At 71.8% G+C, this 108418-nt stretch carries 125 protein-coding genes, 1 tRNA gene and 1 pseudogene (1 of these 127 cut by a window edge); 76 read left to right on the top strand and 51 right to left on the bottom strand.

From position 1 onward, the window contains the following. The 7 genes from ADK65_RS16530 to ADK65_RS16500 form a co-directional block, all read right to left on the bottom strand. Positions 1-601, bottom strand: the 5' portion of a protein-coding gene (locus tag ADK65_RS16530) for a hypothetical protein (protein WP_053670907.1). 248 nt of this gene lie to the left of the window's left edge; only the first 601 of its 849 coding nucleotides appear in the window; the start codon lies at positions 599-601; its stop codon lies off the left edge, out of view. Between the two features lie 237 nt (positions 602-838). Beyond that, entirely contained in the window at positions 839-2314 is a 1476-nt protein-coding gene (locus ADK65_RS16525) for a sensor histidine kinase (protein ID WP_199825648.1), read from the bottom strand. Next, complete coding sequence (locus ADK65_RS16520) at positions 2311-3048, bottom strand: response regulator transcription factor (RefSeq protein WP_053670906.1); 738 nt, start codon at positions 3046-3048, stop codon at positions 2311-2313. Before ADK65_RS16520 ends, ADK65_RS16525 begins: the two co-directional genes overlap by 4 nt. Positions 3049-3140: 92 nt before the next feature. Next, on the bottom strand, positions 3141-3323 hold the full coding sequence (locus ADK65_RS16515; protein ID WP_053670905.1) for a hypothetical protein: 183 nt from the start codon (positions 3321-3323) through the stop codon (positions 3141-3143). A gap of 47 nt (positions 3324-3370) precedes the next feature. Continuing rightward, complete coding sequence (locus ADK65_RS16510; protein WP_053670904.1) at positions 3371-4387, bottom strand: S1C family serine protease; 1017 nt, start codon at positions 4385-4387, stop codon at positions 3371-3373. 132 nt (positions 4388-4519) lie between these two features. After that, complete coding sequence (locus ADK65_RS16505) at positions 4520-5542, bottom strand: LacI family DNA-binding transcriptional regulator (RefSeq protein ID WP_078956006.1); 1023 nt, start codon at positions 5540-5542, stop codon at positions 4520-4522. 128 nt (positions 5543-5670) lie between these two features. Further along, the gene (locus ADK65_RS16500; RefSeq protein WP_053670902.1) at positions 5671-6459 is read right to left on the bottom strand and encodes a winged helix-turn-helix transcriptional regulator; all 789 of its coding nucleotides are present in this window, start codon (positions 6457-6459) and stop codon (positions 5671-5673) included. Between the two features lie 172 nt (positions 6460-6631). On the opposite strand from ADK65_RS16500, the gene ADK65_RS16495 reads away from it, so the two are divergent. The 9 genes from ADK65_RS16495 to ADK65_RS16460 all read left to right on the top strand — a co-directional run bounded on the left by ADK65_RS16495 (position 6632) and on the right by ADK65_RS16460 (position 12083). Then, positions 6632-7483: an alpha/beta hydrolase gene (locus tag ADK65_RS16495; protein ID WP_199825647.1), complete on the top strand. Its 852-nt coding sequence runs from the start codon at positions 6632-6634 to the stop codon at positions 7481-7483. A 39-nt stretch (positions 7484-7522) separates the two neighbouring features. Then, positions 7523-7777 (top strand): MoaD/ThiS family protein, encoded by a 255-nt coding sequence (locus tag ADK65_RS16490; protein ID WP_010036212.1) that lies wholly within the window; start codon positions 7523-7525, stop codon positions 7775-7777. A 2-nt stretch (positions 7778-7779) separates the two neighbouring features. Further along, on the top strand, positions 7780-8862 hold the full coding sequence (locus tag ADK65_RS16485) for a hypothetical protein (protein ID WP_053670900.1): 1083 nt from the start codon (positions 7780-7782) through the stop codon (positions 8860-8862). Positions 8863-9001: 139 nt separating this feature from the next. Further along, complete coding sequence (locus tag ADK65_RS16480) at positions 9002-9739, top strand: DUF2993 domain-containing protein (protein ID WP_053670899.1); 738 nt, start codon at positions 9002-9004, stop codon at positions 9737-9739. A 203-nt stretch (positions 9740-9942) separates the two neighbouring features. Beyond that, the gene (locus ADK65_RS39935) at positions 9943-10023 is read left to right on the top strand and encodes a putative leader peptide (RefSeq protein WP_350310325.1); all 81 of its coding nucleotides are present in this window, start codon (positions 9943-9945) and stop codon (positions 10021-10023) included. A gap of 137 nt (positions 10024-10160) precedes the next feature. Continuing rightward, positions 10161-11006, top strand: coding sequence for a sulfurtransferase (locus ADK65_RS16475; protein WP_053670898.1), 846 nt, complete (start codon positions 10161-10163; stop codon positions 11004-11006). 39 nt (positions 11007-11045) lie between these two features. Next, entirely contained in the window at positions 11046-11333 is a 288-nt protein-coding gene (locus ADK65_RS16470) for a DUF1416 domain-containing protein (RefSeq protein ID WP_003991226.1), read from the top strand. Positions 11334-11419: 86 nt separating this feature from the next. Beyond that, a complete protein-coding gene (locus tag ADK65_RS16465; RefSeq protein WP_053670897.1) occupies positions 11420-11680 on the top strand; it encodes a DUF3099 domain-containing protein in 261 nt (86 codons plus the stop codon). A 19-nt stretch (positions 11681-11699) separates the two neighbouring features. Beyond that, a complete protein-coding gene (locus ADK65_RS16460) occupies positions 11700-12083 on the top strand; it encodes a VOC family protein (protein ID WP_053670896.1) in 384 nt (127 codons plus the stop codon). Here the strand turns inward: ADK65_RS16460 and ADK65_RS16455 are convergent. After that, a complete protein-coding gene (locus tag ADK65_RS16455; protein ID WP_053670895.1) occupies positions 12077-12439 on the bottom strand; it encodes a DsrE family protein in 363 nt (120 codons plus the stop codon). The genes ADK65_RS16460 and ADK65_RS16455 overlap by 7 nt on opposite strands. Positions 12440-12545: 106 nt before the next feature. Here ADK65_RS16455 and ADK65_RS16450 point away from each other — a divergent pair, with 106 nt between their 5' ends. From ADK65_RS16450 to ADK65_RS16410, 9 genes are all read left to right on the top strand, one after another. Continuing rightward, the gene (locus ADK65_RS16450; protein WP_234352892.1) at positions 12546-13295 is read left to right on the top strand and encodes a hypothetical protein; all 750 of its coding nucleotides are present in this window, start codon (positions 12546-12548) and stop codon (positions 13293-13295) included. Beyond that, entirely contained in the window at positions 13292-14134 is an 843-nt protein-coding gene (locus ADK65_RS16445) for a hypothetical protein (RefSeq protein WP_234352891.1), read from the top strand. The genes ADK65_RS16450 and ADK65_RS16445 overlap by 4 nt, the downstream gene beginning before the upstream one ends. Then, positions 14131-14988, top strand: a complete 858-nt coding sequence (locus ADK65_RS16440) for a hypothetical protein (protein ID WP_053670893.1) — start codon at positions 14131-14133, stop codon at positions 14986-14988. Before ADK65_RS16445 ends, ADK65_RS16440 begins: the two co-directional genes overlap by 4 nt. Before the next feature lie 218 nt (positions 14989-15206). Then, the gene (locus ADK65_RS16435) at positions 15207-15782 is read left to right on the top strand and encodes an FABP family protein (protein WP_053670892.1); all 576 of its coding nucleotides are present in this window, start codon (positions 15207-15209) and stop codon (positions 15780-15782) included. A gap of 307 nt (positions 15783-16089) precedes the next feature. Continuing rightward, a complete protein-coding gene (locus ADK65_RS16430; RefSeq protein WP_053670891.1) occupies positions 16090-16758 on the top strand; it encodes a hypothetical protein in 669 nt (222 codons plus the stop codon). A gap of 13 nt (positions 16759-16771) precedes the next feature. Then, positions 16772-18382, top strand: a complete 1611-nt coding sequence (locus ADK65_RS16425) for an N-6 DNA methylase (protein WP_053670890.1) — start codon at positions 16772-16774, stop codon at positions 18380-18382. Further along, positions 18379-19029: a restriction endonuclease subunit S gene (locus tag ADK65_RS16420; RefSeq protein ID WP_053670889.1), complete on the top strand. Its 651-nt coding sequence runs from the start codon at positions 18379-18381 to the stop codon at positions 19027-19029. The genes ADK65_RS16425 and ADK65_RS16420 overlap by 4 nt, the downstream gene beginning before the upstream one ends. Positions 19030-19064: 35 nt before the next feature. Continuing rightward, positions 19065-19502: a Fur family transcriptional regulator gene (locus tag ADK65_RS16415; RefSeq protein ID WP_053670888.1), complete on the top strand. Its 438-nt coding sequence runs from the start codon at positions 19065-19067 to the stop codon at positions 19500-19502. Positions 19503-19512: 10 nt separating this feature from the next. Beyond that, positions 19513-20478, top strand: coding sequence for a YgfZ/GcvT domain-containing protein (locus tag ADK65_RS16410; protein WP_053670887.1), 966 nt, complete (start codon positions 19513-19515; stop codon positions 20476-20478). 19 nt (positions 20479-20497) lie between these two features. Here ADK65_RS16410 and dtd read toward each other — a convergent pair whose 3' ends face one another. Beyond that, the gene (gene dtd / locus ADK65_RS16405; RefSeq protein ID WP_003991219.1) at positions 20498-20923 is read right to left on the bottom strand and encodes a D-aminoacyl-tRNA deacylase; all 426 of its coding nucleotides are present in this window, start codon (positions 20921-20923) and stop codon (positions 20498-20500) included. Positions 20924-21134: 211 nt separating this feature from the next. On the opposite strand from dtd, the gene ADK65_RS16400 reads away from it, so the two are divergent. The 3 genes from ADK65_RS16400 (at position 21135) to ADK65_RS16390 (ending at position 24369) form a co-directional block, all read left to right on the top strand. Next, complete coding sequence (locus tag ADK65_RS16400) at positions 21135-21764, top strand: hypothetical protein (RefSeq protein ID WP_053670886.1); 630 nt, start codon at positions 21135-21137, stop codon at positions 21762-21764. A gap of 175 nt (positions 21765-21939) precedes the next feature. Then, a complete protein-coding gene (locus ADK65_RS16395; protein WP_420709041.1) occupies positions 21940-23202 on the top strand; it encodes a GNAT family N-acetyltransferase in 1263 nt (420 codons plus the stop codon). A 264-nt stretch (positions 23203-23466) separates the two neighbouring features. Beyond that, positions 23467-24369, top strand: a complete 903-nt coding sequence (locus ADK65_RS16390) for a winged helix-turn-helix domain-containing protein (protein WP_199825646.1) — start codon at positions 23467-23469, stop codon at positions 24367-24369. Between the two features lie 36 nt (positions 24370-24405). Here ADK65_RS16390 and ADK65_RS16385 read toward each other — a convergent pair whose 3' ends face one another. Next, positions 24406-24594, bottom strand: a complete 189-nt coding sequence (locus ADK65_RS16385; protein ID WP_031143363.1) for a hypothetical protein — start codon at positions 24592-24594, stop codon at positions 24406-24408. A gap of 147 nt (positions 24595-24741) precedes the next feature. Here ADK65_RS16385 and ADK65_RS16380 point away from each other — a divergent pair, with 147 nt between their 5' ends. Together ADK65_RS16380 and ADK65_RS16375 are read left to right on the top strand one after the other, a co-directional pair. Further along, a complete protein-coding gene (locus ADK65_RS16380) occupies positions 24742-25632 on the top strand; it encodes a FadR/GntR family transcriptional regulator (protein WP_053670884.1) in 891 nt (296 codons plus the stop codon). Between the two features lie 29 nt (positions 25633-25661). Then, positions 25662-26387 carry an HAD family hydrolase gene (locus ADK65_RS16375; protein WP_234352890.1) on the top strand — a complete coding sequence of 242 codons (726 nt, stop codon included), beginning with the start codon at positions 25662-25664 and terminating at the stop codon, positions 26385-26387. On the opposite strand, the gene ADK65_RS16370 is transcribed toward ADK65_RS16375, so the two are convergent. The 4 genes from ADK65_RS16370 to ADK65_RS16355 form a co-directional block, all read right to left on the bottom strand. Continuing rightward, the gene (locus ADK65_RS16370) at positions 26384-27115 is read right to left on the bottom strand and encodes a siderophore-interacting protein (protein ID WP_053670883.1); all 732 of its coding nucleotides are present in this window, start codon (positions 27113-27115) and stop codon (positions 26384-26386) included. The genes ADK65_RS16375 and ADK65_RS16370 overlap by 4 nt on opposite strands. 12 nt (positions 27116-27127) lie before the next feature. After that, complete coding sequence (locus ADK65_RS16365; protein WP_159038792.1) at positions 27128-27889, bottom strand: TetR/AcrR family transcriptional regulator; 762 nt, start codon at positions 27887-27889, stop codon at positions 27128-27130. Between the two features lie 161 nt (positions 27890-28050). Further along, on the bottom strand, positions 28051-28530 hold the full coding sequence (locus ADK65_RS16360; RefSeq protein ID WP_053670882.1) for a MaoC family dehydratase: 480 nt from the start codon (positions 28528-28530) through the stop codon (positions 28051-28053). 84 nt (positions 28531-28614) lie between these two features. Continuing rightward, positions 28615-30045, bottom strand: coding sequence for a class II 3-deoxy-7-phosphoheptulonate synthase (locus ADK65_RS16355; RefSeq protein WP_078956002.1), 1431 nt, complete (start codon positions 30043-30045; stop codon positions 28615-28617). A gap of 304 nt (positions 30046-30349) precedes the next feature. Here ADK65_RS16355 and ADK65_RS16350 point away from each other — a divergent pair, with 304 nt between their 5' ends. The 4 genes from ADK65_RS16350 to ADK65_RS16335 are packed head-to-tail and all read left to right on the top strand — an operon-like array spanning position 30350 to position 34419. After that, positions 30350-31942, top strand: a complete 1593-nt coding sequence (locus ADK65_RS16350) for a 4-hydroxyphenylacetate 3-hydroxylase family protein (protein WP_053670881.1) — start codon at positions 30350-30352, stop codon at positions 31940-31942. Continuing rightward, positions 31939-32496, top strand: a complete 558-nt coding sequence (locus ADK65_RS16345) for a flavin reductase family protein (protein WP_053670880.1) — start codon at positions 31939-31941, stop codon at positions 32494-32496. Before ADK65_RS16350 ends, ADK65_RS16345 begins: the two co-directional genes overlap by 4 nt. 44 nt (positions 32497-32540) lie before the next feature. Then, positions 32541-33770 (top strand): FAD-dependent monooxygenase, encoded by a 1230-nt coding sequence (locus ADK65_RS16340; RefSeq protein ID WP_053670879.1) that lies wholly within the window; start codon positions 32541-32543, stop codon positions 33768-33770. Between the two features lie 37 nt (positions 33771-33807). Next, the gene (locus ADK65_RS16335; RefSeq protein ID WP_053670878.1) at positions 33808-34419 is read left to right on the top strand and encodes a transferase hexapeptide repeat family protein; all 612 of its coding nucleotides are present in this window, start codon (positions 33808-33810) and stop codon (positions 34417-34419) included. An 86-nt stretch (positions 34420-34505) separates the two neighbouring features. Here the strand turns inward: ADK65_RS16335 and ADK65_RS16330 are convergent, their stop codons facing one another. Continuing rightward, positions 34506-34988 carry an E3 binding domain-containing protein gene (locus tag ADK65_RS16330; RefSeq protein WP_420709040.1) on the bottom strand — a complete coding sequence of 161 codons (483 nt, stop codon included), beginning with the start codon at positions 34986-34988 and terminating at the stop codon, positions 34506-34508. Beyond that, on the bottom strand, positions 34985-35194 hold the full coding sequence (locus ADK65_RS39930; RefSeq protein ID WP_053670876.1) for a hypothetical protein: 210 nt from the start codon (positions 35192-35194) through the stop codon (positions 34985-34987). Before ADK65_RS39930 ends, ADK65_RS16330 begins: the two co-directional genes overlap by 4 nt. Before the next feature lie 376 nt (positions 35195-35570). Between ADK65_RS39930 and ADK65_RS16320 the strand changes: the two genes are divergently transcribed. The 3 genes from ADK65_RS16320 to ADK65_RS16310 are packed head-to-tail and all read left to right on the top strand — an operon-like array spanning position 35571 to position 38165. Further along, positions 35571-36332, top strand: coding sequence for an AfsA-related hotdog domain-containing protein (locus ADK65_RS16320; protein ID WP_159038791.1), 762 nt, complete (start codon positions 35571-35573; stop codon positions 36330-36332). A 1-nt stretch (position 36333) separates the two neighbouring features. After that, positions 36334-37545: a chorismate mutase gene (locus ADK65_RS16315; protein ID WP_053670874.1), complete on the top strand. Its 1212-nt coding sequence runs from the start codon at positions 36334-36336 to the stop codon at positions 37543-37545. Continuing rightward, positions 37542-38165 (top strand): TetR/AcrR family transcriptional regulator, encoded by a 624-nt coding sequence (locus ADK65_RS16310; RefSeq protein ID WP_159038790.1) that lies wholly within the window; start codon positions 37542-37544, stop codon positions 38163-38165. The genes ADK65_RS16315 and ADK65_RS16310 overlap by 4 nt, the downstream gene beginning before the upstream one ends. Here ADK65_RS16310 and ADK65_RS16305 read toward each other — a convergent pair. Then, positions 38100-39158: a LysR family transcriptional regulator gene (locus tag ADK65_RS16305; RefSeq protein ID WP_053670872.1), complete on the bottom strand. Its 1059-nt coding sequence runs from the start codon at positions 39156-39158 to the stop codon at positions 38100-38102. The two genes, ADK65_RS16310 and ADK65_RS16305, sit on opposite strands and share 66 nt — an antisense overlap. Positions 39159-40082: 924 nt before the next feature. On the opposite strand from ADK65_RS16305, the gene ADK65_RS16300 reads away from it, so the two are divergent. Continuing rightward, entirely contained in the window at positions 40083-40340 is a 258-nt protein-coding gene (locus ADK65_RS16300; RefSeq protein WP_159038789.1) for a response regulator transcription factor, read from the top strand. A 70-nt stretch (positions 40341-40410) separates the two neighbouring features. Here the strand turns inward: ADK65_RS16300 and ADK65_RS16295 are convergent, their stop codons facing one another. Further along, entirely contained in the window at positions 40411-41082 is a 672-nt protein-coding gene (locus ADK65_RS16295; protein ID WP_078955999.1) for a TetR/AcrR family transcriptional regulator, read from the bottom strand. Positions 41083-41145: 63 nt separating this feature from the next. Continuing rightward, positions 41146-42372 carry an MFS transporter gene (locus tag ADK65_RS16290; RefSeq protein ID WP_063788021.1) on the bottom strand — a complete coding sequence of 409 codons (1227 nt, stop codon included), beginning with the start codon at positions 42370-42372 and terminating at the stop codon, positions 41146-41148. 376 nt (positions 42373-42748) lie between these two features. On the opposite strand from ADK65_RS16290, the gene ADK65_RS16285 reads away from it, so the two are divergent. Genes ADK65_RS16285 through ADK65_RS16270 form a run of 4 tightly spaced genes read left to right on the top strand, consistent with a single transcriptional unit; the run spans position 42749 to position 48301 of the window. Beyond that, positions 42749-44938 carry an aminoglycoside phosphotransferase family protein gene (locus ADK65_RS16285; RefSeq protein WP_107092305.1) on the top strand — a complete coding sequence of 730 codons (2190 nt, stop codon included), beginning with the start codon at positions 42749-42751 and terminating at the stop codon, positions 44936-44938. 26 nt (positions 44939-44964) lie between these two features. Continuing rightward, complete coding sequence (locus ADK65_RS16280; RefSeq protein ID WP_053670869.1) at positions 44965-45588, top strand: TetR family transcriptional regulator; 624 nt, start codon at positions 44965-44967, stop codon at positions 45586-45588. 40 nt (positions 45589-45628) lie between these two features. Then, positions 45629-47647 (top strand): HelD family protein, encoded by a 2019-nt coding sequence (locus ADK65_RS16275; protein WP_053670868.1) that lies wholly within the window; start codon positions 45629-45631, stop codon positions 47645-47647. Between the two features lie 30 nt (positions 47648-47677). After that, positions 47678-48301, top strand: a complete 624-nt coding sequence (locus ADK65_RS16270) for an RraA family protein (RefSeq protein ID WP_053670867.1) — start codon at positions 47678-47680, stop codon at positions 48299-48301. Between the two features lie 39 nt (positions 48302-48340). Here ADK65_RS16270 and ADK65_RS16265 read toward each other — a convergent pair whose 3' ends face one another. Both ADK65_RS16265 and ADK65_RS16260 read right to left on the bottom strand, forming a co-directional pair. Continuing rightward, the gene (locus ADK65_RS16265; protein ID WP_053670866.1) at positions 48341-49519 is read right to left on the bottom strand and encodes a GDSL-type esterase/lipase family protein; all 1179 of its coding nucleotides are present in this window, start codon (positions 49517-49519) and stop codon (positions 48341-48343) included. A 5-nt stretch (positions 49520-49524) separates the two neighbouring features. Beyond that, on the bottom strand, positions 49525-50112 hold the full coding sequence (locus ADK65_RS16260; protein ID WP_053670865.1) for a TetR/AcrR family transcriptional regulator: 588 nt from the start codon (positions 50110-50112) through the stop codon (positions 49525-49527). A gap of 110 nt (positions 50113-50222) precedes the next feature. On the opposite strand from ADK65_RS16260, the pseudogene ADK65_RS37170 reads away from it, so the two are divergent. The 4 genes and pseudogenes from ADK65_RS37170 to ADK65_RS39285 form a co-directional block, all read left to right on the top strand. Further along, a pseudogene (locus tag ADK65_RS37170) lies at positions 50223-50675 on the top strand (class I SAM-dependent methyltransferase); the annotation flags it as partial. Positions 50676-50940: 265 nt separating this feature from the next. Continuing rightward, complete coding sequence (locus ADK65_RS16250) at positions 50941-51288, top strand: hypothetical protein (RefSeq protein ID WP_053670863.1); 348 nt, start codon at positions 50941-50943, stop codon at positions 51286-51288. Then, complete coding sequence (locus ADK65_RS39290; protein ID WP_234352896.1) at positions 51285-51449, top strand: hypothetical protein; 165 nt, start codon at positions 51285-51287, stop codon at positions 51447-51449. Before ADK65_RS16250 ends, ADK65_RS39290 begins: the two co-directional genes overlap by 4 nt. A 19-nt stretch (positions 51450-51468) precedes the next feature. Next, complete coding sequence (locus ADK65_RS39285) at positions 51469-51615, top strand: hypothetical protein (RefSeq protein WP_234352889.1); 147 nt, start codon at positions 51469-51471, stop codon at positions 51613-51615. Positions 51616-51622: 7 nt separating this feature from the next. Here the strand turns inward: ADK65_RS39285 and ADK65_RS16240 are convergent, their stop codons facing one another. Continuing rightward, positions 51623-52363 carry a hypothetical protein gene (locus tag ADK65_RS16240; protein ID WP_053670946.1) on the bottom strand — a complete coding sequence of 247 codons (741 nt, stop codon included), beginning with the start codon at positions 52361-52363 and terminating at the stop codon, positions 51623-51625. An 85-nt stretch (positions 52364-52448) separates the two neighbouring features. Here ADK65_RS16240 and ADK65_RS16235 point away from each other — a divergent pair, with 85 nt between their 5' ends. From ADK65_RS16235 to ADK65_RS16220, 4 genes are all read left to right on the top strand, one after another. Next, the gene (locus ADK65_RS16235) at positions 52449-52997 is read left to right on the top strand and encodes a DUF6817 domain-containing protein (RefSeq protein ID WP_053670862.1); all 549 of its coding nucleotides are present in this window, start codon (positions 52449-52451) and stop codon (positions 52995-52997) included. Further along, a complete protein-coding gene (locus ADK65_RS16230) occupies positions 52994-53365 on the top strand; it encodes a VOC family protein (protein WP_053670861.1) in 372 nt (123 codons plus the stop codon). Before ADK65_RS16235 ends, ADK65_RS16230 begins: the two co-directional genes overlap by 4 nt. Positions 53366-53393: 28 nt before the next feature. Beyond that, on the top strand, positions 53394-54008 hold the full coding sequence (locus ADK65_RS16225) for a GNAT family N-acetyltransferase (RefSeq protein ID WP_078955998.1): 615 nt from the start codon (positions 53394-53396) through the stop codon (positions 54006-54008). 119 nt (positions 54009-54127) lie between these two features. Next, positions 54128-54961, top strand: a complete 834-nt coding sequence (locus ADK65_RS16220; RefSeq protein ID WP_053670944.1) for an NAD(P)H-binding protein — start codon at positions 54128-54130, stop codon at positions 54959-54961. 69 nt (positions 54962-55030) lie between these two features. Here the strand turns inward: ADK65_RS16220 and ADK65_RS16215 are convergent, their stop codons facing one another. Beyond that, a complete protein-coding gene (locus ADK65_RS16215; protein ID WP_053670860.1) occupies positions 55031-55399 on the bottom strand; it encodes a winged helix-turn-helix transcriptional regulator in 369 nt (122 codons plus the stop codon). 178 nt (positions 55400-55577) lie between these two features. Between ADK65_RS16215 and ADK65_RS16210 the strand changes: the two genes are divergently transcribed. From ADK65_RS16210 to ADK65_RS16190, 5 genes are all read left to right on the top strand, one after another. Beyond that, positions 55578-56435: a PhzF family phenazine biosynthesis protein gene (locus tag ADK65_RS16210; RefSeq protein WP_053670859.1), complete on the top strand. Its 858-nt coding sequence runs from the start codon at positions 55578-55580 to the stop codon at positions 56433-56435. Between the two features lie 40 nt (positions 56436-56475). After that, positions 56476-56772, top strand: coding sequence for a DUF1330 domain-containing protein (locus ADK65_RS16205; RefSeq protein ID WP_053670858.1), 297 nt, complete (start codon positions 56476-56478; stop codon positions 56770-56772). A gap of 144 nt (positions 56773-56916) precedes the next feature. Then, the gene (locus ADK65_RS16200) at positions 56917-57522 is read left to right on the top strand and encodes a helix-turn-helix domain-containing protein (RefSeq protein WP_053670857.1); all 606 of its coding nucleotides are present in this window, start codon (positions 56917-56919) and stop codon (positions 57520-57522) included. Positions 57523-57610: 88 nt separating this feature from the next. Continuing rightward, entirely contained in the window at positions 57611-58279 is a 669-nt protein-coding gene (locus ADK65_RS16195) for a hypothetical protein (protein WP_053670856.1), read from the top strand. A 107-nt stretch (positions 58280-58386) separates the two neighbouring features. Beyond that, positions 58387-58719, top strand: coding sequence for a DUF2516 family protein (locus ADK65_RS16190; RefSeq protein WP_078956009.1), 333 nt, complete (start codon positions 58387-58389; stop codon positions 58717-58719). 27 nt (positions 58720-58746) lie between these two features. On the opposite strand, the gene ADK65_RS16185 is transcribed toward ADK65_RS16190, so the two are convergent. The 4 genes from ADK65_RS16185 to ADK65_RS16170 all read right to left on the bottom strand — a co-directional run bounded on the left by ADK65_RS16185 (position 58747) and on the right by ADK65_RS16170 (position 63056). Further along, positions 58747-60093: a PP2C family protein-serine/threonine phosphatase gene (locus ADK65_RS16185; RefSeq protein ID WP_053670855.1), complete on the bottom strand. Its 1347-nt coding sequence runs from the start codon at positions 60091-60093 to the stop codon at positions 58747-58749. Between the two features lie 413 nt (positions 60094-60506). Then, positions 60507-61595 (bottom strand): C40 family peptidase, encoded by a 1089-nt coding sequence (locus ADK65_RS16180; protein WP_053670854.1) that lies wholly within the window; start codon positions 61593-61595, stop codon positions 60507-60509. Between the two features lie 195 nt (positions 61596-61790). After that, a complete protein-coding gene (locus tag ADK65_RS16175) occupies positions 61791-62609 on the bottom strand; it encodes a hypothetical protein (protein ID WP_053670853.1) in 819 nt (272 codons plus the stop codon). A gap of 30 nt (positions 62610-62639) precedes the next feature. Then, positions 62640-63056, bottom strand: a complete 417-nt coding sequence (locus ADK65_RS16170; protein ID WP_053670852.1) for a CPCC family cysteine-rich protein — start codon at positions 63054-63056, stop codon at positions 62640-62642. Between the two features lie 243 nt (positions 63057-63299). Here ADK65_RS16170 and mshA point away from each other — a divergent pair, with 243 nt between their 5' ends. Both mshA and ADK65_RS16160 read left to right on the top strand, forming a co-directional pair. After that, entirely contained in the window at positions 63300-64637 is a 1338-nt protein-coding gene (gene mshA, locus ADK65_RS16165; RefSeq protein WP_053670851.1) for a D-inositol-3-phosphate glycosyltransferase, read from the top strand. Then, the gene (locus tag ADK65_RS16160; RefSeq protein WP_053670850.1) at positions 64630-65139 is read left to right on the top strand and encodes a YbjN domain-containing protein; all 510 of its coding nucleotides are present in this window, start codon (positions 64630-64632) and stop codon (positions 65137-65139) included. Before mshA ends, ADK65_RS16160 begins: the two co-directional genes overlap by 8 nt. On the opposite strand, the gene ADK65_RS16155 is transcribed toward ADK65_RS16160, so the two are convergent. After that, complete coding sequence (locus ADK65_RS16155; RefSeq protein ID WP_078955995.1) at positions 65136-66014, bottom strand: helix-turn-helix domain-containing protein; 879 nt, start codon at positions 66012-66014, stop codon at positions 65136-65138. The two genes, ADK65_RS16160 and ADK65_RS16155, sit on opposite strands and share 4 nt — an antisense overlap. Before the next feature lie 49 nt (positions 66015-66063). Here ADK65_RS16155 and ADK65_RS16150 point away from each other — a divergent pair, with 49 nt between their 5' ends. Next, on the top strand, positions 66064-66501 hold the full coding sequence (locus ADK65_RS16150; RefSeq protein ID WP_053670849.1) for a DUF2000 domain-containing protein: 438 nt from the start codon (positions 66064-66066) through the stop codon (positions 66499-66501). A gap of 116 nt (positions 66502-66617) precedes the next feature. Then, positions 66618-67325, top strand: coding sequence for a hypothetical protein (locus ADK65_RS16145; protein WP_234352888.1), 708 nt, complete (start codon positions 66618-66620; stop codon positions 67323-67325). A gap of 41 nt (positions 67326-67366) precedes the next feature. Here the strand turns inward: ADK65_RS16145 and ADK65_RS16140 are convergent, their stop codons facing one another. After that, complete coding sequence (locus ADK65_RS16140) at positions 67367-67786, bottom strand: nuclear transport factor 2 family protein (protein WP_053670847.1); 420 nt, start codon at positions 67784-67786, stop codon at positions 67367-67369. Between the two features lie 149 nt (positions 67787-67935). Between ADK65_RS16140 and ADK65_RS16135 the strand changes: the two genes are divergently transcribed. Next, on the top strand, positions 67936-68271 hold the full coding sequence (locus tag ADK65_RS16135) for a DUF6233 domain-containing protein (RefSeq protein WP_053670846.1): 336 nt from the start codon (positions 67936-67938) through the stop codon (positions 68269-68271). A 277-nt stretch (positions 68272-68548) separates the two neighbouring features. After that, the gene (locus ADK65_RS16130; RefSeq protein WP_053670845.1) at positions 68549-69109 is read left to right on the top strand and encodes a GNAT family N-acetyltransferase; all 561 of its coding nucleotides are present in this window, start codon (positions 68549-68551) and stop codon (positions 69107-69109) included. A gap of 100 nt (positions 69110-69209) precedes the next feature. On the opposite strand, the gene ADK65_RS16125 is transcribed toward ADK65_RS16130, so the two are convergent. Then, positions 69210-70478 (bottom strand): MDR family MFS transporter, encoded by a 1269-nt coding sequence (locus tag ADK65_RS16125; RefSeq protein WP_053670844.1) that lies wholly within the window; start codon positions 70476-70478, stop codon positions 69210-69212. Between the two features lie 181 nt (positions 70479-70659). On the opposite strand from ADK65_RS16125, the gene ADK65_RS16120 reads away from it, so the two are divergent. Further along, positions 70660-71421, top strand: a complete 762-nt coding sequence (locus ADK65_RS16120) for a phosphoglyceromutase (protein ID WP_053670843.1) — start codon at positions 70660-70662, stop codon at positions 71419-71421. 152 nt (positions 71422-71573) lie between these two features. On the opposite strand, the gene ADK65_RS16115 is transcribed toward ADK65_RS16120, so the two are convergent. Next, positions 71574-71819 carry a hypothetical protein gene (locus tag ADK65_RS16115; protein ID WP_053670842.1) on the bottom strand — a complete coding sequence of 82 codons (246 nt, stop codon included), beginning with the start codon at positions 71817-71819 and terminating at the stop codon, positions 71574-71576. 159 nt (positions 71820-71978) lie between these two features. Here ADK65_RS16115 and ADK65_RS16110 point away from each other — a divergent pair, with 159 nt between their 5' ends. The 3 genes from ADK65_RS16110 (at position 71979) to ADK65_RS16100 (ending at position 74293) form a co-directional block, all read left to right on the top strand. Then, positions 71979-72602, top strand: coding sequence for a DinB family protein (locus tag ADK65_RS16110; protein ID WP_053670841.1), 624 nt, complete (start codon positions 71979-71981; stop codon positions 72600-72602). A gap of 130 nt (positions 72603-72732) precedes the next feature. Then, the gene (locus tag ADK65_RS16105; protein ID WP_053670840.1) at positions 72733-73155 is read left to right on the top strand and encodes a YciI family protein; all 423 of its coding nucleotides are present in this window, start codon (positions 72733-72735) and stop codon (positions 73153-73155) included. Further along, complete coding sequence (locus tag ADK65_RS16100) at positions 73148-74293, top strand: RNA polymerase sigma factor (protein ID WP_053670839.1); 1146 nt, start codon at positions 73148-73150, stop codon at positions 74291-74293. The genes ADK65_RS16105 and ADK65_RS16100 overlap by 8 nt, the downstream gene beginning before the upstream one ends. 64 nt (positions 74294-74357) lie before the next feature. Here the strand turns inward: ADK65_RS16100 and ADK65_RS16095 are convergent, their stop codons facing one another. The 3 genes from ADK65_RS16095 to phoU form a co-directional block, all read right to left on the bottom strand. Beyond that, positions 74358-74609, bottom strand: coding sequence for an SCO4226 family nickel-binding protein (locus ADK65_RS16095; RefSeq protein WP_053670838.1), 252 nt, complete (start codon positions 74607-74609; stop codon positions 74358-74360). 128 nt (positions 74610-74737) lie between these two features. After that, positions 74738-74893 carry a hypothetical protein gene (locus tag ADK65_RS38845; protein ID WP_199825645.1) on the bottom strand — a complete coding sequence of 52 codons (156 nt, stop codon included), beginning with the start codon at positions 74891-74893 and terminating at the stop codon, positions 74738-74740. Between the two features lie 167 nt (positions 74894-75060). After that, positions 75061-75762 carry a phosphate signaling complex protein PhoU gene (gene phoU / locus ADK65_RS16090; protein WP_053670837.1) on the bottom strand — a complete coding sequence of 234 codons (702 nt, stop codon included), beginning with the start codon at positions 75760-75762 and terminating at the stop codon, positions 75061-75063. Positions 75763-76008: 246 nt separating this feature from the next. Between phoU and ADK65_RS16085 the strand changes: the two genes are divergently transcribed. Both ADK65_RS16085 and ADK65_RS16080 read left to right on the top strand, forming a co-directional pair. Then, positions 76009-77298 carry a sensor histidine kinase gene (locus ADK65_RS16085; protein WP_053670836.1) on the top strand — a complete coding sequence of 430 codons (1290 nt, stop codon included), beginning with the start codon at positions 76009-76011 and terminating at the stop codon, positions 77296-77298. Next, complete coding sequence (locus tag ADK65_RS16080) at positions 77295-77975, top strand: response regulator transcription factor (protein WP_030243122.1); 681 nt, start codon at positions 77295-77297, stop codon at positions 77973-77975. Before ADK65_RS16085 ends, ADK65_RS16080 begins: the two co-directional genes overlap by 4 nt. Before the next feature lie 84 nt (positions 77976-78059). On the opposite strand, the gene ADK65_RS16075 is transcribed toward ADK65_RS16080, so the two are convergent. After that, positions 78060-78746: a hypothetical protein gene (locus tag ADK65_RS16075; RefSeq protein WP_053670835.1), complete on the bottom strand. Its 687-nt coding sequence runs from the start codon at positions 78744-78746 to the stop codon at positions 78060-78062. A 612-nt stretch (positions 78747-79358) separates the two neighbouring features. On the opposite strand from ADK65_RS16075, the gene ADK65_RS16070 reads away from it, so the two are divergent. From ADK65_RS16070 to ADK65_RS16045, 6 genes are all read left to right on the top strand, one after another. Then, the gene (locus tag ADK65_RS16070) at positions 79359-79841 is read left to right on the top strand and encodes a CarD family transcriptional regulator (RefSeq protein ID WP_003953493.1); all 483 of its coding nucleotides are present in this window, start codon (positions 79359-79361) and stop codon (positions 79839-79841) included. A gap of 329 nt (positions 79842-80170) precedes the next feature. Further along, a complete protein-coding gene (ispD, locus tag ADK65_RS16065) occupies positions 80171-80935 on the top strand; it encodes a 2-C-methyl-D-erythritol 4-phosphate cytidylyltransferase (protein WP_053670834.1) in 765 nt (254 codons plus the stop codon). After that, a complete protein-coding gene (gene ispF, locus ADK65_RS16060) occupies positions 80925-81419 on the top strand; it encodes a 2-C-methyl-D-erythritol 2,4-cyclodiphosphate synthase (RefSeq protein ID WP_053670833.1) in 495 nt (164 codons plus the stop codon). Before ispD ends, ispF begins: the two co-directional genes overlap by 11 nt. A gap of 99 nt (positions 81420-81518) precedes the next feature. After that, the gene (cysS, locus tag ADK65_RS16055) at positions 81519-82916 is read left to right on the top strand and encodes a cysteine--tRNA ligase (RefSeq protein WP_053670832.1); all 1398 of its coding nucleotides are present in this window, start codon (positions 81519-81521) and stop codon (positions 82914-82916) included. Positions 82917-83026: 110 nt separating this feature from the next. Beyond that, positions 83027-83968 carry a 23S rRNA (guanosine(2251)-2'-O)-methyltransferase RlmB gene (gene rlmB / locus ADK65_RS16050; protein ID WP_053670831.1) on the top strand — a complete coding sequence of 314 codons (942 nt, stop codon included), beginning with the start codon at positions 83027-83029 and terminating at the stop codon, positions 83966-83968. Between the two features lie 128 nt (positions 83969-84096). Continuing rightward, the gene (locus ADK65_RS16045) at positions 84097-85773 is read left to right on the top strand and encodes a DoxX family protein (protein WP_053670830.1); all 1677 of its coding nucleotides are present in this window, start codon (positions 84097-84099) and stop codon (positions 85771-85773) included. Between the two features lie 80 nt (positions 85774-85853). Here the strand turns inward: ADK65_RS16045 and ADK65_RS16040 are convergent, their stop codons facing one another. Next, positions 85854-86237, bottom strand: coding sequence for a MerR family transcriptional regulator (locus ADK65_RS16040; RefSeq protein WP_053670829.1), 384 nt, complete (start codon positions 86235-86237; stop codon positions 85854-85856). Positions 86238-86317: 80 nt separating this feature from the next. Here ADK65_RS16040 and ADK65_RS16035 point away from each other — a divergent pair, with 80 nt between their 5' ends. Continuing rightward, positions 86318-87127, top strand: coding sequence for an alpha/beta fold hydrolase (locus ADK65_RS16035; RefSeq protein ID WP_053670828.1), 810 nt, complete (start codon positions 86318-86320; stop codon positions 87125-87127). Next, on the top strand, positions 87124-88329 hold the full coding sequence (locus ADK65_RS16030) for an MFS transporter (RefSeq protein ID WP_053670827.1): 1206 nt from the start codon (positions 87124-87126) through the stop codon (positions 88327-88329). The genes ADK65_RS16035 and ADK65_RS16030 overlap by 4 nt, the downstream gene beginning before the upstream one ends. 92 nt (positions 88330-88421) lie before the next feature. Here ADK65_RS16030 and ADK65_RS16025 read toward each other — a convergent pair whose 3' ends face one another. From ADK65_RS16025 to ADK65_RS16010, 4 genes are all read right to left on the bottom strand, one after another. After that, positions 88422-89153: a nucleotidyltransferase family protein gene (locus tag ADK65_RS16025; RefSeq protein WP_053670826.1), complete on the bottom strand. Its 732-nt coding sequence runs from the start codon at positions 89151-89153 to the stop codon at positions 88422-88424. Between the two features lie 98 nt (positions 89154-89251). Beyond that, positions 89252-89701, bottom strand: coding sequence for a hypothetical protein (locus ADK65_RS16020; protein ID WP_053670825.1), 450 nt, complete (start codon positions 89699-89701; stop codon positions 89252-89254). Positions 89702-89919: 218 nt separating this feature from the next. Beyond that, entirely contained in the window at positions 89920-91008 is a 1089-nt protein-coding gene (locus tag ADK65_RS16015) for an ABC transporter ATP-binding protein (protein ID WP_053670824.1), read from the bottom strand. A 187-nt stretch (positions 91009-91195) separates the two neighbouring features. Then, positions 91196-92188, bottom strand: coding sequence for a helix-turn-helix transcriptional regulator (locus ADK65_RS16010; protein ID WP_199825644.1), 993 nt, complete (start codon positions 92186-92188; stop codon positions 91196-91198). A 101-nt stretch (positions 92189-92289) separates the two neighbouring features. Between ADK65_RS16010 and ADK65_RS16005 the strand changes: the two genes are divergently transcribed. Together ADK65_RS16005 and ADK65_RS16000 are read left to right on the top strand one after the other, a co-directional pair. Continuing rightward, on the top strand, positions 92290-92742 hold the full coding sequence (locus ADK65_RS16005; protein WP_053670822.1) for a DUF3224 domain-containing protein: 453 nt from the start codon (positions 92290-92292) through the stop codon (positions 92740-92742). 57 nt (positions 92743-92799) lie between these two features. Beyond that, positions 92800-92873: transfer RNA gene (locus tag ADK65_RS16000), tRNA-Thr, on the top strand. A 76-nt stretch (positions 92874-92949) separates the two neighbouring features. Here ADK65_RS16000 and ADK65_RS15995 read toward each other — a convergent pair. Continuing rightward, positions 92950-93603: a L,D-transpeptidase gene (locus tag ADK65_RS15995; RefSeq protein ID WP_053670821.1), complete on the bottom strand. Its 654-nt coding sequence runs from the start codon at positions 93601-93603 to the stop codon at positions 92950-92952. Continuing rightward, complete coding sequence (locus ADK65_RS15990) at positions 93593-94105, bottom strand: SigE family RNA polymerase sigma factor (RefSeq protein ID WP_053670820.1); 513 nt, start codon at positions 94103-94105, stop codon at positions 93593-93595. Before ADK65_RS15990 ends, ADK65_RS15995 begins: the two co-directional genes overlap by 11 nt. Before the next feature lie 212 nt (positions 94106-94317). On the opposite strand from ADK65_RS15990, the gene ADK65_RS15985 reads away from it, so the two are divergent. After that, positions 94318-94665, top strand: a complete 348-nt coding sequence (locus ADK65_RS15985) for a hypothetical protein (RefSeq protein ID WP_053670819.1) — start codon at positions 94318-94320, stop codon at positions 94663-94665. A gap of 66 nt (positions 94666-94731) precedes the next feature. Here the strand turns inward: ADK65_RS15985 and ADK65_RS15980 are convergent, their stop codons facing one another. The 4 genes from ADK65_RS15980 to ADK65_RS15965 form a co-directional block, all read right to left on the bottom strand. Further along, a complete protein-coding gene (locus ADK65_RS15980) occupies positions 94732-95631 on the bottom strand; it encodes an aminoglycoside phosphotransferase family protein (protein ID WP_063788020.1) in 900 nt (299 codons plus the stop codon). An 82-nt stretch (positions 95632-95713) separates the two neighbouring features. Next, positions 95714-97216 carry an MFS transporter gene (locus tag ADK65_RS15975; RefSeq protein ID WP_053670817.1) on the bottom strand — a complete coding sequence of 501 codons (1503 nt, stop codon included), beginning with the start codon at positions 97214-97216 and terminating at the stop codon, positions 95714-95716. Between the two features lie 67 nt (positions 97217-97283). Further along, complete coding sequence (locus ADK65_RS15970; protein WP_053670816.1) at positions 97284-98267, bottom strand: zinc-binding dehydrogenase; 984 nt, start codon at positions 98265-98267, stop codon at positions 97284-97286. 62 nt (positions 98268-98329) lie between these two features. Further along, complete coding sequence (locus tag ADK65_RS15965; RefSeq protein WP_053670815.1) at positions 98330-99490, bottom strand: FAD-dependent oxidoreductase; 1161 nt, start codon at positions 99488-99490, stop codon at positions 98330-98332. 129 nt (positions 99491-99619) lie between these two features. On the opposite strand from ADK65_RS15965, the gene ADK65_RS15960 reads away from it, so the two are divergent. Then, a complete protein-coding gene (locus ADK65_RS15960; RefSeq protein ID WP_078955992.1) occupies positions 99620-100297 on the top strand; it encodes a pentapeptide repeat-containing protein in 678 nt (225 codons plus the stop codon). 25 nt (positions 100298-100322) lie between these two features. Here the strand turns inward: ADK65_RS15960 and ADK65_RS15955 are convergent, their stop codons facing one another. Further along, a complete protein-coding gene (locus ADK65_RS15955) occupies positions 100323-100823 on the bottom strand; it encodes a hypothetical protein (protein WP_053670813.1) in 501 nt (166 codons plus the stop codon). A 37-nt stretch (positions 100824-100860) separates the two neighbouring features. On the opposite strand from ADK65_RS15955, the gene ADK65_RS15950 reads away from it, so the two are divergent. Then, the gene (locus ADK65_RS15950; protein ID WP_053670812.1) at positions 100861-102276 is read left to right on the top strand and encodes a M1 family metallopeptidase; all 1416 of its coding nucleotides are present in this window, start codon (positions 100861-100863) and stop codon (positions 102274-102276) included. Between the two features lie 15 nt (positions 102277-102291). Here the strand turns inward: ADK65_RS15950 and ADK65_RS15945 are convergent, their stop codons facing one another. Next, the gene (locus tag ADK65_RS15945; RefSeq protein WP_053670811.1) at positions 102292-102795 is read right to left on the bottom strand and encodes a GNAT family N-acetyltransferase; all 504 of its coding nucleotides are present in this window, start codon (positions 102793-102795) and stop codon (positions 102292-102294) included. A 166-nt stretch (positions 102796-102961) separates the two neighbouring features. Next, positions 102962-103537 carry a TerD family protein gene (locus ADK65_RS15940; RefSeq protein WP_010035999.1) on the bottom strand — a complete coding sequence of 192 codons (576 nt, stop codon included), beginning with the start codon at positions 103535-103537 and terminating at the stop codon, positions 102962-102964. A 160-nt stretch (positions 103538-103697) separates the two neighbouring features. Here ADK65_RS15940 and arfB point away from each other — a divergent pair, with 160 nt between their 5' ends. Beyond that, positions 103698-104135, top strand: coding sequence for an alternative ribosome rescue aminoacyl-tRNA hydrolase ArfB (gene arfB, locus ADK65_RS15935; RefSeq protein WP_053670810.1), 438 nt, complete (start codon positions 103698-103700; stop codon positions 104133-104135). Here the strand turns inward: arfB and ADK65_RS15930 are convergent. Together ADK65_RS15930 and ADK65_RS15925 are read right to left on the bottom strand one after the other, a co-directional pair. Then, the gene (locus ADK65_RS15930) at positions 104132-104587 is read right to left on the bottom strand and encodes a GNAT family N-acetyltransferase (protein ID WP_053670809.1); all 456 of its coding nucleotides are present in this window, start codon (positions 104585-104587) and stop codon (positions 104132-104134) included. The genes arfB and ADK65_RS15930 overlap by 4 nt on opposite strands. 71 nt (positions 104588-104658) lie before the next feature. Next, a complete protein-coding gene (locus ADK65_RS15925) occupies positions 104659-105243 on the bottom strand; it encodes a flavin reductase family protein (RefSeq protein WP_078955990.1) in 585 nt (194 codons plus the stop codon). Between the two features lie 335 nt (positions 105244-105578). On the opposite strand from ADK65_RS15925, the gene cdgB reads away from it, so the two are divergent. Next, positions 105579-107237 carry a diguanylate cyclase CdgB gene (gene cdgB, locus ADK65_RS15920; protein ID WP_053670807.1) on the top strand — a complete coding sequence of 553 codons (1659 nt, stop codon included), beginning with the start codon at positions 105579-105581 and terminating at the stop codon, positions 107235-107237. Between the two features lie 117 nt (positions 107238-107354). Next, the gene (locus ADK65_RS15915) at positions 107355-108314 is read left to right on the top strand and encodes a carbohydrate-binding protein (protein ID WP_053670806.1); all 960 of its coding nucleotides are present in this window, start codon (positions 107355-107357) and stop codon (positions 108312-108314) included. Positions 108315-108418: the final 104 nt, after the last annotated feature.

The raw sequence follows: 108418 nt of genomic DNA, 5'->3' as shown, positions 1-108418 counted from the left end.
CGACCTGCCGGCACGGCGGGATGGTCTTCTCGCTGCGGGTCTCGAACTTGGACTCCTTCTCCCAGCCCCACTCGTAGCCGGCGCTGCCGCCCACGGTCCCGCTGAAGATGCTCTTGGCGAGGGAGAGGCTGATGGAGCCGCCCACGCTCTTCTTCGCGAAGGTCTTGGTGCTGTAGCTGCTGACGAAGGTCTCCTTGTCGTCGGCGGAGCCCTGGTTGCCGATCCACCGGGACGTGCGGACGGTGTCGCCCTTGATGGACCAGGTCGAGGCCTCGGCGTACCCGCACCAGCCGCGGAACAGCTCCCACGGCCCCGCGGGCGCCCACAGCCCGATGACGTCCCGCAGGTACTCGTCCCGGGTCTTGAACTCGCCGGTGTCGACGTTGAGGGCGCCGTACACGCCCGTCAGACTCGTCTCCTGGCCGCAGAGCCGCTCGATCATCAGGTCGGTGTCCCCGGGGTCCACACCCCGGATGTCGGTCGCCCCGGCGGGCCCGGCGGCGGCGGTGCCCGCACCGGTGAGCAGTCCGGTGACGGCGAAGGCGGTGGAGGCGGCAACTATGCCGCATTTCCTGAGAGTTGACGTGCGGATGAGGCGCATGTGGGGGGCTCACTCCTGCTTGTCGTTCTGTGACGGCGATGAAGATGTCAGAACAGCGGCAGGAGTGTGCGCTACTGATGGGTATGACAGGACATCGACAGCTGGGTGGGTGAGATGTCCTCGTTTGTCGGGCGCTGCGGCTCAGACCGGAGGGGAAGCGGAGCGCATCGGCCACGAGGAGGGCACGAGGGTCTGGCAGGCAGAGGCAACGGTGGCCCAGACGCTCCCTGGTCGGGATCAGGCCGAGGCAGGAGGGTCCTCCGGCGGCGGCACCGACGCCCCCGGCAGTCGTACCGTCACCGTCGTGCCGCCGCCCTCCGCCGGGGTGAGGGTCACCTCGCCGCCCGCCTGCTGCACCGTGCGGGCCACGATCGACAGGCCCAGTCCCGAGCCCGGGAGGGCCCGTGCGCTCGGGGAGCGCCAGAAGCGGTCGAAGACGTGGGGGAGTTCGTCGGCGGGGATGCCCGGGCCGTGGTCGCGGACCGTGAGGGTGCCCGAGGCGAGGCGTACGTCGATCGTGCCTCCCCCCGGGCTGAACTTCACGGCGTTGTCCAGGATGTTGACCATCGCCCGTTCCAGAGCGGAGGGTTCCGCGCGGACGAACCAGGGCTCGATCTCCGCCGTGATCGTCAGTTCCGGGCCCCGCAGCCGGGCCCGCCGCAGTGCCGACTCGACCGTGTCCTGCCAGGCGACGATCTGGGTCCGGCTCCCGTGCTGGCCCGTGTCGGGGCGGGACAGTTCCTGGAGGTCGCCGATGAGCGCGGCCAGCTCCGTCATCTGCGCCTTCACCGACGCGAGCAGCGCCCTGCGGTCCGCCTCGGGGATGGGGCGGCCCGTCTCCTCGCTGCGGGTGAGGAGTTCGATGTTGGTACGGAGGGACGTGAGGGGGGTGCGGAGTTCGTGGCCCGCGTCCGCGATCAGCTGCTGCTGGAGCTCCTGGGAGCTGGCCAGCGCCGACGTCATCGAGTTGAAGGACCGGGACAGGCGGGCGATCTCGTCCTCGCTGTCGTCCTCCACGGGGATGCGGATGTGCAGGTCCTCCGTACGGGCCACGTGCTCGACCGCCTCGGTCAGCTTGTCGACGGGGCGCAGACCGGCCCGGGCGACGGCCAGACCGGCGGCTCCGGCGCCGAGGACCCCCACGCCGGAGACCAGGAGGAGGATCAGGGCCAGCTCGTTGAGCGTGGACTGGGTGCCCTTGAGCGGCAGCGCGATGACGAGGGAGTAGTCGGCGGCGACGCCCGGGGGCAGGTCGTCGTCCTTGATGACGACCGCAGTCGTCAGGACACGCAGCTTGTTGCCGTCCTCGTCGGTGCCGTCGCGGATGCGGCCCTGGTTCGGGTCGGGGTTCGCGGCCACGGCTTTGTCGTCGCCGGTGACGCGCACCTGGGTCGTGGAGGTCGGGAAGAGACACAGCTTGCCGTCGACGCGGACCAGCTGCCCGTAGGTCTTGGGCCGTGACCCCATGCCCAGCGAGTCGGAAGGCGTCTGACGGCACGTGTGGGTGAGCGCCTGGACCTCGCCCGGACGCAGCGGCGCGACCGACGACTTCAGGTCGTTGTCGATCTCGTCGTACAGCTTCCCCTGCACGATGAACCAGCAGGTCACCGACACCGCCGCCACCGCGAACGCCACCGCCGCCGCCACCAGCAGGGCCAGCCGGGAGCGGATCGGCAGGGAGCGGAACCGCCGCAGGACCGTCCGGGAACTCACTCGGCGCCGCCCTGCCGCAGCACGTAGCCGACCCCCCGCACCGTGTGGACGAGGCGCGGCTCCCCGCCCGCCTCGGTCTTGCGGCGCAGGTACATCACGTACACGTCGAGGGAGTTCGACGACGGCTCGAAGTCGAAGCCCCAGACGGCCTTGAGGATCTGCTCCCGGGTGAGGACCTGGCGCGGGTGCGCCATGAACATCTCCAGGAGCGTGAACTCGGTGCGGGTCAGCTCCACCTGGCGCTCGCCCCGGGTGACCTCCCGTGTCGAGAGGTCCATGCGCAGGTCGGCGAAGGTGAGCGCGTCCTCGTCGGCCGGGCCGGCCGCACCCACGGCCGCCGCGTAGGAGCTGCGGCGCAGGAGGGCGCGGATCCGGGCGAAGAGTTCGTCCAGTTCGAAGGGCTTGACCAGGTAGTCGTCGGCGCCCGCGTCGAGGCCGGTGACCCGGTCGCCGACCGTGTCGCGGGCCGTGAGCATGAGGATCGGCGTGGTGTCGCCGGTGGCGCGGATGCGGCGTGCCGCCGTCAGGCCGTCCATGCGTGGCATCTGGATGTCGAGGACCACCAGGTCGGGCCGGTAGGCCGCCGCCTTGTCCAGGGCGTCCGCGCCGTCGACGGCGACCTCGGTCCCGTACCCCTCGAACGCGAGGCTGCGCTGGAGTGCTTCGCGTACGGCCGGCTCGTCGTCGACGATCAGGATGCGCTGCGGGTCACGGTCGCCGTCTGCGGGGCTCATGGCTCGGGGTCCTCGGGGGTGAAGGGGGACGGGGGTGCTGCTCCTCTGACGCCCTCAGCGTCGCACGCCTGCGGGCTGCGGCGGGACGTGCCTCAGCCTCGTCCCGCCCGGCGTCGCGCCCTCGCGGAGCGGCCCGTCCGGCGCGGCGTCGTGGCCGCCGGCGCCACCTCGGCCGCCCGGGCCGTCGCCGGGTGCAGGGCGTACGCCACCGCCAACGCCAACCCCACCGCCGCCGGGTCCCCGCCCGGCTCCGTGTGCACCACCTGCTGGATCATCGCCGTACTCCTCGCTGTCGAGCTGTCGAGCTGTCGATGGCCGGGACTCAGTCGGTCGAACCCGCCCGCAGCTTCGCGAGGTCGGCCTTGACGGTGTTGATCGGGATGGCGAAGCCGAGGCCGACGCTGCCCGCGTCGGAGGACGAGGAGGCCTGGCCGGCCGGCGAGTACATCGCGGAGTTGATCCCGATGATGTTGCCGTTCATGTCGATCAGCGCGCCGCCGGAGTTGCCCGGGTTGAGGGAGGCGTCGGTCTGGAGGGCCTTGTACGTCGTGGTGTCGTCGCCGGTGTCGCCGTTGAACTGGCGTCCGCCGAACTCGAACGGCCACTGGTCGCCCTGCCCCTGGCCCTGCCCCCACTGCTGGCCCTGGTCCTGGCCCTCCTCGGTCGGGACGGTGACGTCACGGTCGAGGGCCGAGATGATGCCGCTGGTGACAGTGCCGGACAGCCCCTCGGGGGAGCCGATCGCCACGACCTGGTCGCCGACCTGAATGCCGGCCGAGTCGCCGAGCGTGGCCGCCTTCAGGCCGGAGGCGTTCTCCAGCTTGATCAGCGCCAGGTCCTTCTTGCTGTCGGTGCCGACGACCTTCGCGGTGTACGACTTGCCGTCGCTGGTCGTCGCCTTGATCCTGGAGGCCCCGGCGACGACGTGGTTGTTGGTGACGATCTCGCCGCCGCTGGTGATGATCACGCCGGAGCCGGTGGAGGACCCCGCGTTGGACTCGGCGCTGATCTCGACGATGCTCGGGCTGACCGCCTTCGCGACCCCGGCGACCGTGCCCTTCTGGCTGGAGGGGACCACGTTGGTGCTGGTGGAGCTGGAGGCGACGGTGTCGTTGCCGGTCAGTTCCTGGATGCCGTAGGCGGTGCCGCCGCCTATCGCCGCCGCGACGATCGCCACGGCGGCGATCAGGGCCAGGGGGCCGCGGTTGCGCTTCTTCGGATGCGGAGCGTGTGCCGGGGCGTACGCCGGCGGGGGCGGCCACTCGGGGTTCACCGGGGCCTGCTGCTGACCCTCGTAAGGGTTCTCGTATTCGCCACTGCGGTGGAAGCTCTCGGTCATGGAACAGAGCTTGTCGCCCGACCATGAGAGCTTCCTGAGTGCTCCCTGAGAAGCCCGACAGAACCTCGTATGCCCGATATAAAGGCAGCCGCCGCCCCGGAATGCGGAGGCCTGCCGCTCCGGAGCGGGGAGCTACGGGCAGCCGCAGGACTGCCGGGTGACCAGCCGCGAGGGGAACACCTTCAGCCGTTCCCGCCGGCTCCCCGCGACCCGCAGCCCGTCGTCGAGGACGAGGTCCACCGCCGCCCGGGCCATCGCCGGGCGGTCGGACGCGACCGTGGTCAGGGGCGGGTCCGCGAGGGCCGCCTCCTTGATGTCGTCGAAGCCGGCCACCGCCAGCTCGCCGGGGACGTCGATGCGCAGCTCGCGCGCGGCGCGCAGCAGGCCGAGCGCCTGGTCGTCGGTGGAGCAGAAGATCGCAGGCGGGCGCTCGGGGCCGGAGAGGATCTTCAGGGCGGCCTGGTAGGCGTCGTAGCGGTTGTAGAGGGCCTCGAAGAGGCGGCCCTCCGTGGAGAGCCCGGCGTCCTCCATCGCGCGGCGCCAGCCCTCGACGTGGTCGGAGACGGGGTCGCCGACCGCGGGGGTCTCGGCTATGCCGCCCATACAGGCCACGTACTCGTAGCCGTGCTCCAGCAGGTGCCGGACGGCGAGTTCGGCGCCGCCCAGGTCGTCCGTGGTGACGGCGACGTCGTCGATGGCCTCGGGCCGCTCGTGCAGCAGCACGACACGGGCGTCCCAGGCCTCGATCTCGGCGGCGGCCAGGTCGTTGAGCGCGTGGCTGACGAGGATCAGGCCGGAGACCCGCATCCCGAGGAAGGCGCGCAGGTAGTGGACCTCACGCTCGGCCACGTAGTCGGTGTTGCCGACCAGGACCATCTTCCCGCGCTCGGAGGCGGCCTGCTCGACCGCGTGCGCCATCTCCCCGAAGAAGGGCTGACGGGCGTCCGGGATGATCAGGCCTATGAGGTCCGTGCGCCGCGAGGCCATCGCCTGGGCGACCCGGTCGGGCCGGTACCCCAGCTCCTTGATCGCGGCGAGGACACGCTCGCGCGTGGCCGGGGCGACCGGCCGGGGTCCGTTGTTGATGACGTAGCTGACGACGGCAGTGGAAGTCCCTGCCAGCCGCGCCACATCATCCCGAGTCACCTTGGCCACGCGCGGAGTCTACGCGGATATACCGGCTCCGGGCAGGGCGTAAAGGAGGTTCCGTACGATATCCCGACCGGTGTCCGGGGCGCCCCGTGCGGGGAGCGATGCCCAGGTCGGCGCCGCATGACGCCTCTTTACGCCTTGGCGCGGGCGTCGGCGGCTTCCGAGGTGGTCGACTTGTCGTCGATGTCCGGCTTTGCCGTGACCGCCTTGGCCTTCGCCTCCTCGGCGGCGCGCTCCATCTTCTCCGGCTTCTCCGGCGTAACGAATCGATAACCGACGTTCCTCACGGTGCCGATCAGCGACTCGTGCTCGGGGCCGAGCTTGGCGCGCAGCCGCCGTACGTGCACGTCGACCGTGCGCGTACCGCCGAAGTAGTCGTAGCCCCAGACCTCCTGGAGCAGCTGGGCGCGGGTGAAGACCCGGCCGGGGTGCTGCGCGAGGTACTTCAGGAGCTCGAACTCCTTGAAGGTCAGGTCGAGGACGCGGCCCTTGAGCTTGGCCGAGTACGTCGCCTCGTCGACCGACAGGTCGCCGTTGCGGATCTCCATCGGGGAGTCGTCGCTGACGATCTGCTGCCGGCCCATGGCCAGCCGCAGCCGCGCCTCGACCTCGGCCGGGCCGGCGGTGTCGAGCAGGACGTCGTCGATGCCCCAGTCCGCGGTGACGGCGGCGAGGCCGCCCTCGGTGACGACCAGGACGAGCGGACAGCCCGGTCCGGTGGAGCGCAGCAGCTGGCACAGGCTGCGGACCTGCGGCAGGTCACGGCGGCCGTCGACGAGGATGACGTCGGCGCCGGGGGTGTCGACGAGGGCGGGGCCCTCCGCGGGCGCCACACGCACGTTGTGCAGGAGCAGGCCGAGGGCGGGGAGCACCTCCGTCGACGGCTGGAGGGCATTGGTCAGGAGCAGCAGAGAACTCATACGTCTGGTTCCTCCTCGGTCCCTGCGAGGACGTTTGTTGGCACAGCACCGCTCTGCGATCCCGAAGGCCCCGTACACCTGCGGTTTCCCGCTTCGTATACAACGCTTCCGAAAGCACAAAAGGACCCGGGGGCTACGGTGCCCGAGTCCTCTGCCCAGCAGAATAGCCCACATGAGCTCTGGTCCGGCAGGTCATGTGGCGCGTTCCACCGATCGTCCGCATCCCGAGACGAACGGGGGAAAGCCTGTGCGGACGTCGGCGCGGGTGTTTCTGCGGACGTCCGACGGTGTGGCGATCGAGGCGGTGTACGAGCCGGGAGCGGCGGTGCACGACACCTCCCGGACTCCTTCCGATCGCCCGGTGTTCGTCGTCGCCCACGGGTTCACCGGCGCGGTGGACCGCCCGCACGTGCGGCGGATCGCGCGGGCGTTCGCCCGGCACGGGGGCGTGGTCACCTTCTCCTTCCGGGGGCACGGGATGTCCGGCGGGCACTCCACGGTCGGCGACCGGGAGGTGCTGGACCTGGCGGCGGCGGTGGACTGGGCCCGCGAGCGCGGGCACGCGCGGGTGGTGACGGTGGGCTTCTCCATGGGCGGTTCGGTGGTGCTCCGGCACGCGGCGCTGCACCCCCGGCAGACCGACGCGGTGGTGTCGGTCAGCTCGCCGGCCCGCTGGTACTACCGGGGCACCGCGCCCATGCGGCGGCTGCACTGGCTGGTGACCCGGCCCGAGGGACGCGTCGTGGGCCGGTACGGGTTGCGGACCCGCATCCACCACCGGGACTGGAACCCGGTGCCCCTCTCCCCGGTGGAGGCGGTGCCGAGGATCGCCCCGACCCCGCTGCTGATCGTGCACGGCGACGCCGACGGCTACTTCCCCGTCGACCATCCGCGGATGCTCGCCGCGGCCGCCGGTGACCAGGGCGAACTGTGGCTGGAGCCGGGTATGGGACACGCCGAGCACGCGGCGGGCGACGAGTTGCTGGCCCGGATCGCGCGGTGGGGCGTCGCCCGGGCGGGCTAGCCTGACGGGGTTCACCGTCGAAATTCATTGAGGAAGCAGATGCCAAAGGTCACGGTGCGCTACTGGGCCGCCGCCAAGGCCGCGGCCGGGGTGGCCGAGGAGCCGTACGAGGCGGCCACGCTCGCCGAGGCGCTCGACGGGGTGCGCGAGCGGCACCCCGGCGAACTCGAGCGCGTCCTGCGCCGTTGCTCGTTCCTCGTGGACGGTGACCCCGTGGGCACCCGCGGCCATGAGACGGTACGGCTGGCCGACGGCGGCACGGTCGAGGTGCTCCCGCCGTTCGCAGGAGGATGACGATGACCGACCAGCCGAACCAGCCCCACCAGCCGTACGACGGCTACGACCCCTACGGGCGGCAGCAGCCGCCGCAGGCGTGGCCCGGACAGGGCTACCAGGGGTACGAGGACCCGCACGCCGCTCAGCAGTACACACAGCAGTGGCAGGGGCAGACCTGGGAGACGCAGAACCACCAGGCGGTGTCCGCGCAGGCGCCGGACCCGGAGACGGCGATCCTGACGCCCCAGTCGCCCCCGCCGCGCCGGAACCCCCGGCCCCAGGGACCGGCGGACCCGGCCGGGGCCGCCGACGGCTCCGGCTACGGCCCCGCCACCGTCGGCGGGAACACGCGCGTCACGGACGCCCAGCGGGCCCGGGCGGAAGGGCGCTCCCCGATCATCGAGCCCGGGATGCAGCCGGCCGCGCTGACGGCGCTGCTCGGGCTGCTGCTGGCCGGTGCCGCGGCGCTCGGGACGTACGCGCTGCTCGTGCCGCTGATCGTCCTCCAGGCGGTCACGGCGGCGGGCTGGTTCCGGCTGAACGGGATGTGGCCCGCCCGGCAGGGCATCGCCCTGGGCTTCGCGGGCGCGCTGGCCGCCGACGCCGCCCTGCTGGTCTCGGACGGCTCCCCGGCGGCGATCCTCGGCACGCTCGGGGTGTGGGTGCTGCTGGCGCTGGTCCTGCAGCTGCGCTCGCACGCCGACCCGGACGAGCGGATGTACGGCCTGATGGCGACGGTCGCGGCCTCGGCGCTGGCGATCGTGGCCGGCGGGTATCTCGCGGCCGCCGCCGACGCGGTGACCGTGGGCGCGGTGGCCGTGGCGGTGGCCGTCGCGGCCCGTGCCCTGCCGCTGCCGACCCCGGTTTCGGTGGTGGTGTCCCTGCTCGCCGCGGCGGGCGCGGGCATCGCGGCCGGGTCGGTCACGGGCGTCGGCACCTCCGGTGCCCTGCTCGGCGCGGGTGCCGCGGTCTGCGCCCTGATCGGGCACCGGGTCGCGAGCTACGACTACCCGTCCCGGTTCGTCCACTTCACGGCGGGCGTGGCCCTGCCCCTGGCGGCGGCGGCCCCGGCCGTCTACCTCCTGGGCCGGGCGCTGGCGTAGCGCGGAGGCCCGGACGCCGGGCCTCCGGTCTGTCACAGATGATCAACAATTCTCCGATTCCCCTTCCGCTCGGCGTTACCCTCGCGCAAGGGACGGCCACCGGGTCGTCGAAACACCGGACCGGTGGGGGACACCACGCATGCGCGCACTGCGAATACTGCTGATCTTCGTCGTGATCCTGGGCGGTCTCTTCGTGATCGCCGACCGCGTCGCGGTCAACTTCGCCGAGGACGAGGCCGCCGACCGGCTGAAGACCTCGGAGAACCTGTCGGCGACCCCGGACGTGTCGATCAAGGGCTTCCCGTTCCTCACCCAGGTCGCCGGCGGCTCCCTGGACGACGTCGAGGTCGGCATCAAGGACTACGAGGCCGCCACGGGCAACGAGGGCCGGAAGATCCGTATCGACGACCTGCAGGCCGACATGAAGGGCGTCGAGTTCTCCGGCGACTACAGCTCCGCCACCGCCACCAGCGCCACCGGCACCGCGACCATCGCCTACGACGAATTGCTGAAGACGGCGAAGTCCGAGCCCACGCAGGTCGCCCCGGGTGTCACCGCCTCCGTCATCGGTCTCTCCGACGGCGGCAACGGCAAGATCAAGGTCACCGTCGAGGCCACGGTGCTGGGCACCAAGCTCCCGAAGCCGGTCTCCGTGCTCAGCTCGGTGAAGGTGGAGGACGGCACCGTCCGCGTGCACGCCGACGGCCTGCCCAGCTTCGGCGGTGTCGACCTCGCCGAGAACCGGGTGCGGGCCATCACCGACTTCCAGCAGAAGATCGACGGCCTGCCCGGCGGCATCAAGGTGGACACCGTCCAGGCCGCCCCGGACGGCGTCGAGATCACGGTGAAGGGTTCCGGCGTCCGGCTGGCCGGGTAAGGACAGGCGCAGGGCGGCCTGCCAGGGGTGTCCGGTGGGCGAGACGGCGGCGTCCGCAGCTCAGCGGTGACGGCCGGTACATCGGGGCACCGCGCCTCCCCCGAGGCCCCGCACCCCTCTCGGATCCCACATCGCGGACCATCTCATCTCAGCATGCGACACACCGGTGACACGCCCGCCCGACCGTCCCTACGATCGACGGTATGAAGCGACAGGCGGACCTCACGAAGCGGCGGGCAGTAGACCTGTGCCGCGTCGCCGCCATGCTCTGTCGCACCTTCTGAGCGATCGCGTCGGCAGTCGCGCCGGCGCGCGCATCCCCGCAGCCCCGCATCACGGGCACCCGTGCGCCGCCCTGTCTCAAGGGCGCGCCCTGCAGACCTCGCACGCCCCGCCGTAACTGCCCCGGAGGAGAAGAAGCATGAGCCGCAACGACGTCCTGGTTGACGCCGACTGGCTCCAGGAGCACCTGGACGACCCGACCATCGCCATCGTCGAGGTGGACGAGGACACGTCCGCCTACGAGAAGAACCACATCCGCAACGCCATCCGGATCGACTGGACGCAGGACCTGCAGGACCCGGTCCGCCGCGACTTCGTCGACCAGGAGGGCTTCGAGAAGCTCCTGTCCGACAAGGGCATCGGCAACGACCACACCGTGGTCCTCTACGGCGGCAACAACAACTGGTTCGCCTCCTACGCCTACTGGTACTTCAAGCTGTACGGCCACGACAGCGTCAAGCTCCTCGACGGCGGCCGCAAGAAGTGGGAGCTCGACGCCCGCGAGCTCGTCGCCGGCGACGAGGTGCCGGAGCGTCCGAAGACGGACTACAAGGCCAAGGCCCAGGACACCTCCATCCGTGCCTTCCGCGACGACGTCGTGGCCGCCATCGGTTCGCAGAACCTCGTCGACGTGCGTTCGCCCGACGAGTTCTCCGGCAAGCTGCTCGCCCCGGCCCACCTGCCGCAGGAGCAGTCGCAGCGCCCCGGCCACGTGCCGAGCGCCCGCAACATCCCGTGGTCCAAGAACGCCAACGACGACGGCACCTTCAAGTCGGACGAGGAGCTCAAGGAGCTCTACGCCGAGGAGCAGGTCGACCTGGCCAAGGACACCATCGCCTACTGCCGCATCGGTGAGCGCTCCGCGCTGACCTGGTTCGTGCTGCACGAGCTCCTCGGTGTGGAGAACGTCAAGAACTACGACGGCTCCTGGACCGAGTACGGCTCCCTCGTGGGCGTGCCGATCGAGCTCGGCGCCAACAAGTAACCAACCCCCACCGACCTTTCCAGACTTCAGGAGTACGACATGTGCGGTGCGAAGGCCGGCGGCCCCGACGCCTCGACGATCAAGCCCGGTGAGACCACCATCCAGGGTCAGGTGACCAAGGACGGCGAGCCCGTGGTGGGCTACGTCCGTCTGCTGGACTCGACCGGCGAGTTCACGGCCGAGGTGCCGACCTCGGCGACCGGACAGTTCCGCTTCTACGCGGCCGAGGGCACCTGGACCGTCCGTGCCCTCGTGCCCGGCGCCACCGCCGACCGCACGGTCGTCGCCCAGCAGGGCGGCCTGGCGGAGGTCGCGATCGCCGTCTGACGGCGAGAGTGCCAGGAGGGGCCGCACCCCCCGGGTTGGACGCCTGGGGTGCGGCCCTTCGGCGTGCCCCGGCCTACGCTGGAGACATGTACGCACGCCGGCGTCACACGTACTTCGCGATGATGGGCCTGTGCATCGGCCTCTTCGTGCTGGCCTGGGGTGTCGTGCGGCTGTGGTCCGTCCCCGTCGCCGTCGGGATGTGCGTGGTCGCCATGGTCATCCCGCCCGTGGCGGCCATGGTCGCGAACCGGCGGGGTCCGGAGGACCGGTGGTGGGACGACCCCTCCGGGGATCCCCAGTCCGACGAGTGGTGGGACGAGCTGGACGGCAAGAAGCGCCGGTCCTGAACCGGCCGGGGGGAGGGCCATGCGCTTGGCGGCGGCGACTCTGGACGCACCGGACGCCCGCGAACTGGCGGACTTCTATCTGCGGCTGCTGCCCGGCTGGGCCGTACGGCCGGGCGAGGACGGCCCGGACTGGGTGCACATCCGGCCGCCCGACGGTGGCACGGGACTGTCCTTCCAGACCGAACCCGCGTACGCCCCGCCCGTCTGGCCGAGCGGCCCCGGCCGGCAGCAGATGATGATCCACCTCGACCTCGAGGTCGACGACCTGGAGGGGGAGACCGCGCGGGCCGTCGCCGCCGGGGCCCGGCTCGCCGCGTTCCAGCCGCAGGACGACGTCCGGGTGCTGCTGGACCCGGCCGGGCATCCGTTCTGCCTGTACACGGACGCCAAGCAGTCTCAGTAGACGAGCGCCTGGGTCCCGTCCGCCAGGGCCTCCTGGACGAAGACCTGCGCGCCCGCGATCCGCACGCCCTTGATGACGTCCTGCTCGGAGATGTCGCGGCGGGCCGCGCACTGCGTGCACAGGGTGACGCGGCCGCCCGCGAGGAGGGAGTCCAGCAGGTCCGGCAGGGGAGCCGCGTGCGGCAGCTCGAACTCGGCGGCCCGGCCGGGCAGGGCGAACCAGGCGGACTCGCCGGTCAGCCACAGGGAGACGTCGACGCCGCTGGCGACGGCCACCGCCGCCACCGTGAACGCCTGAGAGCACCGCTCGGGTGCGTCGGCCCCGGCCGTCACCTTGATCACCAGCTTCTTCGCCATGGCCGAATCGTAATCAACTCCCGTGCAACCGTGGCCATCGACCGAGGGTCTCCTGTGCGCGCGCATACGGAATGCGCGACTTGCGTTCTGTGTGTGGGGGGACGTCTTGGAAGCAGAGGAAGCAGAGGCCGCCGCGCCCCGGCCCGGGCCGCGTCGGCGGCGGCGTACGGCCGTGCTGATCGGTGGCGCCGCCGTACTGGGGCTGATCGCCGGCGGTTGCGCCGGCTACCTCGTACAGGTGCACCGCGCGCCCACGAAGCTGCCCTCTCTCGCGCAGCCGGTGGTCGCGCAGGCGAAGGGAGAGGGGCCCGAGCCGCTGTCGGCCGCGCGGGACCGGCGGGTGAAGACCGACGGCGACCTGCGCAAGCTGTTGCTGGAGAAGCCGCGCGGGGCGCGGGACGCCACCCGCCTGATGGGTCGGGACGGTTGGCTGGACCTGGCGGCCTACACGTCCTTCTACGAAAAGCCGGGCGAGATGTTCGGCGAGATCGTCGGCGACGAGTTCCGGCGCGCGGCCGTCACCGGCTGGCTGGTCGGCCGCACCCACGAGGTGGAGATCCGCCTGGTGCAGTTCCGGCAGGAGGAGACGCTCGCCGCCGCCGAGAACGTGGAGAACACCCAGTACTGGGTCGAGGACGAGGGAGGCACCGACAGCTGGGCGATCCCCGGTTCCGGAAACGGGCGTGTCTACGTCCATACGCGACCCGAGACCAAGCCCGGTTACCTGCCCGTGTACACCGCCGAGGCACACGCCTGGCGCGGCGACATCGGCCTGGAGATGTGGATCACGGACACCAAGCCGATCTCCAAGGCGAAGATCATGGACCTGGCCGAGCGGCAGATGGAGCGGCTGTGAGTGACAACCACGTGGAGCCGGTCGAGCCGGTCGAGCCGGTGGAGGCGGGGACCGTGTCCCAGCCCGTCCCCCGGGTCCCCGAGAAGCCCGCGCGCCGTGCCCGGGCCGCCGCTGCCGCCGCCTCCGCGCTGCTGGCGGTCGCGGTCGTCGGTGGCGTGGGGTACACCGTCGTGGCCGTGAACGGCGCCGACCGGGACGCGGGCGCACCGGTCTGGGCCTCCCCCGAGGCCAGGAGCGAGCCGGAGACGGAGAAGAAGGCCGCCCCCTCGGGGCTCGCCGGCATGCTCGTGCCGTACGGGACCGACGGCTGGGGGCCGGGCCCCGATCTCGGCGCGTACGGTCCGGACACCGCGCTGAGCGGGCAGGAGGCCACGGCCTTGCGCAAGGAGGCGCTGAGCGGCCTGCCGCGCACTCAGCGCAAGCGACTGGAGAAGGCCGTCGACCGGCAGCGCATCACCGGCGTCGCCATGCGCAGCTACCTCAGTACGACCCAGCTCTCCGACGGCTTCACCGACGGGGCCGTCGCCGTGCGCGTCCAGCTCTCCGGGATGGAGAACCGGGACGCCGTCCGGGAGGCCTCGCGGATGGGCAGCGCGTTCCTCGACTCGTTGGACGTCTACCGTCCGGGCCCGAAGATCAAGGGCCACAAGGACGCCTCCTGCTTCCTGCCGCCGAAGGACGACGACGAGGAGCTGGAGACGATGCTCTGCTTCGCGCACGTCGGGAACGTCCTGGTCACCACCGTCGCGGACGGTGCGAAGCCACTCGACACCAAGGGGGCCGCGGCGCTGTTCCGCGAGCAGCTCGACCGCATCACCGAGCCGGGGAAGGCGATATGACCGAGGAGCAGCAGACCGCCGTACGGCCCGCGGAGCAGGTGATGCCGGAGGCACCCCCGGCGCCCGTGGCCCGGGACCGCGGGGACCACAAGGGCCGAGGAGCCCTGCGGGCCGCCCTGCGCTGGACGACCGCCGTGGCCGTCTTCGCGGCGGTCGGCGCGGCCACGGCGTACGGGATCACGAGACTGGAGCGGACCGACGTACCCGGGCTCTCGACAGAGTCGGACGGGCGCTGGGAGTACCCGGCGCTCACCCGGCCGCCGCTGCCCTCCGGCAGCCCGGGCCCCTTCGCCGAGGCCAACAGGGCCGGCACGCACCACGCCGACCTGCGGGCCCTGCTTCTGCCCGCTCCCGCCGGTGCCCGGGACGACAGGACACTGCGGGGCACGGACGGCTGGCTGGCGCGCAAGGACTTCCTGGCGGAATACGCCGCGAAGGACGACCGCGCGGAACTCGGACGGCACCTCACCGATCACGGGCTGCGGCACATCGCCGCTCGCGGCTGGAGCATGCCGGACGGTACGCGTACGCGGATCTATCTGCTGCAGTTCGACACCGCGGCGGTCGTGGACGCGCTGCTGGGGCCCTATCTCGCCCCCTTCAGCGCGCCGAAGTTCCCGCTGCGCGGCGCCACGACCTCGGCCAACGACGGGACGTTCCCCCAGGAGGCCCTGGTGGAGGACGTGCAGCGCGTGGTCTACGACGAGGCCAGGCCGCACGGCGGCGAGCAGGTCCGCCACGCCTACCTCGCCGCTGGCGACACCCTCGCGCTGGTCGTGCAGTCCCGGCAGGGCGGCGCGCGGGCGGTGCCCTTCCAGCAGACGGTGACGCTGCAGAGCCGGCTGCTCGGCTGACGTCGCACGGTCGTACCTCGCCAAGAGGCCCGGATCCCGGCCGCGTAAGCTGGGCTCGGCCCTGTGCAACCGTTCGCACCCCCGCTCAAGGAGCACCCCGTGGAGATCTTCTTCGAAATCCTGTTGGTCCTGGTCGCCGTCGGCGTCCTCGCCTTCGCCGGACTGACCGTGAAGAAGCTGTACCAGGGCCAGCGCTGACCCACGTCTAGGAAGTTCCCATGATCGAGATCCCGTCCGACCTCCACAAGGACCTCGTCCCGCTCGCCTTCCTGCTCGGCAACTGGGCGGGCGCCGGCGTGCACGACTTCCCCGGCTCCGAGAAGTGCAACTTCGGGCAGGAGGTCACCTTCACCCACGACGGCCGGGACTTCCTGGAGTACCAGTCCCACAGCTGGGTGCTGGACAAGGACGGCAACAAGGTCCGTCCCCTGGAGTCCGAGCACGGCTACTGGCGGATCGACTCCGGCCGCAAGGTCGAGGTGACGATGACCCGCGACGACGGCGTCATCGAGATCTGGTACGGCGAGCTGGCCGACAAGAAGCCGCAGATCGACCTCGTGACGGACGCGGTGGCCCGCACGGCCGCCTCCCAGCCCTACACCGGCGGCAAGCGCCTGTACGGCTACGTCAAGAGCGACCTGATGTGGGTCGGCGAGAAGCAGACCCCCGAGGTCGAGCTGCGTCCCTACATGTCCGCCCACCTGAAGAAGGTCGTCACGCCGGAGGAGGTCGAGCGCTGGGCCAAGGCCCTGCCCGACGACATGCCGGACGACGGCATCGCGTTCTTCAAGTAGTCTCCGCCCACGCTCTGCAGGGCCCCGCCGATTCGGCGGGGCCCTGTTTGCGTTTCACACTCAGGGGTTAACAGATGCGTGTGCATAGCAATGCGCTTGCGATGCCCGTCTGTCAGTGGCTAGGCTGCGGATGCCTTCGGGGGGAGCTGTGGACACAGGAAACCCCGGCCGCATCATGCCTGCGGCCGGGGTTTCCGAAGCCGTGTCCCGAGCGGCATGCAGAGCAGAGGCGGACCCAGGACGTACGTCAGGCAGATTACCACGCACGCAACCCTTGATGCGTGTTGTCATCGAGTGAGGGGGAACGGTGGACGACCGCCTACCGGAGTGGCTGTTGAAGGCCTTTTCGAAGCCACGTATGGCGTCGTACCTGACGGCGGCGGACGGTGACACAGCTGTGGCGATGCGCCTGTACTGGTGGAACGTCGCGGCCTCGGCCGCGCTGTACGGCCCGCTGCACTGTCTCGAAGTCACGATCCGTAACGCACTGCACGACGAACTCACGCGGTTTCACCGACGGCCGGACTGGTGGTCGTGCGCGCCTCTGAGCCGCAACGGTCTCCGGCTCGTCGACGAGGCGCGGGAGAAGTGTGAGCGCAACGCGGTCGCTCAGGCGTCGGTGGACGGCATCGTCGCCGAACTCTCCTTCGGCTTCTGGATCTCTCTCGTCAGCGGCGCGCGGGGTTACGACAGAGGTTTCTGGGTGCCCGCCACGCACAAGGCTTTCCCCCACTACAGGGGACGGCGAGCCGATCTGCATGACGCCTTGATCTCGCTGGTCCGGTTCCGCAACCGGATCATGCATCACGAGCCGATTTTCCACCGGCACCTCGCCGCCGACCATGCAAAGATCTACCGCGTGCTCGGCTACCTCAGCCCCGAGCTGGCCACGGAGGCACAGGTCATGGACCGGTTCCCGGCGGTGCTCGCCGGCCGGGCAGAGGTCCTGCGCGGTTCCAGACTGCCGCGGTTCTGAGGAGGCAGACGCTGTGAGCGATTCCGAGTTCGCCGGTGTGCTCGTCTCCCGGCCGGACATCGCGCGCCTCGCGCAGGTGAAGCGGCCCGCCGTCACCAACTGGGAGCGGCGGCACGCGGACTTCCCGTCACCCGTGGACTCCGGCGTCGACATCGAGCGGTTTCGCGCGGACGAGGTGCTTGCCTGGTTGTCCGGGCGGCGTGTCTCCGCGAACGCCCTGCTTCCGGGCGAACCGCCCGGGACGACCTACGGTGACCGTTTCCGTGCGGGGCTGACCGGAGAAAAGGCCGGTGGCCTGCTCCAAACGGTCGAGCGGCTCGCCGGACCGGAGGCCGACCGGCTGCGCGGGCCCATGCCGCTGGACCGGTATCTCGAGTGGCTGCTGCACTTCGTCGTGATCCAGATCGTGGAACCGGACTCGATGACCAGTGCCGTGGACAGCTGGGGCGTGATGGTCCGCGACCATGACCCACCCGAGACCACCTTTCCGCGCCGCCTGCTGACCGAACTCGCCGACAGGCTCGGCGGCACCACCGGCTCCGCTCAAGAGGGACGAGCGGCTTTCGACCACGTCCTGGTGCGCTGGCGCGCCGCTCACGCCCGCGAAGGCGGCGCGTTCTTCACCCCTTCCTCCGTGAGCCGGGTCATGGCCGGGGCGCTGGCCGCCGTGCGGCCCGGGGCGGCGCGCGTCCACGATCCGTACGGCCGTGCCGGAGAACTGCTCGTGGCCTACCTGGACGCGCTCACCGCACACGGTGGCGGCGTGCCGCCCCAGGTCGGCGGCCGGGTGGCCGGGAACCGGGAACGGCAGGTGGCGCAGTGGAACCTGCGAGTGCATCACGGGCTTACGGTGCGGTTCGGCGAAGGTCCGGTCACCCCAGCGCTCGCCCCCTTCGCCGATCCCTCCGGCGCCTTCGACGTGGTCCTGACCAACCCGCCCTTCGGCCGGCTCCTGGAAGAAGTGGAACCACCCCCGTACTGGAGCTACGGCACTGCACGCAGGACCGAGTTCGACTGGCTGCAGTACGCCGTCTCGTTGATCGCCCCCGAGGGCCGTGCCGCCGTGCTGATGCCGGCAGGGGCGGCCTTCAACGGCGGTGCCGCCGAGAGGGCGCGGGCGGGGCTGGTCGAAGCCGGGGCCGTGGAGTGCGTGATCGCTCTCCCTGCCGGGCTCTTCACGCTCACCGCTGTCAAGACTCAGATCTGGCTCCTGCGGGCTCCCGGCTCCGAGAGTGCCGCGGACCCTGAGGTGCTCTTCGTGGCCGGCGAGCACATGGGACGCCAGGTCACCCGGACGCAGTGGGCCCTGACCGACGACGAGATCGCCAGGCTGGTCGGGGAGTACGTGTCGTGGCACGTGGCACGGGTGGCGGGGCGCTCCTTCGCGGGTGATCCGGGACTGAGCCGGGTCGTGAAGGTGTCCGGCATCGCGGCGCACGGCCACAGTCTGGACCCCTCGCTGTATGTCCGGACCACAGGCCCGGCCTCGGGCGCCCGCGCGACCGACCCTGCCGAGACCCGAGACCGGCTGACGAGGCTGACCGAAGAGATCACCACCCTCCACGGTCGGGCGGAAGCGGCCGACGCCGAAGTGGCACGGTGGCTCCGGAGGTATGGCCTGTGACCACGCTCGACGAACTCACTCCCGGCTGGTCGCGTCGCCCCTTGCGGGAGCTGTGCGCGTCCATCCAGGCAGGGCCGGGCCAACGCGCCGAGGACAAGAAGGGCCGTACGCAGGCGGACGAGGGCAGCCCTGTCGTACTGCCCCGCGACCTGCGCGGTCGACGAATCGTCATCGAGAAGGCCGCGGCCGTACCCACGATCCCCTGGGAGCGGGCGCGGACGCTGGTCAAGTATCAGGTGGCCGAAGGAGACATCCTCCTCACCCGCACCGGCACGGTGGGCCGCTGCGCGCTCGTCACCCAAGAGCACGCGGGCTGGCTGTTCCACCCCAACCTGGTACGGCTCAGGCCGACCGAGGCGGGGCCGGTCACGGCCGCGTATCTCGTCGCCTACCTCAGCGCGACGGCCGCGCAGGACTGGATCAGGACGCGGGTGGCCGGCTCGGTCATCCCGTCGCTGAGCATCCGTACCCTGGGCGAACTGCCCGTCATCCTGCCACCGGACGATGAGCAGGCGGCCATCGGTGCCACGCTCGCCGCTCTCGACGACAAGATCCAGGCACATATCGAAATCGCCCGCGTGACCCGCGAATACCGCAGTGAACTCGCCGACGCCTTGATGAACGGCATCCTGTCGCCCGAGCCGTGACCCGGCCCGTGCCGCCCCGGCCTAGACTTGGGCGCGTGGTGAGCACCGACTGGAAGAGTGATCTGCGGCAGCGCGGCTACCGGCTGACCCCGCAGCGGCAACTCGTGCTCGAAGCCGTGGACACCCTTGAGCACGCGACCCCCGACGACATCCTCGTGGAAGTGAGGAAGACGGCGTCGGGGGTCAACATTTCGACGGTGTACCGGACGCTGGAGCTCCTGGAGGAGCTCGGTCTGGTCAGCCACGCGCATCTGGGGCACGGGGCACCGACGTACCACCTCGCGGACCGGCACCACCACATCCACCTGGTCTGCCGGGACTGCCAGAACGTGATCGAGGCGGACGTCTCGGTGGCCGCCGAGTTCACCGACAAGCTGCGCCGGACGTTCGGCTTCGACACCGACATGAAGCACTTCGCGATCTTCGGCCGGTGCGAGGACTGCACGCTCAAGGCTTCAACTACCGAGTCGTAGGCTTACGGATATGAAAAGCCCTCTGCTGATCCTGCCCGGCGCCGTCCCCGCCGAGGGCGCGGACGAAGGCGTCGCCGCCCACTACGGCGACCTGTTCCGTGAGCAGCGCGCCCTCGCCGACGGCACCGGATTCGTGGACCTCTCGCACCGGGGGGTCGTCACCGTCACCGGCGAGGACCGGCTCGCCTGGCTGCACCTGCTGCTCACCCAGCACGTCAGCGACCTGCCGGTGGGCCGGGCGACCGAGGCGCTGATCCTCTCCGCGAACGGCCACATCGAACACGCGCTGTACCTCGTCGACGACGGCGCCACCGTCTGGGCCCATGTGGAGCCGGACACCCAGGAGGCGCTGATCGCGTACCTGGAGTCGATGAAGTTCTTCTACCGGGTCGAGGTCGCCGACCGCACGGACGAGATCGCCGTGGTGCACCTCCCGGCCGGTTCCATCGCCGAGGTGCCGGACGGCGTCGTCGTACGGGAGACGCCGCACGGCCGGGACCTGTTCCTGCCGCGCGCCGATCTGGAGGCGTTCGCCGGGCAGGCCGGGCCGCCCGCCGGGATCCTCGCCTACGAGGCGCTGCGCGTGGAGCAGCACCGGCCCCGGCTCGGCTTCGAGACCGACCACCGCACCATCCCGCACGAGCTGGGCTGGATCGGCTCGGCCGTGCACCTGCAGAAGGGCTGCTACCGGGGCCAGGAGACGGTCGCCCGGGTGCAGAACCTGGGCAAGCCGCCGCGCCGCCTGGTCTTCCTGCACCTCGACGGCAGCGAGGTCCACCTGCCCGCGGCCGGGACGGAGCTGCGGCTCGCGGACGAGGGCCCCGACGGCCGCAGGATCGGCTTCATCACGACGTCCGCCCGCCACCACGAGCTCGGCCCGGTCGCCCTCGCCCTGGTGAAGCGGAACGTCGCGCCGGACGCCCCGCTGATGGCCGGGGACACCGCCGCGGCGCAGGAAGTCGTCGTCGAGCCGTAGGACTTGTAGATCTTTCGGGTCAGATTTCGATCTGCACGGTGAACGGGCCGTCGTTCGTCAGTGATACACGCATCGCCGCTCCGAAACGGCCCGTGGCCACCGTCGCGCCCAGGGAGCGCAGCTGGGCGACCACCTCGTCGACCAGCGGTTCGGCCACGTCGCCGGGTGCGGCGGCGTTCCAGGTGGGGCGGCGGCCCTTGCGGGCGTCGCCGTAGAGGGTGAACTGGCTGATCACCAGGAGCGGTGCGTCGACGTCGCTGCAGGACTTCTCGTCGTGCAGCATGCGGATCGACCAGAGCTTGCGGGCCAGCTGGGCCGCCTTCTCCTTGGTGTCCTCGTGCGTGACGCCGACGAGGACGCACAGCCCCTCGCCCTCGATCGCCCCCACCGTCTCGCCGTCCACGACGACGCTCGCGCCGTCCACCCTCTGCACCACTGCTCGCATACGTCCATCATGCAGGGCGGTGACATTCGCGCCGCGTCCGGTCGGCGCATGGCCCGAAAGGGTGGTTTGCGCGGGCGCCAACAGCCCCTGCACGGACGTATTTTGCTGCTATACCGCCCATCTGGGGTCTATCGGGGGCACTCGTTCCCATAGCGGCCACTTGGGGTGGCACGATGCTTGAACACACCGGTCGAGGGGACGGTTGAGGCACATGAGCACATCAATCACCGGACAGCAGCAGGCGGCTTTCCGGTCGTACACGGGGATCGGCGCGTCGGAGTACCACCGGCCGCCCACACAGCGCACGGACAGCCCGCGGCTGCCCTCGGACACCCCCGGGCCGGAGCTGCCCGCGCTGAGCCTGCCCGAGCTGCGCACGCTGCGCCGCGAGGCCCAGCGGGACGAGGCCGACCTCAGCTATCTGCGGCGGCTGCTCCAGGGACGCATCGACATCCTGCGCGCCGAGGTGGCCCGGCGTGCCCCGGCGGGCGCCGCCTCCGTCGCCGAGTCCGAGGAGGCCTCGGTGGTGGAGCGGCTGGCGGAGATCCTGCGGGACGCCCCGGCCCGGCACCGCTCCTCGGCCCGTCACGTCACCCTGGGCACACCGCAGGGCGAGGAGTACCGGCGGCTGGCCGCGGAGATGCTCGCCGAGGTCGAGCTGTCCGACCTGGACGCGCGCACGGACCTGGAGCTCGACACGGCGATGGGCCGGCTCGAGCGGCACGAGCAGCAGGTCTCCCGGCGCCGCCGGCGGCTCCAGCGCACGGCCGACGAGTGCGGCGCGGAGATCGCGCGCCGCTACCGCGAGGGGGAGGCGCAGGTCGACGACCTGCTGGTCTGAGGCGCTCCGGGCCGGGCGCCGAAGGACCGCGGCGCTCGCGGGACGCGCCGCGCGGAGCGGCCCGTCGGCCCCAGCCGCGTGGCCCGCTCGGCAGACTCCCGGAGCTCCGGGGCGGGGTGAAGGGCCGGTCGGATATTCACGCGACACCGACCGGCCCCGTGCCTAGCGTGAGGTCATGACCCCCATGCCCCGTGCCGACGACATCGACATACGCCCGATCACCGATGGCGAGTTCGCCGACTGGCTGCGTGCCGTGAACACCGGCTTCCTGCGGGCGGCCGCGCTCTCCGGGGAGGAGGTCGAGGGCCGGCGCGGGCGGTTCGTCGAGGGCCGTTACCTCGGGGCCTTCGACCAGGGCAGATGCGTGGCGACCTTCCGCTCGTTCGGCCAGGAGCTCACGGCCGTCGGCGGGGCCCTGCTCCCGGCCGACGCGATCTCGGGGGTCACGGTCACCGCCACCCACCGCCGCCGCGGACTGCTCAGCCGGATGATGGCGAAGGACCTGGCGGCCGCGAGGGACCGCGGGGACGTCGTGGCGACGCTGATCGCCGCCGAGTACCCGATCTACGGCCGCTACGGCTTCGGGCCGGCGACCTGGATGGCGGAGTGGACGGTCGACGTGCCGCGCGCCGGCCTCGACGCCCGCTGGGCGGGCCCGGCGGACGGCGGGCGGATCGATCTTGTGGAGGGCGAGGACGTCCGCAAGCTCGGCCCCGAGCTGCACGAGCGACTGCGCCGGGGCCTGCCCGGGGCCATCGACCGCGACGAGACGTGGTGGAAGGTGAACACCGGCGTGCTGCGCTGGGACCCGTCGTGGAAGCAGCCCTTCTACGCCGTGTACCGCTCGGCGTCCGGCGAGGTCGAGGGCATGGCCGCCTACGAGGTGGACGACAACTGGGGCGACGCCAAGCAGCCGTTGAACACGGCGACCGTGCGGTGGCTGATCGGCACGACACCGGCCGCGGAGCGCGCCCTGTGGGAGTACGTCTGCTCCGTCGACTGGGTCGTGACAGTGAAGAGCGGCCGGCGGGCGCCCGACGACCTGCTCCCGCACTTCCTGCCCGATCCGAGGGCGGCCCGCATCACCTCGCTGGCGGACTGGCTGTGGGTGCGGATCCTGGACGTCCAGCGGGCGCTCGAGGCGCGGACGTACGAGGGTCAGGGGGATCTGGTGCTGGAGGTCGCCGGTGTGGACGGGCTGACCGGCGGGCGCTACCGGCTTCAGGCCTCGCCCGAGGGGGCGTCCTGCACGCCGACCACCGAGAGCGCGGAACTCGAGCTGGGGCTGGGGGAGTTGTCGGCGCTGTGGCTCGGGGACGAGTCGGCGGTGCGGCTGGCGGCGCTGGGGCGGGTGCACGAAGGACGAGTGGGCGCCGCCCGGAAGGCCGACGCCCTGCTGCGTACGTCCAGGCGGCCTTGGTGCCCGGACATGTTCTGAGGCGCTCCCTTCCTGCCGGTGTGCTGGGGGCCCGCATCCGTAGCGAGCTGTTCGGTTGTGGTTGTCGTGCGGCCGTGCCGGCCGGGCGGGACTCCCGGCTCCCCTCCGGAAGGGAGTCCCCTGCGGGTGGCCAACCTCCCTGAGGTGTGACCATGTTCCCCAAGTTGGCTACCAACTTCTCTGTACTTATCTCCGCCGGGAAGCGGCTCATAACCACCTTTCCCTGAACTGCCGGAAGATGGCGGGAAGTTGTACTGTTCGGTTGTGGACCCGGAACATGACTCCGTCAATGGACGGAAGAGGTCAGGACGGCCACAGAGGACACATCACCAGGTGGCCGACGAGCTGCGCGCCCGGATCAGGTCGGGAGCGCTGCGCCCGGGTGAGCGCATGCCCACCCAGGCGCAGCTGGCACGGGAGTTCGAGGTCGAGCGCGGTGCCGTGCGGCAGGCGCTGCGGATCCTGCAGTCCGAGCGGTTGCTCACCAACGTGTCCAAGGGCAGCCCGGCGACCGTCGCGTCCGACCCCGTCGGCGTGCTGACCGGCCCGCAAGCGCCGCCGCGGCCCACGACGGTGGCTCTCGCGCCCCGGATCGCGGAGGCCTTCGCGGCGGAGCACGTCGAGATCGACGCCGTGTGCCTGACGTCCGTCTCCCTCACGCTGGCCATCGGTGAACCGCTGCGGCAGATCCACGCCGGACGGCGGAAACCGGCCAAGGTCGACGTCCGGGTGCTGCTGCCGAGCCGGGACATCGACCTGGCCTTCCCGGTGCCGGTCGAGGGGCGCGGCGACGACTGGGTGCACGAGCGGTGGCTGTCGATGCGCAACGCCCAGGGGCAGGTCCTCGAGCACAACCTGCTGGCCCTGCGTGCCACCCACGGCATCGACGTGCGCGTCACGTTCCGGGCGCTGCCGTTCACCCCGCCGGTGAAGCTGTACCTGCTCAACGGCACGGAGGCGTTGTTCGCGTACTACACGCTGACGCGCCGGGAGGCCGAGACCGACCGCGAGCAGCCTGCGCTGTACGACGCCCAGGGCACCCGGTCCATGCTGTTCGCCTTCCGGCAGGGCGCCGGGCTGCGCGACACGACGTTCGTGGAGCAGTCGCACCTTTGGTTCAACGCACTGTGGGAGACGATCAGTTCGGAGCTGGTGCTCACGGACTGACGTCTCCCACGGGTCGTTCCGGGGTGGTGCGGTGACTCATCGGGCGGGCCCCGTCATCAGCAGCGCGAGCACGACGGCTCCCGCGGAACTGACGGCCGGGCTCTTGGCCTTGACGCCGACGGTGAGAAGGATCAGGCCCACGATGCCGGCCGGACCGTACTTCCACTGGACGAGCTGTTCGAAGGCGACGACGAAGGCGGCGGAGAGGAGAGCGAGGGCGGGCATCGGTGTTCCCCCTTCGGAAGTCCGGAAGCAAAACTTCCGCCAACTCCGAGAAGTTGGCAACCAACTCTGATTAAGTTGTCCCCACTTGGTCCCTAGTTATAAACAACTTTCAAGCAACTCCCGCCAGATGGATCAAAGTTGTAGCGTTTGGTCGTGACCCAGGAGAGCGTGACGGAGAACGTGGCAGTCGACGACAGCAGAAGGTCATCGCCCCAGGAGATCGCCGACAGCCTGCGGGAACGCATCCGGGCCGGTGAGCTCAAGCCGGGGGACCGCCTGCCCACCCAGACCCGGCTCGCCGAGGAGTTCGGCGTGGAGCGGGGCGCGGTCCGCCAGGCCCTGCGGGCCCTCCAGGACGACGGTCTCCTCGCCGATGTCAGCAAGGGCAGTCCGCCACGGGTCGCCGTCCCGGCCCCCGCCCGCGGGGAACCCCAGCCCACCATGGTGGGCCTGGCCCCGCGCCTGACCGAGGCGTTCTCGGCCCGTCGCGTGCGCGTCGACGTGGTCTGCCACACGGCGGAGACGCTGATGGTCGCCATCGGCGAGCCGCTGCGCCTGATCCACGAGGGCCGCATCCGCCCCGAGTCGATCGACGTCCGCATCCTGGTCCCGTCCCGGGACATCGAGCTGGCGTTCCCCGTACCGGTCGAGGCCCACGGCGACGACAACCCGGTGCACCAGCGCTGGCTGGCGATGCGCAACGCCCAGGGGCAGGTGCTTCAGCACAACCTGCGGACGCTGCGCTCGACGCACGGCATCGACGTGCACGTCACGTTCCGGGCGCTGCCCTTCACCCCGCCGGTGAAGCTGTATCTCCTCAACGAGGAGGAGGCCCTGATGGGCTACTACATGCTGACCAGGCGCGAGGAGGAGTGGGGCAGCCAGACGCTGGACATGTACGACGTCCTCGGCTCCCAGTCCCTGCTCTTCTCCTTCGTGGAGCGGACGGGCCGGCGGGACGCGGCATTCGTGAAGGAATCCCAGAAGTGGTTCAACGCCCTCTGGGAAACCATCACGACGGACCTGACACTCTCCTAGTGACTTCTGATGCGACGCAGACTGGTGCGGTGTCTTTCGGGACCGAGAACGATCCGAACCGACTCCGCCATCTGATCGAACCTGCCCGTGTCGTGCTGTGGGACTTCGACGGGCCCGTCTGCCGTCTGTTCGCCCGGCACTCGGCGGAGCGGGTGTCGAGCGACCTGGTCTCCTGGCTGGAGAGCCGGGGACTGCACGGCCTGCTCACCGAGACCGAGCGGGAGTCCCTGGACCCGCACGTGGTGCTGCGCGCCGTGGACCGCCGCCACCCCGGCAGCGACCTCGTCGCCGAGCTGGAGGAACGTCTCACGCAGGAGGAGCTGCGGGCCGCGTCCTCGGCCTTGCCGACCGCCTACGCCGACCCGTTGATCCGCACCTGGACCGCCGTGGGCTCGCGCCTGGCCGTCACCACGAACAACTCGCCCCGGGTGGTCCGCACGTACCTCGCGGGGCGCGGCCTCACCGACTGCTTCGCCCCGCACATCTACGGCCGGACCCGGGAACTGCACCATCTGAAGCCGCATCCGCACTGTCTGAACCGGGCGCTGAACGCGATGGGGGTGGCCCCGGGCGATGCTCTGATGATCGGCGACACACCGTCCGACCGCGAGGCGGCCGAGGGGGCCGGGGTGCCCTTCCTGGGATACGCCCGCAACGAAAGGAAGGCCAAGCTCCTGAAGGCGGCCGGGGCCGACGTGGTCCTGGACTCCCTGGAACCACTGCTGCGGCTGCTGCGCCTGAGGCGACCCGGCTAGTCCGAGGCCAGGGGGTCGCGGTGGTCCGCCTCGTCCCGTTTCCAGTAGCCCTTCGCGTAGGCGCGCCGGCGGTCCAGACCGAGGGCTTGCGTGAAGTGGCGGCGGATGTCCCTGACGGCGCCGGACTCCCCCGCGGCCCACGCGGCGACGCGCTCGGGCGGCACGGCGGCCTTGAGGACGGCGTCGCGCAGCGCCTCGCCCTTGGCCCGGCCGGCGTCCCGGTGGACCCACACGAGGTCCAGGCCGGCTGGAAGGCTCACCGGGATCTCCGCCTCGGGGCCCTCCACCTCCAGGTAGACGGCGCCCCGCATGCCGGGCGGCAGGCTCTCGGCGATGGTGAGGGCCGCGGGCTGGGCGCTCTCGTCGCCCGCCAGGAGGTAGAAGTCGGTGTCGGGAGCGGGCCGGAAGGACCCCTTGGGACCGCCGAAGGAGACCTCCTCGCCCGGGCGGGCGCTCTCGGCCCAGCGCGCGGCCGGACCGTTGCCGTGCAGCACCACGTCGATGTCGATGCGGGGTCCGGCGGGAGACTGGCGGCGCACGGTGTAGGCACGGCCGGCCGGCCGGCCGTCGAGGGGATCGGTCACGAACAGCTTCACCCACTGCGTCGGTTCGTCGCAGTGGAAGGCGGACATGCCGGGCCCTCCCAGGGTGATGCGGGCCATGCGCGGGGCGATCAGGGAGACCGCCTCCACCGTGGCGGTGTAGCGGGTGCGACGGTTGCGGAACATGGGAACAGCCCTTCAGAGGGAGGGGGCGGTCGACGGAACCTCACGTCGGCGGGTCAGCACGGTTGCGGTCAGGCGCTCGACGAACCGCGGGTCCAGCGGCTGTCCCGTCGTGAAGGCCCGGTGGAAGGCGGGACCGACGAGCAGGTCGAGAAGCCGGTCCGCCTCTGTCCGGCTCACCGTGGCGCGGGGGAGGGAGGCCAGGGCCCGCCGGACGTGTGCGCGGTCGTACTGCCGCTGCCGGTCCAGCACCTGGTCGCGCAGGACCGCGGCGGTCGTCGGGTCGTGCAGGGCGTGGCCGATGAGCACGAACAGGACGTGACCGGTGGGGGACTGGGTGAAGACCCGGCTCAGGTGTGTCACATGCTGCTCCAGAGCGGCCTGTGCGGAGTCCGGGAGCTCCGGCCAGGACGCCTTGTCGTGCAGGTCCTCCTCCAGGACGTCGAGGAGGATCGCCACCTTCGACGGCCACCACCGGTAGATGGTCTGCTTGGCCACTCCCGCTCGTTCGGCGATGGCGCTCACCGTCATCGCGTGGAAGCCGACGTCCATCAGCAGGTCGTCGGCGGCCCGCAGGACCGCGACCCGGGCGGCCTCGCTGCGCCGCGGGCCGCTCCTGGTGCGCGCCGCGGGAGCGTCGGCCGGCTGCCGGGTGTCGTGTGGGGCGTTGATGGCGTGCCCTCCTCGTCGCGTCGCGGCGCCTGCCCCGGGACGGTCGCGAGGACCGGCCGGGAAGATCGACGCATCGAGACTAGACGCAACGGTGCGTATGGTCAAAGTCCGGGAATCCGCCAGGTGCGGTGGGGGCTGGGTTCCGTGAGGGTGGTGGCTTGATCCCGTTTCCCCCCGGATCGGGGGGAGGTCCGAAGGGAAACGGGAGTCGTGGGGCGGGGAGGAAGCCGTCGGCGCTCTGCGCCCGGCGATCTGTGCGCTGTGCGTCAGCGGCGTGTGACCGCGTCCTCGTGCCGGGTGCCGCTGGTCTCCGCGCGGCCGAACAGCAGCCGCGTCCGCATCCGGTACACCGGTTCCCCCTCCTGGTTGTCCGCCTCGACGACGAAACGGACCGTCCCCGTGTCCGGGCGCCGGGGATGCGGCGCGGCCTCCTCCACCGTGGCCCGTCCGTGCAGCTCGTCGCCGGGGCGCACCGGGCGCAGGAACCGGACCTCGTCCATGCCGTAGGAACCCTGGCAGGCGGAGTCCGCGAGCAGCGCTCGGACGAACTGCCCCATGACCACGGCACCGGTGTGCCAGCCGCTGGCCACGAGGCCGCCGAAGGGGGAGCGGGCCGCCGCCTCGGGATCCAGGTGGAAGGGCATCGGGTCCCACACACGCGCGTAGCCCATGATGTCCTCGCTGGTGAGCCGCGTGGCCCCCAGCTCGTAGGTGCCGCCGACGCGGAAGTGCTCGAAGTGCCGCACGGTGAGTGCTCCTTCGTCTCGGATGTCTCGGATGCTTCGGAGGGGCGGGCGCCTCGGGGGTCCGGCAGCGGCCGGGACCGGGAGTCAGCGGAGGGACGCCGCGTACACCGGCACGCTCGCGGGACGGACGGAGGCGGGCTCGGGGCGGGGGCGGCCGAGGCGGCGTTTCTCGGCGCTGAACCACTCGGCGACCCGGAACGCCAGGTCCATCGACTGCCCCCGGTTGAGGCGGGGGTCGCACGCGGTCTCGTACCGCAGGTGCAGATCCTCGGAGAGGACCTCGTTGCTCCCTCCCACGCACTCGGTGACGTCCTCGCCGGTGAGCTCCACGTGCACCCCGCCGGGATGCGTGCCCAGCGCCCGGTGCACCTCGAAGAAGCCCGTGATCTCGTCCAGGACGTCCTCGAAACGCCGGCTCTTGTGGCCGCTCGTCGCGGTGAAGGTGTTGCCGTGCATCGGGTCGCACACCCACACCACCCGGGCGCCCTCCGCACGCACCGCCTCCACCAGGGCGGCCAGCCGGTCGCGCACCCGGCCCCGCCCCATCCGCGCGATGAACGTCAGCCGGCCCGGGGTGCGGTGCGGGTCCAGCCGGTCCACCAGGGTCAGCACGTCGTCGACTGCGGCTCCGGGCCCCAGCTTGACGCCGAGGGGGTTGCTGACGCCGGCGGCGAACGCGACGTGCGCGCCGTCGAGTTGGCGGGTGCGCTCGCCGATCCACAGCAGGTGCCCGGACAGCGCGTACCGCCGCCCCGTGTCGGGGTCCGTGCGCACCAGGGCCGACTCGTAGTCGAGGAGCAGCGCCTCGTGACTGGCGAACACTTCCGTGGTGCGCAGGGTCGAGGTGCTCATGCCGCAGGCCCGGATGAACGCGAGCGCCGCGTCGATCTCGTCCGCCAGCCGCGCGTAGCGGCGTTCCGCTGCGGACAGGGCGACGAAGTCACGGTTCCACTCGTGCACCCGGTGCAGGTCCGCGTGCCCGCCGGCGGTGAAGGCGCGCAGCAGGTTGAGCGTCGCGGCGGACGCGTGGTAGACGCGCTCCAGCCGGGCCGGGTCGGGGGTGCGGGCCTCGGCGGTGAACTCCAGCCCGTTGACGGCGTCGCCCCGGTACGAGGGCAGCGTCACCCCGCCGCGGGTCTCGGTGGGCTGCGAACGGGGCTTGGCGTACTGGCCGGCGATCCGGCCGACCTTGACCACCGGGACACCGGCCGCGTACGTCAGCACGGCGGCCATCTGGAGAAGGACCTCCAGCTTGGTGCGGACCGACTCCGCGCTCACCGAGTCCAGGGTCTCCGCGCAGTCGCCGCCCTGGAGCAGGAAGGCCTGGCCGAGGGCCACCTCTCCGAGACGGTCGAGCAGGGTGTCGCACTCCCTGCCGAACACCAGGGGAGGCGCGGTGGACAGGGCCGACAGGGTGGTCCGCAGCGCCACGGGATCGGGCCAGTCGGGCTGCTGCGCCGCGGGCAGCGCCCGCCACGCTTCGGCAGCGGGCTCGGACAGTGAGTTCTCGTCCATCTCCAGGGATTTCACGCTGAAACCTCAACGCCTTCTGTTCCGAGGGCACGGCACGGGTTGTTCCGAGGGCACGGCACGGGTTTGCGGTGGGCGCAGCCTGTCACGCGGCCGCCGGGCCCCGGCAGTGGGTCGTTGTGGCTAGAAGGGCGGATCTACTACCCGCGTACTAGCCCCAGCGGCCGACTGTCGGGGCCGGTCGCACTCCTGGAGCATTTCGGCAGGCGCACACCGTCGTCGGCACTCGGCGGCGGGCGCGGTCCGGCGCCGCATTCCTCCACGCCACCGGCTCGAAAGGTGATTCCGCATGAGCAGCACCGCCAGCCCGTCCGGGTCCGTGTCCCGTCCGCAGACCGGGGACGAGTACCTCGAGAGCCTCCGGGACGGCCGGGACGTGAGGATCTACGGCGAGAAGGTGCGGGACGTCACGAGCCACGCGGCCTTCCGCAACAACTCACGCATGGTCGCCCGGCTCTTCGACGCGCTCCACGACCCTGCGCGCAACAGCAAACTGGTCGTCCCCACCGACACCGGCAACGGCGGTTTCACGCACCCCTACTTCAAGGCCCCGTACACCTCCGGCGACCTGCGCGCCTCCGCCCGGGCCATGGAGGAGTGGGCGCGCATGACGTACGGCTGGCTGGGCCGCACGCCGGACTTCAAGGCCGCGTTCCTGTCCACCCTGGGGTCGAACAAGGAGCACTACGCGCCGTTCGAGGACAACGCGTCCGCGTGGTACCGCAAGGCGCAGGAGAACGTGCTGTTCATCGGCCACGGCATCGTCAACCCGCCGATCGACCGCAACCGGGGGCTGACCGAACTCAAGGACGTGATGCTGACGGTGGACCGGGAGACCGACGCCGGCCTCGTGGTGTCCGGTGCCAAGGTGGTCGGCACCGGCGCGGCGCTCACGCAGCACATCTTCATCGGCAGCTACGGGGTCATCCCCAAGGGCGCCAAGGAGTTCTCCGCGTACTTCATCGTGCCGACCGCCAGCCCCGGCCTGAAGATCATCTCCCGGCCGTCGTACGAGTTCGCCTCGGCCACCGTCAGCAGCCCCTTCGACCAGCCGCTCAGCAGCCGCCTGGACGAGAACGACGGCATCCTCGTCTTCGACGAGGTGCTGATCCCCTGGGAGAACGTCTTCTGCTACGACGTGGACAAGGCGAACAACTTCTTCTACGGGTCCGGTTTCTTCTACCGCGCCATGTTCCACGCCTGTGTCCGCTTCGCCGTGAAGATGGACTTCCTGACCGGTCTGCTCGCCAAGTGCCTGGAGACCACGGGCACCTCGGAGTTCCGCGGCGTGCAGAGCCGGCTCGGTGAGGTGCTCGCCTATCGCAACATGTTCTGGGCCCTGGTCGACTCCATGGCCGAGAACCCCACCAAGTGGCCCGACGGCACCGTCACCCCCAACGGCGAGACCGCGCTGGCCTTCCGCGTCCTGTCCTCGTCGATCTTCCCGAAGGTGCGCGAGATCTTCCTGCGGGACCTCGGCAGCGCGCTGATCTACAACAACTCCCACGCCGTCGACTGGTCGAACCCCGAGGTCCGGCCCTATCTGGACAGGTACGTCCGGGGCCTGGGCGTGGAAGCGATCGACCGGGTGAAGCTGATGAAGCTGGCGTGGGACGCGGTCGGCACCGAGTTCGGGGCCCGCTGGGAGCTGTACGAGATGAACTACGCCGGCAACCACGAGCAGATCCGCTTCGAGGCCCTCCACGCCCAGCAGGCCTCCGGGAAGTTCGACGACTACAAGCAGCTCGTCGACCAGTGCCTGTCGGAGTACGACGAGAACGGCTGGAAGGTGCCGGACCTCGTCAACGTCAAGGACACCACCGTCATCGGCACCGGCACCCCCAACACCGGGACGGCCGCCCCCGTCGAGGCCGCGCGGTGAGCAGCCGTACCCCCGCTCCGGGCGGCCCCGCCGCACCGCCCGGAGTCTCCGTCCTGCCGGACACGGCCCATCTCAGGCACGTCCTCGGACAGTTCGTGACCGGTGTGTGCGCGGTGTCCACCCGCTTCGAGACCCGGTCCGGAGTACGCCACGACGCCATCGCGGTGAACTCGTTCACCTCGGTCTCCCTCGACCCGCCGCTCGTGTCGATGTACCTGCGCGACGACTCGACCTTCCTGCGGCGTGTGCGGACGTCCGGCCAGTGGGCCGTGTCGTTCCTCGGCCACCGGGCGCGTTCCCTGGTCGGCGTCCTCACCACACCCGCGGCGCAGCGCCCGCCGGTGGAGCAGGCCGCCGACTGGGCCGTCGGACCGCACACCGGCTGCCTGGTCCTGCCGGACGGGCCCGGAACGCTCGAATGCGCCCTGCACCTCACCCAGACGCTCGGCGACCACGTCCTCGTCGTCGGACGGGTCCTGGGCGCCGTCGGCCGCGACCACGAGCCCCTGGTCTTCCACCGCGGCACCTTCACCGAGGTCGCACCGGCGAGGTGAGCCCACACCGGAGACCCCCAGCAACGAACGGGAGAGGAGACGCCATGGCCGGGAAACGCCCGTATGTGGCGGTGGTGGGCGGCGGCATCGGCGGTCTGGCCGTCGCGCTCGGACTGCGGCGGCAGGGCGTCGAGGTGGTCGTCCACGAACAGGCGCGGAAGCTGACCCACCTGGGAGCGGGGATCGCGATCGGCGCGAACGGACACCGGGCCCTGCGGGAACTGGGCGTCGCCGAGCGGCTGACCGCGGCGGCCGCCCAGCCCGTACGGGCCGACTTCCGGCACTGGCGCACCGGCCGGTCGATGGTGTCGCACCGCCTCACCGGCATGTACGAGGAACGTTTCGGCGCCCCCTTCTGGACCGTGGAACGGGCGGCCGTCCAGCAGGCCCTGCTCGCCGAACTGGGCACGGAGCACGTCCGCCTCGGCGCGCGCTGCACCCATGTGGAGGAGACGGCCGGCGGCGCGGTGATCCGCTTCGAGGACGGCAGCGAGGCGGAGGCCGACGCGGTCGTCGGGGCGGACGGCATCCACTCCGCGGTCCGCCACAGCCTCTTCGGTCCCGACGAGGCCGTGTTCTCGGGGACCAGCGGATACCGCGCCCTGGTCCCCATGGACCGGCTGCGGCACCTTCCCGAACTCGCCGAGCCGGTCCTGTGGCTGTGGCTCGGACCGGGCCGGCACTTCATCGCCTACCCGGTGGCGGACGGCAGCGCGCTGAACTTCCTGGCCGTCGTGCCCGACCGCACGTGGACCGTCGAGTCCTGGTCCACGGAGGGCGACGCCGCGGAACTGCTGGCCGCCTTCGACGGCTGGCACCCGTTCGTCACCGGGATCCTCCAAGCCTGCGAACGCCCGGGCCGCTGGGCGCTGTACGACCGGGAACCGCAGCGTGCCTGGAGCTCCGGCCCCGTGACCCTGCTGGGCGACGCCGCGCACGCGATGCTGCCGCACCACGGTCAGGGAGCCAACCAGGCCCTGGAGGACGCGGTGGTCCTCGCCCACCTCCTGGCGGGCACGGACGCCGGCGGTGTGCCCTCGGCCCTGCGCGCCTACGAGCGCCTGCGCCGACCGCGCACCCGGCTCCTGCAGGCGGGCTCCCGCAAGAACGCAGGCTGCTTCCAGCTGCCCGACGGACCCGAGGCCGAGGCCCGCAACGTCCGCCTGGCCGGCCTGCCCGACGACCTCGCCTGGATCCACGGGCACGACCCCCTCGGCTCCCTGCGCCCTGACACGGCACCGGCCGGAACCCCGGCCGCGCCCGCGACGACCTGACCGGCCCGACCCCCCATCGACGAACGGTGAGCGACACATGGCAAGGATCTACTCCTTCGAAGGGCACGTCCCCGTCGTGCATCCCACGGCGTTCGTGCACCCCGACGCCGTACTGATCGGGTCGGTCGACATCGGACCCGGGTGCTATGTCGGCCCCCTCGCCAGCCTGCGGGGCGACTTCGGGCACATCGCACTCCGGGCGGGCTCCAACGTCCAGGACGGCTGTGTCCTGCACTGCTTCCCCGGCGCTGAGACGGTCGTGGAGGAGGACGGGCACGTCGGCCACGGGAGTGTGCTGCACGGCTGCCGGGTGGGCCGGGACAGCCTCATCGGCATGAAGTCCGTCCTGATGGACGGCGTCGTCGTGGGAGAGCAGGCCTTCGTCGGGGCCGGCAGCTTCGTCAAGTCCCGCTTCCGGGTGCCGGAGCGGCACCTGGTGGCGGGCAGCCCGGCCAAGGTGGTGCGCGAGCTCACGGCCGACGAGATCGCCTGGAAGGGCAACGGCACGGCCCAGTACCAGAAGCTGGCCCAGCGCTGTCTCACCGGGCTGCGTCCGGCGGAGGCCGCCACCGAACGCGCCGCCGCCCCGGCCCCCGCCCGGCCCGGCGAGCCCGAGCACGTCACCCTGCACGCGTACCGGTCCCGCTGACGGAGCGCCGTTGAGCAGGTTGCGCCCGCTCCCCCCTCACAGCAACCGGAGGAGTCCCGCGGGCTGTTCGACCAGATCGGCGGGAGTCAGTGTCCCCTCCCGGGCGCGGGCGGTGAGGCGGACGATCTCCTGGCGGTCGGCGTCCACGGTGGCGTTGAGCTCCGGGTACCGGGCGAGGCCGCGACGCAGACCCGCGCCAGGAGGGCGAGGAGGGAGATCCGCTCCTCGTCGGGTGCCGCGAGGTGCCGCTTGACGTCCAGCAGCCGAGTGGCGTCCACGTCCACCCAGGTGGTGGCGTCGGGGATCTCGCGGCGGCTGCGCGCCAGCTTGTCCGCGATCGTGCGGCGCGCACCCCGCAAGGGGACGCGCACGGCTTCCGGTACGCGGTGTTCCTGAGGCGACGACGGCGACGCGGGCACGTCCTCGGCCCGGCCGGTGTGCACCGGGGACGGATCCCGGGGCGCCTCGACGTCCCGGCGCAGGACGAGTCCGCCCGGTCCGCTGCCCCGGACCGTACGCAGGTCCAGGCCGCGCTCCCTGGCCGGCCTGCGCACCAGCGGGGAGATCACCGGCACCGGTCCCGCCCCGGTCCCGTGCGGCCGGGCCGGAGTGTCGACGGTGCCGGCGGCGCGCCGATCGACAGGAGCGGCCGCCCCAGTCGGGGCTCTCGCCCTCCGTCGCCCTCGGCGCCGAGCCACCGTACGATCTCCGCCTCCGTGAGGCCCTCGCCCAGGTCGGGCAGGGTGAACTCCCGGGTGCCCGTTGTCGTGGCCATGCGTCCTCCTGTGAACGCCGTCCTGCCATTGGAGTCGTGCGGCGGCAGGACGGCCGAAGGGGCGTCACCCTTGGACCAGCATGGCCGTCACGTCGTCCTCGGCGACGCCCGGCGGATCAAGAACTGACATGGGGATGAGGCTCCTTCGGCCGCGGGGACAGGGGGCCGTGGCTCCCGTGCGCACACCGGCGGCCGGGAGCCTGTGACCCCGCACCAGCATTCGCGCCGCGCCGTGGCGACGGCAGTCGGCCGATACGGCTAGTACCTCGTACCTACTCCCAACAGGCGACTGGCGGGCCCCTTTCGGGGACTTCACGCTGAATGCACTTCCGCGGCTCCGCATGACCGCGGCCTTCCCCCGCCAGGAGGCATGTTCATGAGCAGCTCAGCCACCTCCCGACTCGTCGTCGGCGACCGGTTCCGCGACTTCGCCGAGGCCGTCGGCGCCGAGACGTTCTCGCGCCTGGCCCGTTCGCTCGACGCGGGCGACCTGGACACCGTCGAGGGGCCGGTGCGCGTGGTCGCCGGCCAGGGCATCGGGGAGTTCGAGATCTCCTACCTCCAGGACGCCGTCACCCGGCGGCAGCTGGACGACCGGATCGTGCTGGTGCACTCCGCCGGGCAGCCCGCCCGGCGCCAGGACCTGCACAAGGCGCGCGAGGACAACGTGCTGGTCGCCGGACTCACCCAGGCCGACGACACCACCTACGAGGCCGCTCTCCGCCTCCACGACCACAACGAACTGCTCGTGGACGTCCAGGACCGCGTGCACGTCCAGGGCATGGTGGCCGTGGAGGCGGCCCGCCAGATGCTCGTCGCGGTGGTGGAGCACTACTTCACGGCCCGCTGGCCGCAGCAGCGCTACTACATCGTCCTCAACTCCATGAACACCACCTTCTCCAACTTCCTCTTCCCCGTCGGCGCCACCCTGCGGCTGACGGTGGACGAGTCCGAGGTGTCCGAACCCAGCCGGCTCACCTTCCGCACGACGGTGGAGGTGGAGCAGGCCGGACGGGTCGCGGCCACCGTCACCATCGACGCGGCCGCGTTCGCCCCGGGGCTGCTGGAGGACAAGGAACTGCGGCGGGCCAAGAGCGCGGTGGCGAGCACCATGGACGCCGCTCTGGCCAGCGCGTGACATGAGGACGCCGGCACCGGACCACCGGGCGCGGCCCGCGCCGGGTCGACTCCCGTACCCGGGGCGGCGGTTCGCCTATCTGGGCCCGGAGGGCACCTTCACCGAGCTGGCCCTGCGCTCGCTCCCGGAGGCCGCGGGCTCCCCGCTGGCACCGGCCGCCACCGCCGCGGACGCCCTGGCCCTGGTGCGCCGGGGCGCCGTGGACGCGGCGATGCTGCCCGTGCACAACACGGTGGCCGGCGTCGTCGCGGACACGGTGCGCGCGCTCGCGGAGTCACCCGCGCTGACCGTGCTCAGAGAGGTCGTGCTCCCCGTCGCATTCGCCCTGCTGGTCCGCCCCGGCACCCCCCTCGCGCGGGTGGGCACGGTGAGCGGTCATCCGCACGCCGGGACGCAGGTCGCGGGATGGCTCGACAGGCGCCTGCCGCGGGCGCGGTGGATCCCGGCGCCGTCGAACGCCGAGGCCGCGCGCCGGGTCAGGGACGGGGAGTGCGACGCCGCCGTGGCCGGTGACTTCACCGCCGCCCACTACGGTCTCCAGGTCCTGTTCACCGGGATACAGGACACCGCCGGCGCGGCCACCCGGTTCCTGCTGTGCGCGCGCCCCGGCGGACCGGGCGCCCGGCACCCGGCCCGTCACGGTCGCACCTCGCTCGTCGGGCGTCTCCCGGGCCCGCCGGAGGACGTCGACGGGCTGGTGGACGGCCTGCGGCGCCACCCCTTCCTGCGGGCCGTGTCCCTGCGGACCGTGTCCGACGGGCGCGGCGGATCGGTCCTGTTCGCCGACTGCCCGGGCGGCACCGACCGGCCCGCGACCGCACGCGCCGTCGGCCTGCTGCGGCTGCGCGTGCCCGGGCTGAGGTCCCTCGGGTCGTACCCCACGGCGGCCCATGTCCCGTCGTACGAACGGAGCGAGACGATGCACACCGAGATCACCTCCGAGGCAGGCGGCTCGACGGAGCCCGCGTCCGGGGACATCGCCCGGCTGCGCGAACAGATCGACGCCCTGGACCGCTTCCTCATCGGCACCCTCAAGCAGCGGCTGGAGACCTCCCGGGAGATCCAGCGGATCCGTACCGGGAGCGGCGGCTCCCACGTCGACTCCGGGCGCGAGGTCTCCATCCGGGGCCGGTACGCCGAGGAGCTGGGAGAGGGCGGAGCGGGCGTCGCCGAGGCGCTGCTGGAGATGTGCCGGGGGCGGTCACCGCGGTGAACCCGCCACCGGCCGGGGCGGCGACACCGCCGCCCCGACTCCGTCGCGGCCGTGAGGACGTCCTCACGGCCGCGACGGCCTTGTTCCACGAGCGGGGCTACGACGCGACGAGCATGAGCGACATCGCCGCCCGTCTCGGCTTCACCAAGGCGGCGCTGTACCGCCATGTGACGGGCAAGGCCGAGCTGCTGCGAGCGATCACCGGGCCGGTCCGCGCGGACGTGCGGGCCCTGCTGGCCGCGAGCGCGGCCGGGACGGGCCGGCCCGTCGACGAACTCACCGGGCTGTTGCGCGGGCTGGCCGGTGCGGCGGCGGCCGGCCCGGGCCGGTACGCCCTGTTCTGGGGACCGGACGGTGAGCCCCCGCCGGCCCCCGACGCCGTGTGCCGTGAGGAGGTGGTCCGGCGGCTGGCCGATCTGTACGAGCGGGCCGTGGCGCAGGGCGACGTGCGCGGCGACATCGCTCCCCGGCTCGCCGCCCGGCTCCTGGTGGGCGCGGTCGTCGGCGCCGCCGTGGAGCGGGGCGGTCCCGGCGACGGGGCGGGGCCGCGGCCGTCACCGTCGGCCGTCGACGTCCTGCTCGACGGCCCGGTCCGCTTCCTGACCGGCGGGCGGGCCTGAGCACCGTCCGCCGGGCCGGGCCGGGGGCGCCGACCGGGTGAGCGCGGCGCGGACGGCGTGCCGCAGCCACACGTGCACGGGCTCGGTCTCGTGGCGGGGGTGCCAGGCCAGGCAGATGCTGATGGGGTCGGTCACCACCGGAAGGTCGAACAGCTCGATGCCCACGGACTGCCGTGCGCTGGCGGCGAGGGAGTGGGGCATCGCGGTCACCAGGTCGCTCGACGCGATCATCAGCAGCGCCTCACCGTAGTTCGGCACGGAGGCGATGACGTCCCGTCGCAGACCGCGCGCGTGCAGCGCACCGTCGATCGGGCCCGTCATACGGCCCTTGCGGGAGACGCTGACGTGCCGGACCGAGGCGAACGCCTGCGCGCTCACCGCCGCGCCCAGCAGAGGATGTCCGGATCGCGCCACTCCGACGAACCGGTCCTCGAAGAGCGGTTCGACGCGCAGTTCCGGGCTGCACTCGTCGATGATCCCCACCTCGATGTCCACGGCGCCCTCCCGCAGCGGCGCGCTGCCGTGGCTGCTCTCCACCGTGAACGTGAACCGGGCGAGCGGCACCTCGGCGCTCGCCCGGTTCAGCAGCGCCGGGGCCAGCACCGCGGCGTAGGCCTCGTCCGCGACGATGGTCAGGGTCCTGCTGACCTGCGAGAGGTCCTCCTGCCGGCTCGGGGCGAGGAGGGCTTCGGCCTCCCGCATCAGGGCCCGCACCCTGGGCTGGAGTTCCAGCGCCCTCGGCGTGGGGACCAGACCGCGCCCGGCCCGCACCAGCACGGGGTCGCCGAGCGCGCGCCGGATCTTGGACAGCGCACGGCTCATGGCGGGCGGGGACAGCGCCAGCCGCTCGGCCGCCCCGGTGACGCTCCCCTCCTGCAACAGGGCGTCCAGGGCGGGCAGCAGCCGCAGGTCCACATGAGACGCCAGGGCACCGGGCAGCGTGCCCGCCCAGTCGCCGTCCTGGCCGGGATCGTCGACACCGGTTGTGCTCAAGGCTTCTCCTGGGACGTGGTCGGCTCTCCGGCGTGGGGACGCAGCCACGCTATGACCGGGAGCGCCGCCGGCAGCAACAAGGGACCGATCAACCGCAACGACTCGGCCATTCCCGTGGGGAAAGCCTCCCGCATCTGTGCCGCGGTCCGCGCAGGGCTGTGCCCAGGCCCGCCAGGACGGACCGAGGGTCCCGGCGCGCATTCCGGAGTGGCGGAATGCCGGGGAGTCGGAAACGGCTTTCCTCGCGGTCCGTACCGGCGAAAAAGCGCGAGAAACAGCGCCCTCGCGGCAAAATTCAGCAGCACGGCGGGGGGCGATGTCTATAAGGTGTTGACGGCGTTCGACTGAAGCTCCGAGATCGAACTCCGTCTCCGTCGCCGACGGGCGGGGGCTGGAACTGTCCACCGTCACCGGGCGCAGCCGGGGCTTTCACGGTGTACGGATTTCCCGAACCGCCGATTCCTGATGTTCTCGAAAAGCTTCGGCTGTTCGACGGCGTCCACTCGCTGCTGGTCGGCTGCGATCGTGTCGAGCACTGCTCGAAGCGGCACCGCGCAGCGACCAGGCAGACCACGGCTCACCTCCCCGCAGGAAAACGAATGATGAGGTGCATTTTATTGATCGTTCGACACTTTATCCAGTGCGATGTATGCAACACGCATTTTCTTTGGGGGGAATCATTGCTTCCGACCGCCCGCGCGGTTCGGTTTGAGGGAAGTTTAGAATGCAACCTTTGCGTGTGAAGTAACCCACGTTTAATCCACGGTTTTCGGTGACGCCCATATACTGTTTTCGCGACGAGTAATCGTTGAAGATGCGGCTGCGTGGGCAATGGTGCTCGCGTGCGTGTCTTGATGGGTGATGACCATGCATGGCAGGGGGAAGTACATGTCTCGCGCATCCCGTCAGACGTCCGAGGGATTAGTGTCCACTCTGGAGCCCGAGCAGGTGGCGTCAGATCGCGTGGCGGCCAGAACGGTATCGACACTCACGCCGCGGGAACGTCAGGTCCTGAACGGGATCAAGGAGGGGAACTCCAACAGGATGGTCGCCCGGTTGCTCGGGATTTCCGAGCGCACCGTCAAGGTCCATCTGCACTCGATTTTCATCAAGCTGGGCGCGGCATCACGAACCGAAGCGGTTATCGAGGGGATCAGGAGCGGCTGCATCAGCCTGCACTGATCGTCGCGTGCCGGTGGCCCCCGACGACCACGCCGGGGGCCACTCGCACGGGTCGGTCCGGGGTCCGAGGTCAGGGGTTCCGGGTCGACGGCTCGCGGGCGAGCGCGAGGACGAGACGGGACGTCGTCTCCACCAGATCCTTGTCGATGGGGGAACCCGAGACCAGCACCCGGTAGTACAGCGGACCGAGCAGCAGATCCACGAGGTGGTCGAGGGTGCGGTCGTCGAAGGCCAGGTCCTGGTCGCGGGCGAGGAGATCGCGCAGGCCGGCCATGTCGCGCTCCCGCTGCTCCTTCAGGAACCCGGCCCGCAGCGACGCGGCCGTCTCGCTGTCCAACTGGGCGTGGCCCAGGAGGGCCAGCAGCACCTGGCCGGCGGGCTCCTCGAAGAAGTCGGCCACCCGCTGCAGATGGGAGGTCAGGGTCTCCTCGACGCCGCGACCTTCGTCCGCGCGCCACTCCAGGGCCTCGCGGGCGTCGTCGGTGAGGGTGTCGAGGAGGATGTCGACCTTCGACTTCCACCAGCGGTAGATCGTCTGCTTGGCCACCCCCGCGCGCTGGGCGATGCCCTCGATGGTCAGGGCGGCGAAGCCCCTCTCGACCAGGAGGTCGTCCGCGGCGTGCAGCACCGCGAGCCGGACGCTCTCGCTGCGGCGTGGGCCGGTTCGGCTGACGACCGTGGTCTTCTCGCAGGCCGGTGGTGGTTTCCGCGTGGCGCTGATGGTTCCGTCAACCCTTCGCATCGTGTCCGTCGTTGTGATTCTGGCACAGCGGGTCCGCCGTGCAACGGTTCACGGCAGGCCCGCTCAGGCCGCCTTCCGGCCGGTCCGCACCAGGCTGAGCAGGACGCCGAGGGAGAGCGCGGCGACCACCGCGCTGAACGTCTCGCCGGCCGGGCGCAGGCTGGTCTCGCGGATCAGGACGCCCACGCCGATCGCGGGCACCGCCAGCATCGAGTAGAGGATGGCGAAGAAGGTGGAGACCGAGGCGCCCCGGTGCTGGGGGGCGCTGCGCGTGGTGATGCCGCCGATGCCGTGACCGACGGCGATACCCGTCGCCAGTCCGTTGACCGCGGCACCGACCAGCAGAGGAGCCAGGGTGCTGGTGGCCATCGCGGCGGCGATCAGGCCGGCCGCGACGATCAGGCCCAGGCACGAGGCGGGCAGGGCGGTGGCGGGCTTGAGGGTGCGGACGAGGAGCTGGCCGAGGGCGGTACAGGCGAAGGCGATGAAGACCACGAGTCCGGTGAGGGCGTGGCTGGACTCGTGCAGCACCGTCCCCAGGAACAGGCCCGTCACGGCGGTCAGGACGCCGAGCACGGCGAAGCCGGCGCCCGCCGCCATCGCGGAGCGCAGGAAGTCCGAGCGGATCTCGGCGGGGACGTGCAGCGGCTGGACCTGCAGCGAGAAACCGGAACGGTGGGCGGAGCTCTCCTGGTTCACGAGGACACCGAGCATGCCGATGGCGGCGAGGGCGAGCATGACGACCCAGGGGGTGCGCAGCGGGGAGGGCGCGAGGTCCGCCAGGATCCCCGCGATCAGCGTGCCGCAGGCGAGGCCGCCCATGTTCGCGAACAACGCGAGGGTGGCGGGCTTGATGCGGCTGTGCTGCCCGAGCCGCTCGGCGAGGGAGGCGGTGGCGGCGCCGGTCACCAGGGCCGCGGAGAAGCCGGACACGACCCGGGCGACGAGCATCGCGGCGACGCTGTGGGCCAGCAGGAATACCACCGCGGCGACCACGGACAGCAGGGTGGCCGCGACCAGGACGGGGCGGCGTCCCACCTGGTCCGAGAGCCGGCCGAAGACCAGCAGCCCGAGGACGACGCCGAGGGCGTAGACGGCGAAGACGACGGTCACGGTGAACGGTGTGAAGCCGAACTCCTCGCCGTACAGCGGGTAGAGCGGGGTGGGCGCTGTGGTGCCCGCCATGGTGATCCAGAAGGCGAAAGCCACGCTGAACACGGCGAGGCCGCCGCCGCGTGCCCTTACTTCAGCGCCGGTCCGGTCGACGGCGCGGACGGTCGAGTTCCCCACTGAAGTGGCCTCTCGTGAGCGATGGAGTGCGGAAAGGCGCGGCACATGCCGAGACTTACCGTTGCGTCTAACCTGGAGACTAGACGAGTCGTCGCGTCTATTCAATGGGTGGTGACCCGCCACGAAAGGCGCTCCGGAGACCGAAGGGGGGAGGGGCCGCTGGGTGTAGCATTCGCGCACCGTGCGGCGATTGAGTCAAACGCTCGTCCTCGTTCGTATGGGAAAGGGCCGACCGGCCGCCATCGAACAAGCTCGCGCACGCTCATCCGGATGAGTGGCAAACAACCCGTGATGGCGCACTCCGCCGCGCGCGGTACCGACCGCGAACCTACCGTTTGCCTTACCGTCCCCCCTTCTCGTACTTCCGGAGCGGCCCGTGGGCGCACCCTCACCTTCCCGCCTTCTTCTCGGGGAGCGCGCCTCGCACGACGCCACCTGCCGGACCTTCGTGCAACAGGCCGCCGAGCTGGGTGTGGCGACCAGCGGCCACCACAACCGGAACTACGTCCTTCCGCTCACGGAGGGCATGGCCCGCCTGGTCGGTCGTGAGGCGGGGACGTCGGTGACGGTCCGGATCCGGCGTCCCGACGCGCTGCCCGTCGTCATCCGGACGTGGCAGGACGAGGCGGAGATCCTCGGCGCCGTCCGGGGGGTCCTGCCGCACGCTCCGGAATGCCTGGTCAAGGGCGAGGGGTTCGCCGTCCACAGCTTCGTGGAGGGCGTTCCGCTCTCCAGCGTCTGCGCCGACGGCAAGCCCGTCGACACCCTGCTGGTGCGGGCCCTGGCCGGTCTGCTCGCCCGGTTGGCACACGTACGGCGGGGCGCGCTGCCCGCCCTGCCGTCCGTCTGGCCCCGCAACGACACGGACAGCCGGGGCTTCCTCCGGACACTGGCCCATCTGGCCGACCGGCAGATCAGACGGCCCAACGCGGCCGCGTTCGGTGGACTGTTCGCGGCGCTCGGCGTCCCCGAGGACGCGCTCACCGGCCTGGCCGAGCGGGTGCCCGCGATGTCCCGTCGGCCGTACAGCCTGCTCCACGCCGACCTGCACCGCGACAACGTGATCGTGTCGTACGCGAGCGACCCGCCCCTGATCTGCGTCGACTGGGAGCTCGCCACCTACGGTGACCCGCTGCACGACCTCGCGACGCACCTGGTCCGGATGCGCTACCCGGCGCACCAGTGGGCCGAAGTGGTCGACGCCTGGGGTGAGGCCATGCAGCAGGTCCGCCCGGCCGCGGTCAGCGGCCTGGCGCGGGATCTGCGGCACTATCTGGCGTTCGAGCGGGCGCAGTCCGTCTTCCCGGACGTGATGAGGGCCGCCCGCTCGCTGGAGGAATCGTTCACCCAGGCGAGCCTGGACGAGGCGACGGCCGAGGTGCGCCGGGCCCTGGAAGCGGCGGCGGAACCGCTGCGGCTCGTCGGTGTGCCGCGAGAGGGCGAGATCCGGCAGGCCCTGTTCCGGTGGCTGGTGTCGCGGATGAACGGGGACATCGGCGGCCGGGCGTGGATCGCGGAGGCGTTCGAGTGGCGCCCCGACCGGCGAGTGCCCGAGCGCCCCGACTTCCCGTCGGCGGCGGTCCGGGAGGCTCTGCTGGCGGAGGGGGCCGCGCCCGCGGGCCGGGTGTTCAAGGGCACCGCGCACCTGAACACCGTGGTGGCGGTGCCGGGCTTCGACTCGCCGGTGGTCGTACGGCGGAAGCTGCCCGACGTGTGCCGCCGGGAGCGCGGTTTCCTCAGCGAGCACGCCGTGCTGCGCGCGATCGAGGAGTCGTCGGTGGGGGTGGCGGCGCCGCGGATGCTCGCCCTGGGCGAGACCTGCCAGAGCGACACCATCGCCCTGCACACCTACGTGGGGTCGCGGGACGTCGACCGGCCCCCCAGCCACCCCGTGCACGGCCTGCTGCCGCACGAGGCGGACGGTCTGGTGGACCAGCTGTGCGCGCTGACGCGGGTCAGGTACGAGCAGGTCGACCCGACCGCCGGCGAGGGCGCGTTCCACCGCTGGCTGCGGGACCAGCTGATCTCCCTGGTGCGGGACCTGCCGAAGGCCTCGCAGCAGCTGGCGCGGCACCTCGGGCTGCCCGACCCGGACCGGCTGCAGCTGATGCTCTCCCGGCACGAGGTGAGCGACCGCAAGCCCGCGCTCCTGCACGGCGACCTGAACCCCTGGAACCTCGTACGCCGCGACGACCGGCTGGCGCTGACCATCATCGACTGGGAGATGGCCGTCGTCGGCGACCCCCTCTACGACCTGGTGCGGCACATGCACCTCACGCCCACCCGGCCGGAGATCAGGGACCGCATGTTCCGGCGCTGGGAACGCCTGCTGCCCGCCGAGTACACCCGCGACTGGCGCAAGGACTGGCGGGTGTACCGCCGCCTGGAGATCGTGCGCTCCGCGTACGTCGACCTGGACCGCATCGTGACGGGTGCCGGCCTGGACGCCCCGAACGTCCGGCGGGCGGTGGCCTCCTACGCGGTGACGCTGGCCGTCGCCACGGGCTCGCTCGGCCTCCCGGTGCGCTCCACGGCGAACCCGTACCTCGCCCGCGCCCTTGCCTGAGCCTGCCTCTGCGTAGGCTCCCGGGCATGAGCACTCCCGGCCTGCGTGAGCGCAAGAAGCAGCGGATGTACGAGACCGTGTCGGACATCGCCGTGCGGCTCTTCCTGGAGAAGGGGTTCGACGCGGTGTCCGTCGCGGAGGTGGCGGCGGCGGCCGAGATCTCCAAGCCGACGCTGTTCCGGTACTTCCCGGCCAAGGAGGATCTGGTGCTGTACCGGATCGCCGATCACGAGGGGGAGGCCGCCCGGGTGGTGGCGGAGGCCGGGACCGCGCCCGTCGAGGCGTTGCGGCGGCACTTCGTGGCCGGGCTGGAGCGGGGGGATCCGGTGACCGGGCTCAACGACCATCCCGAGGTGCTCGCCTTCCACGCCCTGCTGTACGGGACGCCCTCCCTGGTCGCCCGGGCGTACGCGCACCAGGAGCGGTCGGAGGCCGCGCTCGCCGAGGTGCTCGGGGGTGATCTGGACGCGCGGCTGGCGGCCGGGCAGATCATGGCCGTGCTGCGGGTGCTCGCACTGGAGAACTGGCGGCGGATCGCGGCGGGGGAGCGGGTGGCGGACGTGCGGCCGGACGCGGTGGCGGACGCGGAGCGGGCGTTCGGACGGCTCGCGGCCGGGCTGCCGCCGCACCTCCGTAGTGAGATTCGGTAACTTATTTAACTCAGTCACATTTTCGCGTACGCTCGGTGGAATGACCTCGACCGAGCCCGCCCTCCAGCACGCCCTCGCCACCGAACGCGCCCACCACGAGCGCTGCCGGACCGCCCTCGCCGCGATGGTCGAGGGCGCCGGTGAACAGGTCGTCATCGGCGAGGACGTGTCCGCGTCCGGGGCCGATGCCGAAGTCCTCGGGTACCGGCTGCGCAGCCGGGCGAAGGCGCTGCGGGAACTGCCCGAGGGGCCGTTGTTCTTCGGGGCTCTGGAGAGCGGGGACGGGCCGTTGCACATCGGCCGGCTGCGGATCTCCGAGCACCCGGCCGAACCGCCCCTCGTCGTCGACTGGCGTGCGCCCGTCTCGCGCGCCTTCTACCAGGCCTCGGCGCGCGACCCGCAGGGCGTCGCCGTGCGGCGGCGGTTCGGCTGGGCGCCCGGCAGCCGGGGCGACTCCGCGGACCTGACCGGCCTGGAGGACGAGCACCTGGAGCGGGGGGAGACACGCGACAGCGAGATCGTCGCCCGGGAGATCGAACGGCCCCGGGTCGGCCCCATGCGGGACATCGCCGCGACGATCCAGCCCGAGCAGGACGACCTCGTGCGGGCCGACCTGGCGGTGTCGGTGTGCGTGCAGGGCGCGCCGGGCACCGGCAAGACCGCTGTCGGGCTGCACCGGGCCGCGTACCTGCTCTACACGCACCCGCAGCGCATCCGGCGAGGCGGCCTGCTGATCCTCGGACCCAACCGCACCTTCCTCTCGTACATCGCCGAGGTGCTGCCGGCGCTCGGGGAGACCGGGGTGCGGCAGTCGACCCTGGGGGAGGAGATCGCCCGGTGCCCGGTCCGTGGCGTGGACGAGGAGCCGGCCGCGGTCGTGAAGCACGACGCCCGGATGGCCGAGGTGCTGCGCCGGGCGCTGTACGCGCGGGTGCGCCCCGACGGGGGCGGGGCGTCGCTGGCCGTGCCGGACGGGTCGTACCGGTGGCGGGTCCCGGCGGGGGTGCTCGCGGAGATCGTGGACCGGGTGCGGCAGGAGGAACCGCCGTACGAGGTCGGGCGGGAGCGGGTGCGGGCGCGGATCGTGCGGTGTCTGCGCGAGCAGGCCGAGCGGCGGGCCGGGCCGCCCACCGCCGCCTGGGTGCGGCGGATCGAGCGGGCGCGGCCGGTGTCGGCGTACCTCGATGCCGTGTGGCCGCGGGTGCGGCCCGAGGAGGTCGTGGCGGAACTGCTCGGCGACGAGGGCGTGCTGGCGGCGGCCGCGGAGGGGATTCTCGACCCCGGTGAGCAGCGGGCGCTGCTGTGGCAGCGTCCGCCCCGGTCCTGGAAGTCGGCGCGCTTCTCGGCCGCCGATCTGGTGCTGCTCGACGAGGTCGCCGGGCTGATCGCGCATCCCGAGGGGTACGGGCACGTCGTCGTCGACGAGGCGCAGGACCTGTCCCCGATGGAGTGCCGGGCCGTGGCACGCCGGGCCCGCTTCGGTTCGCTGACCGTGCTCGGCGATCTGGCGCAGGGGACGACACCGTGGGCGGCGCGGTCGTGGCGTACGGTCCTCGCGCACCTGGGGAAACCGGACGCGGACGTGATCGCCCTGACCACCGGGTTCCGGGTGCCGCGTGCGGTCGTGGGGCTGGCCAACCGGCTGCTGGAGCGGCTGGAGGTGGACGTGCCGGCCGCCCGTTCGCTGCGCGGGGACGGGGAGTTGCGGATGCGGGAGACGACCGTGGACGGCGTGCCCGGGGCGGTCGTGGCGGCCGTACGGGAGGCGCTGGGGCGGGAGGGCTCGGTCGGGGTCGTCGCGGCGGACGCGGACGTTCCCCGGGTGCGGGCGGCTCTGGACGCGGCCGGTGTCGAGACGGCGGGCCCGGACGAACTGGGCGCGCGGGTCGCACTGGTGCCGGCGAGCGTGGTCAAGGGCCTGGAGTACGACCAGGTCGTGGCCGTCGAGCCCGCGGCGATCGCCGAGGCGGAGGAACGGGGGCTGCACCGGCTGTACGTGGTGCTGACCCGGGCGGTGTCACGGCTGGAGGTGGTGCGGGGAAGGCCACTGCCGTTCTAGGGGAGTGCCCGACCGCTAGGGTCCCCTGTCATGACCGACGTCGACGCGTTCACGGAGATACCCACGACCACGCTGGCCGATCTGCTGGGCCGCGGGCAGGTCATGGACATCGGGATCCGGCCGCTGTGGGGGCCGGTGCCGCGGGTGGCCGGACCGGCCTTCACCGTACGGTGCCCTCCCGGCGACAACCTGATGCTGCACGCCGCGATCCACCGGGCCGGGCCCGGTTCCGTCGTCGTCGTGGAGTCGGGCGACCTCGACTACGCCCTGGCCGGCGGCAACGTGTGCGCCGTCGCCCGGCGCCGGGGCATCACCGCGTTCGTCGCCGACGGGCTGATCCGCGACCTCGCCGAGGTCCGGGACATGCGCTTCCCGGTGTTCGCCCGCGGGGTCGTCCCCATCCCCGGCACCAAGTCGGCCGCACGGCCGCTGAACGAGCGGGTGCGCTGCGGCGGGGTCGGGGTCGAGGCGGGCGACACGGTCGTCGCCGACGAGGAGGGAGTCGTGGTCGTCCCCGGAGCCCGGCGCGAGGAGGTCCTGGCCGCGGCCAGGGACAAGCTCGCCAAGGAGGCCGCCCAGTCCCTGGACGACTGGGAGTCGGCCCACCGCGCCCGCATCGTCGCGATCCTGGCGGACCAGGGCTTCGAGGACTGACCGGCCTCCCCGCGGCCGGTCGGCCCCGTCGGCCGGTCGCTATGCCGCGGCGAAGGGCCCTTCGTCCCCGAAGGCCAGCTCGTGGAAGCGGTCGCCGATGTGACGGTGGGTGGCAGCGTCCGGGTGGACGTGGTCGGGCAGGGGGTGGGCGGCGGCGTCCTTCGCGCCGTAGAGGTCGAGGCCGTCCAGGTAGTGCAGGTTCGGGTCGTCGGCGGCGCGCTGTTCGACGATGCGCGCCAGTTCCTCGCGGATGACGGTGAGGGTGAGTTTGCCCAGGGGCGTCTCCGCCGGGTCGCCCATGGCGGCGAAGACCAGACGGCCCTTGCCGATCTCGTCGCGGTCCGGGGCGGTCGGGCCGGGTGTGTCCTCGTGGATGGCGCAGTGGATGGGGGAGACCAGCAGCAGCGGGGTGTCCGGGTGGCCGTCGCGGATCGTGTCGAGGAAACCGTGCACGGCGGGACCGAACGCGCGCAGCCGCATCGCGTCCTGGTTGACGATGTTGATGCCCATCTTGACGCTGATCAGGTCGGCCGGGGTGTCCCGCATCGCGCGCGCGGTGAACGGGTCGAGCATCGCGCTGCCGCCGAAGCCGAGGTTGACCAGCTCCACACCGCCCCGCAGCGCGGCGATCGCGGGCCAGATGGCCGTGGGGCTCGCGGCGTCGGAGCCGTGGCTGATCGAGCTGCCGTGGTGCAGCCACACCCGGCGCCCCCGCTCCGGCACGGGCGTCACGGGGGCGTCCGTGCGCAGGGCGACCAGCTCGGTGGTCTCGTTGTGCGGCAGCCAGATCTCGACGTCCTTGTCCCGCGCGGGCAGGCCCGTGAAGCGGACCGTGCCGACCGGGCCGGACGTGAACTCACCCTCCCAGGTGGCCAGGTCGACGGTCAGGACGTTGCCGTCGGTCCCGGCGGCCTGCCCGGCGGGGCTGCCGTCGACGAGCAGGTCGTACAGGCCGTCCGGGCGCGACGGGAAGCCGGTGTAGTCGCGCTTGGTGCGCAGGGTGTCCAGTTCGACGGCCGTCGCGGCGGTACGGAACACCAGCCGTACGCCGGAGGGCTGGGCCTCGGCCATCGCCAGCTGCGCGTTGGTGTTCTGCGCGCGGGCCCGGGCCGGCAGGCGGTGGGGGAGCAGGCCGTGCTCGGTGCGCTCCACGTCGAGGGCGCCGCGCAGCAGGTCCGCGGTGACGGGCGTGGTGATCCAGTCGTGCTCGGTGTGCATGGGTGTCAGCCTCGGGGGTCGGTGGGGGCCGCGGGCCAGTTCCGCAGCAGCGTGTCGAGGGCGTCGAGGATCCGGGCCCAGGTCTCCTCGGTGTCCGGGGCGCTGTGGCTGAAACCGCCGCCGAGCTCCAGGCTGACGTAGCCGTGGAAGACGCTGCCGAGCAGCCGGACGGCGTGGGTCTGGTCCGGTTCCGTGAGGTCGTAGCCGCGCAGCAGTGCCCGGGTCATCTGCGCGTGCCGGACGCCGGCGCTCGCGGCTGCCCTCTGCGGGTCGAGCCGCAGTTGGGCGGCGGCGTAGCGGCCGGGGTGTTCCCGGGCGTAGTCGCGGTACACGTTCGCCAGAGCGGACAGGGCGTCCTTGCCGGCCCGTCCGGCCAGGGCGTCGGCGGCCCGGTCGGCGAGTTCGGTGAGAGCGAGCAGGGCGATCCTGGTCTTCAGGTCCTGGGAGTTGCGCACATGCGAGTACAGGCTCGCGACCTTGACGTCGAACCGCCGCGCGAGTGCCGAGACGGTGACCTGGTCGAAGCCGACCTCGTCGGCGAGTTCCGCGCCTGCCTCGGTCAGCCGCTCCGGCGTCAGTCCCACGCGTGCCATGAGGTCGCTCCCTTCTGCCTGAAGATAGTGTGCATCTGCCTAAAGCCTTTAGGCAAGTGCCATGAACCTCTCTGCCGTGGCGTGTCAGTGCCGTCGCCTACCTTCGCGGGATGACCGAGCCCTCCCACGTCACCGCCGTCCGCGAGTCCTACGACACCGTCGCCGCCGCCTACGCCCGACTCGTGCCGGAACCGGCCGAGCTGGACCCGGTCTCCCGCTGCCTGCTGGCCGCCTTCGCCGAACTCACGGCTTCCCTCGGGCCGGTCGCCGATCTGGGCTGCGGCCCCGGCAAGGTGACGGCACACCTGGCCGCCCTCGGAGTGCCGGTGTTCGGCGTGGACGTGTCGCCGAGAATGATCGAACTGGCCCGGGCGGCGTACCCGGAACTCCGCTTCACCGTCGGCTCGATGACCGCACTGGAGATCGGCAGCGGCGAACTCGGCGGCATCCTGGCGTACTACTCCACCCACCACACCCCGCCGCAGTGGCTGCCGACCGTGTTCGCGGAGTTCCACCGCACCCTCGCGCCCGGAGGCCGGCTGATGCTGGCGGGCGAAGGCGGCCGCCTGATGGAACGCCCCGCCGGTCAGGCACCACCCAGGCTTCTGCCCTGGCTGTCCCCAGAAGGCAAACCCTGCTACCTGGTGACCGACGACGACGGCAGCTATCTCTCCCGTCTCGCCGACGACTTGGAAGCCGTCCAGCTCGTCACCGGCACCGACGTGCTCGGCCTCGCCCGCAAGGTGCTGGACGACCCGGCCTCGCCATACACGGAGGTCCGTTTCGCAGGCCTCCGTCTCGCCGAGTGCCTGAAGGAGTTCACCGGCCATGACTGCCCACGCCGCCGAACCGACACCGAGTGTCCCGCCCATGCCCGAACGGACCCCGAAGGCCCTGCGCGAGGCGATCGTGGAGCACGCCCCCCAGCTCCTTGCCGACTTCGACGAGCACTGGAAGTGGGCTGTCGCCGACGCGTACGACATCAGCACGGTGCCCGCATTCATGGCCCGCTGGTGGGGTCAGTACGCGATCGCCCGCGACCCGAAGCTCGACGGCCACGTGACCGATCTCGAACACCGCGCGGCGGAGGCCACCGACATCGCCGAGGCCAAGGCGCTCCTCGAAGAGGCATCCAATATCCGACACCAGGTGCGGCGGCTGGAGCCCGGCCAGTGACCGACGACGGATTCATGGGTCCGCCGTGGCAGATGGACTGGACGCTCAAGGCCCAGGCCGCCCGCGACACCCTGCCGGAGAACGTGCGGAAGACTGTTGACGCCGCACGGGCCGAGCTGGTCACGGCAAAGGACCCCCTACTTCCGAGGCATCGAGGCTGACGCTGATCTTCCCGACGGCATGCAGGTCCGGCCGCTTGAGTCCAGCAGGCCGAAGGGGCCCCGCATCCTCCTCCTCTTCGACAGCGGGCACGGCTGGATGACCTACACCTTCATCCGCCGCGTCGAGGATCCTCAGATCGTGGTCGGGGAGGTCTTCTGGCGGTGACCTGAGGTCAGTCGCGCGGTCCGTGCTGACCGGAGTGCGTCCACACCCGCAACGTCCCCACCGGCTCGAAACCGTGCCGGAGGGCGACCGTCAGGTCGTCACCCTGCTCGTAGCCGACGACGGGCAGGGTGGGGAAGAGACCGGCGAGCGCGTGTAGGACGAGCGGCCAGGCGGCGTCGGGCCCACCGTCCCGGGCGAAGACGTTGGAGACGCCGACCACTTGCTCGCTGCGGCTCGCGACCGCTCCGGCGACCACTGCGCCCTCGGTGTCACCGGCGGCGCGTCCCAGGATCACGAAGGTCTCCGGCTCGGCGAGCAGTCCAGGCCGGAACAGGTCCGCGTTCCCCGCCCCGTCGTCCCAGGCCAGTGCCCAGGCGCGCAGCGTGTCCGGGTCGCCCGCCACGTCCCATTCGAGATCCGGTGCGGCCGTCGCCGCCCCGGCGGGCCGGTGGATCCACTGTCCCTCGAAAAGCACCCGGAACCCGGCCTCCGCCAGGTCGAGGTCGGCGAAGCTGTCCTTGACCGAGGCGCCCGGCGAGGCCGTGTCGATCCGGGCGGTGAGCGCGCCGGGGTCGGCGTCCGACCCCAGCGTCACGGCATCGGGGTAGAAGAGCGGCGTCCGCACCGGGGCGGCCCAGGCGTCGGCCCCGAACTCGTCCTTCACCCCGTGCGCCCGGCACATCGCCGCACACCACTCGGCGTTGTTCCGGGCGGCGGCCCGGACCAGGGCTTGCCGTGAAGTCGTCATGGCGTGGATCAAACCGATGGCCGGCCCGGCCCGTCCACCGATTTGATGGTTGCCGCCATCGACCACCGCGGGAAGGACTTCCTCCGTGCCAGTCTCCCTCGCTGACCCCGGTCCGGCCGTCACGCTCCTGAGCGAGCTCGGCGCGGCGGACATCGCCCACCCGGGCGGCACCCTCCTCGCCCACCTCACGCGGGTACAGAGACAACTCGCCGAGTGGGGCGCCCGCCCGGCCCTCCAACTGGCAGGTCTGTGCCACGCGTTCTACGGCACCGACGGCTTTCCGGACGCTCTGCTGCCCCTGGATCGCCGTGACGATCTCGCAGCGGCTGTCGGATCCGAGGCCGAGGCTCTGGTGTATCTGTACGCGTCGTGCGACCGCGGGGCCACGTATCCGACGTTGGCGGAGGCCGATGGTCCGTTCCACGACCGGTTCACCGGCCGGAGCCACACCCCGGAGCCGCAGGCGCGGCGGGACTTCGCCGAGTTGTCCGCCGCCAACGAGCTAGACCTCGCCCGCCTCGACTCCGCCTTCCGCGACCGGTGGGGCCCCGAACTCCTCAGCCTCTTCACCCGTATCCGTCCCCTGCTGAGCGAACCCGCCTGGACGGACTGCCAGGAGGTGCTTGCCGGATGAAGCTGATCGCGATCACCCTGGACTGCGCCGACCCGCTCGCCCTGGCGGCGTTCTACCAGCAGGCCACCGGACTGGAACTGCACCCGAAGTCGGACGCCGACTTCGCCGCGCTGGAGGGGGAGAACGGCCTCTCCCTCGGCTTCCAGCGAGTCGACGACCACCGGCCGCCCGGCTGGCCCGACCCTGCCGTTCCCCAGCAGCTGCACTGCTGTTTCCGGGTCGTGGATCTGGACGAGACGGAGACGCGGCTGCTGAAGCTGGGCGCCGGCAAGCCGGAGCATCAGCCCAACGCGGACCGATGGCGGGTGCTCATCGACCCGGCCGGGCATCCCTTCTGCATCGTCGGGGGGCTCGCCGAGCCCGAATGAGGCGGTCGGCCCGGTCAGGATGGGACCCATGACCTCGCCGAACACACGGAACGAACCGAACACACCGGATCCCCTGGCCCGGGCGGCCACCTCACCCACCCTGTCCGCCACGGAGATCACCACGCCCCGGCTCCGGTTGCGCAAGGCGCACGACGCCGACCGGGCCGGGCTCATCGAGTTGCAGACCGATCCCCGGGTCCGGTTACACCTCGGTGGCCCGAAGCCGCGGAGCGCGGTCGAGCAGTACTTCGACGCGATGGGCGTCGCGCACCTCACCGACGAACCCGGCACGTTCGTGGTCGCCGACCGGACGACCGACGACCTCGCCGGGGTACTCCTGATCCACCGACGCCCCCTCGCCCTCCCCGGACACGTCACCGAGGAGGGCGGGGAGCTGGAACTGACCTACGTCCTGCGCCGCGCCGCCTGGGGCAGGGGACTGGCCTTCGAAGCAGCCACGGCCGCGTTGCGTGCCGCCGCCTGCGAACTGCCCGACCAGCCGGTTCTGATCGTGACCCAGACGGCCAACACCCGCTCCCTCGACCTGGCCGCCCGCCTCGGCTTCCGACACGTGAGCACCTTCGAGGCCTACGAGGCCGAACAGACCCTCGCGGTGGCCGGCCTTCACTCGTTCCTGGCCTGAGCGGCGGGCCGGAGGCGTTCTGTCTCGGTCGACGACCTGCTGATCCTTGACCTCAAGTGAGATCGAGGTCTTAGCGTGCCGTGTACGTGATCACCGGCAGGCGACAGGAAGAGATGACGATGATCCTCGTGACCGGCGCGACCGGGAACATCGGAAGTGCTCTGCTGCGGGAGCTGCACCTGGCCGGTGCCGCACCGGTGCGAGGTCTGACCCGCGATGTGCGACGGGCCTCGTTCCCCGAAGGGATCGCGGTCGTCGAGGGCGATCTCGCCCAGGCGGACTCCCTGAAGGCCGCACTGGAGGGAGCGCGTTCGCTGTTCCTCTTGTCCGGCTTCGGGGCTGAAGCGGAGGTCCTGGCGGCTGCCCGGCGGACAGGCGTGGAGCACGTGGTGCTCGTGTCGTCGATCACGGTACAGACTCATCCGCACCTGCCCGCGGCCCGCGAGAACCAGGCTGTCGAAAAGTCGGTGAAGGACAGCGGCATGGCCTGGACCATCCTGCGGCCGACGCAGTTCGCCTCGAACACCCTGTGGTGGGCGCAGTCGATCCGCGATCAGGGCGTGGTGCGAGCGCCGTATGCGGATATCGGGCTGCCCGCCATCCACCCTGCGGACATCGCGGCGGTGGCCCGTGTGGCGCTGACGGAGCCGGGCCATGGAGGGCGGACATATGCGTTGACCGGGCCGGAACGCGTCACGGTTCGACAGCAGGTCGCGGCCATCGCTGCGGCGTCGGGGCGGGAAGTGGCCTGCGTCGAGATCGGCAGGGAGGAAGCCCACCGGCAGATGGCTTCGTTCCTGGGGGAGGAGACCGCGGACGCGGTCCTCGACCTGATGGGCGGGGACCTCAATGACGAACTGCTGACGGTGCACGACACCGTTCTTCGGGTCACCGGGACGGCGGCCAGGTCGTTCCAGCAGTGGGCGTCGGACCATGGCGCCGTCTTCCGCTGATGCGGCAACCGAGCCACGGCAACCTCGTGACCCGGCGGTCCATCCCCGCCTCCGATCCGAGGCGGGGTGTCAGTACGCGGAACCCCTCTCCGGTGCCCCGTCGCCCACGGTGTCCGGATGTGGGACGCGGCCGGCGGACTGGTCGTCGGTGTGGTCCGGCCCTTGTGGGTCGATCGTGGCCGCCCAGCGTTCCGCCCAGCGGGCGAGGGGGTTCAGGGCGTCTCGCGCTCCCTCTCCCAGCGGGGTGAGCTCGTAGCGGCTGTCCGGTAGTTGCTGAATCACCTGGGCGTCCAGCAGCTCGGTCAGGCGCTGCCGCATCACGCTGGAGGACATGTCGTCGCACCGCTTCTGCAAGGGGCGGAATCCGAGCGGACCCTCGCGAAGCTCCCACAGGATGCGCAGACTCCACCGCCGCCCGAACAGATCGAGTGCGGCCATGAGGGGGCGGCCTGTGGTCGAGCCGCGAACAGGACTTCCAGGTCTGGGTGCTGCCATGTCGGGATGTCCGGCTCTCCAGGGTTGATGCTTCGAATTCCGACACGCTAGCATCTGTGACCGCTTCGGAAACCGAATCGGAGGCGGGCCTGACCATGCTGCTGACCACCGACCCGGCGCCATGTCCGAGGTAGCGGTCGTCGACGCGTGTCAGCGAGACGGCGCGGGTGGCAGCCCGACCGCCGTTCTGGATGATGCGCCGTTCACCGACGAGGAGCGACGCCGCATTCCCATGGAGTGGGGAACATCGCACGCCGTCTTCCTCCGCGCGACCGGAATCGAGCGTCGTCGGCCCGTGTACACACTGCGGTTCTTCACCGCCCAGTGCGAACTGCCCGCCTGCGGCCACGGCACCGTCGCCGCCCTCGCCGTGCTCGCCGAACGGGAAGGCGGCGACCACGACTACCGCGCCGTCCTGCGCACGGCCCACCGCAGCTTCGACGGTCGGGCAAGCCGAAACGGTGACGGCTTCATGGCGTCGTTCGACCCGGGCCCGGTCAGCCTGCGCAGCGCCGGTGGACCCGAACTGAGGGCAGTCGCAGGCGGCCTCGGACTGGCGCAGGACGCGGTCGCCGGCGACGCCTGCGTGGCGTCGAACGGGCGGCCGAGGCTTCTGCTGCCCATCCGATCCCGCGCCGCACTGGCCGAACTCACGCCGGAATCAACCCAGTTGCGCGCAGCCTGTGACCGCTACGGTCTGCTGGGCTGCTACGCCTACTCGCCCCCGGACCGACACGGCCGGGCAGCAGCCCGGATGTTCGCCCCGTCGATCGGCGTCCCCGAGGACATCGCCAACGCCAACAGCACGGCCTGCCTGGCAGCGCATGCTGCCGGGTTCGGCACACACCGCTTCGCTGTCGCCATGGGTGACCACCTCGGCAGCCCGTCCACCATCACGGCGACCTTCCACCGCGGCCGCACGGGACACCGGATCCGAGTCGGCGGCCAGGCAGCGATTGTGCGTACGGTCATGCGCTGAGGTCTGCGCGCTCAAGGAGATTCCGAATACAGGAGGAACCGTGGCCAAGGGCTACTGGGTCAGCGTCTACCCCACGATCACAGACCCTGAGGGGCTCGATGTCTACAACGAACTGGCCGGTCTGGCCGTCAAGGCCGCAGGCGGGCGGGTGCTCGCCGGCGTCGGCCGCCGGGTCGTCGCACACGAGGTGGGAATCGCCGAGCGCGTTGTCCTGATCGAGTTCGACAGCTTCGAACAGGCGGTCGCCGCATACGAGAGTGCGGCCTACCAGAAGGCGCTGGCCGCACTCCCCGACGGTTTCGAGCGGGACTTCCGCATCGTCGAAGGCCTCGACTGACGACCGATGCCGCTCTTCGGCCCGCTCCCGCGCGGCGGCCTGCACACTCATTCCTCCACGACGCACATTTGGTAGCCGAGTGCTGTGGCGCACTCTTGCAAGCAGGTGCTTGCAATAGTTAGCGCGGTGCTGCACTGTGGAGGCATGGCATCGCTCAACGTCGGCAACCTCGGTGACTACCTGCGCGAGCAGCGGCGCACTGCGCAGCTGTCGTTGCGGCAGCTCGCCGACGCCGCCGGGGTGTCCAATCCGTATCTCAGCCAGATCGAGCGCGGGCTGCGCAAGCCGAGCGCGGAGGTGCTGCAGCAGGTCGCCAAGGCGCTGCGGATCTCCGCCGAGACGCTGTACGTCCGGGCCGGCATCCTCGACGCCGAGCGTGATCGGGACGACGTGGAGACGCGCGCCGTCATCCTCGCCGACCCGACGCTGCACGAGCGGCAGAAGCAGGTGCTGCTGCAGATCTACGAGTCCTTCCGCAAGGAGAACGGGTTCGGCGCCGGCGACGGTGCGGACGGTGCCGGCGTCGTCGGTGTCGTCACCGCCGACGGGGCGGTGAGTGTCGACGGGGACGCTCCCGGCACCGGGATACCCGCGGCCGGCGCGGCCGACGGCGGTCAGCCCGCCCGGCGCCGCAGCCGCAAGAGCGCCGCACGCAGCGACAGCACGAACGACGGCGGTACGACCGCCACCCGCCGCACTCGCGAGAGCACCGGCGGCAGCGACACCGATCCGCAGCAGACGGCCGGCTGAGCCGGACCAGGGCATGGGCCGCCCGCCGCGGATCACACAACCCTCAGCCGAACCCTCAAGCGATACAGAATCCGGGAGGACCATCACCATGGCCATCACCGACGACCTGCGCAAGACCCTCAGCAACCCGACCCCGCTCTACTTCGCCGCAGGTACCGCCGACCTCGCCCTTCAGCAGGCCAAGAAGGTGCCGGCCCTGGTGGAGCAGCTGCGCTCCGAGGCTCCCGCGCGGTTCGACGCCGTACGCAACACCGACACCAAGGCCGTCCAGGAGAAGGCGTCCGCCCGGGCCAAGGAGGCCTCCGCTCGCGTCAAGGAGACGCAGGAGACCCTGCAGACCAAGGTCACGCAGTTCATCGGCTCCATCGACGTCGACATCAAGAAGCTCGGCAGCACCATCGACTCGGACCTGAAGAAGTTCGGCGAGAGCGCCCAGGACTTCGCGCTGCGCGGCGTCGGCGTGGCCGCCGAGTACGCCGTCAAGGCCCGCGAGACCTACGAGAAGGTCGCCGAGCACGGCGAGCAGGCCGTGCGGACCTGGCGCGGCGAGGCCGCCGACAGCATCGAGGACGTCGCCGAGGGCGTCGAGGAGCTGGCCGTGGCCGTCGAGCCGAAGCCGAAGCCGCAGCCGGTCGAGGTCAAGGAGGAGCCGGCGAAGCCGGCCGCCGCCGCCCAGGCCAAGAAGGTTCCCGCCGCCAAGAAGGCCCCGGCGCGCAAGGCCCCCACCGCCAAGAAGGCCACCCCGCCCGCGAAGTAGTACGGCGGAATGGCCACACGGGCCGGGCACCCCGGGGGTGCCCGGCCCGTTGTACGGGTACGGTGACCGCGTAGGACGAGCCGAGTCAGGTGGTGGACGTTGTGCTGATGCAGGGCTTCCAAGGGTTTATGTGGCTTCTGAACATGGCCCTGACCGTTTTCTGCGCCTTCGCGCTGCTTGACGCGGCTGTGCGCCGGGAGGACGCCTACCGCGCGGCCGACAAGAAGACCAAGCCCTTCTGGCTGATCGTCCTGGGGCTTGCCCTCGTGGTGAACCTGCTCTTCTCGATCCTGTCGTTCCTGCCGATCATCGGCCTCATCGCGACGATCGTGTACATGGTCGACGTACGGCCCGCGATCCGGGCCCTCCCGGGCGGCGGCCGCAGTCGGCGCGGCTCCAGCAGCGACGGCCCCTACGGCCCGTGGAACGGCGGCCGGTAGGACGTCGGCCCCGGTCCCTGCCCGGATCTACGGCACCCGGTCCAGCAGCAGGACCGCCACGTCGTCCGTCAGCTCGCCGCCGTTGAGGTCGCGCACCTCGTTCACCGCCGCCCGCAGCAGCTTCTCGCCCCGCAGGCCCTCGGCGAACTGGCGGCGGATCATCTCCGTCATGCCGTCCTGGCCGAGCCGCTCCCGGCCCCGGCCGATGTGTCCCTCGATCAGGCCGTCGGTGTAGAGCATCAGGCTCCACTCGGCGCCCAGCTCCACCTGCATGCGCGGCCAGCGGGCGCCGGGGAGCAGGCCGAGGGCCGGTCCGTTGTTGTCGTACGGCAGCAGACGGGCCGGCTTGCCCGGGCGGGCCAGCAGCGGCGACGGGTGACCCGCCAGGCACAGCCCGGCGCGCCGGCCGTCCGGCGCGATGTCCACCGTGCACAGGGTCGCGAAGATCTCGTCGTCGGCCCGCTCGTGCTCCAGCACCTGCTGCAGCGTGCCCAGCAGCTGGTCGCCGCACAGGCCCGCCAGCGTCAGCGCCCGCCACGCGATCCGCAGCTCCACACCGAGGGCGGCCTCGTCCGGGCCGTGCCCGCAGACGTCGCCGATCATGGCGTGCACCGTGCCGTCCGGTGTGCGGACCACGTCGTAGAAGTCGCCGCCGAGCAGCGCGCGCGAGCGGCCGGGGCGGTAGCGGGCGGCGAACCGCAGCGAGGAGCCCTCCAGCAGCGGCGTCGGCAGCAGGCCGCGCTCCAGGCGGCGGTTCTCCTGTGCGCGCAGCCGGCCCTCGGCGAGCCGGCGCTCGGCCGACTCGGAGCGCTTGCGCTCCACCGCGTAGCGGATCGCCCGGCTCAGCAGCCTGCCGTCCAGTTCGTCGCGGAAGAGGTAGTCCTGCGCACCCACGCGCACCGCCTCGGCGCCGCGCTCGGCGTCACCGGAGGCGGTCAGCGCCAGGACGGCGTGCCGGGGCGCGAGCTCCAGCACGTGCCGGAGCACGGCGAGCTCGTCCGCGGAGTCGCTGTGGCCCGGCGCGGGCAGCGCCAGATCCAGCAGGATGCAGTGGACGTCGTCGGTCAGCAGCCGGCCGGCCTCCGTCAGGTTGCGGGCCGTGCGGACGCGGATCGGCTTGCCGGCCTGGTCGAGCATGTCCGGCACGATCGGCGAACCGGCCGGGTCGTCCTCGATCAGCAGCAGCGTCAGGTTGGTGTGGGCGGTGTTGTTCTCCACCTTGTCCGTGCTGTTCCCGGCGGTGTCCGGCGTGCGGCCGGCGGGCGAGGCGTCCTTCGCGGACTCCTCGGCCGAGCCGCCGCGCGGGGACGCGGCCTGCGCCTGACCACTCTCCGCGGCCGGGATCGCTCTCTGCCGCGGTATGGGTACGGGCATCGTCTTGGGTTCCTTCCCTCCCCCCGAGGGCACGGTGGGGCGAGGGACCTCGACCCACCGAGCGGGACCATAGCGGGTGTCGGCGCCGCATTGGAATGGTGTGAGCCACGCCGCTGTGCCATCGGCCGGTGTCATATGCCGCGAAATGCGCAGCAGTTGGACAGCTCGGAGATGCTGCGGGGATGACGAACGTCACGTCAGCGCACCGTTTGTTCGGGGCGAGGCGTGCGGTGGGTCACGTGGGGCGGGTCACCATGGATGTCCGATAACCGGTGCGCGGCGCCTGATTGGCCGGTGGGCGGCGCCCGGCCGGTCCGGTGTGAAGGCGCCCGGTTGGGTCCGGTGCGCGGGCCCCGGTTGGCCGGTGTGCGGCCCTCGTGGTCCTTCGTGCGGCCCTCAGGCGCTGCCCGCGCTCAGTCGGCGTCGGTGTCGGCGTCCGGTCGCACCACCCCGAGGATGGGCATGGTCCCGGCACCCGCGATGGTCACGGTCCGCCCGGGGCGGGGCGCGTGCACGATCGCCCCGTCGCCGATGTACATGCCGACATGGCTGGCGTCGTCGAAGTAGATGATCAGGTCGCCGGGGCGCATGTCCTGGATGTCGATGTGCCGCAGCCGCTTCCATTGCTCCTGGGAGGTGCGCGGGATGCCGCGCCCGGCGGAGATCCAGGCCTGTGACGTCAGCCCCGAGCAGTCGTAGGTCCTGGGGCCCTCGGCGCCCCACTGGTACGGCTTGCCGATCTGGGCCGTGGCGTACTTCACGGCCTTCTTGCCCTGCTCGGAGGCCTTGCCGTCGATCTCTTCGAGGATGCCGGAGCCGAGCCAGGCGGTCTGCGCCCGGTTCGCTGCCTCCTTCTCCAGCTCGGCGAGGCGCTCCTGCTCCTCCTTCTGCAGCTCGGACTCGAGCTTCTCCGCCTGCGCGATCTGCTTCTCGATCTTCTTCTGCGCGGCGGCCTTGGCCTTGCGGCCCGCCTCCAGCTTCTTCAGCTGCGCGGCGGCGTCCTTGGCGTACTGCTCCAAGTCCGCCTGTGTGCGGGTCAGTTCGCCCAGGAGGCCCTTGGTCGCGTGGTGGCCCTCGCGGACCCGGCCCGCGCCGTCGAGGAAGTCCTGCGGGTCGTCGCTCAGCACCAGATGGGCCTCGGGAGGCAGGCCGCCGCCGCGGTACTGGGCGGCGGCCGCGGCGCCCGCGCGGTCCTTGAGCTTCCTGAGCTTCTCCCGGCCCTTGACGATCTTCTTGGCCAGGGCGACGACTTCGGCGGACTGCTTGTCCGCCTTCTCGTCGGCGGCGTTGTACTCGTCGGTGGCGCGGCCCGCGGCGCGGTAGAGCCGGTCGAGCTTCTTGCGGACGGCCTCGAGGTCCTTGGCGGGTGCGAGTGCCGGGCCCGCGCTGGGGGTGGGGGAGGGGGTGGGGTTCGCGAACGCCGTGCCCGGTGCCGCCAGCACCGTGACCGCGCAGACCACGGCCACCGCGGTCGCCATCAGGCCACGCCTGCCCGTTCCCATACCTCAGCCCCCAAACTGATTAACCATCAGTAACTTGTGGTTTGCCTGGGATGCTGCCACGTCGGCTCGGAAAGCGACAGAGGCAGTACTTCCCGCCACTCCGGCGGCGGTATGCCCCGGCATGACGATCTCCCCGTCAGTGTGACGAACGACTCACGGAGATCGTTCCAACGGGCCCTGCCGGGACGGGAGCAATCAGGCGCCCGGGGTCAAAGCGTCCCAGCGCACCGTCACTTCGCCCTGCCGCCATCGCGCCGGCCCGTCCGCCACCGGCCAGTCGGCGGTCAGGTCCCGTACCGCGCGGATCCAGCGCTGCCGGGCGCCGTAGGAGGCGTAGGGCGCGGCGGCGGCCCAGGCGCGGTCGAAGTCGCGCAGGAAGGCGTGCACGGGCTCGCCCGGGACGTTGCGGTGGATGAGCGCCTTCGGCAGGCGCTCCGCCAGGTCGGAGGGGCGCTCCAGCGAGCCCAGCCGGGTCGCGAAGGTGACCGTGCGCGGCCCCTCCGGGCCGAGTGCGACCCATACGTGCCGGCGCCCGATCTCGTCACAGGTCCCCTCGACCAGCAGCCCGCCGCGCGAGCCGGTCGCCGGGTCGGCCGGAGCCAGCCGCGCGCACAGCCGCCGCCACACGGCGGCGACCTCGCCCTCCTCGTACTGCCGCAGCACGTTCGCCGCGCGGACGAGAAGGGGCCGCTGCGGGATCGGGATCTCGAAGCCGCCGTGCCGGAAGGCGAGTCCCGCCCGCTCGTAGGGCAGTGCCGCCGCGACCCGGGCCGGGTCGATCTCGACGCCGACCACACGCGCGCGGGGCGCGGCCGTACGCAGTCGCTGCAGCAGCTCGACGGCCGTCCAGGGGGCGGCACCGTACCCGAGGTCGACCGCCACCGGGTCGGCCGCGCGGCGCAGCTCGGCGCCGTGCGTGGCCGCGATCCAGCGGTCCATGCGGCGCAGCCGGTTGGGGTTGGTCGTCCCACGTGTCACCGTGCCGAGGGGGCGGGTGGCGGCGCGGGGTGTCATGCGTACGAGGTTAAGCGCCCGCCGTCCCTGTCAGGGGGCGAGGTGCCGCCGCCAGTAGGTGGGGCGCCAGTAGTACAGGACGGTGAGGTCGTCGGGCATCGGGTCGTGGGCAGGTCCCTGCTCGAACGGGTCCCGGTCCGGGTCGGCGGGCCGGAAGCCCGGGTCCAGCGGCTCGTCGTCCAGCGGCGGCCGTACGCGGCGCCGCATCTCCTCGGTGACCGCGCCGAACCGCCGGTAGTTGCCCTGCGCCTCGATCAGGCTCAGCCCGTGGTTGGGGCCGAAGCCGGCCGTGGGGTGGCGGAGCTGGAAGGGGTCCTCCTCCCAGTAGCAGACCGGGCAGATCTCGTAGGCCCACAGCTCGCCGAGGGTGCGGTGGCCGCAGCAGGGGCAGGGGAGGAGTTCCTCGGGCGGAGGCGGAGAGGCGGGGCGGTGTCGTGCGCCTGTCATGCCCGTGAGGGTAGGGGACCCGGGGGTTCGGTGCCGGTCATTTCCGGGGCCGCGACCGCTGTGACCCGGCCCCGTACGCCCCGAACCCGACCCGTCCCCATCGTCGAACGGTTGAGCGACAAGCGGTAATGATTCGGTAAAACTGCCGAATCGGGAAATGGAGCGCCACACTCCGGTGTTGCACCCCGTCGGAGGGCACCGTGCGCCCTGCGAAGGCATGTCCGGAGCGAGGAGGAACGCCACGTGAGCCAGTACATCGGCAGGCTCGGCAGGCGCTCCGCGTCGTCGCCGGCCCGGCTGCGGCTGCACCGCAGGCCCCGCCGCGTCGCCATGCTCTCCGTGCACACCTCGCCCCTCCACCAGCCCGGGACCGGCGACGCCGGCGGCATGAACGTCTACATCGTCGAGCTCGCCCAGCGCCTCGCCGCACACGGCATCGAGGTCGAGATCTTCACGCGCGCGACCGCCGCCGCCCTTCCGCCGACCGTCGAGCTGGCCCCCGGCGTCCTCGTCCGGCACGTCGACGCCGGCCCGTACGAGGGCCTCAACAAGGAGGACCTCCCCGCCCAGCTGTGCGCCTTCACCCACGGCGTGATGCAGGCCTGGGCCCACCACCGCCCCGGCCACTACGACCTGGTCCACTCCCACTACTGGCTCTCCGGCCACGTCGGCTGGCTCGCCGCCCAGCGCTGGGGCGTCCCCCTGGTGCACGCCATGCACACCATGGCCAAGGTCAAGAACGCCAACCTGGCCGACGGCGACACCCCCGAACCGGCCGCCCGCGTCATCGGCGAGACCCAGATCGTCGCCGCCGCCGACCGCCTCATCGCCAACACCACCGAAGAGGCCGACGAACTGGTGCGGCACTACACGGCCGAGCCCGACAAGGTCGCCGTCGTCCACCCCGGTGTGAACCTCGGCCGCTTCTCGCCCGCCGACGGCCGTGCCGCCGCCCGGGCCCGTCTCGGCCTGCCCCAGGACGCGCTGATCCCGCTCTTCGCCGGCCGCATCCAGCCCCTGAAGGCCCCCGACGTGCTGCTGCGTGCCGTCGCCGTCCTCCTCGACGAACGCCCCGAACTCCGCTCACGCATCCTCGTGCCCGTCGTCGGCGGTCCCTCCGGCAGCGGCCTCGCCAAGCCCGAGGGCCTGCAGAAGCTGGCCGCGCGCCTGGGCATCGCGGACGTCGTACGGTTCCGCCCGCCGGTCGGCCAGGAGCAGCTCGCGGACTGGTTCCGCGCCGCATCCGTGCTGGTCATGCCCTCCTACAGCGAGTCCTTCGGCCTGGTCGCCATAGAGGCGCAGGCGGCCGGCACCCCGGTGCTCGCGGCGTCGGTCGGCGGCCTGCCGATCGCCGTGCGCGACGGGCACACCGGCTTCCTCGTCCGCGGGCACGACCCGGCCGACTACGCGCGCGTGCTGCGCGACTTCGCCGACGACCCGCGGCTGACGCCCCGGCTGGGCGACCAGGCGGCCCGCCACGCCCAGTCCTTCGGCTGGGACACGGCGGCCGCCGCCACGGCGGACGTCTACACGGCCGCGATGCAGGCACACCGCCGTCGCGTACGCTCGCTGCATGGGTGAAACCGATCAGGAACAGCGTGCGGCACAGGTCATCGAGGGAGTGCTGAAGGACGCCGACCTGGAGTGGGAGAGCCCCGAGCGCGGCACCTACGTCGCCCAGCTCCCGGGCACCCGCAAGCTGAAGACGACGCTCTCCCTGCGCGTCGGCCGCCACTCCCTGTCGCTGAACGCCTTCGTCATCCGCCACCCCGACGAGAACGAGCAGGGCGTCCACCGCTGGCTCCTGGAGCGCAACCTCAAGCTCTACGGCGTGAGTTACGCCGTCGACCAGCACGGCGACGTCTACGTCACCGGCCGCCTCTCCCTGTCCGCCGTCACCCCCGACGAGCTCGACCGCCTGCTCGGCCAGGTCCTGGAGGCCTCCGACGGCGCCTTCAACACCCTGCTGGAGCTGGGCTTCGCCTCGGCGATCCGCAGGGAGTACGCGTGGCGGGTCTCGCGGGGTGAGCCGACCCGCAACCTCGACGCGTTCGCCCACCTCACCCAGCGGCCCGAGCGCTAACCCGACCTGTACCGCCCGGGCGGCACCCCCACGAGCTTGCGGAAGTGCCGGGTGAGGTGCGACTGGTCGTAGAACCCGGCCGCCGCCGCCACCTCGCCCGGCGCGTGTCCCTCCAGGAGGAGCCGCCGGGCGCGGCCCACGCGCAGGGACGTCAGGTACTGGTGCGGGGCGATGCCGTAGGCCGTGCTGAACGCCCGGACCAGGTGGGCGGGATGCGCGCCGAGCAGCCCCGCGGCCTCCCGCAGGACGACGCCCTCGGTGATCCGCTCGTCGAGCAACTCGCGCAGCCGCCGGGCGAGTACGGGATCGGCCGGCCGGGCGGCGGCGGACTCGTTCCGCAGATGCCCGCGCAACCGCTCCCCGACGAACAACAGCCTGCTCTCGGCCTCCAGTTCCTCACCGGGCCGCCCCAGCGCGCCGTGCACCTGGCCCACCCGCCGCCGCAGCAGCGGATCGCGCAGATCGGGCCGGTCGACGGCGGCCCCGATGAACTCGTCCCCGAGGTACGTCCCGTCGAGGTACAGCACCCGCTTGCAAAAGCCCTCGGCGGTGACGGGCGAGCCGTTGTGCGGCACGTGCGGCGGCAGCAGCGTCACGGTGTCGTGCGGGGTGCCGTGCTCGTGCCGGTCGAGGTCGTACCGCACGGCGCCGGTGTCGACGATGAGCAGCGTCCAGGAGTCGTGGACGTGCATCGGATACGCGTACTCGGTGAACCGCGCGTGGAAGACCTCGACGACACCCTCGACGGCGGGCCGCCAGGCGGAGACGATCCGGGAGGGTCCGGAGACGGTCCGGGAGGACTCGGAGACGATCCGGGAGGGTCCGGAGACGGTCCGGGAGGACTCGGAGACGGTCCGGGAGGGCTCGAAGGCCATGCAAAGAACGTACAAGACCCCGGCGGGGACCGGCGGGCACGCTCGGAGCATGGACAACGAACCCGCCCCGGAGCCGATCCGCTTCGACACGAAGATCGCCGTGCTGCTGCGCGCGGACCTGGAGCCCTGGCAACGCCTCAACGTGACGTCGTTCCTGGTCAGCGGCCTCGGAACGCAGACTCCCGAGGTGATCGGCGAACCGTACGAGGACGCGGACGGCGTGCCCTACCTCCCCATGTTCCGCCAGCCGGTCATGGTCTTCGAGGCCACGAAGGAGACCCTGACCACCGCCCACACCCGTGCCCTCTCCCGCGCCCTGCCCCGCGCGGTCTTCACCTCCGACCTCTTCGCCACGGGCAACGACCGCGACAACCGCGCCGCCGTGCGGGCCGTGCCGACCGCGGACCTGGACCTCGTGGGGCTCGCCGTGTACGGCCCGAGGAACGCGGTGGACAAGGTGGTGAAGGGGGCGCGGATGCACCCCTGAGCCGGGGAGCCGGGTCGGCGGACGACCAAAGTCGCGGGGGCGTAGACCAACGGCTGACGACAGGGCGGACGGCTGATCAGGAGACTGGCCGTATGGAGGAAGCCAGGAACGTTCCCATGCGGAAGGGCCCCCGGGCGCAGACGGGCCGGCCGGCGGAACTCGCCGAACCGGCGTGGGCCATCGTGCTGTTCTGCGTGGTCTGCGGTGCCGTGCCCGGGGCGCTGCTCCCGCTCCTCGCCCGTCTGCTGCTCGCCCTGCCGTGGGCGCCGCTCGAGGGCCCGGCCGAACTGCTGACCTCCGTCCCGGAACCCGCCCTCACCCTCGGTACGACCGCGGTGGGTGCGCTCGGGGGACTGCTGCTCGGCTTCACGGCGGCGCACGAGTCGCTGTCCGTCCGCGTCCACCACACCCACGTGACCCTGGCCGTCCGGGGCGGAGTCCAGGACTTCACCCGCGACGAGATCTCCGCGTGCTTCCGGGACGGCAAGCAGCTCGTCCTGCTCGGCCCGGACAGCCTGGAACTGGCACGGGAACCCTGTGGCCTGAACTGGCGGCGCCTCGCGGACGCCCTCACCGCACACGGCTACCCGTGGGAGCAGGAGGACCCGCACCGCGCCGAGTTCCGCCGCTGGGTCCCCGGCACCCCCGGCCTGCCCACGGGCGCGGACGCGCTGCTGCGGGCCCGCGCGCAGGCCCGCACGGGGGAGGGCGGCGCCGAGGAAGCCCGGGAGCTGCGCGGGGAGCTGCTGCGGCTGGGGGTGGTCGTGCGGGACGAGGACCGGCGCCAGTACGTCCGGGTCGTGCGGGGTGAGGGCAGGGGGTGACATCGCCGCGTCCTGCTCGGCCACGCACCGGGCATCCGGGCTCAAGGCGTGCAGGCCGCGGCGATCGACACGCTGTTCTCGTACAGGTGGTGCCGGGTGATCCGCCCGTTCTCGACCGTGAGCCGCAGCGCGAAAGGCCCCGCGAAGGGCTTGCCGGTGGCCCGGACGGTCCCGGACAGATGCCCCATCAGCACGGCGTCCGTCCCGTCGACGAGAAATGTGTCGACGGAGGCGCGGGCGTCCTCGGGAACGGTGTACCGGGCCAGCTCATCGGCCTGCGCCGCACATTCGGCGGCGGTGGACCGAGGCCGGATCCAGGGCACGGCGGGGTTCTCTGCGAGCATCCAGTCGACGGTGTCGGCGAAGAGAGCCGTCAGCCCCTCGGTGTCACCGGCGAGCCGGAGTTCGAGGAACTTCCGGACGGTGGAGCGGGTGGCTTCGGCGGTGTCGGCAGGTGTCATGGACGCCAGCGTGCCGGGGGACGCCGGTCGCGTCGATTACCTCGGAGGTAGCCTCCGCACGCCGCCTGGCGCCGGGGTGAGGCGCGGTACCCGAAGGCCGTCGGGGGTGGGGTGGGCCGGGAGAGCACCCTGCTCCTAGAATCGAACGCATGAACGACCCAGAGTCGCGGCTCGCGCTGCTCCGCTTCCTGGAGCGCGTGCAGGAACGCGACCTGGCACGCACCCGCCGGTGGATCGCGGACGAGGAACGCCGCCAGACCGAACACCGGCGCGGCCTCCTGGCCCGGCCCCCCGCCCCGGACTGGCTGATCGAGCACGGCCTGTCCGGACGGGAAGCCGTGTACGTCCATGCCGGCGGCTGCTGGAACGCGGGCCGGCGCAGCAAGGGCGTCGACCGCGACCACGCCCGGCAAGCCCTCGCCGAGGGGGTCAAGGCCTGCCCGCAGTGCCGGCCGGACACGGAGCTCGGGTTCGTGGACGGGTAGGGCGGCCGGTTGTGGCGGGGCGTGGTGGGCGGCCTCTCGGAAGGGTGGGAGGCCGGGGCGCCGACGCCCGGGGCCGTTGTCAGTACCTCGCGCTAGCGTCGTCGACGCGCGGCCGGCTTCCGGGGGTTCCAGCTCTGCAGGGAATGGTTGCTATCCCCGATCTGTCCGGGGGCGGCCCGGAGAAGTCGTCCGGGACCCAACCGACGGTCGGGCTTCGTCGATGGCCAGGAGGAGACCTGCCAGCGCCGGCCGCGCACCCCTCGAGCATGATGCAGGTATGTCTGCGAACCAGCCCGCGACCCCGTCCGCGAACGAGCCCCCGGGGGCACCGGCCGTCACCCGGCTCTCCCGCTACACGACGACCGATCAGGACGAGATCCTCGGCAGCGGCGAGGACCCCTTCGGTGTTGCCGAGGCCGGTCTGACCTGGCTCCCCAAGGAGGAACACTTCGGTGTCCGGCTCGACGGCCGGCTCGTGGCCCACGCGGGTCTGCTGCGACTGTCGGTCGCGGTCGAGGGGGAGAAGACCGAGGTGATGGGCGTGGGCGGAGTGGCCGTGGCGCCCGGCGTACGGGGACGGGGCCTGGCCCGGCTCGTGCTCGCGGCGGCCCTCGACCACGCTCGCACGCAGGGCCCCCGGCACGCGCTCCTGTTCTGCCGGCCTCCCCTCGTGCCGCTGTACCAGCGCCTCGGATGGCACCCGCTCGACACGGACGTACTCGTCGAGCAACCCGGCTCCCGCGTGGTCACCATGCCGCTGCGCACGATGGTGACGCCCCTGCACGACGACGCGCACTGGCCCCCGGGGCGGGTGCGACTGCACTCCCTGCCGATGTGACGGGCCGAGGGGGTACGACGTCGCGCGTCTCGCCGGCACGGTCACGCCAGGACACGGTCTCCTGCCGGGGCGGCCATCGCACCCGGACGCAGGCCCCGCCTCACCCCGCGCCGACCTCGGGCTGCGGCCGTACGCCCACCGGCGGCTCGGCCACCTTCTCCTCGTCCGGCAGGCTCCGCATCAGCACGGCGTACCCCGCTCCGGCCACCGTCCCCACCACGGCGCACAGTCCCCACAGCCACGCCGCCCCGAACCGGTCGATGACGAACCCGGACAGCAGCGGGGCGACGAGGGCGGCCACCGACCAGGACATCGTGTACATGCCCTGGTAGCGCCCGCGCCCGTGCACCGGGGACAGCCGTACGACGAGACCGGTCTGCGTCGGCGCGTTGACGATCTCCGCCAGGGTCCACACGCACACCGTGAGCGCGATGACGCCGAGGGACCCCGCGAAGGCGGTGAGCGCGAAGCCGTACCCCGCGAGGACGGACGAGACGATCAGCAGCCGGCGGGGGTCGCGGTGTTCGATGAAGCGGGTGACCGGGATCTGGAGGACGACGATCATCACGCCGTTGACGGCGATGGCCAGGCCGTACTCGGCCGGGGAGAAACCGGCCTCGCCCATGGCCACCGGCAGCCCCACCGACCCCTGCTGGAAGACCAGCGCGACGAGGAAGGACAGCCCGACGACGCTCATGAACCGCCCGTCGCGCAGCACGGTGCGCAGGCTCACGGAGTCGTCCCGGACACCCGCCGTCACCACCCCTTCGGCCGGCTTGGACTCCGGCAGCCGCAGGAAGACGAGGATCGCGCAGACCAGCGTCATCCCCGCCTCGATCAGGAACCCGGCACGGTAGCTGACCTCGGCGATGAACCCGGCGGCCATGGAGGAGACGGCGAAGCCGAGGTTGATGGCCCAGTAGTTGAGGGAGAAGGCGCGGATGCGGTCCTCGGGCCGGACGATGTCGGCCATCATCGCCTGCACGGCGGGCCGCGAGGCGTTGCTCGCCATGCCGACGAGGAAGGCGACACCGGCGATCGCGACCGGGTCGCTGACGAAGCCCAGCAGTGCGACGGACGCGGCGGTCGAGGACTGCGCGATCAGCAGGGTGGGCCGCCGGCCCAGCCGGTCGGTCATCACCCCGCCGCCCAGCGAGGAGACCACTCCGCCGAGCCCGTGCAGGGCGGCGACCAGACCGGCGTACGTGGCGGAATAGCCGCGGTCGAGGGTCAGGTACAGCGCCATGAACGTGGCGACGAAGCCACCGAGGCGGTTGACGAGCGTGCTGGCCCACAGCCACCAGAACGCGCTGGGGAGGCCGGAGACCGTCTCCCGGACGGCGCGTCGGGCACGCAGGGCGTACGGCATGAGTCCCCCGGAGGCAACAGGCGTGGATGGCGCGTGTAAGTAGCGCTGGCGGCATGCGCAAGTTACAAGGGAAGTTACAAGCGGGCGGTTGACGGGGGCCACTCAATTAACAGATCCCGTCAAACGTCCGCCTGCCGGGCGGCCACGCGAACGGGCGAAAGCGTGGATTACGCTCTGGGGCATGGCCGACGCACCGTACAAGCTGATCCTCCTCCGCCACGGCGAGAGCGAGTGGAACGCGAAGAACCTGTTCACCGGCTGGGTGGACGTGAACCTCAACGAGAAGGGCGAGAAGGAGGCAGTCCGCGGTGGCGAGCTCCTGAAGGACGCCGATCTTCTCCCCGACGTGGTCCACACGTCCCTCCAGAAGCGCGCGATCCGCACGGCCCAGCTGGCCCTGGAGGCCGCGGACCGCCACTGGATCCCGGTCCACCGCTCGTGGCGCCTGAACGAGCGCCACTACGGCGCCCTGCAGGGCAAGGACAAGGCCCAGACGCTCGCCGAGTTCGGCGAGGAGCAGTTCATGCTGTGGCGCCGGTCGTACGACACCCCGCCCCCGCCGCTGGACGTCGACGCCGAATACTCCCAGTTCTCCGACCCGCGCTACGCGACCCTCCCGCCGGAGCTGCGCCCGCGCACGGAGTGCCTGAAGGACGTCGTCGTCCGCATGCTGCCGTACTGGTTCGACGCGATCGTCCCCGACCTGCTGACCGGCCGCACGGTCCTGGTCGCGGCCCACGGCAACTCGCTCCGCGCCCTGGTCAAGCACCTCGACGGCATCTCCGACGCGGACATCGCGGGCCTGAACATCCCCACGGGCATCCCGCTCTCCTACGAGCTCGACGCCGACTTCAAGCCCCTGAACCCGGGCGGCACGTACCTCGACCCCGAGGCGGCGGCAGCGGCGATCGAGGCGGTCAAGAACCAGGGCAAGAAGAAGTAGGGTCCGTGAACGTGCCTCCCACCTGTACCCACGGTGCGGGCGGGAGGCCTTTTCGTGCTCGGCGACCTTCCTGGAACCTCAGCAGCCGACCGGTCAGGGCAGCCGAGCGGCACCTGTGAGGCACCTGCGGTCGGACCGGGTCATGGCCACCGCTATTTCACGTTGTGGGAGAGCAGGTCGTGGGAGCACTTGGCGCAAACGTCGCCCCTGCCCGGGGTGTACCCCGGGCAGCCGATGCAGGCCAGGCAATTGAGTGCGCCCGCCAGTCCCACGCTCTCCAGACGGGACCTGGCCCTGCTGCGCACCTCGGCGACCTGAGGGTGCAGCTGTGCGAGGTCGTCTGCGTTCTCTTTGAACGCCTGCTCCTGCGCATCGGTCACATGCGTGTGGAGAGCCACTGTCTTCCCTCGTTTCACTGGAGAAGCGTGCGCCTGCGTTCATTGTCACCTGATATGGGCAACGGAGCATCCGTGCGCACAGCACCCTCACGACGCAAAGATCGGCTGACCTCCCGATATTCGGTGGCGGCCCCGCCCCGCCCCGGCCACCATGCCCGCATGGTCTCAGGCGAGCACACCGGCGAAGCAGTGGCGGCAGCGGACACGACTCGGTGGACGCGGGCGACCGTCTACCCCGACATGTGGGTCGACCCCGACGACGACCCCCGCGAGACCGGTGAACAGCCCGCCGACGAACGCGGCATCCTCCTCGACTACCTGCGCAACTACCGCCTCACCTTCGAGATGAAGTGCGCGGGCCTGGACGCCGAGCAGATGGCCCGGCGATCCGTCCCGCCGTCCACGATGTCCCTGCTCGGGCTGGTGCGGCACCTGACCGAGGACGAGCGGCACCTCCGCCGGGTGATGGCAGGCGAGGACGCGCCGAAGCTGTACCGCACGGAGGACGACCGGGACGGTGACTTCAACGGTGCCGTCGCCGACCAGGCGGTCGTGGACGAGGCCTGGCGACAGTGGCGTGCCGAGACCGAGCGCACCGACCGCTTCCTGGCCGGCGTCACCGACCTCGCCACCCGCAACGCGGGCCACTCCGATTACGGTCCCGAGCCCGGCGGGCAGATCCAGCTGCGCGACATCCTGGTCGCGCAGATCGCGGAGTACGCCCGGCACTGCGGCCACGCCGACCTCCTGCGCGAACGGGTCGACGGCCGCGTCGGGCAGTGAGCACCCTCGGCCGGGCCCCTCGGAGACGCTGCCGGAAAAACTTCCGCCGCGATGTCGAGAACCCGCGTCCGGCTCCGTCCCCGGGGTGAAAGCGGCCAAGATGGCCGCACCGGCACCGAGGAGGACCACCATGGCGAAGTACCTGCTGCTGAAGCACTACCGAGGCGCCCCGTCACCCGTCAACGACGTGCCGATGGACCAGTGGACGCCGGAGGAGATCTCGGCCCACATCCAGTACATGAACGACTTCGCGGCGCGGCTGGAGAAGACCGGCGAGTTCGTCGACGGCCAGGCGCTCGCCCCCGAGGGGGCGTGGGTCCGCTACGACGGTGAGGGGCGTCCGCCGGTCACCGACGGGCCGTTCGCCGAGACCAAGGACCTCATCGCCGGCTGGATGATCATCGACGTCGACGGCTACGACCGTGCCGTCGAGCTGGCCGGGGAACTGTCGGCGGCCCCCGGGGCGGGCGGGAAGCCGATCCACGAGTGGCTGGAGGTGCGCCCGTTCCTGACCGCCCCGCCCACCATCCCGGAGTGCTCCGTCCATGGATGAGGTGCTGCTCCGCAGCCTCACGCCCGGCGTGCTCACGATCCTCGTCCGTCGCGGAGCCGACTTCGCGGCGGCCGAGGACGCCGTGCAGGACGCGCTGATCGAGGCGCTCCGCGTGTGGCCGGCCGACCCTCCCCGCGACGCGAAGGGCTGGCTGGTCACCGTGGCCTGGCGCAAGTTCCTCGACCAGGCACGGGCCGACAGCGCCCGCCGCCGGCGTGAGGACCTCGTCGAGGAGGAGCCGGCGCCCGGACCCGCGTCCGACGTGGACGACACGCTCCGGCTGTACTTCCTGTGCGCCCACCCCTCGCTGACCCCGTCGTCGGCCGTCGCGCTCACCCTGCGCGCCGTCGGCGGACTCACCACCCGGCAGATCGCCCAGGCCTACCTGGTGCCGGAGGCGACCATGGCGCAGCGCATCAGCCGCGCCAAGCGCACCGTCTCCGACGTGCGGTTCGACCAGCCCGGCGACGTCGCGACCGTGCTGCGCGTCCTCTACCTCGTCTTCAACGAGGGCTACTCCGGCGACGTCGACCTGGCCGCCGAGGCCATCCGGCTCACCCGGCAGCTCGCCGCCGCGATCGACCACCCCGAGGTGTCGGGGCTGCTCGCGCTCATGCTGCTCCACCACGCCCGGCGGGCCGGCCGTACCGCGCCCGACGGCGGCCTGGTACCGCTCGGCGAGCAGGACCGCGGCCGGTGGGACACGCGCCTGATCGCCGAGGGCGTCCGGATCCTCCAGGCGGCACTCGCCCGCGACCGGCTCGGCGAGTTCCAGGCCCAGGCCGCCATCGCGGCCCTGCACGCCGACGCGCCCACCGCCGAGGAGACCGACTGGGTGCAGATCGTGGAGTGGTACGACGAACTCGCGCGCCTCACCGACAGCCCGGTCGTCCGGCTCAACCGGGCGGTGGCCCTGGGTGAGGCCGACGGACCGCGCGCCGGTCTCGCGGCGCTCGCCGCGCTGGACGACTCGCTGCCCCGCTACGACGCGGTGGCGGCCTACCTCCACGAACGCGACGGCGACCCGGAAACGGCGGCCCGGCTGTACGCCGAGGCCGCCCACAAGGCCACCGACCTCGCCGAACGCGACCACCTGACCCGCCAGGCGGCCCGCCTCAATGCCGGGCGGCGCCGCTGACGGGCGGTGTCCCGCGGCACCCGGCGGGCGGGGAAGCGACGCCGGGAACCGCGGGCCGGGCAGGTCACCGCACCGTCAACGGCACGGGGTGCACCTCGTCCGCCTTGTGCCCGGCGCGCTCGTGAATGCGCTGGACCGCTTCGGCCGAGGGGGCCTCGGAGAGGCAGTAGACATGGCCGGACTCCGGATCCGCCCAGGCCATCTCGAAGTGGACCTGCTCGTCCTTCTCTATCGCGAGGTCCGCGTTGTGGGCTTCACGCAGTTGCTCCTCCGTGATGCCCTCCATGCCGCGATGGACATCCATGAATTTGGGCATGCCTCGCGCCTCCTTCCTTGCCTCCCTCTCATGCTCCGCCCGTACGGCCACCCGGGCGACCCCACGCCGAGGGGCCCCGGCACACGGCCGGGGCCCCACAGGTCGTACGGACGAACGAAGCGCCGGCGTCAGCCGCACTGGCAGGGGCTGCCCGACTGACACCCGCAGCCGCAGCCCGAGCCGCAGCCGCACGCGGCGATCAGGGGCAGGCTCCTGATCTCGGCGGGCTGGTCGGTCTCACGCTGCCGGGCGGGGTCGGGCGCGGTGCTGGGGGATTCGGCCATGGGTCCCTCCTCGAGGCTGGTGCCTGTGCCCATTGGATGCCCGCCCGGCCGGGCGCATCAACGGCGCACTGAGGCGCCCCCGCGCCCCGGCCTCAGCCCCGGCCCGGCGCTTCGGCCTCATCCCCGGCCCCGCTTCCAGGCGGCTCCAGCCGGGAACGCCCGAACCGTCAGGCGCTCTCCGCCCCCGGCGCCGCCTGGATCTCCGGCTGCACATCAGCCTGGATGTCGTCCGCGTGCTCACCCGTCACCAGGTACACCACGCGCTTGGCGACCGACACCGCGTGGTCGGCGAACCGCTCGTAGTAGCGGCCGAGCAGCGTGACGTCCACGGCCGTCTCGATGCCGTGCTTCCAGCGGTCGTCCATCAGGTGCTGGAAGAGCGTGCGGTGCAGCAGGTCCATCTCGTCGTCGTCCTGCTCCAGCTGGAGCGCCAGGTCGACGTCCTTGGTGATGATCACCTCGGCGGCCTTCGCCATCAGGCGCTGCGCGAGCTGGCCCATCTCCAGGATGGTGGCGTGCAGATCGCTCGGGACCGCGCGGTCCGGGTAGCGCAGGCGCGCGAGCTTCGCCACGTGCTGGGCGAGGTCGCCCGAGCGCTCCAGATCGGCCGACATCCGCAGCGACGTCACGACGATGCGCAGGTCCGTCGCCACCGGCTGCTGCCGCGCCAGCAGGGCTATGGCCCGGGCCTCCAGCTCGTGCTGGAGCTCGTCGACCCGCTGGTCGGCCTCGATGACGTTCTCGGCGAGCTTCAGGTCGGAGTCGAGCATGGCGGTCGTGGCGCGCCCGATCGCCGACCCGACCAGCCGGGCCATCTCCACCAGGCTGTCGCCGATCGAGTCCAGTTCCTCGTGGTACGCGTCCCGCATCAGGCTTTCCCTCTCGTGCGTCTCAGTCGGGGGTCCAAGGGCCGGGGCCCACCGGACGACCGGCGGTACGACCGTCGTATGACCGGCGGTCCGAACCCCACGCTCCCACGATCCGCCTCGTACGCGTCCGTTTCCGGCATCGCAAATGAACCAATACTGGCTCCAAGGTGAACTCTGGGCGACGAGTGTTCGAGCTCGCACCCGGACGGCTGTGGAGGGCGCCCGAGCCATGCCTAACCTGGGTGCATGGACGTGAACGCGGCGGTCGCCGCAGCGGCTGCGATCGCCGGGGTGCTCACCGGTGTCATCGCCATGCTGGCGTTCCGCTTCAGCGAGCGCGAGCAGAAGCGCCCCACCCGCAGCTCCCTGCACACCGACGCGGTCCTCCCGCCCGGCGTGGACACGGTCCTGTCGGTCCTCCGGTCGTCCGCCGTCGTCCTCGACGAGGCCGACGCCGTGGTCAAGGCCAGCTCGGCGGCGTACGCCCTCGGCCTGGTCCGCGGCGGCAAGCTCGCCGTCGAGCCGATGCTGCAGATGGCCCGGGACACCCGGCGGGACGGCGAGATACGCCAGGTCGAGCTGGACCTGCCCCGGCGCGGCACCGGCCGCGGAGAGGCCCTGGCCGTCTCCGCGCGGGTCGCGCCGCTCGGCTCCCGGCTGGTGCTGCTGCTGGTGGAGGACCTGACCGAGGCCCGCCGCATCGAAGCGGTCCGCCGCGACTTCGTCGCCAACGTGAGCCATGAGCTGAAGACACCGGTCGGAGCCCTCTCGCTGCTCTCCGAGGCCGTGATGGACGCCTCCGACGACCCCGAGGCCGTCCAGCGGTTCGCCGGGCGCATGCAGATCGAGGCCACCCGGCTGACCAGTCTGGTGCAGGAGCTCATCGACCTCTCGCGCGTGCAGAACGACGACCCGCTGGAGGACGCCGAGCCGGTCCGCGTCGACGAGCTGGTCACCGAGGCCATCGACCGCTGCCGGCACCAGGCCGGCGCCAAACAGATCACCATGGCCGCGGGAGGCACCGCCGACCTGCGGGTCTGGGGCAACCGCGGCCAGCTCGCCGCCGCGCTCGGCAACCTCGTCGAGAACGCCGTCAACTACTCACCCGCCCGCACCCGCGTCGGCATAGCGGCCCGCAGTGTGAACGCCCCCGGCGGGGACCACATCGAGATCGCCGTCACCGACCAGGGCATCGGCATCTCCGACAAGGACAAGGAGCGCATCTTCGAGCGCTTCTACCGCGTCGACCCGGCCCGCTCCCGTGCCACCGGCGGCACCGGACTCGGGCTGGCGATCGTGAAGCACGTGGCCGCCTCGCACGGCGGGGAGGTCACGGTGTGGAGCGCCGAAGGCCAGGGCTCCACCTTCACCCTGCGGCTGCCGGAGGCCGGTGCGGCCCGCGGCGCACATCAGCAGCCCGCCCGAGAGACACGCGCAGGAGGCGCGGGCCTCGACGAGGAGGCCGGGCGGCCCACCCCCACGTCCCCCGAATCAACCGCGTACGAAACGCTTCCCGCCCCGGAGGTCCTTCCGTGACCCGAGTGCTCGTCGTCGAGGACGAGGAGTCCTTCTCCGACGCCCTGTCGTACATGCTCCGCAAGGAGGGCTTCGAGGTCGCCGTCGCGACCACCGGGCCCGACGGACTCGACGAGTTCGAGCGCAACGGCGCCGACCTCGTCCTCCTCGACCTGATGCTGCCCGGCCTGCCGGGCACCGAGGTGTGCCGCCAGCTGCGCGGCCGCTCCAACGTCCCCGTCATCATGGTGACCGCCAAGGACAGTGAGATCGACAAGGTCGTCGGACTGGAGATAGGAGCCGACGACTACGTCACCAAGCCGTTCTCCTCGCGCGAGCTGGTCGCGCGGATCCGTGCCGTGCTGCGCCGCCGCGGCGAGCCCGAGGAGGTCACCCCGGCGGCCCTGGAGGCCGGTCCGGTCCGCATGGACGTCGACCGGCACGTGGTCACCGTCGGCGGCACCAAGATCGACCTGCCGCTCAAGGAGTTCGACCTGCTGGAGATGCTGCTGCGCAACGCCGGCCGCGTCCTGACCCGCATGCAGCTCATCGACCGGGTCTGGGGCGCCGACTACGTCGGGGACACCAAGACCCTCGACGTCCACGTCAAGCGGCTGCGCGCCAAGATCGAGCCGGACCCGGGCGCCCCGCGCTACCTGGTGACGGTCCGCGGCCTCGGCTACAAGTTCGAGCCGTAGGCCGGCCGCGTACGACGGCGACCCGAACGACACGAAGGGCGGGGCCTCTCCCGGGAGAGGCCCCGCCCTTCGTGTCGCGTCTGCTCAGTGCCCGGCTTCGGCGCTCGCGGAGGCCTCGTCGGTCGGCGTGCCGGACGCCTCGTGGCCACCCGGCGTCTCACCGCCCGCGGGCGCGCCCGACTCACCGTGGGCGGGAGAACCGGACGGCGAGCCCGACGGCGAACCGGAGGGGGACGAGGAGGCGCCCGGCGCGGCCGGCACCTCGGTCGGGCCCCACTCCTTGAAGTAGTGCTCGGCGGGGACGACGAACGCCTGCAGGCTCACGCCACCCGTCTTGCTGAAGGTGAAGGTGACCTTCTGGGCGTTGCCGTCCTGCACGGCCTCACGGCTGCTCGGCAGCATCGCCGTGGCGTTGTCCTTGCCGCCCAGGACCAGCGAACCGCCGGGCGGGATGCTGAGGCTGCCGCCCTTGGCGGGCTTGAGCTCGGCGGTTTTGCCGGTGCCGGGGAGGGTGATGGACTCCAGCGTCTCGGCGGTCCTGCCGGAGTTGAAGAGGGTCGCGGAGATCGCGGCGGGGCCGGTGGACTCGAGGTCGGGCTGCGTGATGACGATCGCGTTCTGGACCTTGATGTCGCCGACGCTCGTCGCCGCGTTGTCCGGCTTGATCTCCAGCGTCTGGGCGTCGTTGCCGGCGCCGCACGCGGCGAGCGAGGCGATCGAGAACGCGAGGGCGACCGCGGCGAGGGTGCCGCGTCGAAGGCTGCTGCTCACGGCGGCGGCAACTCCTTGACTCGAGCGGGGCGGCCGATAAAGCCGCCCTAAGTGTCTGTCAGCGGGCCTTAGGTTACCGAGCCGCCCTCGTCCGGCCGCACCCGACCCCCCGGCACCGTCGATCCCACCTGTGTCTCACGTGACTCGTGTGATCCCACCGGAGTCTCACGTGGCTCCCAGGTCACATTGGTGTGCTGTCCGTCCGGCATTCACATAAGAGACCCGGGCGGCACCGCAAATGTTCCGTGAAGGAATGCGCGGGCCGCCCCGGAATTGATCACCGGCGGTCCGGCGGGGTGCCAGGTGATCAATTTCGGATTCGACCGGAACCCGGCCCGGGCCTCCGAACGGAGTAGCGGAAGTCGATCATACGGAACCGGACATATGGGGATGTTCGGCCCTCCGGAGGATGCTCCGGATGTGTGTAGCGTACGCGTTTCCCTCGCCCCGAAGAGCCGCTCCGACCTGCGAATACCTTCTTCCGATCCCTGTCCGAAGCACGTTCCTGTCGGAGTTGTCAAGCCCCGAGATATGCCCTGACCTGCGAAAACGCCATTCAGAACCCGCAGTTTCCGTGTTACCCTGGATAGCCACGGAAGGGGTACCTGTCACATGACGTTCAAGGTTGGCGACACCGTGGTCTATCCCCATCACGGGGCCGCGCTGATCGAGGCCATCGAAACTCGCCAGATCAAAGGCGTGGACAAGACCTACTTGGTGCTGAAGGTCGCCCAGGGCGACCTGACGGTACGTGTGCCAGCGGACAATGCGGAGTTCGTCGGCGTGCGTGATGTGGTCGGTCAGGACGGGCTGGACCGGGTCTTCGAGGTGCTGCGCGCACCGTACGCCGAGGAGCCCACGAACTGGTCCCGTCGGTACAAGGCAAACCTGGAGAAGCTCGCCTCGGGCGATGTCATCAAGGTCGCGGAAGTCGTGCGTGACCTGTGGCGTCGTGAGCGTGAGCGCGGACTCTCCGCCGGTGAGAAGCGCATGCTCGCCAAGGCCCGCCAGATTCTGGTGAGCGAGCTCGCCCTCGCGGAGAACACCAACGAGGACAAGGCCGAGGCTCTGCTCGACGAGGTTCTCGCCTCCTGAGGCGAAGCCCGTCGCTCAGCGCTCTGCGCCGGTCGAAGCTGCTGATCAAGGCTGCTGGTCGAAGCTGATCAAGCGCGCGCTGCACATCGAAATGCCGCGGTGCCCGATGACGGAATTCCTGTCGCCGGGCGCTGCGGCATGTTCGTACTTCGGCGCCGATGCGCCGTGACCCCGGAATGTGTTATCACTCACGCCCCGGTGTTCAGGGGTGCCGGGCCCGGGCAGCCGGCTCGACCAGCGTCACGGAAGGGTCCGGTCGAGCGCGTCGCGCCCGGCACTCCTCCAGGCCATACCCACGCCGGGCCAGCACACAAACCTGACAGGAACCGATGTCTGACGATTCGCGTCCCTCGCCGTCCGCCGGCCCCTCCACGGCCCGAACGGCGGCCGTGATCCCGGCCGCCGGCCGCGGTGTCCGGCTGGGCCCGGGTGCCCCCAAGGCGCTCCGTGCGCTCGGCGGTACCCCCATGCTGATCCACGCGGTCCGCGCGATGGCCGCATCCCGTGCCGTCGGCCTGGTCGTCGTCGTGGCCCCGCCTGACGACGCCGCCGAGGTCAGGTCGCTGCTCGACGCGCACGCCCTGCCCGAGCGGACGGACTTCCTCGTCGTCCCGGGCGGGCAGACCCGCCAGGAGTCCGTGAAGCTCGGCCTGGACGCGCTGCCGCCAGGCCACGACATCGTGCTGGTCCACGACGCGGCCCGGCCGCTGGTGCCGGTGGACACGGTCGACGGCGTGATCGAGGCCGTACGGGACGGCGCCCCGGCCGTGGTCCCGGCGCTGCCGCTCGCCGACACCGTCAAGCAGGTCGAGCCCGCCGGTACCCCCGGCGAGCCGGAGCCGGTCGTCGCCACGCCGGAGCGCGCCCTGCTGCGCGCGGTGCAGACCCCGCAGGGCTTCGACCGGACCACCCTGGTCAGGGCGCACGAGACGGTGACCGGCGAGGTCACCGACGACGCCGGCATGGTCGAGCAGCTCGGCCTCACGGTCGTGGCCGTACCCGGCCACGAGGAGGCCTTCAAGGTCACCCGTCCCCTGGACCTGGTCCTCGCGGAGGCGGTCCTCGCCCGCAGGAGGCTCAACGATGGCTTCTGACCAGCCTGTTCTGCCCCAGGTAGGCATCGGCACCGACATCCACGCCTTCGAGGAGGGCCGTGAGCTGTGGTGCGCCGGCCTGAAGTGGGAGGACGCGGGTCCGGGCCTGGCCGGCCACTCCGACGCGGACGTCGTGGCCCACGCCGCCTGCAACGCCCTCTTCTCCGCCGCCGGCCTCGGCGACCTCGGGCAGCACTTCGGCACGGGCCGCCCCGAGTGGTCGGGCGCCTCCGGCGTCACCCTCCTGACGGAGGCCGCGCGCATCGTGCGCGAGGCCGGATTCCGGATCGGCAACATCGCCGTGCAGGTCGTGGGCCCCCGCCCGAAGATCGGCAAACGCAGGGACGAGGCCCAGAAGCTCCTGTCGGATGCGGCCGGAGCCCCGGTGTCGGTCTCGGGTGCGACGACGGACGGGCTGGGCTTCCCCGGCCGGGAGGAAGGGCTGATGGCCGTGGCCACGGCCCTGGTCGTGCGCGCCGGCTGAGGGCGGGCGCCCGGGGCGTTCGCGTTGGCCAGGTCACGAATCCGGACGCCCCGAGGTGAAGTACCCGAGGCACACCCCGGGGCCCACTACCCTGGAGGGGTGACTATTCGCCTGTACGACACCAGCGCCCGGCAGATCCGTGATTTCTCCCCGCTCCAGCCGGGTTGCGTCTCGATCTACCTGTGTGGTGCCACCGTGCAGGCCGCCCCGCACATCGGCCACATCCGCTCCGGGCTGAACTTCGACATCATGCGCCGCTGGTTCGCCCACCGCGGCTACGACGTCACGTTCGTGCGGAACGTGACGGACATCGACGACAAGATCATCGCCAAGTCGGCCGACCAGAACCGGCCCTGGTGGGCCATCGGCTACGAGAACGAGCGGGCCTTCAACGACGGTTACACCGCGCTCGGTTGCCTGCCGCCCACCTACGAGCCGCGTGCCACCGGCCACATCACCGAGATGGTCGAGATGATGCGCGGCCTCATCGAGCGCGGGCACGCCTACGAGGCCGACGGCAGCGTCTACTTCGACGTCCGCTCCTGGCCCTCCTACCTGGAGCTGTCCCGGCAGGATCTCGACGAGATGCGGCAGCCCGCCGAGGAGGGCATCACCGGCAAGCGCGACCCGCGCGACTTCGCCATGTGGAAGGCCACCAAGCCCGGCGAGCCCGACTGGGAGACGCCGTGGGGACGCGGCCGGCCCGGCTGGCACCTGGAGTGCTCGGCGATGGCGCACAAGTACCTCGGGGCCGCCTTCGACATCCACGGCGGAGGCCTGGACCTGGTCTTCCCGCACCACGAGAACGAGATCGCCCAGGCCAAGGCCTACGGTGACGAGTTCGCCCGGTACTGGGTGCACAACGCCTGGGTCACCATGAGCGGCGAGAAGATGTCCAAGTCGCTCGGCAACTCGGTCCTGGTCAGCGAGATGGTCAAGCGCTGGCGGCCCATCGTGCTGCGCTACTACCTCGGCACCCCGCACTACCGCTCGATGATCGAGTACAGCGAGGAGGCGCTGCGCGAGGCCGAGTCGGCGTTCGCGCGCATCGAGGGCTTCGTGCAGCGCGTGGTGGAGAAGGCCGGCGTGGTCGAGCCCGCCCCCGAGGTGCCGCTCGCCTTCGCCGAGGCCATGGACGACGACCTGGGCGTGCCGCAGGCGCTCGCCGTGGTGCACACCACCGTCCGGCAGGGCAACAGCGCGCTGGCCGCCGACGACAAGGAAGCCGCCGTGGCCCGGCTCGCCGAGGTCCGCGCGATGCTCGGCGTGCTCGGCCTGGACCCGCTGGATGCCCAGTGGGCCGGGGAGGGCGACCGCGGCGAGGACCTGCACGGCGTGGTGGACACGCTCGTGCGCATGGTCCTCGACCAGCGCGAGGCCGCCCGGGCCCGCAAGGACTGGCCCACCGCCGACGCCATCCGCGACCAGCTCGGGCAGTCCGGTCTGGTCATCGAGGACAGCCCGCAGGGCCCGCGCTGGAGCCTCGGCCCGCGCTAGCCGCACGGCCGCGGCCGGAAGATCGATTGTGCCGTCCGGGCCTCCGGGCGGCACACTTCACAGACGTACGCACTTCACCGCCTCAGGGCGACAGCAGAGACAGGTAGGTCATGGCAGCCAACAACCGCCGCATGTCCGGCAAGAAGGGCGCGCAGGTCGGCAGTGGCGGCCAGCGGCGCCGGGGCCTGGAAGGCAAGGGCCCCACGCCGCCCGCCGAGATGCGCAAGGGACACAAGAAGAACCGCGTCGCCAACGCCAAGGCGAAGCAGGCCGTACGCCGGCCCACCGTGCGCGGCCGCGGCGGCAAGGGCACGTCGGAACTGGTCGTCGGACGCAACCCGGTCCTGGAGGCGCTGCGCGAGGGCGTCCCGGCCTCGACCCTCTACGTCCAGCAGTTCATCGACAACGACGAGCGGGTGCGCGAGGCCCTCCAGGTCGCCGCCGAGCGCGGCGGCATCAACCTCATGGAGGCCCCGCGTCCCGAGCTGGACCGGATGACCAACGGCCTCAACCACCAGGGCCTGGTCCTGCAGGTCCCGCCGTACGAGTACGCGCACCCCGAGGACCTGGTGGCCGCCGCCCACGACGACGGCGAGGACCCGCTGATCGTCGCCCTGGACGGTGTCACCGACCCGCGCAACCTCGGCGCGGTCGTCCGCTCCGTCTCCGCCTTCGGCGGTCATGGCGTCGTCGTCCCGGAGCGCCGCGCGGCCGGCATGACGGCCGGTGCCTGGAAGACGTCCGCCGGTACGGCGGCCCGCACCCCGGTCGCCCGCGCCACCAACCTGACCCGGGCGCTGGAGGCGTACAAGAAGGCCGGTATCGCGGTCGTCGGCCTGGCCGCCGACGGTGAGTCGGAGCTCGGTGAGCTGGAGGCGCTGGACGGCCCCGTCGTCATCGTCGTCGGCAGCGAGGGCAAGGGGCTGTCCCGGCTGGTCGGGGAGACCTGCGACTTCCGGGTGCGGATCCCGATGCCGGGTGGCGCCGAGTCGCTCAACGCCGGTGTGGCGGCGGGGATCGTGCTGTACGAGGCGGCGCGCCGACGTCGCTGAACAGGCGTCCGGAACTTCACCCGTACGGGGTAATTCCGGTGTCATCGGGGCGACAAGGGCAAGCTTGACGGGGTCCGGACAGATCCGGCGGGTCAAAGCAGTGTCCTAACGCGACATCACTCGGTTAGATGAGTGTGGACACCAGAACACCCCGCACACCCACGGGGGACCGCTCGTCGGGACTCGACGACGCTCCCGCGCTGAGCATGGTGAAGGTGCCGAGCGACCCGGCGCAGGTCATCGTCAATCACGCGAGTTTCCGCGTGCAGTTGGGCGTCTCGACGCGTCGCGTCCAGTCCGCCCGGGTCGCACGGCATCTGACCGCCACCGAGGACACCGCCCGCATCCCCCAGGTGAGGGGCGGGGCGGACGGGGCCACCGCCCGCCGCCGGCCCGTCGTCTGGAGCGGCAGATCCGCACCCGACGACACCGGCGCGCACCGGCTCCTGCAGGCCGTGCGGCACGAGAGCGTCCGCCACGCCGACGAGCCCGACGCGGGAGCCACCCAGGTGATCTCCCGCGTGGGCCCGGGCTACGCCGGCCCCGGCTACCAGGGCGCGGGCTACGGCGGCGACGGCTACGAGGGCGACCTCGCCCAGACCGTCGAGACCCCGGTCGTCGGCCCGCAGCGCACCCACGACCCCGCCGACGGCGCCCGGCTGCTGCCGCCCATGCGCACGGTCGGCAGTGCCTACGACGAACCCGCCTACGAAGACGACGAGTTCGAGGAGTCCGACGCCGAAGCCGACGGCCTCGGGCACCGGGCCAAGCGGCACGGCGACGACCCGGCCCGGCACGCGTACTACCCTGGGCGCCGGATGAACCTCGGCGTCGTCCTGCTCCCGCTGCGCGTCTTCCTCGGCTTCATCTCCATCTATGCCGGCATGGGCAAGCTGTGCGACCCCGTCTACTTCGAAGGCGGCAAGCGCGGCTCCATGGTCAAGTGGCTCAACACCCTGCACCCGTGGGAAGTCGCCGAGCCGCTGCGCCAGTTCGCCCTGGAGCACCCGGTCGGCGCCGGCCTGGTCATCGCCTTCGCGCAGGTCATCGTCGGCGTCCTGACGGTGCTGGGCTGCTGGCAGCGCGTCGCCGCCTGCCTGGGCGCCCTGCTGTCGGCGGCGCTGCTCGTCACGGTCAGCTGGAAGAGCGTCCCCGCCTACGAGACCCCCGACATCATCTACCTCGCCGCCTGGTCCCCGCTGATCATCGCCGGTGCCCCCGTCTACTCCGTGGACGGCCGCCTGGCCGGCAGCGCCTGGCGTCGTCTCGGCCCGCGCGCCGATATCTGGGACCTGCGCCGCTACGTGCTGCGGCGCGGCGCCCTCGTCACCGCCATCGCCACCGGCGTCACCCTGCTCGTCGGCTCGCTGCTCGGCGGCGCCGTCCGTGACGCCGACCGGGTCGTCGTCCCGGGCCCCGGCGAGGCCCCGCGCAACGAGCTGCCCGGTTCCCCGCTCCCCGGCGAGCCCGGCAAGCGCAAGCAGAAGCAGACCCCGTCGGCTTCCTCCTCGCCCACTCAGGGCGCCACGGCCGGCTCGGCAAGCCCCAGCGCGGGTACCACGACCAGGCCCGACGCCACCCGCGACACCGGCACCGTCACGGGTGGTTCCCCCAGCCAGACCCAGGGCACCGCGGGCCAGGCACCACCCCGGCAGACCTCCCCGGCCGACGAGGCCCCGAGCACCACGACCGGCCCCACCTCCGGCGGCGCGGCGACGGGCGGTTCGAGCTCGACGGGCGGCTCGGGCAGCGGAGGATCCTCCTCCACGGGCCGCCCGGGCCTGGTGGGCGGCTTGCTGGGCTAGCACCCGGCCGGAACGCCGGAACGCCGGAAGGCCAGAACACCAGAGGGCCCCGCATCACGCAGATGCGGGGCCTTCGCACGCTAGGCGGGCGACGCCGGCGCCGCGGCGCCCTCAGGGGGCGCGGCGGCGATGATGGAGTCGAGGATCGCGTGGGACGCCTGGAGGTCCTCGATGGCGCGGGTGATGCGCTCGCCCTCCCGGCGCAGCCGGGCGAGAAGGTCCGGGCAGGTGGGGAGGAGGCGCTCGTCGTCCGCCCGGATGCACGGCAGGACCTGAGAGATCAGAGCGGTCGGAAGGCCTGCGGCCAGCAGACAGCGGATGCGGCGCACGGTCTCGACGTCCGACTCGCCGTAGACGCGGTAGCCGCTGGGCAGCCTTTCGGGCGTCAGGAGGCCTTGCTGTTCGTAGTAGCGCAGCAGCCGCTCGTGGACGCCGGTGCGCCGCACCATCTCCTTCATGCGCATGCCGCTCGCCCCATTCCCACTCCTTTTGCCCGCGCCGGGATTTGACTCTGACACTGATGTCGGAGTTTAGCGTCGGCGGCATGACCACTGATCACGCACTTCCCGCCTCTCACCTCGACGTTCTCGTGCAGGGGCGCGGCCCCGCGCTGCTGCTGGCCCATGGTGCGGGCGGCAGCATCGAAGGCAACTTCGGCCTCGTCCTCGACGATCTAGCCCAGGACCACACGCTGGTCGGTCCGCACTACCCCGGGTCCGGTGGCTCCGCAACAGCCGTGGCACCCCTGAGGCTGGACGACCTCGCCGATCGCCTGGTCGAGGCCGCCGTCGCGGCCGGACAGGACACGTTCGCCGTGCTCGGGGAGTCCCTCGGCAGCGCCGTGGCCGTCCGGATCGCCACCCGGCACCCCGACCGGGTGCGAGCCCTCGTCCTCACCGCCGGCTTCGCTGCCGCCGACCCCGTCCTGGCGCTCGCCGCCCGGCTGATCACGTCCCTCGCGGCCGCGGGTCAGTGGGAGGACGTGGCTCGGCTCGCCCTGCTGTCCTGCATGTCCCCGGCGGACCTGGTGGACCTCGAACCGGCCGCCCTCGACGAACCGGTCGCCCGGGCTCTGGCCGCGATGCCGCCGGGCATGCCGGACCACTTCGACCTGGTCTCCCGTGTGGACGTCCGGGCCGACCTGGCGAAGGTGTCCGCCCCGACCCTGGTGGCGGTGCCGACCGGCGACCGGCTGGTGCTGCCCGAGAGCTCGTACCGGCTGGCGGCCGGTATCCCGGGCGCCCGGCTGGTCGAACTGCCCGGCGCCGCCCACATCCTGAACCCGGCGGACCGGGCGGCCTGGCTCCGCCACGTACGCGGGTTCCTCGCCGCGCTCCCCGCTCCGTCGGCGTGAGCGCACCGCCCCTCGCGGATCAGGCCGGTCCGCACCTGACGTCGCGTGGGCGCCGGGCCGGCCTGCTCGTTCTCGCCGCCACGACCTTCGTCGTCGTCACCACGGAGCTGCTGCCGGTCGGGTTGCTGACGCCGATCAGCGACGATCTGGGAGTCGCGCGATCACGGGTGGGGCTGCTGGTCACCGTGTACGCCCTCACGGTCGGCCTGACGGCGGCCCCGCTCACCCACTGGACCGCCGGCCGGCCGCGCAAGCGCCTCTACCTGGCCGTGAGTGCGGTCTTCTCCCTCGGCACCGTGCTCTCCGCGGCTTCGGAGAGCTATCCGGTCCTGGCGATCGGCCGGTTCCTGTGCGGAACGGCGCACGGCGTCTTCTGGTCGATCGTCGCCGGATACGCGGCCGCGCTCGCCCCGCCCGGCCGCTCGGGCCGCACAACGGCCGCCGTCTTCGCCGGGAACTCAGCGGCCCTTGTACTGGGCGTCCCCCTGGGCACCGTCCTCGGCGGCGTCGTCGGATGGCGCGGTGCCTTCTGTGCCGCGGCGGCCCTCGGTCTCGGGGCACTCGCCGCCGCCCAGCGGCTCTTGCCCGCAATCCCCCACCGCCCCGCCCCGCCGCGGTCGACAGGGCTCGGCGGCGCGCTGCGCCTGCCCGGCCTGCCAGGCATGGTGACAGCGACCGCGCTGCTCGTCCTCGGGCACTTCACCGTGTACACCTACGTGTCCCCCCTCCTGCACGACGGCGCCGCCTTCAGCGAGGCCGCCGTCGGCATGCTCCTGGCGGTGTACGGGCTGGCAGGCTTGCCGGGGACGTGGCTCGTCGGTGTCCTGGTGGACCGCCGCCCGCACACCGTTCTGCTCGGCACCATCGCCCTGATGGCCGGCTCACTGGTCCTGCTCGGTGCAGGCATCCGACTGCAGCCGCTCGCTGTGGCGGCCGTCGCTCTGTGGGGCGTCGCCTTCGCCGCGCTCCCGGTGACGTTGCAATCGGGCGTTCTCCGTCTGGGAGCCGCCGCGCCCGACGCCGCGTCCTCCTGGTACGTCTCCGCGTTCAATGTGGGCATCGGGGGAGGAGCCCTGGCCGGGGGACTGCTGAGCACCTTCCCGGTGGGGACGCTCCCGTGGATGGCACTGATCCCCGTGGTACCGGCCTTCGGCGTCGTCTGGACCACACGGGCGGCCTTCCCGCATCCACGGGTGCGATGAGGCAGCCCGGGGAGGCGGAGCCGACAAGGGGCGCGGGGAACTGCGCGACGAGCCACGACGGGCCTGCAGCCGAAGCGCACCGCACGCCACGGCTAACGCCCCAGCGCCGCCAGTTCCTTCGCCGCCTCGGTCAGGTCCTTCGCCGTGTCGATGGCCCGCCAGTACGACCCCTGGGGGATCGTGAACCCGGCCAGGCGCCGCTCACGGGCCAGATGAGGGAACGTCGTCCGCTCGTGGTCCCCCCGGTGCGGCAACAGCCCGGCGAACTCGGGGGAGAAGACGTACACACCGGCGTTGATCTCGAACGTCGACGGCGGTGCCTCGATGAAGTCGGTGATGCGCCCGAAGCCGTCGGTCTGCACCGCACCCCACGGCAGCCGGGGCCGCGCCAGCGCCAGGGTCGCGACGGCGTCCCGCTCGGTGTGGAAATCGGCCATGTCCCGCAGCGAGAACCGCGTCCAGATGTCGCCGTTCGTCGCGTACCAGGGCTGGTCGGGGTGAGGGAGGTGCGCCGCGGCGTACTTGAGGCCGCCGCCGCGCCCGAGCGGCTCCGGCTCGACGACCGTCGTGACGGAGACGGGCAGCTCGGCGGTCTGAAGCCACTTCTGCAGCACCTCGGCGAGGTGGCCGCAGGAGACCACGACGTCCGTCACTCCCTCGTCGGCGAGCCAGGACAGCTGATGGCCGATGATCGGCGTCCCGGTGCCGGGGATCTCGACCATCGGCTTGGGCCGGTCGTCGGTGTAGGGACGCAGCCGGGAGCCCTGGCCACCGGCCAGAACGACGGCTTGAACGGGGCGGGACGCGGCGCTCGGATCGCTCATGGAGACGAACTGTACGTGGCGTCCCGCCCGGGACGGCGGCCGGCGATCGAATCCGCGTCGGCCGTTAGGGATCTCCCACCCGGTGGCAGGGCGGGTGCTCAGCTGTGCGCGGCGGCGACGCCGGTGGCGAAGGCGGTGTCGCAGACCGGGCGCGCGTAGGACTGGGCGCGGGTGGGTCCGTAGACCGCGACGGCGGCCTGGCCGAGGGCCCGGGCGATGGAGACGCAGTGCTTCGCCAGCGACGGGCGGCCGTTGACGGCCTGCTGGAGGTGGCCGAGGGCGACGCCCGGGTCCTCCTGCTGCAGTTCGGTGAGCAGCTTGTCGCGCAGGACCTCATGAGGCGCGCGCTTGGCGGCCCGCGGGGTGCCCACGGAGGTGTCCGCGGCGGTGAGCACCGGGTCGGTGTTGTTGCCCGACCAGTTGACTCGGGTGACCGCGAGGGTCCCGGAGAGCACCAGGACGACGGGCAGGACGAGAGCGAGGGTGCGGCCGATCCGGCGGGCGGGGCCCCGGCCGCGTCGCGTCTGTTGGTTCATGGAGTGCTTCACGCGTGTGAGGGTAGCGCCCCGTAATGGTTTGTAGACATTTAGTCACCGGTTCGGGGGATGAGAAAGGGAGGCTTTCTGGGTAAGGCGTTGACGCACAACGCTCGAAACGTCCGGTCTGCCGGGGTATTTGTCGACAACGAGAAGGGCCCCGCGGCTCGCCGCGGGGCCCTCTTCGTCAACCTGGGTGATTCACCCGGGGTTGTGCGTCTGCTGGTTGATCAGTCGGACAGGCGCGCACCGGTCGACGTCGAGAACACGTGGGTCTCGCCGGAGCGGGGCACGACGTGCAGCTGGCTGCCCTTCTCCGGGACGTCACGGCCGCTGACGCGGACGACGAGGTCCTTGGAGTCGTCGCCGACCTTGGCGGTGCCGTAGACGTACGCGTCGGCGCCGAGCTCCTCGACGACGTTGACGGTGACCGCGAGGCCCTGCTCGACGTCCGGGCCGGCCACGTCGAAGTGCTCGGGGCGGACGCCGACGGTGACCGTCTTGTCGGTGGCGGCGGCGATCGCGTCGCGCTGCACCGGCACGACGGACTTGCCGAACTTCACGCCGCCGTCGGTGATCGGCACCTCGACGAGGTTCATGGCCGGGGAGCCGATGAAGCCGGCCACGAAGAGGTTGGCGGGCTTGTCGTACATGTTGCGCGGGGTGTCGATCTGCTGGAGGAGACCGTCCTTGAGGACCGCCACACGGTCGCCCATCGTCATGGCCTCGACCTGGTCGTGGGTGACGTAGACGGTGGTGATGCCCAGGCGGCGCTGGAGCGAGGCGATCTGCGTACGCGTGGAGACACGGAGCTTGGCGTCCAGGTTGGACAGCGGCTCGTCCATGAGGAAGACCTGGGGCTCACGCACGATGGCGCGGCCCATGGCGACACGCTGGCGCTGACCGCCGGACAGGGCCTTCGGCTTGCGGTCCAGGTACTCGGTGAGGTCGAGGATCTTCGCGGCCTCTTCGACCTTCTGCCGGATCTCCGCCTTGTTGACGCCGGCGATCTTGAGCGCGAAGCCCATGTTGTCGGCGACGGTCATGTGCGGGTAGAGCGCGTAGTTCTGGAACACCATGGCGATGTCCCGGTCCTTCGGCGGCAGGTGGGTGACGTCGCGGTCGCCGATGCGGATGGCTCCGCCGTTGACGTCCTCGAGCCCCGCGAGCATGCGGAGCGAGGTGGACTTGCCGCAGCCGGAGGGGCCGACGAGGACGAGGAACTCGCCGTCCTCGATGTCGATGTCGAGAGCGTCGACGGCGGGCTTGGTGGAACCCGGGTAGATCCGGGTCGCCTTGTCGAACTGCACAGTGGCCATGGTGAATGAACCCCTTCTACCGGCAGGAACGTGCCGGACGATCCGAGTAGGAAGGCGGTGCCACGACGGTGATCGCCGTTGTGGTGTAGTCCACGCGTGTGAACTGGCTCAGGACGGTACCCGGCGTTCACACGTCTGTCAGTAGTTCCGGGCCTGTGAACTTCGCGGAAATTTTCGAAGCGGCAGATTACGGCTGACCCGACCTGTTCGTTTCCGGTTTCCCGTAACGGTCCGCGAGCGCCGCGACCGCCCGGGCCACCGCCTGCCGGAGTCCGGGAGGGCCGAGCACCTCCGCCTCCTGGCCGAGACGGAGCAGATCGCCCACGGCCACCGCCTCCGACTCGACGGTCAGCTCCACCTCCACCCAGCCGTCCCCGTCGGCCGGGCCCGCGCTCTCCAGGGCGGCGACGCCCGCCGCGCCGAACTGCATCGGCAGCAGCCGCCGCGCGCGGGGCGAGATCCGCAGCCGGGCGGTGTCCTGGCGCAGGGCGGCCTCCAGACGCCGGGAGGACTCGGCCCAGCAGGCGGCGAGGTCGAACCCCGCGGGACGCTCGAAGACCTCGCCCGTGTCCTCCACGGCCAGCACGCGCGAGACCCGGTAGGTCCGCACCGTCTCCTCCGCCAGCGCCACCAGGTACCAGATGCCGCCCTTCAGGACGAGCCCCAGCGGCCGCACCTCCCGGTGGACCTCGCCGCGCCAGCGCCGGTAGTGCAGCCGCAGCACCCGCCGCTCCCACACGGCCGCCGCCACCGCCTCCAGGCACGGCACCGGGTCTGCCTCGCGGAACCAGGCGGGAGCGTCCAGATGGAACCGCTCCTGCACCCGCCGCGCCTGCCCGGCGAGCCCCGCGGGCAGCGCCGCCTGCACCTTCAGCTGGGCGCTGGCCAGGACCGCGCCCAGCCCGAGGTCCCGCGCGGGCCCGGGCATCCCGGCGAGGAACAGCGAACCGGCCTCGGCGTCGGTCAGGCCGGTCAGCCGTGTGCGGTACCCGTCGACCAGCCGGTAGCCGCCCTCGGGCCCCCGGTCAGCGCACACCGGCACACCGGCGGCCCCGAGCGCCTCGACGTCCCGGTAGACCGTCCGCACCGACACCTCCAGCTCGGCGGCGAGCTCGGGCGCGGTCATCCGGCCGCGGTTCTGGAGCAGCAGGAGCAGGGAGAGGAGCCGGTCGGCGCGCATGGAGGCCATTGTGCGGCGTGCGCCGCGGTACCTGACAGAAGATGTCAGGTACGGCGTCCAGGCTGGTCGAGGACATCAGGAGCCCACCGAGAGGACCCCCCATGCCCGGCACCCGCACCATCGACGGCCACTTCACCTTCGCCGACTGGCAGGAACGCGTGATCGCTCCCGGCGAGGACGCGAACCCCCGCCTCGCCCACGCCTCGGTCCGGAACACCTTCACCGGCGGCATCGAGGCGGCCGGGACGGCCTGCGAGTACGCGATCGTCTACGTCACCGCGAAGACGGGGTCCTTCAGCGGCATGGAGCTCCTCACCGGCCGCGTCGACGGCCGTGAGGGGAGCTTCGCGGTGGAGGAGCGGGGGTGGTTCGGCGAGGACGGGACCGTGCACTGCACCTTCGAGGTGGTGCCCGGGTCGGGGAGCGGAGAGCTGAGCGGCCTCACGGGGAAGGGCGACTTCACCGCACGGCAGGGTGAGACGACGGTGGCGTATCGGTTCGCCTACGAGGTGGAGCCGGGGGCCGGCCGAACGGAACTTCGTGGCTCGGCGTAACGGGCTCTGTGTACAGTGGTGCCGCTCTCACGCGCGACAACGCGCCGCACGGCACCCGCCTCCTTAGCTCAGCTGGCCAGAGCAACGCACTTGTAATGCGTAGGTCGTCGGTTCGAATCCGACAGGGGGCTCTGCTGGAACCCCAGGTCAGACAATCGCTGACCTGGGGTTTCGTCGTAAGGGGGGTCGATCGCGAGGTGCTCGGGCTCAGTCCGGGGCCGGGCCTGTGCGGCTGATGCGGACCTCGTCGCCGGGCTGCAACAGCTGGTAGCACCACTTCGCGTCCGCCGGGCGCAGCCCGATCCAACCGTGTGTGACGTCGCGTTCGCCGGGGGCCTGCTCGTTGAAGGTCAGGGCGACGAGGTAGTTGGTCGTGCCGTCGGCGGCCCGCAGTTCGACCACCCAGTCCATGGCGACGTCGTACTCCTTCCCCAGCCCGACGGTCGCGCCCGGCAGGCGCCGTTCGGGGTATTTGGCGACGACGGTCATCCGGCCGGTCGGCGTCGGATGCTGTGCCGTGCCGCCGGATACGGGCAACCGGCGCCCGGAGAGGGCGAGTTCGTGCCGGCTGAGGTCGACCGTCGCCGTCGCCCGCTGCGGCTGTTCCGGTGACGGTCGCGGCGGCGCGGTGGCGCTCGCGGCGGCGGGTGGCGCCGGGCGGGCGCCGTCGTGACCGGTGAACGCCACCGCCAGTCCGCCGGCGAGGGCCAGTGCGACCGCGGCGGCCCCGCTCGCGTAGGCCGCACGGCGCCGGCGGCCACGGCGTTCGGCCAGCCGTCTGATCTCCCGCCCCGGCACCGGCGGGGCGGCCCGGTGCCGGTCGGCGACCTCGTGCAGCAGGTCGGTGAGGTCATCGGACACGGTCGCCCTCCTTCTCACCGCTGTCGTGCCTCTCGGGGCCGAGATGCTCGGCGAGCGCCGCCCTGCCGCGTGACAGGCGGGCTTTCACCGTTCCCACGGCCGCGCCGGTCTCGGAGGCTACCTGCTCCACACTCAGGTCGCACAAATGGTGCAGAACGATCGCGGTGCGCTGTGCCTGCGGCAGCTTGCGCAGGGCCTGGACCAGTGCGGTGTGCTCCGGACCCGGCCCCGGGACGTGCTCGGGGGCCGCGTGGTGGCGCACCAGTTCCAGCCAGCGCCGGGCACGGCGCCAGCGGCTGACCGCGAGCCGTACCGCGACCGTGCGTACCCACGCCTCCGGTGCCTCGTCGGCCAGCATCTCGCGCCGCCGGTCCCAGGCGCGTACGAACGCCTCCTGCACCACGTCCTGCGCCTCTGCCAGATCCCCCGTGACGGCGTAGACCCGCCCGACCAGCCGCGGGAAGGCCGAGGCGTAGAAGACGTCGAACTCCTCCTCGGTCATGCCCCGTTGTGCCCCCGTGTGGTCATCGCCCGGAAGTCCGGGAAAAGAGTTCGTATCCGCTGCAACCCGACCGCCGTGCCGTGCGTACACGTGGCGTACATGGAAGCACAGGGCGCACGGCGAGGACGGTGTCGCTTCGGGACGGCGCCTCGCAACGACAAAGGAGACGGACGACCATGCAGCGTTTCACGTCACGTTCGAGGACCAGGCTCATGACCGCGGCGGCAGCGGCGATCCTCGTCGGGGCCGGTACGGCCGCTCCGGCGGTCGCCGCGTCGGGCGGGCAGACCGAGCGGGCCGCCGCGACCGTGAGTGCCAGCCAGACGGTCACCACCTGGATCAACGGCAACGTGCGGATCGGGCCGGCGGTGGGCTACCGGATCGCCTACACCGTCGCGGCGAACCAGAGCCTGAGCGCCGAGTGCTGGCTCGTGGGCGGTCCCGTGACGGCCAACGGCATCAGCCACGACAAGTGGGTGCTGCTGTCGGACGGCAACTACATCTGGGGCGGCCTGCTCAAGGGCAACGAGGTGGGCAACGTCTCCAGGCCCTGCTTCTGACGGACCGGCCTCGTGCCGCGGTACGGCGAAGGGGTACCGCGGCACGGCTGTTCCCGTCCCCGCACGTCAGAGGCCGCGACCGCGGAGCCGTCGGGCGATCTCCAGTTGGCCGTCGTCGACGGGGCGGCCGTCCTCGATGTCCCAGAGGGCGTTCTGCAGGAGGCGGGCCAAGGTCCAGGCGCGGGCGCGGTCGCGGTCCAGGGCGAGGATGTCGGTCATGGCGTCGAAGCGCCAGAGGATGTCGCCGGGGTCGTAGCGGTTGTCGAGGGCGGGCCACAGTTCGAAGCCGGGGTCGCCGGCGAGGGGCTTGGGGTCGATCGCCAGCCAGTCGGCGCGGCCGGAGGCGAGGACGTTCTCGTCGTGGAGGTCCCAGTGCAGGAGGCGGTCGCCCGGCTCGTCCACGACCTCGCGTACGGCGGCCGCGCAGTCGGCGACGAGGCGGCGGGCCGCGGGGTCGGGGATGCGGCCGAGGGCCCGGGGGGTCCGGTCGAGCATGCGCCGGGCGATGTCGCCGAGGCGGCGCAGGCCGGGCGGGGCCGGGAAGGACGTCAGGTGGGCCAGGAGCCCGGCGATGGTCACCACGGCCTGGTGCGCGTCCGGCACGTGGGACAGCATGCGGTTCTCGTCGAGGCGTTCCAGCAGCATGGTGCCGGTGGGTTCGTCGTGGCCGAGGAGGCGGACGGCTCCGTCGCCGTCCCAGGCGCGCAGCGCGACCGGTTCGCCTTCGCTCTCCTCGTCGAGGATCTGGAGCTTGAGGACCGCAGGGGTGCCGTCGGCGGTCCGGACGACCGGGACGACCAGCGCGGAGACGCCGTGCATGGGCGTGCCGTCGGGTCTCAGGTCCCAGTGGTCGAGGAAGTGGGCCGTCTGCTCCGGCAGACCGACGATGAAGGCGCGGCCCGCCTCGCCGTTGAACTTCTCCTGTGATGCCGCCAGTTCCCGGGGAATGTCGATCACTCCGGGCACGGTAGTGGGGTGCTCGGGGCCCGGGCACGCGAATTTCGCCGGACCTTCTCGCACCGAGGACGGGCCACGGGTTCCGTGTCCCTCAGGTCGCCGTTTCCGGGACGGGTGCGTCGGCCGGTGCGCCGTGTTTCGGGGCCTTCGTCGTCACCATCAGGCCCGCGACGAGTCCGGCCAGCAGCATGATGCCGGCGGCCCACCAGATGGCGACGGTGTAGCCGTGGACGACGCCCTCGCGGACGACCCGGGTGCGGTCCGAGGGGTTGGTGAGGTGGGCCGTGACGTAGGTGGCGGTGCTGGTCGTCGCGATGGTGTTGAGGAGGGCCGTGCCGATGGAGCCGCCGACCTGCTGCGAGGTGTTGACCGTCGCGGACGTCACGCCCGAGTCGTGCGGGGCGACGCCCGCGGTGGCGGTGGCGAAGACCGGCATGAACGTCAGGCCCATGCCGAGGCCGAGCAGCAGCAGCGCGGGCAGGATCTCGGTGGCGTAGGAGGAGTGCGTCGTGATCTGGGTCAGGAGCACCATTCCGGTCGCGGCCAGGACCATGCCGGGCACCATCAGCATGCGCGGCGGCACGCGCTGGAGCAGCCGGGCGGAGATCTGGGTCGAGCCGATGATGATCGCGACCGTGAGCGGCAGGAAGGCCAGGCCCGTCTTGACGGGGGAGTACAGGAGCACGGCCTGGAGGTAGTACGTCAGGAACAGGAACAGGCCGAACATGCCGATCACGGCCAGTGCCATGGTCAGGAAGCAGCCGGCGCGGTTGCGGTCACGGATGATGTGCAGCGGCAGCAGCGGCATGGGCGCCCGGGACTGCCACCACACGAACACCGCGAGCAGGACGGCGCCCGCGGCGAACAGCGACAGCACCATCGGGTCCATCCAGCCGCGGGACTCGGCCTCGCTGAAGCCGTAGACGATCGCGACGAGGCCGCCGCAGCCGAGCAGGACGCCGGGGACGTCGAGGCGGGCGCCGGCGTGGCCTGGGCGGTCGTGCAGCAGGGCGAGGGCGCCGAGCACGGCGGCGATCGCGATGGGCACGTTGACGTAGAGGCACCAGCGCCAGCCCAGGTACTCGGTGAGCAGACCGCCGACGATGAAGCCGAGCGCGGCGCCGCTGCCGGCGAGGGCGCCGTAGATGCCGAAGGCCTTGCCCCGTTCCCTGGGGTCGGTGAAGGTCGTCGTCAGCAGGGACAGCGCGGAGGGTGCCAGAAGGGCGGCGAAGACACCCTGGAGGGCGCGGGCTCCGAAGAGCATGCCCGCTCCGCCGGCGGCGCCGCCGAGCGCGGAGGCGGCGGCGAAGCCGGCCAAGCCGATGACGAAGGTCCGCTTGCGGCCCACGAGGTCGGCGATCCGCCCGCCCAGCAGGAGCAGCCCGCCGAAGGCCAGGGTGTAGGCGGTGATGACCCACTGGCGGTTCCCGTCGGACATGCCGAGGTCGCGCTGTGCGGAGGGGAGGGCGATGTTCACGATGGTCGCGTCCAGCACGACCATCAGTTGTGCCAGGGCGATGACGACCAGGCCCCACCAGCGGCGCGGGTCGGTGTCCACGGAGCGGCCCTCATCGCCTGTCCGGGTGACACTCATCCCGCCAGAAGACCATGGATCGGGGCGTCCCGCATCCGCGGAACCCGCGCCGCTGCCGGGGTGGCGGTCACGGCTCCAGAACCACCTTCCCGACCGTGCTCCGGCCCTCCAGCGCCCGGTGTGCCGCCGCCGCCTCGCGGAGCGGGAAGCGCTGCACGGCAGGGGTGAGGCGGCCGGCGGCGGCCTCGGTGAGGGCGCGCAGTTCGAGGGTGCGCAGGGGGTCGGGTCCGCCGGCCTTCCCCAGCATCGCCGGGCCGAGGACCTGCTCGGAGACGCCGTCGACGAGGTAGGGGCCGCCGTCCCGGATGCCCTCGCCGGACCAGCCGAAGACGATGTGCTTGCCCCCCGGGCCGAGGAGGGCGACGGCCTCGCGGGCGATGTCGCCGCCGACGCCGTCGAAGACGACGGTCGCGGTCCGCCCGCCGAGATGGGCGCGGACCTTCGCGGGCCAGGCCGGGTCCTTGTAGTCGACGGCGAGATCGGCGCCGCCCGCCTGCACACGGGCGGTCTTCTCCGGTCCGCCCGCGAGGCCCACGACGGTCGCCCCGGCGTTCTTGGCGTACTGCACGAGGAGGGTGCCGATGCCTCCGGCGGCGGCCGGGACGACGACCACGGAGTCGGGGCCGAGGTCGGCGAACTGCAGGATCCCGACCGCCGTACGGCCCGTGCCGATCATGGCCACGGCCTCGGCGAAGTCCAGGTTCCCGGGGATCTCGTGCAGGCGCTCGGCCTCGGTGACGGCCAGTTCGGCGTAACCGCCCGGGACGAAGCCGAGGTGGGCGACGACCCGCTTGCCCAGCCACGACCCGGCGACGCCCTCGCCCAGGGACTCGACGACACCGGCGACCTCGCGGCCGGGGACGGTGGGCAGGGCCGCCGGCTCGTTCGCCGGGCCGCCCGGCATGCCCTCGCGCAGGGCGGCGTCCAGGAGGTGGACGCCCGCCGCGCGTACGGTGATACGCACCTGGCCGGGGCCCGGCCTGGGGTCCTCGACCTGCTCGTAGGTGAGGTTCTCGGCCGGGCCGAAGGCGTGCAGGCGGATGGCGTGCATGACGACTCCTCTGGTGAACGTTCGCTCTCTGGTGGGACGTTCGCTGCGACCAGCATTCAACCTCAAGCTTGCTTGAGGTCAAGCTCGCGTCGGCCGAGGGCCAGGGAGACCGCCGTCAGGGCGCTGTTGAAGGACACCTCCGACAACACTCCGGGGGCCGCGACCTGGTCGCCGGCGAGGTAGACCCCCTCGCCCCGGTCCACGGCCGGCCGGTCGCGCCAGCTGGTGCCGGGTGGATCGACCGCGCCGGTACGGCCGTTCGCCACCGACTCGCGCCGCCAGGTGAGCCGCTCGCGCCAGCCCGGGAACCCGAGGTCGAGCAACTGCTCGGCGCGGGCGGTGCCGTCGGCCTTGGACTCGTGCGGCGCGAGGGGGATCTGCCCCTGGATCAGCTGCTCCCCGGCCGGGGCGAGGCTTGCGTCCTGGGCGGTGAACCGCTCCAGCCAGCCCGGTGCGTCCAGGTCGGAGACCACGAAGGCGTCCCCGCGCCGGGTGCGCACGGCCAGGTCGACGAGGGTGGTCCGGCCGCTCGGCCAGGTCAGGGAGTCGTCGCCGAGCAGGCGGCGGGCGGCGTCGAGGGAGGTGGCGACGACGACGGGCGTGCCGGTGGGGAGCGTGTCGACGCGGGACAGGGTCTCCATCCGGACGCCCAGGTTCCAGGCGCGGGCCGCCATCCGGTCGATGAGGCTCGCCCAGCCGCCGCGCGGGTAGTGCGCCTCGGGCGGCAGCTTGGTGGCCCGGCGCAGCCGCTCCTGCACGAACGCGGCGGACAGCGACCCGGGGGCGTGGTGGAACAGGGCGACCGCCGAGTAGTTTGCGGCGGCCCGGGCGCCCTCCTCGCCCGCGATCTCCGTCGCCCAGGTGAGGAAGTCGGCGTCCACGGGCGCCTGACGGCCCGTCCGGCGCAGCAGTTTCAGCAGGGCGAAGGGCGGGGTGCGGCGCAGCACGCCCTGGTGCCGCAGCCGGAGCCGGGCCGCCTCCAGGGGCGGGATCGGGGCGAGCGGGCCGATGAGGTCGCGTTGTTTCAGCCAGGCCCAGTGCGGGCCGCCGTTGTAGAGGGCGTGCGGGCCCTCGTTGGTGCGGTACGGGCCCTCGGCGGTGCGCGCCCGGCCACCCAGGGTGTGGTGCGCCTCGTGGAGGGTGACCTTGGCGCCGGCCTCGGCGGCGGTGATGGCCGCGGTCAGCCCGGCGAAGCCGCCGCCGATGACGGTGATGCGGTGCATGACTGTGGATCTCCCTCGGGTCGGGGCCGCCTTCTGGGAGTAGGACCGATCGAGGGCCCCGGAATGTGACATCACCGGTGTCCGCGCAGGTCAGGGCCGGTTGTCAGAGGCGGGGTGCAGCATGGGGGCATGGCGAGGAGAGCGGCGGGCGGCAGGGGTGTGAAGGGCGCGCGGCGGCCGGAGGTGCGGCTGCCGGTGCTGGAGCCGTACGGCGGCGGTGAGCTGGAGCCGGACGGGGACTACGACGGGCTGGATTTCCGGGACGCCGGTCTCTCGGGGCAGGACGGGTCGGGCGCCCGTTTCATGGACTGCGCCCTGACCGGCTGCGCGCTGGACGAGACGCGGCTGCGGCACGCCCGCGTCCTGGACTCCACCCTCACCGGTGTCCGGGGCGTCGGCACCGACCTCGCCGAGGTGACCCTGCGCGACGTGGAGCTGACCGATGCCCGGCTCGGCGGGCCGCAGTTGCACGGGGCGGTGCTGGAGCGGGTGGTGATCCGCGGCGGCAAGATCGACTATCTGAACCTGCGCACGGCCCGGCTCAGGGACGTCGTCTTCGAGGGCTGCGTCCTGGTCGAGCCGGACTTCGGCGGGGCCCGCCTGGAGCGGGTGGAGTTCGTCGACTGCGCCGTGAAGGGTGCCGACCTGCACGCGGCGACCCTCACGGACGTCGACCTGCGCGGCGCCGCGTCCCTGGAGATCAGCCGGGGCCTGGACCGGCTGTCGGGGGCGGTGATCAGCACGGCACAATTGCTGGACCTGGCGCCGGTGCTCGCGGCGCAGTGGGGGATCCGCGTCGAGGGCTGAGGCTTCTGAGCCGGGCCGGCTGTGGCTACGGCAGGCGGGGGAAGCGGGCCTGCAGGGTCCAGATCGCCGGGTTCTCCGCCAGGTCGTCGTGCAGGTCGGTGAGGTCGGCGATCAGGTCGTGCAGGAAGTCCCGGGCCTCGCGGCGCAGTGCGCTGTGGGAGACGGTGAGCGCGGGCTCCTCCGCGCGCATCCAGTCGGCCTCGATGTCCACCCAGCCGAAGCGGCGCTCGAACAGCATCCGGTCCGTCGACTCGGTGAAGTCCAGCTCCGCCCGCTGCGGCCGGGACGCCCTGGAGCCCGCCGGGTCCCGGTCGATCCGCTCCACGATGTCGCACAGCGCCCACGCGAAGTCGAGCACCGGCACCCATCCCCAGGCTGTGGACACCTCGTGATCCGTTGTGGTGTCCGCCAGGTAGACGTCCCCGCAGAACAGGTCGTGCCGCAGTGCCCGGACGTCCGCGCGGCGGTAGTCGGTCTGCGGCGGGTCGGGGAAGCGGTTGGAGAGGGCGTAGCCGATGTCGAGCACGGAGGTGATGGTGTCACGCGCCCGTAGGATCGCGAACGTGGCCCGATCTGTACGTCTTGTCCCCACGCTGCCCGCAGCCACCCTGCTCGTCTGTGCCCTCGCCCTCACCGGGTGCGGCGGCGGGGTGCACGGCACCCCCGGGGGCTCCGGCGTCCGCGACCCCTACTTCCCGAAGGCCGGCAACGGCGGCTACGACGTCACCCACTACGGTCTGCGCCTCGCCTACGATCCCGAAGCCCACCACCTCACCGGCACGGCCACCCTCACCGCCCGCGCGACCAAGGACCTCTCCGCCTTCAACCTCGACCTGCTCGGCATGGAGGTCGAGCGGATCACCGTCGGACGGGACGTCGCCCGCTGGAACCGCGCCGGGCAGGAACTGACCGTCCGGCCGCACGGCGACATCGACCGGGACGACACCTTCCGCGTGACCGTCCGCTACTCCGGAGCGCCCGAGACCGTCACCGACCCGGACGGCTCCCAGGAGGGCTGGCTGCGCACGCCGGACGGGGCGCTCGCGCTGGGCGAGCCGACGGGGTCGATGGCCTGGTTCCCCGGCAACCACCACCCCTCGGACAAGGCGGCGTACGACCTCACCGTGACCGTGCCCGAGGGGCTGCGGGCCGTATCCAACGGGGAGTTGCGCGGGGAGACGACCGCGCGGGGGCGTACGACGTTCGTGTGGCACAGCGGTGAGCCGATGGCGAGCTATCTCGCCACCCTCGCGATCGGCCGCTTCGACGTCAGCCGCTCCCGGGCCGGTGACCTGCCCGTGTACACGGCCGTCGACCCGGCCGAGGCGGCGGCGAGCCGGCCCGTGCTCGGGCGGCTTCCCGAGGTGCTGCGGTGGTCGGAGCGCCGGTTCGGGCCGTACCCCTTCGCCACCACCGGCGCGATCGTCGACCGCGCGGGCTTCGTCGGCTACGCCCTGGAGACCCAGAGCCGGCCGGTGTTCCCCGGCGCCCCCGACATCAGGTTCCTCGTCCATGAGCTCGCCCACCAGTGGTACGGCGACTCCGTCACGCCCGAGAGCTGGCGGGACATGTGGCTCAACGAGGGATTCGCGACGTACGCGGAGTGGCTGTGGGAGGAGGACCACGGCGGACGGAGCGCGCGGGAGACGTTCGACGCGGTGTACTCCGGTGCGTACTTCGACACGGAGGAGGCCGCGGAGGAGATCTGGGAGTTCCCGCCGGCGGACCCGCCGAGCGCCGCGCGGATCTCCGACCCCCCGGTGTACTGGCGGGGGGCGATGGTGCTGCAGAAGCTGCGGCAGGCCGTGGGGGACGACCGGTTCTTCTCGATCCTCAAGGGGTGGGCGGCGACCCACCGGTACGGCAACGCCGACACCGCCGGCTTCACGGCCTACGCCGAGAAGCGGGCGCCCGGCGCGGACCTGGCGGGGATCTGGGAGGACTGGCTGTACGGGGAGGGGAGGCCGGAGCGGCCCTGAGGCCTCACGGGGTGGTCAGAGTTCCTTGCGCAACACCGCGCAGGGGCGCCCGTGTTGCAGATCCTCACGGTGGTCGACGACCTGGTAGCCGAGGGCGGTCCAGAAGGACAGGGCCTTCGGATTGTCCGCCAGGACGGCCAGACGGACGGCGCTGCGGCCTGCGGCGCGGAAGCGGTCCTCCACGAGTGCGGCCATGCGGCGGCCGTGGCCCTGGCCGTGCAGGCTCGCGTCCACCATCAGCAGGCCGATCCAGGGGTCGGGGTCGGCGGGGTCGGGGTGGTGGGCGAGGGTGACGGCGATGCCGATGAGCCGGCCGAAGCTGCGGGCGAGCAGGATCTCGGTGCCGGGGTGTTCCCGCTCCTGTGCCAGGGCGGCGGCGACCTGCGCGGGGCTGATGTCGTGCGGGTCGGGGAAGTCGCCGGTGAGCGTGTGGAACGCGGTGTTGGAGGCGTAGAGGGCGGTCAGCTCGGCGAGGAGGGGATCGCCGAGGGGGAGCGCGGGCAGGGGGTCGAGGATCACGTGGGGAACGTACCCGGGCGGGGAGGGTTTCGACGCGCCGTAGGGGCGTGGGTGCCCGGTTCGGTGCCGGCCGGTCGTGGCCTGTCGCGCAGTTCCCCGCGCCCCTGGGGAGGAGCACCCCGGGCCGGTCGTCCGGCCCGGGGCCTCCACCATGCGCGGGCGTCGATCAGACGTTCACGCCGAAGTCCTGGGCGATGCCGACCAGGCCCGAGGCGTAGCCCTGGCCGACCGCGCGGAACTTCCACTCGGCGCCGTTGCGGTAGAGCTCGCCGAAGACCATGGCCGTCTCCGTCGCCGCGTCCTCCGACAGGTCGTAGCGGGCGATCTCGGCGCCGCCGGCCTGGTTGACGATGCGGATGTAGGCGTTGCGGACCTGGCCGAAGTTCTGGCTGCGGTTCTCGGCGTCGTAGATCGAGACCGGGAAGACGATCTTGTCGATGTCGGCCGGGAGGGCGGCGAGGTTGACGTTGATCGCCTCGTCGTCGCCGGCGCCCTCGCCCGTGCGGTTGTCGCCGGTGTGCACGATGGAGTTGTCCGGCGTCTGCTTGTTGTTGAAGAAGACGAAGTGGGCGTCCGAGTAGACCTTGCCCTGCGTGTTGACCGCGATCGCCGAGGCGTCGAGGTCGAAGTCCGTGCCGGTGGTGGTGCGGACGTCCCAGCCGAGGCCCACGGTGACGGCGGTCAGGCCCGGAGCCTCCTTGGTGAGCGAGACGTTGCCACCCTTGGACAGGCTTACAGCCATTGTTGGGAGTCCCTTCCCTCGTTTACATGCGGCGAAGAAGCTGCGGCACCGAAGCTACAGCTACCCCCATGAACGTGGAGAGGGGTACGCGAGGTTCCAGGTCCTTTACTTTCTTTACCCGCCGTTATTGGGATGACGTGGACGGGACAGAAGCGGGAACATGGACGGCATGTCCGGTCACCACGTCATCCGCGGCTCCGTCTCCCTGCCCGAGGCCGAGCTCATGTGGCGTTTCTCGCGGTCGTCGGGGCCGGGCGGGCAGCACGTCAACACCAGCGACTCGAAGGTCGAGCTGAGCTTCGACCTGGCGAAGACCGAGGCGCTGCCCCCGGTGTGGAAGCAGCGGGCCCTGGAGCGGCTGGCCGGGCGGCTGGTCGACGGGGTCGTCACCGTGCGGTCCTCCGAGCACCGCTCCCAGTGGCGCAACCGCGAGGCCGCCGCCGTACGCCTCGCCGCGCTCCTCGCCGAGGCCACGGCGCCCCCGCCCAAGCCCCGCAAGCCGACCCGGATCCCCCGGGGCATCAACGAGCGCCGGCTTCGGGAGAAGAAGCAGCGCTCGGAGACCAAGCAGGGGCGCTCCGCGCGGCACTGGAACTAGGACAGCTCCAGGACGCCTACCGTCTGGCCTCCGCTGACCTCTCCGTTCGTACGGAAGCCGAGTCCGAGGTAGAAGTCCCCCGGGCCGTCGGGGCCCGGGTGCCAGGTGACGTAGAGCTGTGCGCTGCCGCGCCGGCGCAGTTCGGCCGCCACCGACTCGACGGCGAACCGGCCGTACCCCTTGCCCTGCTCCCCGGCCGCGATGTTCAGCCGCCACAGGCCCGAGCGGCGGACGCTGCCGTCCTCGTACCAGTCGATGTCGAGGAAGGCGACCGGGCGGTCGCCGTCGACGATCAGGCGGGGCCAGGCCGCGCCAGGATGGACGTAGGCCTCCGCGAGGGACTTCACGACGGGGGCGACCGCGTGTTCCTGGTCGGGGCGGACGCCGATGCCCAGGGCGGCATCGAGGTTCGCGGGGGTGATCTCTTCGAGGCGCGGGCCGGTCGTGGTCATGCGCGCACCCTAGGCAGCCCGCAGGAACCCCGGCCAGCGGATTTCCCCTCGGCCCGACTGCCGGTATCTCCTCAGCCCAACTGCCGGTACCGGCCCCGGAAATACGTCAGCGGGCCCCCCTCCGCGCTCGGCACCCCTGCCGTCAGCACGCGGCCGATCACCAGTGTGTGGTCGCCGGCGGGCACGCGTTGCTCGGTGCGGCACTCCAGGACGGCCAGGGCGCCGCCGACCAGCGGGGCGTCGGTGTACTCGCCGCGCGTGAAGGGGATGTCGGCGAACAGCAGCCGGTCGCTGAGGCGGCCCTTCATGGCGAAGCGGCCCGCGATGTGCCGCTGGCTCTCGGAGAGGACCGAGACCGCCCACTGGTCCTGCTCCTCCAGCAGCTCGTCCATGCGGGAGCCCTCCCGCAGGCTCACCAGCACCAGAGGCGGGTCCAGGGACACCGACATGAAGGCCGTGGCCGTCATGCCGACGTCCTCGCCGCCCGGCGCCGTGGGATCGTCCGGGTCGAGCGGCGGCTCCTGCGCGGTCACCAGGACCACGCCCGAGGCCAGCCGGGACATGGCGGCGCGGAACTCGTCGTTGCTCACCCCCTCAGCATGCCCGGCGGCGGGCGACGGAATGATCGGGGACGTGGCTGCGGGAGTGTTCGGCACACCGGGAACGCTAATCTCCGCTCCGCGGGCCCCGCATCGGGCTCCCGCCCGATCACGGTCCTAGGACCACCGACGGACATCCGCGGCCGTGGGACGGGTACGGGAAAAACATGTGCGCAACCCGACAAAGTTTGCGTTCGGTAGACGGACGTGAAAACGCAGAAACTCCACTCAATTGTTCAGGTTTGCCTGTGACTTGAGTCACAAGGGGCAGGAATTGTTGACCCTGTGTACCGAGTGAGCAGCGCGCTGTGATTCAGTGGCGGGGAAGCTGCCAGGGCGATACGCCGACGAGAACCCTTGAATCGCTGCGAGTAATCGGGGGGAGGGCGAGCATGGAGACCGAGTCGGAGCCCTACGTCCGTCTTGCGTCCCTGCGACAACTGCACCAGGTCATGGCCGACATGAACACGGCCCGCAGCCTGGCGGACACACTGCAGACCGTCGCGGAGGGTGTCGTCACCGCCCTCGGGTACGAGCTGGCGTGCGTGAACCTCGTACGGCCGGACGGCGACCTCGTGGTCGCCGCCTTCGCCGGCAACCCCGCCGCCGAGGCCCTCATCACCGGCCGCGTCGGCTCGCGCGAGTCCTGGGAACGCCGCCTCGGCATGGGCGAGCACTGGGGCGACCTGGTCTTCATACCGCACACCGAGGGCTGGGTCCTCGACGACGACGACGTCCCGCAGTGGTACACCGACGGCCCCGCCCCCCGCTTCGAGGACGAGTGGCACCCGGCCGACCGGCTCTTCGCCCCCATGTACGCGCCGGGCCCGCAGGGCAGCGCGGCGGGCGGCGAACTGATCGGCGTGCTCTCCGTGGACCGGCCGCGCAACGGCCGCCGGCCCGGAGCCTGGGGCCGCGAGGCGCTCCAGATGTACGCCTTCCAGGCCGCCATCGCCATCAGCAACGCCCGGCTGCGCGCCAACATGCAGCGCGCGCTGGTCCGCCTGGAGCGCGAGCAGCAGGCGCTGCGGGCGAGCGAGGAAAGCTTCCGGCAGGCCTTCGAGTACGCACCGTCCGGCATGGCCATCGCCGAGATGGGCGGCGACCAGCACGGCCGGATCCTGCGCACCAACGACGCGCTGTGCCGGCTGCTGGGCCGGCCCGCCTCCGCGATGCGCCGCTACTCCTTCTCCGACCTGGTCCACCCCGAGGACATAGGCACCCTGCTGCGCACCTCGGCGGAGGGCGGACGCGCGGAGCTGCGCCTCGGCCGCCGGGACGGCACGTACGTCTGGGTCAGCCTGCGCAACAGTGTGGTCGCCGACGCCGCCGACGGCCCGCGCTTCCTCCTCACCCACGTCGAGGACATCGAGGAGCGCAAGCGCCGCGAACTCCAGCTCGCCCACCGCGCCTCGCACGACTCGCTCACCGGCCTGCCGAACTCCGCGGAGTTGCGCTCGCGCCTGTCCGCCCGGCTCTGTCAACGCGCGTCGTCCCCGCACACCGTCGTGGAATCCGTCGACGCGGCCTACGGCCATCCCGACTTCGACGTGGCCGGGCCCGGCTTCGACTTCCGGCAGGGCGCCGAGCCGTACGACGCCTACGACCACCATGTGCACACCGTCGCCCCGGACGGGGGCCACGACGACGGCACCAAGGGCCTCGCCGTGCTCTTCTGCGACCTCGACGGCTTCAAGTCGATCAACGACCGGTTCGGGCACAACGCGGGTGACGCGGTTCTCATCGAGGTCGCCCGGCGGCTGAGCAACGGCGTCCGTGACGGGGACACCGTCGCCCGGCTCGGGGGTGACGAATTCGTCATCCTGGCCGACGGGCTGGGGCGCGCCGACGCGCAGGACCTCGCGGTCCGGCTGCGCAACGAGATCATCCAGCCCATCCGCGCCGAAGGGCGGGCCGTCCGGGTCGGTGCCAGCTTCGGCATCGGATGGGCACACTGTGGAATGACGGCGGACGAAGTGTTGAAATCCGCTGACGAGCGGATGTACGTCGAGAAACGATCTCGTCCCAAACAACACAGACGCGCCGGGTGAAGCCCTGGTCAGCGAGTTGATGCGGTCTGGGTCACCCGTTTGGGTCTCTGGGAGCGGGTAGGCTCGCTAACTCACCCGTGTACCGCATGCACCGCACCTGACTGAGGAGACCAAGGGATGACGCCCGGCAACAACGGCGCGAGCACGCCCGAGGACGACGACCCGTTCGGCTATCTCTACGCCGACGGGCAGGCCAACGGAGCCCAGCCGCCGTCCGGGGGCTACGGCTACCCGAACTCGGTCAACCGGGTGCGGGCTGTCGGCACCCGCCCGTACGGCCAGCAGCAGCCGCAGGCCGCTCAGACCGCGCCCTACGGCCAGGTCCCTCAGCAGGCTGCCCAGAGCCCCGGCCGGCCCAACGCGCACTACGCGGCGCCGGAGACGCTTCCGGGCGGTGCGCAGACCGTGCAGCACCACACGCCGGCCGGTGGCGGCGGCGGCCGGGGTGGCCGCGGCCCGAACCACAAGGGCCTGCTGATCGGCGCGATAGCGGTGGTCGCCGCGGTCGTCGTCGGCATCGGTGTGGCCATGCTGGGCGGCGACAAGGACAAGGACGACGCGTCCGACGAGGTGGGCACGAAGCCGACCCAGTCCCAGGAGTCGAAGCCGAGCCCTTCGGCGAGCAAGGGCGGCGAGAGCAAGGTGGAACTGCCGCAGACCGACGCGAAGGCGCTGCGGCTCGGCGGCGCCGCGACCCTCGCCCAGGACGTCAAGGGCGCCGAGTCCGAGGGCGGCATCTACGTCGGGAACCTCAACCAGGTCGGTTCCTCGGTGACGTGGACCGTCAACGGTGTCCCCAAGGACGGCCCCTACACCCTCTTCGCCCGCTACAGCACGGTGGACGAGGACCAGAAGATGACGCTGACCGTCAACGGCAAGCCGTTCGGCAACAAGCTCAACCTGGGCAACTTCACGCACACCTCGGACGGCGACTTCACCAAGGGCTGGACCAAGACCTACGCCTATCCGACCCTCACCAAGGGCACCAACACGATCACGGTCTCCTGCGAGGACGGCGACAAGTGCAACGTCCTGCTGGACAAGCTGTGGCTGAAGGCGGGCCAGGTCAAGGACTGAGCCGGCTAGGTGTATTGATCACGAGCGTTGTTGACAGGGCCGGGGTCTTGATCACGGCGAAGACCTCCGGTGTGGTGGAGGTGTCTAAGCTGCACCGCACACGG

This window comes from Streptomyces sp. NRRL B-1140, from assembly GCF_001280065.1.
Taxonomy (GTDB): domain Bacteria; phylum Actinomycetota; class Actinomycetes; order Streptomycetales; family Streptomycetaceae; genus Streptomyces.
Note: the sequence above shows the minus strand (reverse complement) of the source record. Positions and strands in the feature narration are given on the sequence as shown.

Coding starts and splice junctions, on each gene's coding strand:
- ADK65_RS16520 (WP_053670906.1), bottom strand. CDS start 3,048: ATGAGCCCCGCAGACGGCGACCGTGACCCGCAGCGCATCCTGATCGTC.
- ADK65_RS16515 (WP_053670905.1), bottom strand. CDS start 3,323: ATGATCCAGCAGGTGGTGCACACGGAGCCGGGCGGGGACCCGGCGGCG.
- ADK65_RS16510 (WP_053670904.1), bottom strand. CDS start 4,387: ATGACCGAGAGCTTCCACCGCAGTGGCGAATACGAGAACCCTTACGAG.
- ADK65_RS16500 (WP_053670902.1), bottom strand. CDS start 6,459: ATGAGTTCTCTGCTGCTCCTGACCAATGCCCTCCAGCCGTCGACGGAG.
- ADK65_RS16495 (WP_199825647.1), top strand. CDS start 6,632: ATGAGCTCTGGTCCGGCAGGTCATGTGGCGCGTTCCACCGATCGTCCG.
- ADK65_RS16490 (WP_010036212.1), top strand. CDS start 7,523: ATGCCAAAGGTCACGGTGCGCTACTGGGCCGCCGCCAAGGCCGCGGCC.
- ADK65_RS16485 (WP_053670900.1), top strand. CDS start 7,780: ATGACCGACCAGCCGAACCAGCCCCACCAGCCGTACGACGGCTACGAC.
- ADK65_RS16480 (WP_053670899.1), top strand. CDS start 9,002: ATGCGCGCACTGCGAATACTGCTGATCTTCGTCGTGATCCTGGGCGGT.
- ADK65_RS39935 (WP_350310325.1), top strand. CDS start 9,943: ATGAAGCGACAGGCGGACCTCACGAAGCGGCGGGCAGTAGACCTGTGC.
- ADK65_RS16475 (WP_053670898.1), top strand. CDS start 10,161: ATGAGCCGCAACGACGTCCTGGTTGACGCCGACTGGCTCCAGGAGCAC.
- ADK65_RS16470 (WP_003991226.1), top strand. CDS start 11,046: ATGTGCGGTGCGAAGGCCGGCGGCCCCGACGCCTCGACGATCAAGCCC.
- ADK65_RS16465 (WP_053670897.1), top strand. CDS start 11,420: ATGTACGCACGCCGGCGTCACACGTACTTCGCGATGATGGGCCTGTGC.
- ADK65_RS16460 (WP_053670896.1), top strand. CDS start 11,700: ATGCGCTTGGCGGCGGCGACTCTGGACGCACCGGACGCCCGCGAACTG.
- ADK65_RS16455 (WP_053670895.1), bottom strand. CDS start 12,439: ATGGCGAAGAAGCTGGTGATCAAGGTGACGGCCGGGGCCGACGCACCC.
- ADK65_RS16440 (WP_053670893.1), top strand. CDS start 14,131: ATGACCGAGGAGCAGCAGACCGCCGTACGGCCCGCGGAGCAGGTGATG.
- ADK65_RS16435 (WP_053670892.1), top strand. CDS start 15,207: ATGATCGAGATCCCGTCCGACCTCCACAAGGACCTCGTCCCGCTCGCC.
- ADK65_RS16410 (WP_053670887.1), top strand. CDS start 19,513: ATGAAAAGCCCTCTGCTGATCCTGCCCGGCGCCGTCCCCGCCGAGGGC.
- dtd (WP_003991219.1), bottom strand. CDS start 20,923: ATGCGAGCAGTGGTGCAGAGGGTGGACGGCGCGAGCGTCGTCGTGGAC.
- ADK65_RS16400 (WP_053670886.1), top strand. CDS start 21,135: ATGAGCACATCAATCACCGGACAGCAGCAGGCGGCTTTCCGGTCGTAC.
- ADK65_RS16395 (WP_420709041.1), top strand. CDS start 21,940: ATGACCCCCATGCCCCGTGCCGACGACATCGACATACGCCCGATCACC.
- ADK65_RS16385 (WP_031143363.1), bottom strand. CDS start 24,594: ATGCCCGCCCTCGCTCTCCTCTCCGCCGCCTTCGTCGTCGCCTTCGAA.
- ADK65_RS16370 (WP_053670883.1), bottom strand. CDS start 27,115: ATGTTCCGCAACCGTCGCACCCGCTACACCGCCACGGTGGAGGCGGTC.
- ADK65_RS16355 (WP_078956002.1), bottom strand. CDS start 30,045: ATGGACGAGAACTCACTGTCCGAGCCCGCTGCCGAAGCGTGGCGGGCG.
- ADK65_RS16350 (WP_053670881.1), top strand. CDS start 30,350: ATGAGCAGCACCGCCAGCCCGTCCGGGTCCGTGTCCCGTCCGCAGACC.
- ADK65_RS16340 (WP_053670879.1), top strand. CDS start 32,541: ATGGCCGGGAAACGCCCGTATGTGGCGGTGGTGGGCGGCGGCATCGGC.
- ADK65_RS16335 (WP_053670878.1), top strand. CDS start 33,808: ATGGCAAGGATCTACTCCTTCGAAGGGCACGTCCCCGTCGTGCATCCC.
- ADK65_RS39930 (WP_053670876.1), bottom strand. CDS start 35,194: ATGGCCACGACAACGGGCACCCGGGAGTTCACCCTGCCCGACCTGGGC.
- ADK65_RS16320 (WP_159038791.1), top strand. CDS start 35,571: ATGAGCAGCTCAGCCACCTCCCGACTCGTCGTCGGCGACCGGTTCCGC.
- ADK65_RS16315 (WP_053670874.1), top strand. CDS start 36,334: ATGAGGACGCCGGCACCGGACCACCGGGCGCGGCCCGCGCCGGGTCGA.
- ADK65_RS16295 (WP_078955999.1), bottom strand. CDS start 41,082: ATGCGAAGGGTTGACGGAACCATCAGCGCCACGCGGAAACCACCACCG.
- ADK65_RS16280 (WP_053670869.1), top strand. CDS start 44,965: ATGAGCACTCCCGGCCTGCGTGAGCGCAAGAAGCAGCGGATGTACGAG.
- ADK65_RS16275 (WP_053670868.1), top strand. CDS start 45,629: ATGACCTCGACCGAGCCCGCCCTCCAGCACGCCCTCGCCACCGAACGC.
- ADK65_RS16270 (WP_053670867.1), top strand. CDS start 47,678: ATGACCGACGTCGACGCGTTCACGGAGATACCCACGACCACGCTGGCC.
- ADK65_RS16265 (WP_053670866.1), bottom strand. CDS start 49,519: ATGCACACCGAGCACGACTGGATCACCACGCCCGTCACCGCGGACCTG.
- ADK65_RS16260 (WP_053670865.1), bottom strand. CDS start 50,112: ATGGCACGCGTGGGACTGACGCCGGAGCGGCTGACCGAGGCAGGCGCG.
- ADK65_RS16250 (WP_053670863.1), top strand. CDS start 50,941: ATGACTGCCCACGCCGCCGAACCGACACCGAGTGTCCCGCCCATGCCC.
- ADK65_RS39285 (WP_234352889.1), top strand. CDS start 51,469: ATGCAGGTCCGGCCGCTTGAGTCCAGCAGGCCGAAGGGGCCCCGCATC.
- ADK65_RS16240 (WP_053670946.1), bottom strand. CDS start 52,363: ATGACGACTTCACGGCAAGCCCTGGTCCGGGCCGCCGCCCGGAACAAC.
- ADK65_RS16230 (WP_053670861.1), top strand. CDS start 52,994: ATGAAGCTGATCGCGATCACCCTGGACTGCGCCGACCCGCTCGCCCTG.
- ADK65_RS16225 (WP_078955998.1), top strand. CDS start 53,394: ATGACCTCGCCGAACACACGGAACGAACCGAACACACCGGATCCCCTG.
- ADK65_RS16220 (WP_053670944.1), top strand. CDS start 54,128: ATGATCCTCGTGACCGGCGCGACCGGGAACATCGGAAGTGCTCTGCTG.
- ADK65_RS16215 (WP_053670860.1), bottom strand. CDS start 55,399: ATGGCCGCACTCGATCTGTTCGGGCGGCGGTGGAGTCTGCGCATCCTG.
- ADK65_RS16210 (WP_053670859.1), top strand. CDS start 55,578: ATGTCCGAGGTAGCGGTCGTCGACGCGTGTCAGCGAGACGGCGCGGGT.
- ADK65_RS16200 (WP_053670857.1), top strand. CDS start 56,917: ATGGCATCGCTCAACGTCGGCAACCTCGGTGACTACCTGCGCGAGCAG.
- ADK65_RS16195 (WP_053670856.1), top strand. CDS start 57,611: ATGGCCATCACCGACGACCTGCGCAAGACCCTCAGCAACCCGACCCCG.
- ADK65_RS16190 (WP_078956009.1), top strand. CDS start 58,387: ATGCAGGGCTTCCAAGGGTTTATGTGGCTTCTGAACATGGCCCTGACC.
- ADK65_RS16185 (WP_053670855.1), bottom strand. CDS start 60,093: ATGCCCGTACCCATACCGCGGCAGAGAGCGATCCCGGCCGCGGAGAGT.
- ADK65_RS16180 (WP_053670854.1), bottom strand. CDS start 61,595: ATGGGAACGGGCAGGCGTGGCCTGATGGCGACCGCGGTGGCCGTGGTC.
- ADK65_RS16175 (WP_053670853.1), bottom strand. CDS start 62,609: ATGACACCCCGCGCCGCCACCCGCCCCCTCGGCACGGTGACACGTGGG.
- ADK65_RS16170 (WP_053670852.1), bottom strand. CDS start 63,056: ATGACAGGCGCACGACACCGCCCCGCCTCTCCGCCTCCGCCCGAGGAA.
- ADK65_RS16160 (WP_053670850.1), top strand. CDS start 64,630: ATGGGTGAAACCGATCAGGAACAGCGTGCGGCACAGGTCATCGAGGGA.
- ADK65_RS16155 (WP_078955995.1), bottom strand. CDS start 66,014: ATGGCCTTCGAGCCCTCCCGGACCGTCTCCGAGTCCTCCCGGACCGTC.
- ADK65_RS16150 (WP_053670849.1), top strand. CDS start 66,064: ATGGACAACGAACCCGCCCCGGAGCCGATCCGCTTCGACACGAAGATC.
- ADK65_RS16145 (WP_234352888.1), top strand. CDS start 66,618: ATGCGGAAGGGCCCCCGGGCGCAGACGGGCCGGCCGGCGGAACTCGCC.
- ADK65_RS16140 (WP_053670847.1), bottom strand. CDS start 67,786: ATGACACCTGCCGACACCGCCGAAGCCACCCGCTCCACCGTCCGGAAG.
- ADK65_RS16135 (WP_053670846.1), top strand. CDS start 67,936: ATGAACGACCCAGAGTCGCGGCTCGCGCTGCTCCGCTTCCTGGAGCGC.
- ADK65_RS16130 (WP_053670845.1), top strand. CDS start 68,549: ATGTCTGCGAACCAGCCCGCGACCCCGTCCGCGAACGAGCCCCCGGGG.
- ADK65_RS16125 (WP_053670844.1), bottom strand. CDS start 70,478: ATGCCGTACGCCCTGCGTGCCCGACGCGCCGTCCGGGAGACGGTCTCC.
- ADK65_RS16120 (WP_053670843.1), top strand. CDS start 70,660: ATGGCCGACGCACCGTACAAGCTGATCCTCCTCCGCCACGGCGAGAGC.
- ADK65_RS16110 (WP_053670841.1), top strand. CDS start 71,979: ATGGTCTCAGGCGAGCACACCGGCGAAGCAGTGGCGGCAGCGGACACG.
- ADK65_RS16105 (WP_053670840.1), top strand. CDS start 72,733: ATGGCGAAGTACCTGCTGCTGAAGCACTACCGAGGCGCCCCGTCACCC.
- ADK65_RS16100 (WP_053670839.1), top strand. CDS start 73,148: ATGGATGAGGTGCTGCTCCGCAGCCTCACGCCCGGCGTGCTCACGATC.
- ADK65_RS16095 (WP_053670838.1), bottom strand. CDS start 74,609: ATGCCCAAATTCATGGATGTCCATCGCGGCATGGAGGGCATCACGGAG.
- ADK65_RS38845 (WP_199825645.1), bottom strand. CDS start 74,893: ATGGCCGAATCCCCCAGCACCGCGCCCGACCCCGCCCGGCAGCGTGAG.
- phoU (WP_053670837.1), bottom strand. CDS start 75,762: ATGCGGGACGCGTACCACGAGGAACTGGACTCGATCGGCGACAGCCTG.
- ADK65_RS16085 (WP_053670836.1), top strand. CDS start 76,009: ATGGACGTGAACGCGGCGGTCGCCGCAGCGGCTGCGATCGCCGGGGTG.
- ADK65_RS16070 (WP_003953493.1), top strand. CDS start 79,359: ATGACGTTCAAGGTTGGCGACACCGTGGTCTATCCCCATCACGGGGCC.
- ispD (WP_053670834.1), top strand. CDS start 80,171: ATGTCTGACGATTCGCGTCCCTCGCCGTCCGCCGGCCCCTCCACGGCC.
- ispF (WP_053670833.1), top strand. CDS start 80,925: ATGGCTTCTGACCAGCCTGTTCTGCCCCAGGTAGGCATCGGCACCGAC.
- rlmB (WP_053670831.1), top strand. CDS start 83,027: ATGGCAGCCAACAACCGCCGCATGTCCGGCAAGAAGGGCGCGCAGGTC.
- ADK65_RS16045 (WP_053670830.1), top strand. CDS start 84,097: ATGAGTGTGGACACCAGAACACCCCGCACACCCACGGGGGACCGCTCG.
- ADK65_RS16040 (WP_053670829.1), bottom strand. CDS start 86,237: ATGCGCATGAAGGAGATGGTGCGGCGCACCGGCGTCCACGAGCGGCTG.
- ADK65_RS16035 (WP_053670828.1), top strand. CDS start 86,318: ATGACCACTGATCACGCACTTCCCGCCTCTCACCTCGACGTTCTCGTG.
- ADK65_RS16025 (WP_053670826.1), bottom strand. CDS start 89,153: ATGAGCGATCCGAGCGCCGCGTCCCGCCCCGTTCAAGCCGTCGTTCTG.
- ADK65_RS16015 (WP_053670824.1), bottom strand. CDS start 91,008: ATGGCCACTGTGCAGTTCGACAAGGCGACCCGGATCTACCCGGGTTCC.
- ADK65_RS16010 (WP_199825644.1), bottom strand. CDS start 92,188: ATGCGCGCCGACCGGCTCCTCTCCCTGCTCCTGCTGCTCCAGAACCGC.
- ADK65_RS16005 (WP_053670822.1), top strand. CDS start 92,290: ATGCCCGGCACCCGCACCATCGACGGCCACTTCACCTTCGCCGACTGG.
- ADK65_RS15990 (WP_053670820.1), bottom strand. CDS start 94,105: ATGACCGAGGAGGAGTTCGACGTCTTCTACGCCTCGGCCTTCCCGCGG.
- ADK65_RS15985 (WP_053670819.1), top strand. CDS start 94,318: ATGACCGCGGCGGCAGCGGCGATCCTCGTCGGGGCCGGTACGGCCGCT.
- ADK65_RS15975 (WP_053670817.1), bottom strand. CDS start 97,216: ATGAGTGTCACCCGGACAGGCGATGAGGGCCGCTCCGTGGACACCGAC.
- ADK65_RS15970 (WP_053670816.1), bottom strand. CDS start 98,267: ATGCACGCCATCCGCCTGCACGCCTTCGGCCCGGCCGAGAACCTCACC.
- ADK65_RS15965 (WP_053670815.1), bottom strand. CDS start 99,490: ATGCACCGCATCACCGTCATCGGCGGCGGCTTCGCCGGGCTGACCGCG.
- ADK65_RS15960 (WP_078955992.1), top strand. CDS start 99,620: ATGGCGAGGAGAGCGGCGGGCGGCAGGGGTGTGAAGGGCGCGCGGCGG.
- ADK65_RS15940 (WP_010035999.1), bottom strand. CDS start 103,537: ATGGCTGTAAGCCTGTCCAAGGGTGGCAACGTCTCGCTCACCAAGGAG.
- arfB (WP_053670810.1), top strand. CDS start 103,698: ATGGACGGCATGTCCGGTCACCACGTCATCCGCGGCTCCGTCTCCCTG.
- ADK65_RS15930 (WP_053670809.1), bottom strand. CDS start 104,587: ATGACCACGACCGGCCCGCGCCTCGAAGAGATCACCCCCGCGAACCTC.
- cdgB (WP_053670807.1), top strand. CDS start 105,579: ATGGAGACCGAGTCGGAGCCCTACGTCCGTCTTGCGTCCCTGCGACAA.
- ADK65_RS15915 (WP_053670806.1), top strand. CDS start 107,355: ATGACGCCCGGCAACAACGGCGCGAGCACGCCCGAGGACGACGACCCG.